We start from the raw sequence: 115,343 nt of genomic DNA on the forward strand, positions 1-115,343 counted from the left end.
TGGCCGTCCTGGCCGGGATCGCGCCGGCCCGCCATCCGGCGGCGCCGCGCCGGCCGGGGGCGGGACGCACGACAGGCGGGGGACGGCGGGCGGGGGGGGGGGGGGGGGGGGGGGGGGGGGGCGGGGCGCCCCCCCCCCCCCCCCCCCCCCCCCCCCCCCCCCCCGATCCTCCACCGGCGCCCTCCCGCGCCACCGAGGCGCGCCGGGCCTGATCCGAAAGAGACGCCCGGTCCTTAACCTGGAGTGGTGTACGAGGAAGCGGTGTCCGCGGCGGTCTCCGGCGCCGTGCTGTGGCGCGCGGCCGCCCGCACCGGGGCGGTGGTGCTGCCCGACGGCTGCATGGACCTGATGTGGGCCGACGGGCGGCTGCTGGTGGCCGGACCCGACACCGGGCCGCATCCGGCCGGCGAGGTCCCCGGCGGCGCCTTCGCGGGGATCCGGCTCGCGCCCGGCACCGCGCCCACGCTGATCGGCGTACCGGCCCACGTGCTACGGGACCGGCGCGTCGAGCTGGCCGACCTGTGGCCCGCCCGTGCGGTGCGCCGGGCGTCCGAACTGGTCGAGGGGTACGTCGAGGAGTACGGGGACGCGCGCGCGGGACTCGAGGCGCTGGCCCGTACCCGCGCCGCCGTGGCCCGCGCGCCCGAACTGCCGGCCGCCGAGGTCGTGGCCCGGCTCCGCGCGGGGGAGGCGGTCGCCGGGATCGCCCGGGCCGTCGGCCTCGGCGAGCGGCAGCTGCACCGGCGCTCGCTCGACGCGTTCGGGTACGGGCCCCGGACGCTCGGCCGCATCCTGCGGCTGCGCCGCGCCCTGGCCCTGGCCCGCGCGGGCGTGCCGTTCGCCGAGGTCGCCTGCGTCGCGGGGTACGCCGACCAGGCGCACCTCTCCCGCGAGGTACGGGCGCTGGCCGGGACGACCCTGCGGGCCTACGCGGCCGGGGCCGCCGGGGCCGAGGGTGCGAACAGCGAGACGCCGCCGCCGTCCGGATCGAGCACGACGGCGTAGCGCTGACCCCAGAAGGCGTCCCAGGGCTTCAGGTGCCCGGTGTGCCCGGCGGCGGTCAGTTCGGCGTAGAGCGCGTCCACCTCGGCGGGGGAGTCGCACAGGAAGGCCAGGTCCCGACGGCCGTCGCCAGTGGGCCGGGTCCACGACGGGTCGAAGGAACGGATGGTGTCCTCCGTGTCCCAGGCGATGCGCAGGCCCCCGGGCAGGACGGCCTCCACGTGCGGCGCGTCGTCGGCCTCGGCCGGAATGTCCAGCCCGAGGCGGCGGTAGAAGGCGAGCGAGGCGGCCATGTCGGAGACCACCATGCCGATCAGGTCGAATCGAGGAGTCATGGCAGCAGGCTAGGCGGACACCGAGCACCCGTCTTGAACGAATCGGACACCGGCTGGTGACGCCCGAGAGGATGGCGTCAGTGCGGGCGCCGCGCCGCCACCATCGCGCAGGCGGCCGCCAACGGCAGTTCCGCGCCGGCCGCCAGCAGCAGCGCCATCCCCTGACCGCCGGTTCCGGCCGAGGTCGTGACGTCGAACCAGGCGTCCATCACCAACAGGGCGGCCGTCGCCGCCGCGACCGGGGACGCCCGGGGATCTCGCCTGCGCAGCAGTACCCCTGTCCCCGTCAGCCCGGCGGCCAACATCAGGTCCAGGCCGATCCACGCCGTGGACCAGTGGGAGACCTCGGTGGTCTGCGGCATCGTCTTCGCCAGCACCACCACCCAGGGCAGCAACACCAGTCCGGCGCCCGTGAGCACGGTGGCCATCCGGGGCATGCGGGCGGTACGGGTGCGCGGCGTGCGGGCGGTGCGCCAGGCGTGGGCCTGCGGGGCGACGAGAGCCATGACGAGGGTCTCCTTCCGCCCGGCGGTCCGTCCCCCGGGCACTCCACCAGCCTCGTCGGCCGGGCCCGCCGGATCAGTAGCCCCATGATCCGGATCGGGGGTGGCGCCAGGTACACCCCCGGGCGGGTGCCCGCATGATGTCAAGCCGCTGATCAGTGCGATTACCGTATGGGGCATGGCAATTCGCGGGGGTGCGCCGAGGCGTACGTACGCCTGGATCACGGCGCACGCGCCGTGGTCGGCATGGGCGTGGCGCAACACGACCTTCACCGCGGCCGCGATCCCGGCCGCCCTGCCCGTGCTCCTCGGCCTCACCGCCATCGTCGCGGCGCCCTGGCCCGGCGCGCTCCCCCTGCTCCTGATGCTGGCGCTCGGGCCGCTCCTGACCCGGCTCCAACGCAGCCGGTTCCGGACCTTGCTCGACCTCGACGTGCTCGAGGTCGAACGGAAGGGCGCCCGGTTCACCCCGCTCGCGGTGGCGCGGTGGTTGCGATCCGAGGCGACCTGGCGGCAGTACGGCTACCACCTGCTGGTCAGCCCGCTCGCCGCCGTCGCCGGCGCGCTGGTGGTGCTCGCCTGGGCCTTCGGCGTCGCCGCCGCCGGCGTCTACGGCTGGTTCTGGATCCTGCCCGCCGACACCCGAACTCCCGGCTGGACCGGCGACTACGACGCCATCACCGTCGGCGGCGTCCTGCTCCTGCTCACCGCACCCTGGTTCGCCGCCCTCGTCACCCGGCTGGACTCCGTCGCCGCGGCCTCCCTCCTCGGCCCCAACCGGGCCCGTGAACTGGAGCGGCGGGTCGAGGACCTCGCCGAGAGCCGGGCCGGGGTGCTGGACGCGGCCGACCTCGAACGCCGCCGGATCGAACGGGACCTGCACGACGGAGCCCAGCAACGACTGGTCGCCCTCGCCATGAACCTCGGCATCGCCCGCGCCACCCTCCCCGACCTGCCGGCCGAGGCCAAGGCCGTCATCGACGAGGCGCACCGCGAGGCGAAGGAGGCCATCGAGGAGCTCAACAGCCTGGTACGGGGCCTGCATCCGGCGGTACTGGAGGACCGTGGCCTCGACGCGGCGCTCTCCGGGATCGCCGCCCGGGCCCCGTTCCCCGTCGAGCTGACCGTGGACATCGGGCGGCGGCCCGGCCCCACCGTGGAGGCCGTCGCCTACTTCGTGGTCTCCGAGACCCTGGCCAACGTCGCCAAGCACGCCCGGGCGGAACGCTGTCGGGTGCACGTCGTACGCGATCCGGCTCCGGAGGGACCCGCCTCCGAGGGACCCGCCCCCGAGGAGCCCGCCCCCGACGGATCGGCCCGCGGCGGCGACCTGCTGCGGATCACCGTCTCCGACGACGGAGTGGGCGGCGCCGATCCCGCCCGCGGCACCGGCCTGGTGGGCCTGCGCAAACGCGTAGGGTCCGTCGACGGAACCATCATGATCGAAAGCCCCCTCGGGGGTCCCACCGTCATCACCGTGGAGCTGCCGTGCGGGCTGTGATCGCCGAGGACTCCGTCCTGCTGCGCATAGGACTCGTCAAAGTCCTCGACATGGCCGGATTCGAGGTGGTCGCCGAGACCGGCGACGCCGAGGGTCTGCTCGCCGCGGTCGAGGAACACCGCCCCGAACTGGCCCTGGTGGACGTGCGGATGCCGCCCGGATTCACCGACGAGGGCGTCCGGGCCGCCCTGATGATCCGCCAGGAGAGCCCCGGAACGGCCGTGCTGCTGCTCTCGCAGTACGTGGAGGAGCGCTACGCCGCCGATCTGCTGGCCACGCAGACCCGCGCCGGCATCGGTTACCTGCTCAAGCAACGGGTCGCCGACGTGGAGGAGTTCATCGACGCCCTGCGCCGCGTCGCGGCGGGCGGTACCGCGCTCGACCCGCAGGTCGTCGCCCAGCTCCTGCTGCGCCGCGGCGGCGGCCCGGACCCCCTCGGCCGACTCACCCCCCGTGAGCGCGAGGTGCTGGCCCTGATGGCCGAAGGCCGCTCCAACGGCGGGATCGCCGCCGAACTCGTCGTGAGCGAGAGCGCGGTGGCCAAACACATCAACAGCATCTTCACCAAGCTCGACCTACCACCGGCCGACGGCGACCACCGCCGGGTACTCGCGGTCCTGCGCTTCCTGGACGGCACTCCGTGACCCCGACCGACGGGGCCCGCCGCGCGCACCGCCTGGCCTGGATCACCGCCACCCTGCTCTGCGCGGTCCTCGTGGTGGCACCGGCCACCTGGCAGGTGTGGGCCTGGGGGAGCACCCGGAGCGACACCCTGCGCGGCGGCAGCGACGGCCGCCCGGTGACCGCGGTGGAGATCGTGGGCGGCGACGCGGACATCACCGTCACCCCCCGCGCGGACCGGCAGGTCGGCTACCGGGCCACGGTCAGCTGGTCCCTCAGGACGCCCACCATCGAGCAGAGCCGGCTCGGCGACACACTGCGGCTGACCCCGCACTGCCCCGGCGAGGACCTCTGGCCCCTCGCCGGGGTGGGCTGTTCGGTCCAGCTGGCGGTGACCGTACCCGTGGACGTCCCCGTGAAGGTGACGACCCGCTCCGGCCGGATCGCGCTCAGCGGACTGGGCGGCACCGTCGACACGGAGGTCGACTCCGGCCAGGTCGAGATCGTCGGGCTGCGCGGCGCCCTGCGCGCGAAGGTCGGCTCGGGTCATCTGCACGCCACCGGACTCGCCTCGGACCGGGCCGAGATCCGCGTCGGCTCGGGCCGGGCCGTCGCCACCTTCGTCACCCCGCCCGACGGGATCACGGCCCGTGTCGGCTCCGGCCGCCTGGCCCTCACCGTGCCCGCGGCCACCCGCTTCAAGGTCCGCTGCGAGGCCGGATCCGGCCGATGCGAGGTGCCGGAGGCCCTGCGTGACCCCGCGTCCTCGCGCAGCCTCGACATCGAGGCGGGCGTCGGCCGTGCCCAGGCGGCGTATCCCGACGGGCCCTGGGCGGCCGCCGGGGCGGGCGACTCCTGACACCCCGCGGACGTAGCCGAAAAAAGAAGTGGCCCCGGCGGGAGCGGTCTTGTTACGGTGGATCAGTTCCCGCCGACCGGTGGGGAACGATCAGGTTGTGCATGGACCCGGAGGTGAGTTCGTTGATGACTGTCATTGCGCAGGGCGCTGCCCGCACTCAGAAGATCATCAATGTCACTTCTGTGGTCTCCGGCTGACCTCACACCTCTTCGCGCGCCGCCATCGAGCGAGCGCCGACGGCCGGGGCCACCCTGTGAAGGGTTTCCCTTGTCTTTCTCCGCTCTCCCGTCCCTTTCGCACACCTCGCTCCCGCACCCCCTCGCCGCCCTCGGCTGGGACGACGCGTGGGAGGCCGAGTTCACCGCGTACGCCGAGCAGGGACTCCTGCCCGGCCGCGTCGTACGCGTCGACCGCGGCCAGTGCGATGTCATGACCGCTGACGGCATCGTCCGCGCCGACACCGCCTTCGTCACTCCGCACGACCCGCTCCGGGTCATCTGCACCGGGGACTGGGCCGCCGTCGAGGCGACCGGCAACCCCCGCTACGTGAAGGCGTACCTGCCGCGCCGGACCGCCTTCGTACGGTCCACCTCCTCGCAGCGGTCCGAGGGGCAGATCCTCGCTGCCAACGTCGACCACGCCATCATCGCGGTCTCCCTCGCCGTCGAGCTGGACCTCGGGCGCATCGAGCGCTTCCTGGCCCTGGCCTGGGAGTCGGGGGCCCAGCCCCTGGTCGTCCTCACCAAGGCGGACCTGGTCCCGGACGCGGCGACGCTCGGACACCTCGTCCAGGACGTGGAGGCCACCGCGCCGGGCGTCCAGGTACTGACCGTCTCCTCCGTCACGGGGGAGGGTACGGACGTGCTGGCCGCGATCGTCGGCGACGGCACCAGCGTGCTGCTCGGCATCTCGGGCGCCGGCAAGTCCACCCTGGCCAACGCGCTGCTCGGCGCCGAGGTCATGGAGGTGCAGGCGGCCCGCGAGGTCGACGGCAAGGGTCGACACACGACCACCACCCGCAACCTGCTCGCCCTGCCGGCCGGCGGCGTCCTGATCGACACGCCCGGCCTGCGCGGCGTCGGGCTCTGGGACGCCGAGACCGGCGTCGGCCAGGTCTTCTCGGAGATCGAGGAGTACGCCGAGAACTGCCGCTTCCACGACTGCGCGCACGAGGCGGAACCGGGGTGCGCGGTGCTGGCCGCCCTGGAGTCCGGCGAGCTCACGGACCGCCGCCTGGAGAGCTACCGCAAGCTCCTGCGGGAGAACCAGCGGATCGTCGCCAAGACCGACGCCCGGCTGCGGTCGGAGATCCGTCGTGACTGGCGCCTGAAGGCGGCGGAGGGTCGGGCCAACTATGCCGCGAAGCGCAGCGGCCGGTCCTGAAGCACGACGGGGGGCGGGGCGCCGGCCGTGTCCGTCCGGACCCCGCCCCCCACCAGGAGCACCCTCAGCGGGCCTGGTGGGAAGCCCGTCGTGCGCCGTGGGCGATCCGCCGCAGCGGCGACAGGGCGTACCCGGCCGTCACGTATCCCGCGGCGATCGAGAGCGGCACGAGAGCGACCAGCACCAGCGCGGTGGACGACACCAACGCGTCCTGGGGCTGCTCCCGGGCGAACGCCGGGCAGCCGGCCGGCCCGCCGGGCGGCTGCTGCGGACAGTCGGCGGGCGCCAGTACGATCCCGGTCCCCGAACGCAGTTCGAGGACCGGATCGTTGCCCCGGACCACCGCCTGCACCGCGAGCAGGTGGACCACGGCCAGCAGCGCCGTGCCGGCCGACATGAACACCCCGCCGTAGAGGCAGGTGAGACGTGAGCGGGTCACGGATCGCCGCTGCGGCGCCGTGGCCTGTGAGGCCTCGGGAACGGCACTGTCCGCGGCGTCGACGACGACGCAGCCCCTGGTCCGGATCGGCACTGGTACTCCCCCCTCGGGGCGTCACGGGCCCCGACCCCCCACTGTCGCCGCCTCCCCCTAAGCAGCGCGTCAGCGCCGGGCGCCGTACGAGGACGAACCGCGGCGCGCCGGGAGCGGCGGTCAGAGCCCCCACGCATGGACGCGTTCCGGGTGGATCCGGATCACCTCCGGGCCGAAATGGGGGCCCAGCTCGTGCGGACCCGTCTCCAGCGTGGCCCGGCCCCGGATCTCGATGCCGCGCACCCGCCACGGCCGGGTGCTCACCAGGTCGTCCACGACCAGGGCCAGTCGGGGGTTCCCGTGCAGGTTGCGCCACTTCTTGGTGGTGCCCATGGCCATCCCGCCCACCAGGATCGTCCCGTCCTCCTGCGGGAAGAAGCCCACCGGGTTCGCCTGCGGCTGCCCGGCCGCGTCCACCGTCGCCAACCGGCCCAGGTGCTGGGAACGCAGATACGCCAGTTCGGCCTCGCTGAAACCCTTGAAGTCCTTCATGCCGCCCAGCCTCGCAGCCACCCTCGGTCCCCGCATCGGGCTGCGGACCTAGGGCCTGTCCTTCGGATCATGCCGGGCTCAGCCGAGCCGTTCACCCGGCCGGTGGGGCCTCGCAGCGGGGGCAGCGGCGCGCCCCGCGGTCGGTGGCCAGGGCTCCGCACGCGTCGCAGACGAGGTGCAGGAGGCAGGCCGGCTCACCGGCGTCCGACGGGAACCGCGGGCCGTCGTCATCCGCCCGGAGCCCGACCGGGTCGGCGGGCTGCGGGGCGACGCGGGCCGGCTCGCCCGGAACGGACTCATCCATGACTGCTCCACGACCGATCGAGGCAGGGGTTGGGAGCCTACCCGCGATCGCGCCAGCCGCACCGGGCGGCGGCCTCCCGCGGTGGAGTCCGCCGACCGGCGTCTACTGCGCCACCACCGCCCCCACCCACGCCCCCACCACCATCAGGCACGCGAACAGCTCCACCAGCACGCTCGTCCCCACCGCCCGCATCACCGCCCGCACCGACGCCCAGGCCTCGCCGTGGGTGCCCAGTCGGAGCCGTTCGCACAGGTAGACGCCGCCCACGAAGCCCGGTACCGCCCCCACCACCGGAACCAGGACGAAGCCCAGGACCGCCCCGGCCCCCGCGAACACCGCCATCCGGGAGGTGATGCCCAGCCCCCGCACCCGCCGGGGCGGCAGCAGCCACTTCACCACCTGGACCACCAGCAGCAGGGCCGTCGCCGCGACCAGCAGCGACCAGGCGACCGTCGAGCGCACGTGCAGCGCCCACCACAGCAGCCCCGCCCACACCAGCCAGGTGCCCGGCACACCCGGGATCAGCACTCCGACCACCCCGAGCAGCAGCACCAGCCCCACCAGCAGCAGCCGAGGCAGATCCATGCGCTCAGCCTGACCGACCAGGGGCTATCGGGCCACCCAGCCCCGCTCGTACGCGTGCCAGCCCAGCTGCAGCCGGGTCGTCACCCCGGACAGTTCCATCAGGCCCTTGACCCGCCGCTGCACCGTGCGCAGCCCCAGCTCCAGGTGCTTGGCCACGCTCGCGTCCGTCATGCCCGCCAGGAGCAGCGAGAGGATCTCCAGATCCGTGGCGTCGGGGCTGCCACCGGCCTCCTCCGCCGAACCGGTCGCCCCCAGCCGTAGCGGCAGCGACTCCCGCCACACCGCCTCGAACAGGCCGGTCAGGGATTCCAGCAGCCCGGAGGCGTGCACCACCAGCGCCGCCGGCTCCGCCCCGCGGCCCGTCAGCGGAACCATGGCCAGCGTCCCGTCCGCGATCACCAGCTTCGTCGGGACCCGCTCCGTCACCCGGACCCGCTCGCCGCGCGCCAGCGCCGTCGACGCCTCCCGGATCCCGCGCGGCAGGGTCAGTACCTCCCGCTCGATGACCACCCGGTAGTCGACCCCGCGGACGGAGGCCCGGTCCTCCGCCTCGTTGTCCGTGCCCGTCACCACCTGCGGCCGGCCGGTGACCAGCGCGCAGACCTCCTTCTCCGCGCCCAGCTGGATCTGGTGGAAGCGGTGCGCCACCGCGCTCGCACCCTGCACCACCTCCACCAGGTCGTGCACCGCGGGCTCGGTCGCCTCCGCCCGGTACTCCTCGGCCAGCATCGCCGCCGCCATTTCGGCCTGCTCCAGTTCGTGCCGCTGCTGGGTCAGCAGCGCCCCGAGGGCGACACCGGGCGGGGCGGCCACCCAGCGCCCGGGCCGGGCCGAGGACTGCGCCGCCAGACCCTGCCGCTCCAGGTGGCGCAGGGCCCGCTCGGTGTGCGGCACCGGCAGCGTCAGGCGGTGCGCGAGATCGGGTACCTCCGCGGCACCCAGCGCGACCAACGCGCGGTACGCCGACTCCTGGCCCTCGTCCAGGCCTATGGCACCCAGCAACCCGTCCACCCACCTTTCGACACGCTCCTGGCGGGAAGCGGCCACGGCGCAAACCCGCCGCGGACATCATCGCCGCACCTGCCGCCACTCTGCCAAGGTGACGCCACCGCAGCACCAACATCCGCCGGCCAGAGGCCACTTACGCGGCGCTTTCGCCGTGCAACGCAGCAGTTGGCCGGAATTCACCTGGGGAGAGCGATGCGTCCGATATCGCGTACGGCACTCGGGGCGGCCACCGCCGCCGTCCTGGCCGTCACCGCCGTCGGCCCGACGGCCGCGCAGCCGGCCGACGGAGCACCGGGAGCGGCGAACAGACCGCTCGTCGCGAGCGGGGCGGCCGGAAAGCAGCCCGCCGCCCCGGTCACGGTGACCCTGGTCACCGGCGACCGGATCCTGGTGTCCACCGACGCGGCCGGCCGCACCGCCGCCACCGCGATGCCCCGCGCGGACGGCGCGCAGCCGCTCGTCCAGACCCGGCAGTCGGGCCAGGACCTCTACGTCTACCCCGAGGGCGCGGTCAAGGCGCTCGCCGCCGGCAAGGTCGACCCCGAGCTCTTCAACGTCACCGGCCTCGTCCGGCAGGGCTACGACGACGCCCACACCAAGAAGCTGCCGCTCATCGCGGTCTACGACGGATCCGTGAACGTCGCGCGCGGCGCCCCGCCCGCGCCCCGCGGCGCCGACCGTTCCCTCGTCCTCGGCTCCATCGGCGCCGTCGCCCTCACCGCCGACAAGGAGCAGGCCGCCGCGTTCTGGTCCGACGTCACCGGTACGGACGCCCGCGCGCGCTCCGTCGCGGGCGGACTGAAGAAGCTGTGGCTGGACAGCAAGGTCCGGGCGAACCTGGAGCGTTCCACGAAACAGGTGGCCGCCACCGCCGCCTGGGCCGCCGGGTACGACGGCAAGGGCACCAAGGTCGCCGTCCTCGACACCGGCACCGATCCGGACCACCCCGACCTCCGGGGCCGGGTCTCCGCCTCGAAGAACTTCACCGACTCCGACACCGACGCGGACCGGCAGGGCCACGGCACCCACACCATCTCCACCGTCGGCGGCTCCGGCGCCGAGAGCGGCGGCGCCAAGAAGGGCGTGGCGCCCGGCGCCGAGCTGCTCAGCGGCAAGGTCCTGAACGACGGCGGGTACGGCCTCGATTCATGGATCATCGCGGGCATGGAGTGGGCCGTGGAGGCCAAGGCCGACGTGGTGTCCATGAGCCTCGGCGACCCCTCGCAGACCGCCTGCGACGACCCGCTGGCCGCCGCCGCCGAACGGCTCTCCCAGCAGGGCCCGCTGTTCGTCGTCGCCGCCGGCAACTCCGGACCCGGCAACAACACGGTCTCCTCGCCCGGCTGCGCCGCCTCCGTCCTGACCGTGGGCGCCGTCGACCGTGACGACACCACCGCCACCTTCTCCAGCCGTGGCCCGGCCGGACTCCAGCACACCCTCAAGCCCGAGATCGCCGCCCCCGGCGTCGGGATCTCCGCCGCCGCCGCGGGCGGCCGCGGGCTGTACGCCTACCGGTCCATGTCCGGCACCTCGATGGCCACCCCGCACGTCGCGGGCGCCGCCGCGATCGTCAAGCAGCGCCACCCCGACTGGAGCGGGCAGCAGATCAAGGCCGCCCTCGTCGGTTCCGCCGAAACCCGGGTCCCCGGCGACGTACGGGAGACCGGCGGCGGCCGCCTCGACGTGAAGGCCGCCATCGACACCAGCGTCACCGGTGCCCCCGCCGTCCAGGGCGGCACGTACAACTGGCCGCAGGACCGCAGCGACCGCACCACCGTCGAGGTCCCGTACACCAACACGGGCAAGAGCCCCGTCACCCTGAACCTGGCCGTCGAGAAGGTCACCGGCAACGACGGCTCTCCCGTCCGCGCCCAGGTGGCCCGCCTGGAGCGGCGTACGGTCACCGTCCCGGCCGGCGCCACCACCCGGGTGCCGCTCGCCCTCGACCCGGCGGCGAAGCTGGAGCGTTCCCAGTACGGGGACGTCACCGGCCGCGTCGTCGCCACCGCGAACGGCGTACGCGTCTCCACCCCCTTCTCGCTCTACGTCGAGCCCGAGACGGTGACCCTGCGCGTCAAGCTCGTCGACCGCGCGGGCAAGCCGGCCGCCGGTCCCTCCTCGCTGGACGTGATCGGCACCGACGACGCCACCGGCGAGCGCCGCTTCAACGAGGGCGCCGGCGACCAGGTCTACCGGGTGCGCCCCGGCGCGTACTTCCTCTCCGCCTTCGTCGCCACCCCCGACGCCGGCGAGGGCGCCGAACTGATCGACTCCCTCACCTATATCGGCCGCCCCCAGGTCGAGTTGAAGAAGGACACCACCGTCGTCCTGGACGCCCGTAAGGCCGGACGTCTGGACATCGCCGCCGACAAGCCGGTCGAGGCCCGCAACACCACCCTCGGCTTCGCCCGAAGCTGGGACGACGTCTGGCTGCACGCGGGCACCGCCATGGGCGGCCGCACCATCCGCGGCTTCTACGCCTCCGTCGAAGGCCGTGCGGAGGACGGCGACTTCGAGTTCGCCTCGTACTGGCGGGCCGCCGCGCCGCTCGTCTCCGAGCTGAAGGTCGTCGGCGGCCCGGTCCTGCACCCGATCACCGCCTCCACCGGCAGCGACAACCTCGACGGAGTCGGCGCCGCGCGGCTGGTCGACGCCGGCTCCGGCACCCCCGAGGAACTCGCCGCGGCGGGCGCGAAGGACGCGGTCGTCCTGGTGAAGGCGGTCGACGGCGCCCTGTACGAGGTCGCGCGGAACGCGCGGGCCGCCGGCGCCAGGGCGGTGCTCGCCCACCGTGACGCCCCCGGCCGCTGGGCCGGATCCACCGGCTACGCGGGCGGCGCGTTGCCCGCGCTGACCATCGAGACCGCCGAGGCGAAGGAGCTGTCGGCCCGCCTCGCGACCGGCGAGGTCACCCTGTCCTGGAAGGCCGAGGCGAACAGCCCGTACGTCTACTCCCTCGCCCTCCCCGAGCAGGGAGAGGTCAAGGGCGGCCGCACCCACCGGGTGCGCGACCGCGACCTCGGACGGACCGAGTCCACGTACAACTCCATGGGCGTGGCGGCCGACTTCATCGACATGACCGGCGCCTACCGGCCGATCGGCAGCGCCGTGTACTTCGGCGGCATCGAGACCGTCGCGGCACCGGGCACGCGCACCGAGTACCACTCCGCCGGGGACACCGCCTGGGACCAGTTGCTCTCCAGCAGCTTCCCCTGGGGCGAGTTCATGGTCGGTGAGCAGCGCACCTACACCAAGGGACAGCGTGGCAGCACCACGTGGTACGACGGCATCACCGGCCCGGTCGCGCCGCGCGACCTCGCGGGCCGGGAGACCCTCGCCGCCGAGCGGCAGGGCGACCTGATCGGCTTCGCCCCCGCCATGTGGGGCGACAGCGCCCACGCCGCCCAGCCGGGCTCCTTCGGTGACATCGGCTCTCTGGAGCTCAAGCGGGGCGGGGAGGTCATCGGGGAGAGCTGGTACCCCTTCGGGGTCTTCGAGGTGCCTGCCGAGGAGAGCCGCTACGAACTGACCCAGTCCATCGAGAAGATCGGCGCGCCCGCCCGGGTCTGGCAGCGATCCACGGCCGTGCGGACCACCTGGGGCTTCACCTCGAAGACCGACGCGTCGGCGTACTCGCAGGGGCTCGGGATCCTCTTCCCGCGCTGCACGGCCCCGCTCGACGGCATGAAGACGATCGCGGCGGCGAACGGCCAGAGCATCGGGCTGGCCGTCACCGGCCACGCGGGCTACACACCCGGTGCGCTGAAGTCGGCGAAGCTGGCGTACTCCTACGACGGCGAGAACTGGACGCAGGCGAAGGTGACCGAGCACGGCGGCCGGTGGAGCGCGGTCGTCGACCACGCCGGAGCCTCCGGCAGGCCCGTGTCGCTGAAGGTCGAGATGACCGACGCGAAGGGCGCCACGGTCACCCAGACGGTCGTCCGCGCGTACGACGTGCGCTGATCCGTACGGCTGGAACGGGAGGGGTTCACCGGAGGGCGGTCCGGTGGACCCTTTTCCCGCATTCGGCGTTTTCCGCCCCCATGGGAGGCCGAGAATGAAGCCATGAGTCAGCAGGGCGCGGACGACTGGTGGCAGAAGCTGTACGAGGGCCCGGACGCGGGAGCGGAACCCGACCCGGGGGACACCCTGGACAACCGGTTCCGCTCGGCGGCGGGCGTGACGACCGACCCGGCGCCGGCGCCGGCCGCGGCGCCGAGGACGGCACCGACCGCGGCCCCTGCCACGAGCCCGGCGCCGGACCTCGCGCCGGACCCGGGTCCGCCGAAACCTCCGCGCGCCCCGGACCCGCTGCTGCCCGGCCCTCGCCAGGGGGAGTCGACGGCGGCCCCGACCCTGCCCGACCTCCCGCCGCCGCGCGATCCCCGGGCGGGCGACGCCACCGGGTACGCGCTCGGGGGTGTGGCCGTACCACCGGCGCGCGGGCCCGAGCTGCCGGTGCGGCACCCGGAGGCGCCGAGCCCGGAGGCCTGGTTCGATCCGGACCCGCGGCAGCCGCCCGCCGCCCGGCCCGAGCGGGGGCCCGAGCCGCGATCCGGGTCCGAGGCCGGGTCCGACGCCGAGCCGGAAGCCGAGCCCGGGCAGGGGCCCGAGCCGGTGGCGGCCGGGCCGGACGCCGTCCGGCCCGCGGTCTCCCACCTGGGCGACCGCGCCCCCACGTACGCCCCCGAACCGGGAGCTCTCCCGCCCGCCGACCCGGCCGCCCTCGACGGGCTGACCCCGGACACCGTCCTGGAGGGGGCCCGCTACGGCGGCTACACCCTGCGTGCCGCCTCCGTGCGCGGGGACTCCGCCCGCTACCGCGGCGAGGCCCGCCGCGACTTCCTGCTCACCGCCCGCTTCGGGAGCGGCGACGACGCGCTGATCCTGGTGGCCCTCGCGGGCGGGGACCGGGCCGCCCCCGGCGCGGCCGAGGCCGCCGCCGAACTGTGCCGCACGGTCGCGTCCGCCGTCGGGCGCAGCCAGGAGCGGCTGGCCGCCGACATCCGGGCCGGGCACCGCGACGCCCTGCGGTCGGGCCTGCAGCGCCTCACCGACCGTGGCTACGGGCGACTGCGGGCCGGCGCCGCCGAGCTCGGGCTCGCGGAGTCGGCGTACACCGCCGGACTGCGCGGGCTGCTGCTTCCGGTGGACCCGGGGTGTCGCACCCGGGTGTGCTTCGGCGCCGGCGCGGGCGGGCTGTTCCGGCTCCGCGCGGGGCAGTGGCAGGACCTGGAACCCGCCGGGTCGGCCGAGGACGCCGAGGGCGGCGAGGGCGGTTTCCGCTTCCGCTTCCGCGCCGCCGTGGCCCGCCCGGGGGACACCCTCCTCCTGTGCTCCGGGGGCCTGGCGGAGCCCATGCGAGAGGAGGCCGCCTTCCCGGCGGAGCTCGCCGCACGCTGGGCCGAGCCGGAGCCGCCGGGCCTCGCCGCCTTCCTCGCGGACACCCAGCTCCGCCTCAAGGGCTACGCCGACGACCGCACGGCCGCCGCGATCTGGGAGGCGTGACCGGCGCGCCCGTGGGCTGGACGGGAGGCGTACACGGTGTCACCGTGATGGTGCGGCGTGCTCGCGCGCGAGCGCCCCGCGGCGCATGGCCGCGGGACGCCCGATCGGGTGTGGACCGATGGCGTTCAGTCGACCATCTGCCCGTCCTTCGTGCCGCCCTGGCAGTACATGCCGACGACCTTTCCGCCGGCGTCGGTGCACTCACCCGGGGTGAGGCTCTCGGTGACGGCGGTGTTGGGGGCGGCGGCCACAGCGGTGGCGGCACCCGTGAGGCCGAGTCCGGCGAGGGCTGCCGTGGCCATGACGGCTGCCAGAATTCGTCGCATGCGCATGTGGTTTCCCTTTCGCGATCAGCTCGGTTGGGGCACTACTCAGCTTGATCTTCACCCATGTGGGTGGCGCGTTGGATTACTCCATTCGGGTGATGCCTGTGGAGCCGACACCGGCATGTGCAATGCGTGGGCGGCGCGCTATCGTTCCCCGAACGGCAGTCAAGTGGTGTCGATGTCGGGCGACGGTGGTTGCTCGGTGCCGGTGGGAGATTTCCTCACCCTGGTGCAGTACGACCCGCCCGTCGAAGTGGTCCTCTTCGACAACTCAGCGCTCGGAACGATCCCGTGGGAGAGGTCGGTTTCCGGCCTGCCCTCCCGCGGGACGACGGGCAAGGACCCGGACTTCGCCGCCGCCGCGCGCGGCCGGGGCCGGCGTGGCCCGCGTGGAGAAGCCCGAGCAGCTCACAGGGCCTCGCGGGACGCCTCTCGGTACCGGGGAGCCGCTCCGGTGGACGTGGTCGCGGACCCGGGAGCCCTGTCGATTCCTCCGAAGACCAGCGCCGGGAAGGTGACCGGATCTGCACGGTCCACCGGCATGCTCGTGTGGCGCGGAGGGGTGGTCCGCATGATCCGGACGGCTCGTTCCCCCCTCCGCGCCGCGCCCTGCCCACAAGCCCGCAGGAGTGCGGGACCGCCCGGGGGGCATGCATCCCGTAGACCTGTTCGAGAGCAAGGACACGGGAGGGACATCGCCGTGCGGGTGGGGGCGAAGACCGGGAAGCTGTGGGGGAAAGGGAGGCCGGTGCCGCGTGAGCCGTCCGCCGACGGGGACGGGGGAGCGGTGGACACGCTGCGGATCACCCGGAGTGTACGCCGGGCCGACCTCAAGGCGGTCGGCGAAGTGCGCCGGGCTCTCCGGGAGTTGATGCGCCACCGGTGCCGGAGCGATGCCGCCGAGGTGGCCGAACTGTTGATCACCGAGCTCGTCACCAACGCGCTCGTCCATACCGACCGGGGCGCAGAGGTGCACGCGAGTCTCGCCGCCACCCGCTTACGGGTGGAGGTCCGGGACTACGCCGCACGCCGTCCCCGGCCGTACGTACCGACCGCCGACGACGGTACGCACGGCCGGGGACTCGTGCTGGTACAGGCGCTCGCCGACGACTGGGGTGTGGACGCGCTCGCCCTGGGCAGCGGCAAGGTGGTCTGGTTCGAGCTCGACGCACGGCATGACGCAGGGCCCGCCTGAGCAGGCGGGCCCCACGGGGTCGGTTTCCCCGTAGTTCACGGACCGGATCAGCCGAACTGCTGCTCCAGGTCCTTCAGTTTGCGCTCCAGCGAGTCCAGACGGGGAATGGTCTGGGTGTCGTCCTCGGCGGTGAGGTCCACCGTCCGGGTGCCGGTCACATCAGTGGATTCGGTTCGGTTGACGGCTTGCAGGGAGGGCCGGCGTCGTAGGGGCAGCTGTCCGGATTCCGGTATGGCCGGCTCCGCGCCGACCGGCGCGGAGCCCGCTCCCTGCGTCAGTTCCGGGAGTTCGACCTGGCGGCCGCGTGAACGCCCGAACGCCCGGTTCTGCCGGCCCAGCGCCTTGATGCGCGCCCGGTCCAGCCGGTTCTGATCGCGCCTGCGGTGCCGGTCCTGCTCCCGCTCCTTCTTGTCCTCGCGCACCTCGTCCACGGCCTCGTCGAGGGTGCGCACCCCCTCCAGCAGCATGAGCGACCAGGCGCCGAAGGTCTCCCGGGGGGCCCGCAGCCAGCGGACCATCCGGATCTGGGGCAACGGCCGCGGGATCAGGCCCTGCTCGCGCAGCGCCGCCCGGCGGGTCTGCTTGAGCGCGCGGTCGAAGAGGACGGCCGCAGAGAGCGACATGCCCGCGAAGAACTGCGGAGCCCCGTCGTGGCCCATGCCCCGCGGGGCGTGCACCCAGTTGAACCACGCGGCCGCGCCCGCGAACAGCCAGACGAGCATGCGCGAGCCGAGGGCCGCGTCGCCGTGGCTGGCCTCGCGCACGGCGAGCACGGAGCAGAACATCGCGGCCCCGTCGAGGCCGAAGGGGACCAGGTACTCCCAGCCTCCGGAGAGGTTGAGGTTCTGCCGGCCGAACCCGACCAGTCCGTGGAAGGAGAGCGCGGCGGCGACCGCCGCGCAGCAGAACAACAGGACGTACGAAGCGGTCCCGTAGACGGCTTCCTTGCGCCGCCTCCGTTCCTCGCTGCGCTCCCAGCTGTCGTCGGCCGCGGCCTTCTCGCTCTCGCGCTTGCCACGGGCCAGGACCGCAACTGCCGCAAGTACGCCCAGGATCAGCAGGCTGCCGGGCAGCAGCCAGTCCAGCGATATGTCGGTCAGTCTCATGCGGATGTCCCTTGCCTCGCGTATGCGGCTGTGCGGCCGTGCGGCTTTCGGGCGCCATAGTGGCGTAGCCGGTGAGCCGCGCACGCGGGTTTCGGGGCAAGTGGACGCCATCGGGGGGCGGGGCCCGCCGGATAGGGTGTTGTGACTCGAACTGGAGCCCGTGCGGCCCCAGTTGTGTTCGATTGTGGTCAGTCGTACGGGGTGGGTTCAGGCGGCGGCCGCCGCGAGGCGGGCGATGCGCTCGGTGTCACAGGTCCGAGGGCAGGTGACACAGGTGTCCTCGGGGCGGATGGTGTAGAAGAAGCAGCAGCCGGCCCGGTCCCGGGTGGGCAGCTCCTCCCCGGCGGGGCCGGTGAGCGTACGGAAGCCCGCGCCCCCGGTGTAGGGGGCCGTCGAGCCGGGCAGCAGCGCCTCCAGCTCGGTCATGGCGCGCTGCTCCTCGCCGAGCAGGTTGCCGATGTACCAGAGGCTCTCGACGACCTCGTCGGTCACCATGCCCCACAGGGCGCGGCGGCCGCGCCGCATGCGCGGGCCGAAGCCTTCCAGCAGCGGTCCGAGGTGCTGGGCCACCGCAGCCCGCACCTCGTCGCGCAGTGCCTCCTCGTCGGGCACGACACGGGCCCCCGGGAGCGCGGCCGCCGGATCGTCCGACAGGCAGGCGAATTCCCCGACGCGCACGCTGAGGCGGCCGAGGGTCCGGTGGAAGGCCACCTCGGTGACCGGGAACCGCGGGACCCGCCGGTGCAGGAACCACGGGAGGGTGATCAACAGGCAGGCCGGCCACGCGTACCGGTGCAGTCCGAAGCCCGCGATCACATCGGGCCGGGCCTGGGTCCCGTAGTCCCTGAGGACCTGGGCGTTGTCCCAGGCGAGGAAGGCGTCCAGGGCCGGTCCGTCGGCGGCGAGCTCGTCCGCGCCGACCCATCCCGCACCGCGAGGGAGGGGTTCGTCACCGGTTCGCTCGATCACCCGCAGCCCGCTGTACGCCTCGGTCAGCCTGGCGAACGCATCCGTCACCGCAGAGCCGGGCGGGGCGGATGTGACAGCCGGGAAGGTCGTGACGGTCATGACGGGCCACCGAATCACAGAATCACACGATCGTTAACAGGTAAGCCTTACCTTACCTGATTCGGATCGATCCGCACCCCTCCCCGCGCGGGCCGTCACCTATTCTCAGGAGAGGTCGAGACCCGGAGGGGGACCGAGTGCACGAAACGGCCCACGCCCGGGTACCGGCACAAAGGCAGAAGGTGTTGCGCCATTCGGTGCGCGGTCAGGTGCTCGACGCGCTGCGCGCGGCCCTGATCGACGGGGAGCTGGTGCCCGGGGAGATCTACTCGGGCCCGGCCCTGGGAGAGCGGTTCGGGGTCTCCGCGACCCCGGTGCGCGAGGCGATGCAGCAGCTGGCCGTGGAGGGGGCGGTGGAATGCCTTCCGAACCGGGGCTTCCGTGTGCTCTCCCGCACCCCGAGGGAACGCGCCGAGCTGGCCGAGGTACGGGCGCTGCTCGAAGTCCCCGTCATGCTCGGGCTGGCCCGCACGGTGCCCGCGGCCGACTGGGAGGCCCTGCGGCCGGCCGCCGCGGCCACGGCCGAGGCGGCGGCGGCCGGTGATCTGCCCGGCTACGCGGAGGCGGACCGGGACTTCCACCGGGCGGTGCTGAGGCTGGCCGGCAACGACCAGCTGGTCCAGGTGGCGGAGGAGCTCCACCGCCGGGCCCAGTGGCCCCTGCCCGGTGCTCCGCGGGTGCGGCGGGCCGACCTCGTCGCCGATGCCGCGGAGCACTCGGCGCTGCTGGAGGCGCTGATCGCGCGGGACCTCCCGGTGGTGGAGTCCCTGGTCCGCGAACACTTCGCGGGCTCCCCGGCCTGACCCGGCTCGGCCCCGGACCCCGCGCTTCGAACGCCGGCGGTGCGGGAGCCGCCGCCGGGGAGCGTCGTACCGCGGGCTACGCCGCGGGCGACGGGGCCGGGTGGAGTTGGTCCGCCAGCCAGGTGGGGATGCCGCCCAGCAGGTGGAACAGGCGGCGGGCCTCCGCGCGGAGCCGGGTGGCCTCCGGTTCCGGTTCGGCCTCGGCCAGCGCCGCCAGCGCCGGAGCCGTGCCGATCAGGAAGCCCAGGTCCTCCCGGATGCGCAGGGACTCCGCGAAGCCCTTGCGGGCCTCGGCCACCTCCCCGTCCCGCAGGGCCAGCGCGGCCAGGTGCCGCCAGGTGAAGGACAGCAGCAGGGTGTCCCCGTGCGCCTCCGCCCCCGCGTGGGCCCGGTGGTAGGCCGGCCGCGCCGACTGCGGCGCGTCCGCCAGGTGCTCGGCGACGAGCCCCCGCCGGAAGTCCAGCAGCGGGCGGGTACGGGAGTCCGGGGACAGCAGGGCCGCGGCCCGGCCCAGCGCCGAGCGGGCCTCGTCGGCCCGGTCGCGCACGCCGAGCACGGTGGCGGCGTACGCCAGCTGGCCCCGTTCACAAGCCGCCGCGCCCCGGTCGTCGTCGTCCTGGGAGACCGCTTCGGCGATCCGCAGCGCGTCCTCGGCCTCGGCCCAGCCCTGCCCGGTGAACAGGCAGCGCTCCACCAGCAGCGCGGTCCGTTGCACGGCCGCCGCGGCACTGCCGGCCTTGCCGATGTGCGGCGTCAGCAGCGCCGCCGCATCGGTCCAACAGCCGCGCGAGCGCAGCCGCCATATCGCCCGCTGGAGGGGGTCGTCCCCTCCGGTAGTTCCGGCACCCGACATGGCGGTGTCCGCCACATTGCCCTCCCCAAAGCAAGCAAGCAGCACATCGTTGAGCCCTGGGGCGAAATGAGAGCACGGATTCACGGCATCGGCCAAGGGGTTGGGTGAACTCTTTCACAAAGTCCGGACGGATCATCAGTCGCCCCGTGGCCGAACCCCGCGGCCCCGGGGCGGATCTTCTCAGCTCATCCGCAGTGCCAGGAAGAAGTCGAGCTTGTCCTCCAGCCGGGACAGGTCCCGTGCCGTCAACTGCTCGATTCGCCCGACGCGATAGCGCAGCGTGTTGACGTGCAGGTGCAACCGCGTCGCGCAGCGGGTCCAGGACCCGTCGCAGTCCAGGAACGCCTCCAATGTCGGGATGAGCTCGGCGCGGTGGCGCCGGTCGTAGTCCCGCAGCGGATCCAGCAGCCGGGCCGTGAAGGCGCGGCGGACGTCGTCCGGGACGAACGGCAGCAGCAGCACGTGCGAGGCCAGCTCGTGGTGGCCCGCCGCGCAGACCCGGCCCGGGCGCGCCGCGGCGACCCGGCGGGCGTGCCGGGCCTCCTCCAGCGCCCCGCGCAGCCCTTCGGCGGAGTGCACGGCCGCGCTGACGCCCAGCGTGAGCCGGCCGTCGTCGGCGAGACCGGCCGCCAGCGGGTCCCGTACGACGGCGAGCAGCTCGTCGGCGTGCAGGGCGGAGTCCGGGCCCTTGTCCTCCCCGGCGTCCCCGGAGAGGGAGGGCAGTGGCACCAGGGCGATGGCCTCGTCGCCGGCGTGTGCGACCGCGATCCGGTCGGAGGGCTCGGGCCCCGAGACGGACGGGTCGACGAGGATCTCCTCCAGCAGCGACTGGGCCACCGGGCCGCCGGGGATGTCCCCGCCGTCCCAGTCCACCCGGGCCACGACGACCTGCCAGTGCGGGGCGGCGCCCAGGCCGGGGAGCAGCACCGGGGCCGCCACCCGCAGGCGGGCGGCGATCTCGGCGGGCGGGGCACCCGTCTGGACCAGTTCGAGCACCTCTTGTGCGAGGCGGCGGCGCACGGTGCGGGCCGCGTCGCGCCGGTCCCGCTCCACGGCGATCAGCTGGGTGACGCCCTGCAGCAGGTCAAGTCGCTCGGCGGGCCAGTCGCCCGCGTCCGCCTCGACCGCCAGCAGCCAGTCCGAGAGCACGGTCTCGCGCACGTCCCGGGCCCCCGGACCGGCGGCTCCGCGCCCGTGTCCCCTGATCGGGAAGAGCGAGTAGGTAATACCCTGGATGGAGATCCGATGCGGCCCCCTACGGCCCGTCCGGACCGCCGCAAGGTGCTCGCTCGCCAGTGCCGCGCACACGCCCGGCGCCAGCGGCTCACCGGCCCCGGCGATCTGCCGGCCGGTCGGGGACAGCACCCAGGCCCGGAGATCGAGGTCGGTGGTGAGCAGATCGAGCACCACGTCGGGGCCGCCGCCGGCCGGACCCGAGGTCATCAGTCGGCGGTGTCGGTCCACGACGGCCGCGAGATCTCCGGCGCGCTCGCCCGACACCTGCCGGACGACGTACTCCGTGATCGTGGCGAATGCAACGTCCTCGTTCACCGCGAACAGCGGCAGCCGATTGCGCACACAGGCCGAAACAAGATCATCGGGAATCGCCTGGAGTTCCGCCTCGCCCGCGGCGAGCCCGGCGACGCCCGCGCTCGCCAGGATTCGTACGAATGGCTCGGAGTCGGCCGAATTTCGTCTCCACGCCAGGCCGGTGAGGACGAGTTCGCCCCCCGACAGATATCGGCTGGGATCGCGCAGGTCGGTCGTCATGACCCCGCGGACCGTCCGGTCGAGTTCACCCTCGCCGCCGAGCAGCCGCAGCCCCAGCGCCTCGGTTTCCAGCAGTGCGCGCAGCCGCATGATGTCGCCGCCGATCTGTCTCGAATGTTGCCGTTGGAAATCGGGCAGGTCGTCGCATCCTGCCTTTCATACGAATCTACAAGACGAGGGAGGCCGTCAGCCAACTCCTTCATGGTTTCAGTGACTGCACCCGGGGGCGAGCGGCTTGTGTACTGGGTCCACACCGCGTTAACAGCACATGAACGACCAGTCGAGGACCCTCAGGCCTCCTGGCTTGAAGTAAACGACACGATGAAGAAGAAGAGAGCCGCTCATGGACTTCCTTCGCCCCGCCAGCTGGGAGGAGGCGCTCGCCGCCAAGGCCGCGTTTCCCTCAGCCGTGCCGATCGCGGGTGGTACCGATGTGATGGTCGAGATCAACTTCGACCACCGCCGGCCGGAGTACCTCCTGGACCTGAACCGCATCGGTCTGCTGCGGGAGTGGGAGGTCGGTGAGGACGTCGTTCGCCTCGGCGCATCCGTCCCGTACACCCAGATCATGGAGAACCTCCGCACGGAGCTTCCGGGACTCGCGCTCGCCTCGCACACGGTCGCGTCCCCGCAGATCCGTAACCGCGGCGGTGTCGGCGGCAACCTCGGTTGCGCCTCGCCGGCCGGCGACTCCCACCCCGCGCTGCTCGCGGCGGGCGCCGAGGTCGAAGTGGAATCCGTACGCGGCTCCCGGCTCATCCCGATCGACGAGTTCTACACGGGTGTGAAGCGCAACGCGCTCGCGGCCGACGAGCTCATCAAGACCGTTCATGTGAAGAAGGCGGACGGCCCCCAGCAGTACTCCAAGGTCGGCTCCCGCAACGCGATGGTCATCGCGGTCTGCGCGTTCGGTCTGGCGCTGCACCCGCGGACCCGCACGGTCCGTACCGGAATCGGTTCGGCCGCGCCGACCCCGATCCGGGCGAAGGTCGCCGAGGAGTTCCTGAACGCCGCGCTCGAAGAGGGTGGCTTCTGGGAGTCCGGCAAGGTCATCACCCCGTCGATCGCCAAGCAGTTCGGTGACCTCGCCTCCGGCGCGGCCAACCCGATCGACGACGTCCGCGGCACGGCGAAGTACCGCCGTCACGCGGTCGGCATCATGGCTCGCCGCCAGCTCGTCTGGACCTGGGAGCAGTACCGCGGTACCGGCAACGGCCGCTCGCTCGAAGGGGCTGCGTAATCATGCGCGTCAATTTCACGGTCAACGGCCGTCAGCAGGAAGCCGACGACGTGTGGGAGGGCGAGTCCCTTCTCTACGTCCTGCGTGAGCGCCTGGGTCTGCCGGGCTCCAAGAACGCCTGTGAGCAGGGCGAGTGCGGTTCCTGCACCGTTCGTCTCGACGGCGTGCCGGTCTGTTCGTGCCTGGTGGCCGCCGGTCAGGTCGAGGGTCGCGACGTCGTGACCGTCGAGGGTCTGGCCGAGTTCTCCAAGCAGCGTGACGAGCACGGCCACGGCGGTGCCTGCGGCACCGGCGGCGGCTGCGGCGGCAAGGGCGTGTCCCTGGACGTGGCCAAGCAGTGGCAGGCCCGGCCCGCCGACTCGCAGACCGGTGAGGGTGTGGAGCTCTCCACCATCCAGCAGGCGTTCATCGACGCCGGCGCCGTCCAGTGCGGTTTCTGCACCCCGGGTCTGCTGATCCAGGCGGACGCGCTCCTGGAGGAGAACTCCTCCCCGTCCGACCAGGACATCCGTGAGGCCCTGTCCGGCAACCTCTGCCGCTGCACGGGTTACGAGAAGATCCTCGACGCGGTCCGCCTCGCGGCCGCCCGTCAGGGAGAGGCGGTCTGACCATGGCGCAGAACACCCGCACCGTGCCCGCCGGTACGCCGACGAACGTCACCCAGAAGCACAACAAGGGCGGCATCGGCGAATCGATTCTCCGCCCGGACGGCACCCTCAAGGTCACCGGCGAGTTCGCGTACTCCTCGGACATGTGGCACGAGGACATGCTCTGGGGCCAGACGCTGCGCAGCACCGTCGCCCACGCCGAGATCGTCTCCATCGACGTCTCCGAGGCGCTCGCCATGCCCGGCGTGTACTCGGTGCTGACGTACGACGACCTGCCGGCCGAGATGAAGAACTACGGCCTGGAGATCCAGGACACCCCGGTGCTCGCCAACGGCCGGGTGCGGCACCACGGTGAGCCGGTCGCCCTCGTGGCCGCCGACCACCCGGAGACCGCCCGCCGCGCGGCCGCCAAGATCAAGATCGACTACCGTGAGCTGCCGCTCGTCACGGACGAGGCCTCGGCCCTCGCCGCCGACGCGCCGCTGATCCACGAGGGCCGTACCGACCACCACATCGGTCACGTCCCGCACCCGAACATCGTGCACCGCCAGCCGATCATCCGCGGCAACGTGGAGGAGGCCCGCAAGCGCGCCGACGTCATCGTCGAGGGCGAGTACACCTTCGGCATGCAGGACCAGGCCTTCCTCGGCCCGGAGTCCGGTCTGGCCGTGCCCTCCGAGGACGGCGGCGTCGAGCTGTACGTCGCCACCCAGTGGCTGCACTCGGACCTCCAGCAGATCGCCCCGGTCCTGGGCCTCCCGCCGGAGAAGGTCCGTATGACGCTCTCGGGCGTCGGCGGTGCCTTCGGTGGCCGCGAGGACATCTCGATGCAGATCCACGCCTGCCTCCTGGCCCTGGCCACGAACAAGCCGGTCAAGATCGTCTACAACCGGTTCGAGTCCTTCTTCGGTCACGTGCACCGTCACCCGGCCAAGCTCTACTACGAGCACGGCGCCACCAAGGACGGCAAGCTCACGCACATGAAGTGCAAGATCGTCCTGGACGGTGGCGCGTACGCGTCCGCCTCCCCGGCGGTCGTGGGCAACGCCTCCTCCCTCTCGGTGGGCCCGTACGTCCTGGAGGACGTGGACATCGAGGCCATCGCCCTCTACACGAACAACCCGCCCTGTGGCGCGATGCGCGGCTTCGGCGCCGTCCAGGCCTGCTTCGCCTACGAGGCCCAGATGGACAAGCTCGCGGCGAAGCTCGGCATGGACCCGGTCGAGTTCCGCCAGGTGAACGCCATGGAGCAGGGCACGATCATGCCCACCGGCCAGGTCGTCGACGCCCCCGCGCCGGTCGCCGAGCTGCTGCGCCGGGTCAAGGCCCGCCCGCTGCCGCCCGAGCGCCAGTGGGAGTCCGCCGGCGAGAGCGCGGACGTCCGCGCGCTGCCCGGTGGCCTCTCGAACACCACCCACGGCGAGGGCGTCGTCCGGGGCGTCGGCTACGCGGTCGGCATCAAGAACGTCGGCTTCTCCGAGGGCTTCGACGACTACTCGACCGCCCGTGTGCGGCTCGAGGTCATCAACGGCGAGCCCGTCGCGATGGTCCACACGGCCATGGCGGAGGTCGGCCAGGGCGGTATCACCGTCCACACGCAGATCGCCCGCACCGAGCTGGGCGTCACGCAGGTGACCATCCACCCGGCCGACACGCAGGTCGGCTCCGCCGGTTCCACGTCCGCCTCCCGGCAGACGTACATGACCGGTGGCGCGGTGAAGAACACCTGTGAGGCCGTCCGCGAGGCCCTGCTGGAGATCGGCCGCCGCAAGAACGGCTCCTACCACCCGGCGTGGGCCACGGCCGAGCTGCTCCTCGAAGGCGGCAAGGTCGTCACCGACGGCGGCGAGGTCCTCGCGGACATCGCCGACCTCCTCGAGGACGAGGCCATCGACATCGAGCTCGAATTCCGGCACGCGCCGACCGAGCCCTTCGACCTGGTCACCGGTCAGGGCAACGGCCACGTCCAGTACACCTTCGCCGCGCACCGCGCGGTCGTCGAGGTGGACACCGAGCTCGGCCTGGTCAAGGTCGTCGAGCTGGCGACCGCGCAGGACGTCGGCAAGGCCCTCAACATGCTTTCCGTGGTCGGCCAGATCCAGGGTGGTACCACCCAGGGTCTCGGCATCGCGATCATGGAAGAGATCATCGTGGACCCGAAGACCGCGAAGGTGCGCAACCCCTCCTTCACGGACTACCTGATCCCGACCATCCTCGACACCCCGACCATCCCGGTCGACGTCCTGGAGCTCGCCGACCCGAAGGCCCCCTACGGCCTGCGCGGTATGGGCGAGGCCCCGACCCTCTCGTCCACGCCGGCCGTCATCGCGGCGATCCGGCAGGCGACGGGTCTTGAGATCAACAAGACGCCGATCCGTCCGGAAGCCCTTACCGGGACCCTCTAGGACGGCGTGCTCCGGGGGCCGCCGGGCCCCCGGACCCCTCAGACTCTCCGGGCGGTGTGCATGGGAACGTCACACTTCACCGCATACCGCCCGGAGGATGTACGAAGTACCGCACCGCTCGCGGTCCCTTCACCTGGCAGTACCCCTGCAAGAACCCTCGTAGTACCAGCGGTCACCCCCGCACTACCCGCAGTACACGCAGTGAACATTCGCGTCGCCTCGGGCCGTCACCCCGGGTCGTGCAGCCAACGCAGCATCCCAAATCCCGCGTCTCCAATCTCCAAGCGGGTGCCCCTTTGAACCTTGGGAGTTAGGCACCATGACCCAGTCGTCAGTAGAGCCCAAGACCACCGCGGAGGAGGCCGGCGACGGCTCTCAGCCGCCCGCCGGACGGTCCTGGCTCGACCGCTATTTCCATATAACGCACAGAGGGTCCAACGTCGGCAACGAGGTCCGTGGCGGTATCACGACCTTCATGGCGATGGCGTACATCCTCCTGCTCAACCCCCTGCTCCTGTCGGGCAAGGACGTCGCCGGCACGGTGATGGACGGATCGGCGATCATCACCGCCACCGCGTTCGCCGCCGCCGTCACGACGCTCCTCATGGGCTTCGTCGGCAAGGTGCCGCTCGCCCTCGCGGCCGGTCTCTCCGTCTCCGGCGTGCTGGCCTCGCAGGTCGCCCCCCAGATGACCTGGCCGCAGGCCATGGGCATGTGTGTGGTCTACGGTGTCGTGATCTGTCTCCTGGTCGTCACCGGCCTCCGAGAGATGATCATGAACGCGATCCCCCTCGCGCTCAAGCACGCCATCACCATGGGCATCGGCCTCTTCGTCGCCCTGATCGGCTTCGTCAAGGCCGGCTTCGTCGGCAAGGGCCCGGAGTTCGGTCCCCCCGTCCAGCTCGGCGCGGTCGGCGAGCTGTCCGGCTGGCCCGTGCTGCTCTTCTGCATCACCCTGATCGCCATCTTCATGCTCCAGGCCCGCAAGGTGCCCGGCGCCATCCTGATCGGCATCGTCGGCGGTACCGTCCTGGCCGCGATCCTCAACGCCATCGTGGACATCGACCCGAAGGCCTGGAAGAACGGCCCGCCGGAGCTGGACGGCTCCGCGGTCTCGATGCCGAACTTCTCGCTCTTCGGTGACGTCTCCTTCGGCGGCTGGGGCGATGTCGGCTACATGACGGTCGGCATGATCGTCTTCACGCTGGTGCTCGCCGGCTTCTTCGACGCCATGGCCACCATCATCGGTGTCGGTACCGAGGCCAAGCTGGCCGACGACAAGGGCCGCATGCCGGGCCTGTCCAAGGCGCTCTTCATCGACGGCGCCGGTGGGGCCATCGGTGGCGTCGCGGGCGGCTCCGGCCAGACCGTCTTCGTCGAGTCCGCGACCGGCGTCGGCGAGGGTGCCCGTACGGGCCTCGCCTCCGTCGTCACCGGCCTGTTCTTCGCCGCCTGCCTCTTCTTCACCCCGCTCACGCAGATCGTCCCGGGTGAGGTCGCCTCCGCGGCCCTGGTCGTCATCGGCGCCATGATGATGCAGAACGCCCGCCACGTGGACTGGGCGGACAGCGCGACCGCGATCCCGGTCTTCCTGACCGTCGTGATCATGCCGTTCACGTACTCGATCACGGCCGGCGTCGCCGCCGGTGTGATCTCCTACGTCGCCATCAAGATCGCTCAGGGCAAGGCCCGGGAGATCGGCGGCTTCATGTGGGCGCTGACCGCGATCTTCCTGGTGTTCTTCGCCCTGAACCCGATCGAGCACTGGCTCGGGGTCGGCTGACCCGGAACCATCTGATCAACACGTACCCGCACCCTCCACGTCGCCGATCCGCGCAACCGACGCGCGTATCCGATACTGGAACCGAACCTCCGAGGAGGCCCCCATGCTGGACATCGCCGAAGAGCTGCACCGGTGGGTCGAGCAGGGGCGTGACTTCGCCGTCGCCACCGTGGTCGCGGTCGGCGGGAGCGCGCCCCGGCAGCCCGGGGCCGCTCTCGCCGTGGACAGCGAGGGCACGGCCATCGGATCGGTCTCCGGTGGCTGCGTGGAAGGTGCGGTGTACGAGCTGTGCCGGCAGGCGCTGGAGGACGGCGAGACCGTCCACGAGCGCTTCGGGTACAGCGACGACGATGCCTTCGCCGTGGGTCTGACCTGCGGCGGAATCATCGACATCCTGGTCACCCCGGTCCGCGTGGGCTCTCCCGCACGGGAGGTCTTCGCGGCCGGGCTGGCCGCCGCCGCCCGCGGCGAGGCCGCGGCGGTGGCCCGGATCGCGCGGGGCCCGGCCGAGCTCATGGGCCGCGCCGTGTTCGTCCGTACCGAAGGCGCCCATCAGGGTGGCCTCGGCGGACATCCCGAGCTGGACCGCACCGTCGCCGAGGAGGCCCGCGCCATGCTCGACGCCGGGCGGACCGGCGTGCTGGAGATCGGCGCCGACGGCAGGCTCTGCGGCGAGCCGCTGACGGTCCTCGTCGAGTCCAGCGTCCCGCCCCCGCGGATGATCGTCTTCGGCGCCATCGACTTCGCCTCCGCCCTCGTACGGATCGGCAAGTTCCTCGGCTACCGGGTGACCGTGTGCGACGCGCGGCCCGTCTTCGCGACGAAGACCCGCTTCCCCGAGGCGGACGAGATCGTCGTCGACTGGCCCCACCGCTACCTGGAGCGGACTGCCGTGGACGCACGGACCGTTCTGTGCGTGCTCACCCACGACGCCAAGTTCGACGTCCCGCTGCTCGAACTGGCCCTCAAACTGCCCGTCGCCTACGTCGGCGCCATGGGCTCCCGCCGTACCCACGAGGACCGCAACGAGCGACTGCGCCAGGTCGGGGTGACCGAGCTCGAACTGGCCCGGCTGCGCTCCCCGATCGGCCTGGACCTCGGCGCCCGCTCCCCGGAGGAGACCGCGCTGTCCATCGCCGCCGAGATCGTCGCGAACCGCCGCGGCGGCACCGGCGCGTCGCTGACCGGCGCGCACATCCCGATCCACCCGGATCTCTCGCACTCCCTGCTCGACCGGATCGGTTCCGTCGCTTGAAGGCGTGACGGCCGCGCGTGAAGAACCCGGACGTGAGAAGCCGGACGTGAGAAAAGGGCGCACCCCGTGGGGGTTGCGCCCTTTCGGCGTTCCCCCTATCTTACCCGCCGGTAATAGGAGGCACCCTCTCCATCCCTTCCCCGTACCGGAGTTGAGCGGATGTTGCGTACCGTACGAGCCCTCGGCCTGCTGGCCGCCGCCACCCTGCTCACCGCTTTCACGCCGCCCCCGGCGGCGCCCGCTCCGGCCGGCGGCCTGCGCGAGGTGTTCTTCGTCGGGAACAACTGGGAGGGGACCGCCGACGTCCTCGCCTCCACCGGTGATCTCGCCAGGATCGGTCGGATCGACGTGGTCCCCGACAAGGCGGAGCGGCTGCGCGAGATCTACCTCAACCCCGTGAAGCTCGCCTTCTTCCTCGGCATCCGGGAGAGCGCGGGCGAGGGGCACGACCAGTTCGTCGACGACATGTTCACCACCGCGGACGGCTCCGCCGTCGTCGTCTCCCGCCCCAGCTTCGCCGACGTCGTGTCCATCGACGTGGCCACCGGACGCGTCAACTGGCGCTTCCCCGTGTCCGGGTTCCGCTCCGACCACATGGCGGTCTCACCGGACGGGACCCGCGTCGCCGTCTCGGCGTCCACCTCCAACACCGTCCACGTCCTGGACATGGCCACCGGACGGCAGGTCGGCTCCTTCCGCACCGGGGACAAGCCGCACGAGAACACCTTCACCCGCGACGGCCGCTTCCTGTGGAACAGCTCCATCGGAGAGGTGAACACCGCACTGGACGCGCCCTGGCTGGACTGGACGAAGGGCGACCGCAAGATCACCGTCGTCGACGCGCAGACCTTCCGCACCGTCCGGGTGATCGACATGCGGGAGCGGCTGGACGCCTTCGGCCGCCGTGACCTGTCCGACGCCGTCCGCCCGGTGTCCTTCAGTCCCGACGAATCGAAGCTCTACTTCCAGGTGTCCTTCTTCAACGGCTTCCTGGAGTACGACGTCGCCTCCGACCGGATCACCCGCCTCAAGACCCTTCCGATGAACCCCGCCACCAGCACCGACCGCACCACCTGGGTCAACGACTCCCGCCACCACGGCATGTCCATGAGCCCCGACGGGGCGAAGCTCTGCATCGCGGGCACCATGGACGACTACGCGACCGTCGTGGACCGGGCCACCCTCGCCGAGGGCCCGCTCGTGCCCGCCGCCAAGCCGTACTGGGCCACGGTCTCCGGCGACGGCAGCGCGTGCGTGATCTCCGAGAGCGGCGCCGACCGGGTCACGGCCATCGACTTCGCCACCGGCACCAAGCGGGTCTCCGTACCCGTCGGGGACCACCCGCAGCGCGTCCGGCTCGGCCACGTCCCGACCGGCTGGACCGGCCCCACCGCCCGGTAGGCCATGTCGACCGGGTGTCCTGCCCGACCGGCCGGGGCGGGGAGCGGCGGGACCGGGCCGGCCCGGACGCTCAGCCCACCGTCACGGTCGGCTCGTACCGGACGGGGAAGTTCACCGAATTGGCGATGAAACAGGCCCGGTGGGCCTCCCCGTGCAGGGCGATCGCCGCGTCCACCATCGACGCGTCGCCGACGGTGATCCGGGGGCGCACCACGGCCTCCGTGAACTGCCCGCTGTCCCCGGCCGTGCCCATCGTCCCGGCCGCCTCGTCGACGTACGAGGTGACCACCACGCCGCCCAGCGTACAGAAGTGCAGGTAGGAGAGCATGTGGCACTGGGACAGGGCGGCGAGCAGCAGTTGCTCGGGGTTCCAGCGGGAGGCGTCACCGTGGAAGGTCGGGTCGGAGCTACCGAGGATCACCGGCAGTTCCCCGGCGGCCACCTCGTGGGCCCGTGAGTAGGCGCGGTAGTGACTGGTGCCGGTGCCGAGGTTTCCGGTCCAGGTCACGCGGGTGGTGTAGGAGTGCAGTCGGGCCATGGCGGCTGCTCCCTCTCTCGGGCACGGGGCGGGGCGGGGCGGACGCGGGTGGGCGGACGCCCGGGACACGGCGGAGGCGTGGCCGGACCGTGCCGCGCGTCGACCTGGATCGTACGGCCCGCCGCTCCTGCCGGGCCGTCCCGCACCGCAGCCCGTCGTCCCACTCGCCCGCCGGAGCGACCGGAAACCCATGACCGGCGGCCCATATGGGATGACCGGTCCGCGATGACCGATTAGTCTCGCGATCATGGTGGACATCCGCGAGGTACCCGAGTCCGACATCGACCGTGCTCTGGAGCTCGCCTACCTGGTCTTCCACGATCGGCCCGAGAGGGAGGTCCGGGAGAGACACCACGCGCTGCTCGCGAGTTGTGACCGGATCGGCGCCTATGACGGCGCGGCCCTGGCCGGCTTCATGGCCGCGCACGACTTCCGGCTGTCGGTGCCCGGGGCGGACCTGCCTTGTCCCGGGCTCACGTTCGTCGGCGTCGCCCCCACCCATCGCCGACGCGGCGTGCTCACCGCCCTGATGACCGAGATGCTACGGCGGACCGCCGACGCGGGCAGCCCGCTCGCCGCCCTCTGGGCCTCCGAGGCGGCCATCTACGGGCGCTTCGGCTACGGCAGCGCCACCACCGGCGTCACCATCGAGATCGACTCCACCCGCCCACTGGCCCTGCGCATCGACCCGGACCGGCGCCCGCTGCGCCTGGTCGACCCGGAGGAGGCCGTCGCCGTGGTCGGGCCCTTCCACGAGGCCACCCGCGCCGGCCGGGCCGGCCGCCCCACCCGCAGCGCGGAACGCTGGTCCCAGGAGTGGCTGGCCGAACAGGACGAGGAGGACGAGGAACTGAGCCCGCCGCGGATCATCGTCCTGGGCGAGGCGGGCCTGCCCATCGCCGGATACGTGCTCTACCGCACGAAGCCGGAGGACGGCGTCGGATCCGCCCGGGTGCCCGGCCTGGTCCGGGTCGACGAGCTGGAGGCCGACACCCCGGCGGTCGCCGCCGCGCTCTGGGAGTGCGTGGCCTCCCTCGACCTCACCGGTAGGGTCCGCGCGTGGGGCCGTCCGGTCGACGACCCGCTGCTGCACTTCGCCGCGGACCGGGACCAGGTGCGGGTCACCGCCCAGTTCCCCGCGCTCTGGCTGCGCCTGGTCGACGTACACGCGGCGCTGACGGAGCGGTCCTGGGCGGCTCCGGTGGAGTTGGTGCTGGAGGTGCACGACGCGCGCATGCCCGCCAACGCCGGGCGGTTCCGGCTGGCGGTCGGGCCGGACGGGACCACGTACGCGCACGCGGACTCCGCCGCCGACCTGGCCCTGGACGTACGCGAACTGGCCGCCTGCTACCTCGGCGGGACCCGCGTCGAGGAACTCGTCGCCGCCGGGCTGGTACGGGAGTACACGGCCGGCTCGGCGGCGGCGCTGGACGCGGCCCTGCGTACGGCCGTACTGCCGCACACGGGCGACGAGTTCTGACGCACGGCCGCGGCGGGGGCGGATGGCCCGTCCGCCCCCGCCGACGCATCAGGCGGGCAGCGAGAGCCGGGCGGCCGACATCCCGAAGCCGGGGCCCAGGACGGCGGTGGACAGCCGGTCCGGCCGCGCCCGCAGGTCCTGCGGGCGGTAACGGCGGATCTGCTGGTGCCAGTTGAGGATGCCGGCGTGCCAGTCCTGGAGCTCGCCCACATACGCGTCCAGGGCCTGGCGGGCCTGCCGGTCGAGCTTCCAGTCGTCGTAGAGCAGCGGCAGTTGGTTCGCCACGATGTGCTCGAACTCCTCCGTCCGCCGGGTCATCAGCTCGTGGCAGATGTGCAGGGCCCGCGGGTAGTCGATGTCGAAGAACTTCCGGGTGACCAGGATGTAGTTGTGGACCTCGCCCTCGACCTCCACCTCCTTCTGGTAGGAGTAGATGTCGTTGATCAGGCAGGCGGCGTCGGCGACCGCGTTCTCCAGGGAGCGGATGGTCCCGGAGGCGTAGATCTCCTCGGGGACGCCCCGGCCGCGGTGCCCGAGACGGCACAGGTACATCGTGAGGTGGCTGCCGAAGGTGTGCCGGCGCATCTCGGCGTAGTCCACCGGGTCCGGGACGCGGTTGCGGATCTGGTTGTCCACCTCCCACACCCAGCTCTCCAACATGCTCACCAGGGTCGCGCGGAACTCGGTGCGCTGCTCCGCGGCCATGCCGGCCGTGGTGCGTACCCACAGGTCGGCGAGGGCGCGCTCCATCGCGGTCGCAGGCTCCGGCTGTGCGGCGTGGTCGACCGTGATCATGGCGATCAGGCGGGCGGTGGTCGCCTTCGCCGCCGGAAGGTTCCTGCCCTGGGAGAACACCACCGGGTAGTAGTCGTCCCCGTACGTACCCCAGGTCAGCCAGCAGGCGTTGAGGGCCAGCTCCTGAGGCGTCGCGTCGGGGTCGATGCCGGCCGAGCAGAGCGCGAAGTCGAAGCCGCGCAGCCGCTCCTCGGTCCAGATCGCCGAACCGGGGTCGCCGGGCTGCGGGTCCAGCAGGCCCATCCGCCGGGACCAGGCGACGGACTCCTCGCGCGCGTGCGCCAGGTGCGGGCTGACGGTGAGCCGGTGCGGCATGTAGATGTCGGGGATGACGGAGGGGCCGGTGCGTTCGAAGGGGACGTGCGTGAAGGAGCGGTGGCGCAGCTCCATCGAGCGCCGCGTGAACACGGACCGCAGGTCGAGCGAGGCGGCGCCGAGCCCGGACGGCAGCAAGGGCAGGGCAGCCGGGGCGGTGGGCCTGGCCTCCTTGTTCATGTAGCGGCTGGAGACCATGTGCCACTCGTGGCCGCCGGACTGCCAGTCCTGCAGGCCCTTGGTGTAGGCGAGGACGGCCGCGATCTCCGCCGGGTCCAGCGCGTGGTCGGCGAAGAGCGCGGGAAGCTCGCCGATCGCGGTCTGCTCGAACTGATGGAGGCGGGAGGTGAGCAGGTCGTTGGAGGCCTCGGCGGCCTCCTGGGTGGTGCAGTCCAGGAAGGTCTCCAACACCAGTACGGCATTGGAGAGTTCGCCCTCGTCGGCGACCTCGCGCTGGTAGGAGAAGATGTCGTTCCTGATGTGCACGGCGTCGGCGAAGGCGTCACGCAGCACGCCGAGCGGGCGGGAGTGCGCGACGCGCGCGGGCACCTCGGCGCAGACGTACTCGATCAGGCCGGCCGACCAGGGGGCGCCGCCCACCTTGCGGCGCATCTCGATGTATTCGAGCGGGTTCGCCACGCGCCCGATGTCGATGTTGGCGAGCTCCCACATCGACTCGTCGAGGAGGTTCTTCGTGGACAAGGAGAACCGTTCCCGCCAGTCGGCGGACATCGCGGGGACCGTGCGCGCCCAGAGGTCCGCGAGCCCGGCCTCCACCGGGTTGGTGGGCTCGGGGAACCCGTCGGACAGGTCCATGGGCATGAAGGCGGCGAGCCGGTCGAGGTACGCCTTGGCGCCGGCACGGTCCTGCGAGCGCTTGAACATCTCCAGGAAGTGGTCGTCGAAGAAGAAGACCCACACGTACCAGTCGGTGACGAGCGCCAGGGCGTCGCGGTCGCAGTCGGGGTGGGTGTACGCGCAGAGCAGCGCGTAGTCGTGCGAGTCGAGGTCGCTCTCCTCCCAGACGCCGGAACCCTCCAGCATCCCGAAGCCGCGCGCCCACCTCTTGGTGTGGGTCCGCGCGTCCTCCAGGTGGGGGTTCAGTCGCGCCGGATAGGGCACGTAGAAATCCGGCAGTTGGAACGGCTGCGTCACGGCGGGGTCGGCCTTTCGTCCATGGGTACGGGGGCCCGGTTCCGGCCCGGCCCCCCGCACGAGATCAGCAGTGCCCTACCCGTGGTGCCCGTGGGACAAGGGTGATTTCACTGCTTCAGGTGACGAACGGGCGTTCCGCGGCGACACCACCCGCCGGAGGGTGAGAGGGTGTTCCGCGGATCGGATCAGGACACCGGGCTGTCCTGGTCCGGGGCGGTGGACTGGCGGGGGATCGAACGGGACCGGTGCTGCGGATCGTGGCCGAACTGCGCGGCCTGCATCGCGTACATGGCGGCGTACCGGCCCCCCAGCGCCATCAGTTCGGCGTGGCCGCCCCGCTCGACGAGCCGTCCCTCGTGCAGCACGTAGATCACGTCGGCGAACCGCACCCCCGACATCCGGTGGGTGACGAGGACGACCGCCCGCTCGGGACCGGCGAGGCCCCGGATGCTGTCGAAGGCGGCGATCTCCGCCTCCGGGTCGAGCGCCGAGGTGGGCTCGTCCACGACCAGGACGCGGGCGTCGCGGAAGCGGGTGCGGGCGAGACCGAACTTCTGCCACTGCCCCCCGGAGAGCTCCGAGGCACCCCTGAACACCCGCGCGAGCAGGGTCTCGTAGCCGTGCGGCAGCTTCTCGACGATCCGGTCGGCCCCCGCGTACTCGGCGGCGGCCACCACCTCCGCGGCCTGGTCGACGGCGTGTTCGGGGCCCTCGCCGGCGGGCCGGCCGATGGCGATGTTGGTACGGGCGGTCACCGGCCAGCGTTCGAAGTCCTGGGTGAGCAGGGCCACCCGGTCGAAGACCTGCTCCCGGTCGGCGTCGCGCACGTCCACCCCGTCCCAGGTGACCGAACCGGAGTCGGGCAGGTGCAGTCCGGCCAGCAGTTTGACCAGGGTGCTCTTGCCGGAGCCGTTCTCGCCGACCAGTGCGACCACCTGGCCCGCCTCGATGGTGAGGGAGACCCCGGTGAGGGCGGGCTCGTCCCGGTCCGGATAGCTGAAGTCCACGTCCCGCAGCCGCACCGCGGCGAGCCGCTCGGGCAGCGCGGCCCCGCCGGACGGGATGGCGCGGCGGGCCGCCTCGGCGACGAACCGTTCCAGGTCCCGTACGTACAAGGACTCCTCGTGCAGGGTGTTGGTGGTGGCCACCAGCGCCCCCAGGCTCGCCGAACCGGTGCGCACCGCGATCACGGCGGTGCCGGCGACGGCGAGGTCCATCCGGCCGGAGACGATGAGCACGCCCATCGCCCCGTAGGTGAACAGGGCCGCGACCCCGGAGAGCGTGGCGGCCAGCAGTTCGGTGGCGGCCTTGTCCTTGGCGAGGCGGGTGGCCTCGCCCTCGGCGACCTCGGCCATGTTGCGGTAGTGGCCCAGCAGGTAGCGGCCGACGCCGTGCACCCGTACCTCGGGGGCCGACGTACGGGAGATCAGCAGCTGACCGATGAGCCGGGCGGCCCGTACGTGCTCCACCCAGGTGATCATCGACAGGTAGCGGCGCTGCGCCACGCGCATCGCGCCCCAGCCGCGCGGGGCGGCGATCAGCAGCAGCATGGGCAGCAACAGGGGGTGCAGCACGGTCAGCACCCCGGCGGTGGCGATCAGGGAGATCACCCCGCCGAGGGCGGCCACGCAGGCGCCGACCGTGCGGCGGGCCGAGGGCGGACCCCACTGGGCGCTGTCCAACAGCCGCCGGAACTCACCGTCCTCGATGGCCTCCAGCTCCACCTCGACGGCGGCGCTCAGGTACTGCTCGTACGCGGCACGCTCGACCTTGGGCTCCAGCCGTCCGGCGGCCGCCGTGGAACGGGAGGCGAGCACGGCCCCCAGTACGGCGACCAACGCCCCGGCGGCGAGGGCCGGCAGGGCCGCGTACAGCCGGTCGGCGGCACTGCCCTCGCGCAGCAGCGTGCGGAGCACATCGCTGATGACGAGCAGCCCGACGGCGGAGGTGACCCCCTGCCCGGCCTCGGCGGCGGCGACGGTGAGCAGGGCCGGCCGATCGGTGTGCCAGGCGAGGCGCAGGGTCCCGCCCACCATGCGGGGCATGGAACGCAGGGTGGTCAGCAGCCTCCCTTCGAGCTGGGCGTACTGGTGGTTGGACCAGCCGGCGTCGTAGCGCAGGGGCCCGCCGAAGAGGTGCCGCTCGCTCTCGGAGACGGTGGGCTCGGCGGCTTCGGGCCGCTTCAGGAGCCTCATGCGCGGCCACCCCCGCCCGGTGTCGGGTCGAACACCACATGAACGTGCACGGATCGCAAGATTCCTCCCGAGGTGCCGCGGCTGCGCACTGACGCCGCAAGAACGTGGCTGCTCAGAGCGGCGTCACGGGGCGCGGGGAACGAATGCCCGCACACAGTTGCGACCACACGCCGAACCCCATGGGCCGTGCGCCGCCCCGCCGTTCGAACCACCCGGAGGTGGTGATACCCCCGTTCGAGGGATTGCGCGGAGCCCCGACCGGGAGCGGCGGAGGCCGCCACCCCGTGGTCGGGACGACGGCCTCCGTGCGGTGTGCCGTACCCCGCTACGGCGCGGGGACGGGCAGCGGCGCCGTACCGAGGACCGGAACGGCCCAGCGCTGGGCGGGGCTGGGGTTGCAGTCCCAGATGCCAGATCAGGCCTGCGTGACTTATTGCGCGCAAGTCTTGGAGGCGGGTGGTATCACTGGGGTACCCAAGAATAACGACGAGGCGCAAAGCTGGTTGCTGTCGCGGTTCGGATGATTAGGAGGCGGTGGCATGTCTCGGCCCGACGGTTGGGAGTGGTTGGACGAGCCGCGCGAACGGTGGGAGACACCGCATTCGCCGCAGGGGCCGGCTAAATCAACCCTCACTAATCTCGCAATTTCTATGCTCTCCTGCGACTTCCTGGGTCATGAGATTCGGGTGCTCGTGGGGCAACTCGTTGCCGAGCATTCTCTGTTCTATCTCCGGCCACCCGGAAAGGCGCTAAGTTTCCGGGAACAAGCCCTGATCTCTGATGTGCTCACGCGACATACCCGGCTCACGTTCGAGGCTTGGGAGAGGTTTAGGATTGGAGCCGAGCAGGCTGGATCTGCCGAAGAGACTCGTCGACTCCTGGGAGACAATAGAGCGGCGCTTTCCATCGAACTGAAGAGCGCGATTACAGCCTTCCGAAGCCTCCCTGCAAGCGTAGTTTAAGGTCGCACTGAGGGCGCCTTGGGCAACCTCAGAAACCGGGTAGCTGTCACTGCCCATGACTTTATCGATCGCCACCGGAGCCTTTCTGAAGGACGAACTCAGCAAGGCTCCGGTGGCGTTTGACGGCAACGCTGACGGCAACGTCAGCAAACGACTGCTTCGGCGGGCCTCAAGGGCGGCGCTGGCCAGGATGAGTGCGTCGTTGAGGGTGAGACGGCTTGGCGTTGGAGGCGGATCCGTACCTGGGCGTAGACGCTGGAGCTGATGCCGATGCGGGCATGGCCGAGGGTTTCATTGATCACAACGAAGTCGACGCCTTGCTCCAGGAGCAGGGTCGCGGTCGAGAGGCGCAGGTTCACGCGCCGAGTAGACGCCGCGACGGCGGCACCACCTCTGCACATGCCCTCGGCAGGCCGACGCCCAAGACCGCAGCCCGGCAGACGCATCCGTCGAGGACACGGCGTACCGCCGAAGCAGGATGCGTCCAAACCTTCTGTACGTCTTCAAGGCGACCCGCTGGCGCGGGTCGCGCGCGGCACGGCCGCCCATCCGGCCCGCTCTCGGCTCCGCCACCGCGGGCCGGCCAGCGACCAGGCCGCGCAGAACCAGCACAGCGGACGACCGGAAGCGCGAAGAAGCCCGGCCGCACCCGCACGAGGAGCACCAGGCAGACGGCGGAGCGGCGGGGAGTCGGCCAGGGCGCGCCCTGCGGGTGGGGTTGGGCGGCTCCGTGGGCTTTACCCACCTCCCCGGGGTCGGGGCCCGCGTCGGGCAAGGCCAGGGGGCCACTCGTTCAAATTCCGGGCAGGATCAAAGCCTGCCCGAGTTGCCAGCCAGCGTACGGCCCCCTGACCATGCCCGACCCCAACCCGGGCAGGAAACCGGCCAAAGCCCACTCCACCGCCCTCACGCGCATAGCCGTCTGACGGCAACGCCGACGGCAACGGGGGCGTACAAGAGGGCACTTCCGCGCACATCCACGGACTGGCCGAATTCTGCTGACCTGCAAAAACGCAGATGACGGCACCTCAGCCAGCACACGTACTATGTGCTGGCTGGTAATGCCCCGATCCTGGTCCACAATTGCGGCACCGACGAAGCCACTGTCTACCTCGCGAACTATGCGGATGGCAGGCAGCACGCTCTCATCACCATTCGTGATGCAGAAGGTGAGATCAGCACTCATCAGTTTGGCGACGTGAGCCGAAGCGATAACGGTGTTGAGGCTTTTAATCCCAGTGACCTTCCAGCCATCACGTTGAGGTTGAACATCAGCCTTCCCTTTGCGGGTCGGGCTAGGATGTTCGTCGAGAACGCCCTCTTCAAAACTGGCGAAGGGCGATGGCCGCCGTACTCGCTGCCGGACCAAGGTTGCGTGACCTACTGTGCCCAAGTTTTGGAAGCTGGTGGCCTGGATGGAATTCCTCTGGATAATGATGAGGCGCAGAGCTGGCTGATGGCGAGATATGGATGATTCCGAGGAGGCGAGGGTAATGGTGGCTGCAGGTGGATCCCCGGACGGGGAAAAATGGGTAGTTCCGGATTCGCTGCGGGGCCCTGTTCGTCAGGTGCCGACAAATCTCGCCATTCGAATGCTTTCCTGTGAACTCCTCGATCACGAAGTCAAGGCGCTGGTGGGGCAATTTATTGCAGAGGCGTCTCTCTGCTATCTTCGGCCGGTAGAGGCTCCCATGAACTTCGATCGACAGGCTCGGTTCGGGGACGCGCTCAGGGGGTCGACCCGCATCGTCTACGAGGGTTGGGAGGAGTTTCGAACGGCCATTGAAGGGGAGGGGTGTCCGGAAGAAGTTAGAGAATCTATCCGGCAGGGCAAATCCATGTTGATTTCGCGCCTGCAAGCTGCCGTCGACCGGCTGCGAGCGCTTCCGGATAGCATCATCTAAATCTGGATTGTACCCGGCTGGTGGTCCCCACATGGTTACGACGGGATCACCCGCCGGGTGCATTCTTGCACTCCCGGTCGGGTGGGGCCGGTCAGCTCGGTGGGCCTTTACCTCTGTTCGGGCCGGGGCCCGCGTCGGGCAACGCCAGGGGGCCACTCGTTCACATTGCGGGCAGGCCCAAAACCTGCCCGAGTTGCCGGCTGGCGTACGGCCCCCTGACCATGCCCGACCCCAACCCGAACAGGACATCGGCCAAAGCACACTCCGCCGCCCTCACGCGCGTAGCCGTCTGACGGCAACGCCGACGGCAACAGGGTCGCACAACACGGAACTTCCACGCACACCGACGGACGTCGGGTCGTAGAGATCGTGCCGTCCTGTGACTACCGGTGTCGGATGTTGTAGGGCGTGGGAGGGGGGCCGATGACTGCGTGATGCGACGAGGCGTCATGACGTTTGCTTTCGGCAGGCATTGTGTTGGCTCTGTGCTCAGGTCGTGACCGAGGGTGTGATGGCGACGTCACGGGAAACGATGATCCGGCTGTGACTCGTTTTCGACCTGGACCTCGCGCGGGCGCGGTATGCGGCCGAGTGGGACGGCCTCGGTCTCGGTGGGAAGGTGTCCGACGAATACTGGAGGTCGGGGTCGGTAAGCGATTCATCCCGTGGGCTGGTGACGTCGTGTTCACATCCTCCGATGTGAACAGGTAGGCGAGGAGGCGGTACCGGATCAGGACCCTGGTCGAGTGTGACGGAGTCCCGCAGCTGATCTTCCGGCGGACGTTTTCCTTCCGCTCCTACGAGCCCGAGGGGCGCCGCGTCGTGCTGCGCAGTTGGGACGGCCGGCCGGGATTCGGTGCCCTGGGGGTCGAGTTCGGCGGCGTCCTGCAGATGTAGCTGCACCCGGCATGCGGGAGGGGACGGAAGCTCCCGAGGTCTTGGGGTCGGGAGTGCCGGGCGGGGTGGGTCTCGGGGTGTCGGAGCATGGGGTGATTGTCGGATTGGGTTAGATTTGCCCCGATATTCGGTTCGGGATTCCGAGAGGGACGCTCATGGCGATCGATCTGGACAAGGTGCTCGACAAGGCGTGGGCCGACAAGCCGCTCGCCGAGGTGCTCGCGGCACCCGTCGCCGCGCTCAAAGGCGTCAGCGACGAGGACGGCAAGCTGCTGCACCAGGCGTTCGGGGTCAAGACCGTCGCCGACTTCGGGCAGCTGAAGTACGTGCGTTGGGCCCAGGCGCTCGTCGCACTGAACCAGACCGTCAAGGCGTAGTACGTGGTGTCGGGTGCGCGTGCTCGGGGTGCGCGGGCCTGAACGAGGGAAGCCGTCCCCCTCACCCGGTGGCTGGGTGAGGGGGACGGCCTGTGTGCCGTGCCGGGAGGGCTACTCCGACTCGCCCTCCAGGTTGCCCTCCGTGTCCAGGTAGACCTGGCGCAGGGATTCGAGGATCTGCGGGTCCGGCTTCTCCCACATGCCGCGCGACTCGGCCTCCAGCAGGCGCTCCGCGATGCCGTGCAGGGCCCAGGGGTTGGCCTCCTCCAGGAAGGCGCGGTTGGTCGGGTCCAGGACGTACGTCTCGGTGAGCTTGTCGTACATCCAGTCCGCGACCACGCCCGTCGTGGCGTCGTAGCCGAAGAGGTAGTCCACCGTCGCCGCGAGCTCGAAGGCGCCCTTGTAGCCGTGGCGACGCATCGCCTCGATCCACTTGGGGTTCACCACGCGGGCGCGGAAGACGCGCGAGGTCTCCTCGACCAGGGTGCGGGTCTTGACCGTCTCCGGGCGGGTGGAGTCGCCGATGTACGCCTCCGGCGCGGTGCCGCGCAGGGCGCGGACCGTGGCGACCATGCCGCCGTGGTACTGGAAGTAGTCGTCCGAGTCCGCGATGTCGTGCTCGCGGGTGTCCGTGTTCTTCGCGGCGACCGTGATGCGCTTGTAGGCGGTCTCCATCTCGTCCCGGGCGGGGCGACCTTCGAGACCCCGGCCGTACGCGTAGCCGCCCCACACCGTGTAGACCTCCGCGAGGTCGGCGTCCGTGCGCCAGTCGCGGGAGTCGATCAGCTGGAGGATGCCGGCGCCGTACGTACCCGGGCGCGAGCCGAAGATACGGGTCGTCGCGCGCCGCTCGTCGCCGTGCTCGGCCAGGTCCGCCTGGGCGTGCGCCCGGACGAAGTTCTGCTCGGCCGGCTCGTCCAGCGAGGCCGCGAGGCGCACCGCGTCGTCCAGCAGGCCGATGACGTGCGGGAACGCGTCCCGGAAGAAGCCCGAGATGCGCAGCGTCACGTCGATGCGGGGGCGGCCCAGCTCGTCCAGCGGGATCGGCTCCAGGCCGGTGACGCGACGCGAGGCCTCGTCCCAGACCGGGCGGACGCCGAGGAGGGAGAGGGCCTCCGCCACGTCGTCGCCCGACGTGCGCATCGCGCTCGTGCCCCACAGGGACAGGCCGACCGAGGCCGGCCACTCGCCGTTGTCGGTGCGGTAGCGGGTGAGGAGGGACTCGGCCAGCGCCTGGCCCGTCTCCCACGCCAGACGGGAGGGGACGGCCTTCGGGTCGACCGAGTAGAAGTTGCGGCCCGTCGGCAGGACGTTGACCAGGCCGCGCAACGGAGAGCCGGAGGGGCCCGCCGGGACGAAACGGCCGTCCAGGGCGGCGACCACGTGCGCGATCTCGTCCGTGGTGCCGGCCAGCCGCGGCACCACCTCGCGAGCCGCGAAGGTCAGGACCGCCGTCACGTCCGCGGAGTGGTCGGCCGCGACCGCGGAGACGGCCGACGGGTCCCAGTTCGCGTCCTCCATCGCCTGGACCAGCGCGCGGGCCCGGGCCTCGACCTCGTCCGCCGAGGTACGGGTGGCTTTGGACTCGTCCAGGCCGAGCGCCTCGCGCAGACCGGGCAGGGCCGCGGTGCCGCCCCAGATCTGACGGGCGCGCAGGATCGCCAGGACCAGGTTGACCCGCGACTCGCCGGTCGGCGCGCCGCCCAGGACGTGCAGGCCGTCGCGGATCTGGGCGTCCTTGACCTCGCACAGCCAGCCGTCGACGTGCAACAGGAAGTCGTCGAAGCCCTCGTCGTCCGGGCGCTCCTCCAGACCGAGGTCGTGGTGGAGCTTCGCCGCCTGGATCAGGGTCCAGATCTGGGCGCGGATGGCCGGCAGCTTCGCCGGGTCCATCGCGGAGATCTGCGCGTACTCGTCGAGGTGCTGCTCCAGGCGCGCGATGTCGCCGTACGACTCCGCGCGCGCCATCGGCGGCACCAGGTGGTCGACCAGGGTGGCGTGCACGCGGCGCTTGGCCTGCGTGCCCTCGCCCGGGTCGTTGACCAGGAACGGGTAGATCAGGGGCAGGTCGCCGAGCGCGGCATCCGGGGCGCAGGCCGCGGACAGACCGGCGTTCTTGCCCGGCAGCCACTCCAGGTTGCCGTGCTTGCCCAGGTGGATCATCGCGTCGGCGCCGAAGCCGCCGTCCTCGGCACGGGCCTGGATCCAGCGGTACGCGGCCAGGTAGTGGTGCGACGGCGGCAGGTCCGGGTCGTGGTAGATCGCGATCGGGTTCTCGCCGAAGCCGCGCGGCGGCTGGATGAGGATGAGGAGGTTCCCGCGGCGCAGGGCCGCGAGGACGATGTCACCCTCCGGGTTCGCCGAGCGGTCCACGAACATGTTGCCCGGAGCCTCGCCCCAGTGCTCGGTCACGCTGTCCCGCAGCTCGGCCGGGAGCTCCGCGAACCACCGCTTGTAGTCGGCCGCCGGGATACGGACCGGGTTGCGGGCCAACTGCTCCTCGGTCAGCCAGTCCTGGTCGTGGCCGCCGGCCTCGATCAGGGCGCGGATCAGCTCGTCACCGTCGCCCGAGACCAGACCCGGGATGTCCTCGATCGGACCGAAGTCGTAGCCGCCGGCGATGAGGGTGCGCAGCAGTTCCACGGCGCTGGCCGGGGTGTCGAGGCCGACCGCGTTGCCGATGCGCGAGTGCTTGGTCGGGTACGCGGACAGGACCAGCGCGACCTTCTTGTCGCGGCGGTCGATGTGCCGCAGGCGGGCGTGGCGTACGGCGATCCCCGCGACGCGGGCGGCCCGCTCGGGGTCGGCCACGTAGGCGGGCAGGCCGTCGTCGTCGATCTCCTTGAAGGAGAACGGGACGGTGATCAGACGGCCGTCGAACTCGGGCACCGCGACCTGCGTGGCGGCGTCCAACGGAGAGAGACCCTCGTCGTTCTCCTCCCAGGCGGCACGCGAGCCGGTCAGGCACAGGGCCTGCAGGATCGGCACGCCGAGACCGGCGAGCGCGCCCGCGTCCCAGGACTCGTCGTCGCCGCCCGCCGAGGCGGTGGCGGGCTTGGTGCCGCCGGCCGCGAGGACGGTGGTGACGACCGCGTCGGCCGACTCCAGCGCGGCGATCAACTCGGGCTCGGGGGTGCGCAGGGACGACACGTACAGGGGCAGCGCCCGGGCGTCGTGGGCCTCGATCGCGTCGCACAGGGCGTGCACGAAGGAGGTGTTCCCGCTCATCTGGTGGGCGCGGTAGTAGAGCACCGCGATCCGCGGGCCCTCGGTGCGCCGCGGAGTGCGCTCCAGCGGGCCCCAGGTGGGGGAGGCGGCGGGCGGCTCGAAGCCGTGGCCGGTGAGGAGGACGGTGTCGGAGAGGAACCGGGCCAGCTGCTCCAGGTTCGCCGGACCGCCGTGGGCGAGGTAGCCGTGGGCCTCGGCGGCGATACCGATGGGGACCGTGGAGGCCTCCATGAGCTGGGCGTCCGGAGCCTGCTCGCCGGTCAGGACCACGACCGGGCGGGTCTGGCCGGGGGCCAGGAGCAGGTCCAGGCCGTCCTGCCAGGCGCGGAGGCCGCCGAGGAGGCGTACGACGACCAGGTCGACCCCGTCGAGGAGGCCGGGGAGGTCGTCGAGGGGAAGACGGGAGGGGTTCGCGAACCGGTACGGGACGGGGCCGTCCGCCGTGTTCGCCGCGCGGGCGCTGAGCAGATCGGTGTCGGACGTCGACAGCAGCAGGATCATGCGGCGGCAGGCCTTCCTCGGGGTTTCCGCGCCCCGGGCAGTGTGAGGACAGCGGGAGTTCCTGACTCACCCCGGTCGCCGGATCGCTCCGCGGGGTTCACAGTGGCGGGACCGCGCCGGAATCTCACCGGGCTTCCTCCCATGTCGCCGTCCTCGGCGACGGCGGGCCGTGTGGTCCGCCGGAAGGTCATCTTAGGGGCGGTGCGGGTGTGGCTCCCGCCGGGGTGGACGGTGTGGCGGTGTGGCTCCCGCCCGGGTGGGCGGTGTGGCGGTGTGCGGGTGCGGCGCCGTTGCCGGGGCTCTGCCCCGGACCCCGCGCCTCAAACGCCGGCGGGGCTGGATCGGCGGTGCTCTGCCCCGGACCCCGCGCCTCAAACGCCGGCGGGGCTGGGAGTGCGGCTCGGACGATGGTGGGGGTGGGAGTGCGGCTCGGACGCCGGCGGGGCTCGGCGTGCGGCTCGGATGCCGGTGGGGGTGGGAGTGCGGGTGGGGTCTGGCCGGCGGTGGGGGCGAATGTGGCTGGTCGGGGTGGTGACGGACACAGGTCGCGGGGACCCGATCGTGGGTATGCTCGCGGCCATGCCCCAGCCCCCTTCCGCCGCATCGTCGCGCGACGAACCCGTCATACGGGAGCGCGGTGACGCCTGCCCCGGTGCGCTGCGGCTGCACGCGGCGGACGACGGGTTCCTGGCGCGGGTCCGGGTGCCCGGCGGGCTGCTCACCGTTCCGCAGGCCGAGGCGTTGGCGCTCGCCGCCGACCGTTTCGGGGACGGACACCTGGAGCTGACCTCGCGCGGCAACGTGCAACTGCGCGGACTGGCCGACGGGTGCGGCGCCGGGCTCGCCGAGCTGCTGGACGGGGCCGGGCTGCTGCCCGCGCCGAGCCATGAGCGGGTGCGGAACATCGTGACCACGCCCCTGTCCGGCCTGGACGGATCGGACGGGTCGGACCGCCCCGACGCGTCCGTCTGGGCCGTGGAGTTCGACCGGTTGCTGTGCGCGAGCCCTTGGGCGGCCGCGCTGTCCGGGCGGTTCCTCTTCGCCTTCGACGACGGCCGCGGCGACGTGGCCGCGCTCGGCCCCGACGTGACCGTGCTCGGCCGCCCCGAGGGCCGGGCGCTGGTCCGGCTCGGCCGGGCCGCCGACGCCGTGGAACTCGCCGGGCAGGACGCCCCCCGGGCGGCGCTGCTGGCCGCCCGGTACTTCCTCGACGCCGCCGCCGAAGCCGGTACCCAGGCCTGGCGGGTGGCCGAACTGCCCGCCGAACACGCGCTGGAGGAAGACGAGTTCGGTCGGCGGCTCGATGCCGCCGGAATCGCCGGCGTGGCCGTACGCGCCGTCGCGTGGCCGTACGCGCCCCCGCCCCGGCCGGGGCGGTCGGCCGGGCGGGACGGCCGCGTCACCCTGTGCGTGCTGCCCCCGCTCGGCCGGCTCGACACCGCGCAGTGGCGGGTCCTGGTGCGGGTCGCGGACGAGGAGGGGAGCGGCCGGCTGCGCGTCACCCCGTGGCGCGGCGTCGTCCTGCCGGCGGTGGGCGGGCCCGGGCCCGCCCGCATCGAGGACGCCGGATTGGTCCTCACCTCCGACAGCCCCTGGGAGACCGTCACCGCCTGTACCGGCCGGCCCGGTTGCGTGAAATCCCTCGCCGACGTACGCGCCGACGCACGGGCCGTCGCCGACCGGGCGCGCGGTCCGCTGCCCGTGCACTGGTCCGGCTGCGAGCGCCGCTGCGGGCATCCGCGCGGCACCGCCTGGGTGGACCTGGTCGCCACCGGCTCCGGATACCGGCTCGCCGCCCCCGGCCGCCCCGTACGCGACGACGTACGGCCCTCCGAACTTGCCGCGGCACTCGCGGACGCCCGCACCGACCCCGACGTAGTGAAGAAATGAGCGAGTACACCGTGTTTGAGTACGAGAAGGACGGCGCGGCCATCTACCGCCAGTCCTTTGCCACGATCCGCGCCGAAGCGGACCTCTCCGGGCTGCCCGACACGGTCGCCCAGGTCGCGGTGCGCATGATCCACGCCTGCGGAATGACCGACCTCCCGCAGGACCTCGGGTACACCCCCGAGGTCGTGCTGCGCGCCCGCGCGGCGCTGGAGGCGGGCGCGCCGATCCTGTGCGACGTGCAGATGGTCGCCAGCGGTGTCACCCGTAAGCGGCTGCCCGCCGACAACGACGTGATCTGCACGCTCTCCGACCCGGCCGTACCGGAGCTCGCCGCGAAGATGGGCACCACGCGCAGCGCCGCCGCCCTGGAGGTCTGGCGTGACCGCGGTCTGCTGGAGGGCTCGGTCGTCGCCGTCGGCAACGCGCCGACCGCCCTGTTCCGGCTGCTGGAGATGATCGAGGAGGGCGCCCCGCGCCCGGCCGCCGTCATCGGCGTCCCCGTCGGCTTCATCGGCGCCGCCGAGTCCAAGGACGCCCTCGCCGCCCACCCCTCGGGTCTCGACCACCTGATCGTGCGCGGCCGGCGCGGCGGCAGCGCGATGGCCGCCGCCGCCCTCAACGCCATCGCGAGCGTGGCCGAATGAGCGCCACGAGCGGCATCGCCAAGGGGCGGCTGTACGGGGTCGGGCTCGGCCCGGGGGACCCGTCGCTGATGACCCTGCGCGCCGTCGAGGTGATCGCCGAGGCCGATGTCGTGGCCTACCACAGCGCCCGCCACGGCCGTTCCATCGCCCGCTCGATCGCCGCGAAGCACCTGCGCGCCGACCACATCGAGGAACCGCTGGTCTACCCGGTCACCACCGAGACCACCGACCACCCCGGCGGGTACCAGGGTGCGATGGAGGAGTTCTACGAGGCCGCCGCCGCCCGGCTCGCCGCGCACCTGGACGCCGGCCGGACCGTCGCCGTGCTCGCCGAGGGCGACCCGCTCTTCTACGGCTCGTACATGCACATGCACAAGCGGCTCGCCGACCGGTACGAGGCCGAGGTCATTCCCGGCGTCACCTCCGTGAGCGCCGCCGCCGCCCGGCTCGGCACCCCGCTCGTCGAGGGCGAGGAGGTCCTGACGATCCTCCCCGGCACCCTGCCGGAGGAGGAGCTGACCGCCCGCCTCGCCGCCACCGACTCGGCGGTCGTGATGAAGCTCGGCCGGACCTTCCCCGCCGTCCGCGGCGCGATGGAGAGCAGCGGCCGGCTCGCCGAGGCCCGCTACGTCGAGCGCGCCACCATGGCGGGCGAGCGCACCGGGCTGCTCGCCGACATCGAGGCCGACAGCGTGCCGTACTTCGCCGTCGCCGTGCTCCCCAGCCGCATCGGCAACCCGGGCAGCGTTCCGTCCGGCCCCGGCGAGGTCGTCGTCGTGGGCACCGGCCCGGCCGGGCCGCTCTGGCTCACCCCGCAGACCCGGCGCGCCCTCGCCGACGCCGAGGTGCTGGTCGGGTACACCACCTACCTGGACCGGGTGCCCGTCAAGCCGGGCCAGATCCGGCACGGCTCCGACAACAAGGTGGAGTCGGAGCGCGCCGAGTTCGCCCTCGACCTCGCCCGGCGCGGCAAGCGGGTGGCCGTGGTCTCCGGCGGCGACCCCGGTGTCTTCGCCATGGCCACGGCGGTCCTGGAGGTGGCCGGGCAGGCGGAGTACAAGGACGTGCCGGTACGGGTCCTGCCCGGGGTGACCGCGGCCAACGCGGCGGCCGCCGCGGCCGGTGCCCCGCTCGGCCACGACTACGCCACCATCTCGCTCTCGGACCGGCTCAAGCCCTGGGAGGTCATCGCGGAGCGGCTGCGCGCGGCGGCCGCGGCCGACCTGGTGCTGGCCCTCTACAACCCCGGCTCGCGCAGCCGGACCTGGCAGGTGGCCCAGGCCCGGGAGCTGCTGCTGGAACTGCGGGCGCCCGAGACCCCGGTGGTCGTCGCGCGCGACGTGGGCGGCCCCGAGCAGTCGGTGCGGATCGTCACGCTCGCCGAACTGGAGCCGTCCGAGGTGGACATGCGCACGATCCTGCTGATCGGCTCCTCGCAGACGCAGGTCACCGAGCGGGCCGACGGGTCGAGGATCACCTGGACCCCGCGCCGCTACCCGTGACCGGGTGAGGCGGGACGGAGCGGTACACGGGGAAGGCCCGGTGCGAGGAGCGCACCGGGCCTTCGCCCGTCCGGTGGCGCCTCAGCGGGATCCGGACGCACCGCCCGCCGTCGCCGTGCCACGCTCCAGCCGGAACAGCACGTTCGGACGCAGCGGTCCTTCGGGCGCGTCGGGGTCGTCGAAGTCGTCGGCCGGGTTCCGGGTCATCCCGATCTTCCGCATCACCGCCTGGGAGCGGTGGTTGCCGGCCGTGGTGACGGCGAGGATCTCGGGGAGCCCGAGCGTGGCGAAGCCGTGGGCCGCCACCGCCCGTGCGGCCTCGGTGGCGTAGCCGAGTCCCCAGGAGGCCCGCGCGAGCCGCCAGCCGATCTCCACCCCGGTGAACGGCATGCCGTCGTCCACGTCGTCCATGCCCGCGAAGCCGATGAACTCACCCGTGTCCCGGACCTCCACGGCCCACCACCCGTAGCCCCGGCGGTCGAAGGCGGCCCGGAACCGCACCATCGAGGCCTCGCTCTGCTCCCGGGTGAGAGGGTCGCCGAGGTGCTCCCGTACCTCGGGATCGGCGTTCATCGCCGCCCAGGGGTCGAGGTCGGAGTCCCGCCAGGGGCGCAGGACGAGGCGTTCGGTGTGCAGTACGGTCATGCCGTCCACCCAACGGGACCCGGCACCGGCCGGCAATGCCTTTTCCCCAGGGCGAACCGGACCCTCGCTACCGGCCCCCACCCAGCCAGTCCTGGACGGCCTCGACAGATCCGGTCTCCGGTACGCCCTCGGGCACCGCCGGGCGGCGTACGACGAGCACCGGGATGCCGGCCTCGCGAGCCGCGGTGAGCTTGGGGGCCGTGGCCGAGCCACCGCTGTCCTTGGTGACCAGGACGTCGATCCGGTGCCGGGCGATCAGCTCCCGCTCGTCGTCCAGGGTGAACGGGCCCCGGTCCAGGAGTACTTCCAGGCGCGGCGGGACGGGAGCTGCCGGCGGGTCCACCGAACGCACCAGGAACCAGGTGTCGGTGAGGTGCGCGAAGGTGTGCAGGCCCATCCGGCCGGTCGTCAGGAACGCGCGGGAACCGAGGCCCGGCAGCCGCGCGGCCGCCTCCTCGAGGGACTCCACGAAGGTCCAGTCGTCGCCCGGCTCCGGCGTCCAGCCCGGCCGCCGCAGGGCCAGCAGCGGGACGCCCGTGAGGGCCGCCGCCTCGGCCGCGTGGAAGCTCATCCGCCCGGCGAAGGGGTGGGTGGCGTCCACGACGTGCGTGACGGCGTGGCCGACGATCCACGCCGCGAGGCCCTCGACGCCGCCGAAGCCGCCCACGCGGGTCTCGCCGGGCGGCAGCACGGGCGAGGACACCCGGCCCGCGAGCGAGGTGGTCACCTGGCACGCGGGGTCGGGCGCCAGCGCCTCCGCGAGGCGCCGGGCCTCCGTCGTGCCGCCCAGGATCAGGACGTGGCGGGCCGGGCGGGAGCCCGGTTCGGCGGACGGTTCAGCAGACATGCCGGTCACGCTCGGGCGAGTACAGGTGGCTGTCGCGGAACTGCTCCGCGCCGAGCGTGCGGCCCACCACGATGACGGCGGTGCGCACCAGCCCGTGCTCCTTCACCTGCGGGGCGATGTCGGCCAAGGTGCCGCGCAGGATCAACTCGTCGGGGCGGGAGGCCATCGCCACGACCGCCACCGGGCACTCGGCCCCGTAATGCGGCAGCAGTTCGTCGACGACCCGGTCCACGTAACGGGTGGCCAGGTGCAGCACCAGCAGCGCGCCGCTCCGGCCCAGCGTGGCCAGGTCCTCGCCGGGCGGCATCGGGGTGGCCTGCTGGGCGATCCGGGTCAGGATCACCGTCTGCCCGACGGTGGGGACGGTCAGCTCCCGCTTGAGGGCGGCGGCCGCCGCGGCGAAGGCGGGAACGCCCGGCACGACCTCGTAGGGGATGCCGGCCGCGTCGAGCCGACGCATCTGCTCCGCGACCGCGCTGAAGATCGACGGGTCGCCGGAGTGCAGCCGCGCCACGTCCTGGCCCGCCGCGTGGGCCCGTACGCACTCGGCGATGATCTCGTCGAGATCGAGCTGGGAGGTGTCGACCAGGCGGGCGTCCGCCGGGCATTCGGCCAGCAGCTCGCGCGGCACGAGGCTGCCCGCGTACAGGCAGACGGGGGCGGCGGCCAGGGTGCGGGCGCCGCGCACCGTGATCAGGTCGGCGGCGCCGGGGCCCGCACCGATGAAGTACACGGTCATGTTCGATCCTTCTCCTCGGTCGACCCGGCGGTCGAGCCCTCCGACTTCGTCACTGACCACTGGGTGACCGGCATCGCCTGCCGCCAGCCCGTGAAACCGCCGACCGGCACGGCGTGCGCGACGGCCAGCTTCACCAGTTCGCCTCCGTGGCGCCGGTAACGCTCGGCGAGCACCGCCTCCGACTCCAGGGTGACGGTGTTGACCACGAGCCGGCCGCCGGGGGCCAGCGCCTCCCAGGCCGCGTCCAGCAGGCCGGGGGCCGTCAGCCCGCCGCCGATGAACACGGCGTCGGGGGCCGGCAGCCCGGCCAGGGCCTGCGGTGCGGCGCCGACGACCACGCGCAGGCCGGGGACGCCGAGCGCCGCCGCGTTACGGGCGATGCGCCCGGCCCGCTCCGGGACGCGCTCCACGGTCACCGCCCGGCACGAGGGGTGCGTACGCATCCACTCGATGCCGATGGAGCCGGAGCCGCCGCCGATGTCCCACAGCAGCTCGCCGGGGGCCGGGGCCAGCGCGCACAGGGTCGCGGCCCGGACATGGCGCTTGGTGAGCTGCCCGTCGTGTTCGTACGCGGCGTCCGGGAGGCCCGGGGTCGCGCCCAGGCGCGGCGCGCCGTGGGCGGGGTCGCGGCGACAGTCGACCGCGACGACGTTCAGGGGGTCGCCGGGTGCGTGGTTCCAGCCGTCGGCGTGGCCCTCGTACGCGTCCTCGCGCTCGGACCCGAGCTGTTCCAGCACCCGCATCCGGCTCGGGCCGAAGCCTCGTTCCCGCAGCAGCGCGGCGATCTCGCCCGGGGACGCCGCTCCGGCGCTGAGCACCAGCACCCGGCGCCCTTCGTGGAGCGCGGCCGCCAGCCGGGCCACCGGGCGGCCGACCACCGTGACCACCTCGGTGTCCTCCACCGGCCAGCCCAGGCGGGCGCAGGCGTAGGACACCGACGAGGGGTGCGGGTGGACCCGCAGGGACAGCGGCCCGAGCTCCTCGGCGAGGGCGCGGCCGATCCCGTAGAACATCGGGTCGCCGCTGGCCAGCACCGCGATCCGGCGGCCGGCGTGCTCGGCCATCAGCTTCGGCACGGCGGGCCGCAGCGGGCTCGGCCAGGCGACCCGCTCACCGGCGCACTCGGCGACCGGCAGCAGGTCGAGCTGGCGCGGCCCGCCGATCAGCACCTCGGCCGAGGTGAGTGCGCCGCGGCCGGCGGCGGAGAGCCCGGCCCAGCCGTCCGCGCCGAGGCCGACGACCGTCACGGGCAAAGGGGGCGGCGGGGAGCTCACGGCGCGGTTCCTCGGGGACGGGGGCGGGAGGGGTGAAGAGTGCGGACCGCCGCAGCCTACTGGCCTGCGGATCCGCGGCCCGCGCCGCCCCGGCCCCGGCCAGGCGGTACCTGCCGCACCCCCGGGCACTACCCTCGGTAACGCGTTCATCGGCCCGCGGTTCGGCCGGTTGGGGCGCCCGTCCGCTCCGGCGGGCCCGATGGACCCTCGACGACACGTCCGGCGAGCACTCGTGGGCCGCCTCGGAGAGGCTGACGGGAGTCTCGTACGCCGCCCTGCCGCGCTGAGCGGATCCCGCGGGCGCCCCGAAGTGAGTCCGCCCGCCCCCGGGTTGCCTCCGGGCGCCCCGGCTCGGGACTGCCGCGCGCGCCCCCTGCGCAGCAGAATCTGCGGCATGAACGACGACGAGCCGGACAACCACCCAGAATCCCGCGGCCGTCACGACCGCATCGTCCGTCCCGGCCCGGGGCCGGGACGGACCGGGCGGGTTCTCAGACGGGCTCGGGGCGCAGGGAGCGCCAGATGTGGTCGGGGAGGTAGCGGGCGGCCTCGGTGAGGTCGATCTCGTAGGTGCTGGACAGCCGGCGCCGGGCGGCTTCCGTGAGCGGGCCCATGACCAGCACCTCGACCACGGGCGCGGGGAGCGGGGCGATCTCCCCACGCTCCGTGCGCACCTCCAGCCACCGCATGACGGCCCCGAACTTCTCCGCCTTGGCCGCGCCGATCTCCTCGGCGTGGGCCACCAGGTACCCGGAATAGGCGGAGGCGTGCAGGAACAGCGCCATGTCCCGGTGTTCCTGGGTGAATTCCAGATAGGCCGTCACCCACGCCCGCACCCCGGTGCGGGCGGTTCGGCACCGGGTGAGGGCGGAGACCATCCGGTCGCACAGCTCGTCCATGCACCGGATGTAGAGGGCGGCGGCGAGGCCGTCGAAGCTGCCGAAGTGGTGGTAGAGGCTGCCCAGGCTGACCCCGCCGGCCGAGACGACCGCGTTCACGGTGAAGCCCTGCTGGCCGGACTCGGCGAACACCCGCAGAGCCGTGGTCAGGAGCAGATCGACGGTGGCCTCGACACGCTGCTGCTCAGGAGACATGGTGCGGTGCCGTCGACGTGCGGCCCGATGCCCGAGATCCGTGCCGAAACCCGTGCCCGAACCCGTGCCGAAACCCGTGCCCGAACCCGTGCCGAGTCCGTGCCCGAATCCGAGCCCGAATCCGTGCCGACGAGCCTGGCAACAGGTGTCGGCGCCGCCGGGCGAGCGCTCAGGACGCCGTGGAGCGCTCGTACAGGGCGCGGACCGCCTCGCCGAAGCGGACGCAGTACGAGGTCTCCTCGTCCCCGCCCCCGTCCCGGCCTCCGATCACCCCGATCAGGGTGCTGCGGCCGGTCAGCACCGGACCGCCGCTGGTGCCGTTGGGTACGTCCGCACAGTCCAGGCGCACCTGCGTCGGCCCGGCCGGCACGGCCGTGTTCCGGCACTCCAGCGGCTGCTCGGCGTAGTTCGGATAACCCATGAGCCGGGCGGGAGCCGGTAGTTCGGTTCCGAAATCCATGGTCATGGCCCCCGTGACGTCCTCCAGCCGCTGGCCCGGATATCCCGGCCGGCGCAGCCGGAGCAGGGCCACGTCGTGGTCGGGGTCCTGGTCGCGCGTCCAGCGCGGGTCCACATCGATCCGGGTCGGCACCCATATGCCGAACGGGGCCACCCCGTCCTGGTAGCCGGGCGCGAAGGCCAGGTTGGTCCGGAAGCCGCCGCCGTACACGCAGTGCGCGGCGGTGACGGCGAGGTCGCCGCGCGGGGAGTGGACCACGACGGCCGAGCAGTGGTGGTCGGGGTCGCCGTCGCCGCCCGGGGAGAACAGCGCGCCCACGGTGGGCTCGGCCGGCGCGGGCCCGGCCTCCAGGGGGTCGGAGGGCTGCCACCCGGCGTAACGCCAGTCCGCCGTGCCGCCCTCGTCGTGGAAGGCCTCGCCGTCCTTCGGCGGCTCCGGGTCCTCGCGCACGATCCCGTCCAGCACCGCGGCCGCCGTCTTGTCGGCGCGCTCGGGGTCCTGCTGGTAGACGCCTTGCGTCGGATCGCCGTCCGCGCGGGTGGCGGCGATGCCGCGCAGCTCCCAGGCGACGTAGCCGACGCCCGCGAGGACCACGGTGCACAGCAGGCCGACGGCCATGGAGCCTCGCGGGGCGGACCGGCGGCCCTGCCTCCGTTCCCGCCCGTCAACCTTGCCGACCATGTGTTCTCCCGCCCCAGACGCCTTCGGACTCTTCGTTCGATGGGGGAGTGGCGGCCCGGGTTCCGAAGGGAGGACGTGTCCGTGCTCACAGCTCCCGCCGCCGATTCCCCGGGCGGCGGCCACCGATCCGCCCGCGCACGCCGAACTCGACGTTCCATGGCCGCTGTTACCCCCGTCGGGCTATGGTGCCGGGCGGGGGGACGACTGCGCGAGGGGGGCCGGGCTGCGATGCGTTTTCTCTTTGTCCACGGTACGGGGGTACGGCGCGAGCGGCACGACCGGTTGTTCGCCCTGGTCCGGGAACGGCTGACGGCCGGATTCCGTGGCGCGGCCGTCGACTCCTGCTACTGGGGCGACCGGTTCGGCGCGACCCTCGGCGCCGGCGGCCGCTCGGTACCGGGCCTGCGCCCCGGTCCGCAAGGCGCCGCACCCGACCCCGTGGACGAGGAGACGGCCGAGTGGGCGCTGCTGCTCGCCGACCCGCTGTGCGAGCTACGGGTCCTGGCCGAGGTCGGCCGGCCGGGCGCCGGCGGACACGACCGCGGACGCGACGGCGGACACGGGGCCGACGCCCACGCCGACGAGGCCGCGGACCACGAGGACGACTTCGCGATGCCCGGCGTACAGGCCGCCGGAGCCCGGGTGCTCGCCCTGCTCGGAGCCTTACCGCCCGCACCGCCACGGACCGGGGACGAACTCGGGGCCCTGCTGCACGGCACCGGCCTCGCCGCGGGCTACGCCGCCGCCCTGGACTCCACCGCCGACTCCGCCGAAGCGGCCCGGGCCGCCGCCCGCGCCGCCGACGAGCCGCAGGCCCGCGAGTTGGCCACCGCCCTGGCCCGGGCCGTGACCGCCGCCGCGCTCGCCACCGCCGCCACCGACGGGGCCGACTGCACCGCCGCCGAACGCGACCGCCTCGTCGAGCTGCTCACCACCCGCCTCGGCGGCGACGGCCGGGTACCCGGCGCCCGCGCGGCCGCCGTCCTCGGCCGGCTCGCCCTACGGGTCACCACCCAGCCGCTCCTCGACGCCCGGCGCGGCTCCCTCACCGTCGGGGCCACCCCCGTGCTCGGCGACATCCTGCGCTACCAGTCCCGCGGCCACGAACTCCGCGCGTTCCTGCACGCGCGGATCACCGCCGATCCGGGACCGACCGTACTCATCGGCCACAGCCTCGGCGGGGTCGCGCTGGTGGACCTGCTCGCCCTCGCCGCCGCCCGCGGCGAGGCCGTCCCCGGGGCCGAGCTGCTGGTCACCGTCGGCTCCCAGGCCCCGTTCCTCCACGAACTGGGCGCGCTGACCGCACTCGAACCCGGCGCGAAGCTCCCGTACGGCTTCCCGCGCTGGCTCAACGTCTACGACCGGCACGACGTGCTCTCCTACCTCGCGGAACCCGTCTTCCCCGGTGACGCGCGCGTCACCGACCACGAGGTCCGCAGCCGCCAACCCTTCCCGGCCTGCCACAGCGCCTACTGGAAACAGGACGCCCTCTACGAGCGGATCGAACAGGCGGTGACCGAGGCGGAGATCGGGTGACTCCCGCCGACTTCCTGCCCCCGGCCCTCGGACCGCAGCGCACCTTCGCGCTCGTCGCCGGGGTCGAGCGCTACGACATCAGCCACCGCTGGAACCTACGCGGTCCGGCCCGCGACGCCCTGCGCTTCGCCCGATGGCTGACCGGCCCGGCCGAGGTGCCGCCCGGCAACGTCCGGCTGCTGCTCTCCCCGCTCGACGAACCGGGCGACCTCGACTGGACGGACGCCCCGGCGATGACCGCCCTGCGCACGGCCTACCGGCCGGCGACCGAGGAGAACGTCAAATCGGCGCTCCTCGACGAACTCCCGCAGTGCGACGGCGACCTGCTCTGGATCTTCTGGGCCGGACACGGCTACCTCGGACCGCGCCAGGAGCTGATGCTGCCCTGCGCCGACGCCCGACCCAGCCAGATCCGGCACCTCAACCTCGACTCGGCGCTGCGCTGGTGGCGGACCGACCTCGTCAAACAGCGCCGCTTCCCGCTCCAGGCCGCACTCGTCGACTCCTGCCGGGTCGACGCGCCCCGCGACACCCGCTGGAACTTCGGCAACACCGACTACGGGGGCGGGAGTTCCGTGCCGGGCCGCAGACAGTTCCGGCTCTACGCCTCCCGCGAGGGCGAGGTCGCGCAGAACGACGCCGAGCGCGGCGCCGGCCGGTTCACCGAGGCCCTGCTCGGCGAACTGGGCGGACGTTCCGTACGGGAGAGCGTGAGCGGACTGCCCGGCGCCGCCCTCAGCATCCACCGCACCTTCCAGGAGCTGCGCGAGCGCGGAGAGGGCTGGCAGCTGCCGCAGTTCATCGTCGACCGGGACTGGGACGCCTGCTCCTTCCTGGAGGACGAACCGTCCCGGTCCGTACTGCCCCGGGCCGCCAGGCTCGACCAGGCGGCCTGGGACGGCCTCGGTGAGCTGTTCGAGGGCCGCGAGCTGCCCCGCTGCGCCTATGAGGCCTACGCCTGGGCGTTCAAGGCGGCCGGCTGCACCACTCCGGCGCACGGCGGCCTGCCGGGGGACAACCTGCTGGAGGTGGTCCAGGACCTGGACGAGCGCCAGGGCGGCCGTGGCGGGATGCCGCTGGCCGTGCCCTTCGTACGGTTCCTCGCGGACCGGGTCGCCGCCGGGGGCGACGCGCCATGGGCGGACCGGCTCGGGGACTGGGTGCGGGCCACCCGGTCGCGCCTCGACCTCCCGGTGCTGCCCCCGCCCCCGCCGCCCGCCCGGCGTACGGTCGTGCACGTCCGGCTGGAGACACCGCCGGGCGGGGAGGCCGGATTCCTGGCTCGGATATGGCTGCGGGGCGAACGGGTTCGCCACATATGGGAGTCGGAGGGGCCGCCGATCGCGCTGGACCGGGTGCGGGAGGAGCTCGTACGACAACTCGCCCTCATCGGCGGCGCGTCGGAGCCCGACGGCGTGGCCGGGGCCGGGCGGCGGGCGTACACCGTGGTGGACCGCGTCGAGTTCCACGTGCCGTACGAACTGCTCGACATCGACTTCGACCAGTGGCCGGTACCCCGCGGCCCGGCCGGCCGGCGCCGCGCCCTCGGTCTGCTCCACCAAGTGGTGGTGCGCTGCCCGCAGGAGCGGACGGACACCCGGGCCGAGTGGCACGGCACCTGGCGCTGGCTGCACGCCCAGGGCGGTCGGCACCCCGACGCGGTCCGGGTCGTCACGGACGACGAGGTCACCGACGCGCTCGGCATGGAACTGGCCGCGCAACCGCCGCCCGCCTGCGTCCTCGGGCACACCACGGCCGCCCCGCACGCCGGGCTGCTGGAAGCCGTGCTCGAAGGCGGGCTCCCGGTCGCCGTATGGCGGCGCGGCGGCGGCCTGCCCGCGCCCGCCCTCCTCGACCTGCTGGCCCCGGCCGGGCCGGACGGCCGCCCCGACCCCGGCGCGCTGGACGTCCTGGACCTCCCCGCACGCGTGCGGGAGGTGCGCCGGGCGGCCGCCGGTGCCGCGGCGGGAGCCGCACGCGCCGCCGGAGGATCCCTGCGCGCCGATCAACCACTCTCAGGGGGAGACCAGTTGGTGCTGCTGTGGGACGATCCCGACGACATGCCGGGCCTCCGGTCCCTGACCTGACCCCGACCACCGACCGACGGCGGAACCGAAGATGGAGGCAGAGGCAGTGGTGAAGGACTGGTGGCTGTACCACGGGACCGGCGAGGGCGCGGACCGGCGTGCCCGCCTGGAGGCCGGATTCCCGCCACCCTGGCGGGACTTCACCGGCGCACCCGACCCCGGATACGCGCCGCCGGGGTGCGCGGGAGCGGCCTGGGAGCGCACCTGGCGGCGCGGCGAGGGCTACGTACCCGACGAGCCGGAGAAGGACGTGGTCAACACGGCCCTGCACCTGCGCAGGCCGCTGCTCGTCACCGGGAAACCGGGCGTCGGCAAGTCCACGCTCGCCTACAGCATCGCCTCCGACCTGAACCTGGGGCCCGTACTGCACTGGCCGATCACCAGCCGGACCGTACTGCGGGACGGACTGTACCTGTACGACGCCATCGGCCGCCTCCAGGAGGCCGGGCTGGAGCAACTGCGCACACCGGGCGCACCGCCCACCGCGGCAGCGACCGGGGCCACGACCGGGGGCGGATCCGCGCCCGCGCCCCCGCGGGACGTGCCCTCCGCGCCCTCGATCTCCCGCTATCTGCGCCTCGGCCCCCTCGGTACCGCCCTGCTCCCGCAGGACCGCCCCCGCGTGCTGCTCGTCGACGAGATCGACAAGAGCGACATCGACCTCCCCGGCGACCTCCTCACCGTCTTCGAGGACGGCGGCTTCCTCATCCCCGAACTCGCCCGCCTCGCCCAGGAGGACCCCACCGTCGCCATCGGCACCGACGACGACCCCGACGCGGTCGTCCGCATCACCCAGGGCCGCGTCCAGTGCCGCTACTTCCCCATCGTCGTCCTCACCAGCAACGGCGAACGCGACTTCCCGCCCGCCTTCCTGCGCCGCTGCGTCCGCCTCCACCTGGAGCCGCCCGGGCCGGACAAGCTCGCCCGCATCGTGCGCCGCCGGCTCGGTGTCGACATCGATTCCGGCGAGGAGTACCAGGACCTCGTCCAGGCCTTCCTCGACCGCGGTGAGGACGGCGACCTGGCCACCGACCAGCTCCTGAACGCCATCCAACTCCGCCTCGCCGGCGCCTGGTCCGCGCCCGCGGACCGCGAACGCTTCCTCGCCACCGTCATGCAGCACCTGACCGGGCCCACGGCGTGATCGACAGGCTGCTCGCGGCCCTCGCCGACGGCCCGGACGGCGCCGACGGCAGCGTCCCGAGCACCGGCATCGGGGCGGAGGAGATCGCCGACATCCTGTGGCTCGCGGCTCGCGTGGACCCCGCCGGGGCCCACCCGCCCGAGGAGCCCGGCGCCGACCCGCCGGCCGGCCGGCCGCCGCCCGACCCGTCCGCGCCCGAGCCCGGCGCCACCCCCGGGGCGGTCGCCCCGGCCGACGGCGAGCCGCCCGTCCAGCTCTTCCCGGCCGTCCGCCGCGACCCCGCCGGGAAACCGGCCGACGACGCCACGGAACGCCGAGGCTCCCCGCTGCGACTGCCCCGGGCCGCCTCCCTCGACGACCCGCTCGCCCTCATGCGCTCCCTGCGACCCGTCGGTCGACGCTCCATCGGCGGCCCCGGGGAGGAACTGGACGAGCAGCTCACCGTGGAGCGCAGCATCGAACGGATGGTGACGACCCCGGTCCTGCGCCCCGCCGAGAGCCGCTGGCTGGACCTGGCCCTGGTCGTCGACACCCACCACTCCATGCTGCTCTGGTCGGACCACGTGGACGAGATCCGCCGCGTCCTCACCCGCAGCGGGGTCTTCCGGGACGTGCGGACCTGGCAACTGACCGGCACCGGCCCCGGCGCCACCCCGATGGTCACCCGCGGCCACGGCGGCCCGCCCCGCAACCCCCTGGAACTGGCCGACCCGGCCGGCCGCCGGCTGATCCTCGTCCTCTCCGACACCGTGGCGGGCGGCTGGCGGGAGGACCCGATGCGGAGCATGCTCCGGCACTGGTGCGCCCACAACGCCGTGGCCGTACTGAACGTCCTGCCCGAACGGCTCTGGACACGCGGCGCCGTCCGACCCGTCCCCTTCGCCGTCCGCGCCGACCGACCGGCCGCCGCCACCCGCTCCTGGCAGCGTGTGCCGGCCGCCCGCCGCGCCCGCGCGGGACGGCGCCGCACCACGGGCTCGCCCGTCGTCCCCGTGGTGCCCCTGGTTCCCGTGGTCGGGGTCGCCTCCGGCAGCCTGGCCCGGCTGGTGCGGGTGGTCTCCGGGGACGGCCGGTGGCGGCGCCTGGCCTGCCTGCGCCTGGATCCGGAACCCGCCGCCCCGAACGCCCCGGAGGATCCCGGACCCGGCGTCGGCCGCAGCGCCCTCGACGTGGTGGAACGCTTCCGGGCGGGCGCCTCGCCGACGGCCCAGCAGTTGGCCGCCCACCTGGCCGCCGTACCGCTGACCCTGCCCGTGATGACCCTCGTCCGGCGTTCCCTGCTGCGTGACTCGGAGCACGGTCACCTCGCGGAAGTCGCGCTCGGCGGGCTGTTCGAGCCCTGGGAGGACGAACGGGACCCGGGGGACGTGGAGTTCGAGTTCCTGCCCGGCGTGCGGGAGGCACTGCTCGGCTCGCAACTGCGCGGGGACGTGGCCGCCGTCCGGGAGCTGGTACGGCGCCGAGTCTGGGAGTTCATGTCCCGCAACCGGAGTCCCGGCCCGGACTTCTCCGCCACCCGCGTCACCACGGGCCGGGAGGGCGTGCGCCGGGTGGCCGAGGGCACGCTGCCCTTCGCGGCGCGGCCCCCGCGGGAGCCGGGCCTGGCCGGCCGGGTCGTCCGGGTCCGCCACGACGCCGCGCCCGAGCCCCAGGAGGTCGGCACCCTGCTGACGCCGAGGCTGGTCCTCACGGTCGGCGACGCGCAGCCCGCGCCGGGCGCGGTGGCCTGGGTGCGGCCCGCCGACCGGGAGATCCCCTGCCGCACGGTGTGGTCCGACGACGCGGCACCCCGGATGCTGCTGCTCCGGGCCGACGAGGACCTGGTGGACCCGGCCGTCTGCGCGGAGCCGCTGCCGTGGCTCCCCGCGGCCCGTCACTCGGCCCGGGTCCGGATCGACGGCCGCACCGACCAGGGGGAACCGGTTTCCCTGACGGGCGAGGTGGTCCCGCACGACGGCGACCTCAACGGCGAGATCGTCCGGTTGTCGGCCGAGCCGGAGAACTGGACGCACTACCGCGGCGGCCCGGTCTCCCGCAACGGCGCCCTGATCGGTGTCGTCCACTCGGTCTGGCCCAACCGCCTGGTGTTCCTGCTGACCGATGCGCTGATGGAACAGCCGGGCTTCCGTGCCGTGCTGGCGGATTCCGGGCCGGCGGCCGACCCGGAGACCGGCGTGTGCCTGGCGGTGCTGCCCGGCCCCGACGGCGTGTACCCGGCCGGCGGTCCGGCCAACGCGTACACGCAGGCCCTGCTGATCGAGCTCATGGCGGACGCGGGGGTCACCGGGCGGCTGACCGGAGGCGAGGGGAACGATCCGCTCATCGTCACGCTCGCCGAGCCGGGCGCCCACGCCACGGCGGGTCGGCTCCTGTTCGAACTGCCCGGGGTCATGACCCGGTTCGGATTCCGGCGCCTGGACGGTCTGCACCCCTCCCTCGGCGTCGCCGTGGGAAGGGGCGCGGACGAGGCCGCCCGGCTGGTGCGGCACCCGGCGATCGCGGACCGGTTGGGACGGACGGTGCGCCCGGGGGCGCTCGTCCTCGCCGTGTCCCACCGCCTGCACGAGGAGCTGGGCGACATGATCGGCTCGCCCGCTCGGCTCGCGCTGCACCGGGTGGGCGGCGCCGACGAGGGCTGGGTGTGCGCCGACGACCACGCGCCCACCGGGGTGCTCGCGCAGGTGCTGGCCGAGGCGGGCGCGCTCCTGGACGAGGGCGTCGGCTGGCCGGTCTGTGGATCGGGGGCCTCACCGGCCGACCCGCAGACCTGCATCGGCATCCGGCTGCCGGGGTACGAGCGGTGCCTGGCCCATCTGGAGGTCGAGGACCAGGAGACCTACCTCGGGGCGTTGTCACCGGGGGCCCCGGTGGACCTCCGGGGCACCACTTTCGAACACGGGCTGCTCCCACGATTGTTGCGGGCGCTGAGTGCTCATCCGTCGGGACCTACGAGGTTGGGCCCGGCGGACTTCGACCGGGCGCACTTCGTGGACGGCTGGAACCGGGTGGACGTCGAGTTCACCGACCGCGCCTCCTTCACCCGGGCCGTGTTCGGCAGCCGAGCGGCCTTCGTGGGAGCGACCTTCGCCGGGCCGGTCTCCTTCGACGGCTCGGTGTTCCACGACGGCACCGCCTTCGACCGGAGCCGTTTCCACGGGGCGGGTCGGTTCCGTCGTACGGTCTTCCGCGGCCCGGCGGCCTACACGAACGCCGTGTTCGCCGGCGAGGTGTCCTTCGCGCGGGCCGTGCTGGAGGATGCCGCGGACCTGAGCGCCATGCACGTGACCGGCGCGGCCGACCTCTCGGGCACCGTCTTCCGCGGCCGGGTCAGGCTGAGCGGAACCAGGTTCGTCGGTCCCGTCTCCTTCGCGGCCGCGACCTGGGAACGTGACCTCACGAGTTCCGACACCACGTTCGAGCAGCCGGTGGACTTCCGGGGCGCCCTGTTCCGTGGCGGGGTCCACTTCCAGGGCGTGCGCTTCAAGAGCGACCCGCAGCCCCCTCTCCCCGGCTGGCCGGAACGCTGGAGCGCCGAGGAGCGCCCGTACGGGGGCCGGGACATCCGGCTGATCGCAGGCGGCGCCTGAGGGGGCGGACCGGCGTTCAGGACCCGGTGTGCGAGGCCTCCAGTCGCCGCTCCGGACGGTCCGGCCGGTCGGGCGCGGGTGGCAGGCTCGCTTCGATCTCGTCCAGGGCCCGGCGGGCCGTGGCGAGCCGCGCCCGGACGTCGGGCTCCGCGCCCGGCGCCGGGGCGCGCTTCGCCTCGTCCTCCATCTCGCGTGCCTCGTCGAGAGAGTTGAGGACCACGCCGATGAGCACGTTCACCAGCACGAAGGAGGCGAGCAGCGCGTAGGAGGCGTAGTAGATGATGCTCAGCCGCGAGATCTGCAACCCCGCGCGGACGGCGTCCGTCAGGCCGTCGAGCGTGGTCAGCAGGAAGAGGGTGAGCATCGCGCGGCCCACCGAGCCGTAGTGCCCGGGGTCCGACCTCGCGAAGCAGACCCAGCCGACCATGGCGTACACGTACAGCACCAGCGCGCCGACGAACAGGAAGCTGGCGGTGCCCGGCAGGCTGCGGCCCACCGCGATCAGCAGGATGCGCAGGTGCGGGAGGAAGCGGGCGGTGCGCAGGACCCGGGCCAGGCGGAGCAGCCGCAGCAGGGTGGTGTTCTCGCGGACGAGCGGGACGAAGGCGGAGGCGACGACCGCGAGGTCGAAGAGGTTCCACGGGTCGCGGAAGAATGCTTTCGGCCGGTCCGCGCAGGCGCCGACGCGCAGCAGCATCTCCAGGGTGAACAGGGCCAGGCAGCAGTTCTCCGCGCCCTGGAGCACGGGCCGGTACTCCGTGGCGAGGCCGCTGTAGGTCTCCACCCCCATCAACGCGGCGTTGAACAGGATCGCGCAGAAGACGACCATCCCGAAGGCGGGGGCCTCCGTGGCCACCCGGCATCGGGCTGCCAGCTTCATCCGACCGCGTCCGGCCGGCCTCGGGTGTGTCATCGTGCTCCTCGTACTCTCGTCTGAGCCGCGGGCGAAACGGCGGCCCACCCCTCTAACGCCCCACCGTCGATCGGGTTTCACCTCTTTTCGTCCCCAATGCGCCGCACCGTGAGCGGGAACGTGCGAACCCGGACCGGCCCGACGAGCGGGCCGTTCGGCGGGCGCCACCAGGGAGGCCGCGGCCACGTCGGGTGTGACCGGGGCCGGTTCGGAAGGGTGCCCCGGCACGGCCTCCAGCGGACGGACACGGGTCGACACCCGCTCGACGCGGGCGATCTCCCGGGGTGTCAGGGGCAGTCGCTCGGCGAACCCGGATGGATCCGAGTCCTCCCCCCTCACCATCTTCAGCCCCCGCCGGTCGCCGCATCGGCTGCCGCGTGAGGCTACGGCGACGTACCGCCGCAGGCGTCACGCGGCGTACGGAATATCCGGCGAACCGGACGCTCCGAATCCGATGAGCGTGCCGAAGGAATTCCCGAGCCGTGACCGCCGCGGGGCATTTCCTGCCCCCTCCAGGCAAAGCCCGTCGATTTCCGTTTCGCCGCCCGAAATGAATTCCTGCAATTGCGCGCCTCCGGGCGCGACATGCGCAGGGGGCAAGGGGCCGCAGGCGAGGTGGGGCACAGAATTCACGCGAGGTCAAACACCTGCTGGGAATTGACAGAACACTGGTCGGCATGCCCTCGATACGTCGGGAAATCGTCGAATGCCATCGGTCGTGCGGTAATTGACATACGTCTGATCGATTGCTTACGGTCCGTTCGTCAGGTTTTCCGGACCGCGCCCGAAGGTATTCATGACCGCATCCGCATCCGCATCCGCATCCGCATCCGTATCCACGTCGCCGAGGTCCGGTACCCCGCTGCCCGAGGGGCCGTCGGAGACCCAGGCCACCTACCTGCCCGACCGGCACATGTTCGCCCTGTGGCACTGGGGCGGCGCCCCCGTGCGAGCGGTCCCACCGGTCGGTGAGGTCGAGTCCGTTCCCCTGGTGGTGCCCACGCCGGACCTCGGCGGGCTCACGGTGTCCGACGTCGACTGCGTGCTGATCGAACCGGAGCGGCTCGCGGACGTGCCCCTCGACGCGCCCGGCCGGTCGGTGAAGGCGTGGCGGTCGTGGATCGCGGGCGGCGAATCGGCTCTGCCGATCGCCGCGCACGCGGTCCCCGACGCCACCGGGGTCGCCGTGACGACGGCGGAGCACGCGGGCGGCGTCTTCCGCCGTACCACCTCGACGGCGGGAGAGATGCGCGCGGTCCTCACCGCCGACCTGCGGCCTTACCAGGTGCGCGGGGTGAGTTGGCTGCGCGAGACCGTCGCCACGCACGGCGGTGCGGTGCTGGCCGACGAGATGGGACTCGGCAAGACCTTGCAGACCATCGGTTGGCTCGCCGGACACGCCGCACAGGCGCCGCACCTGGTCGTCTGCCCCACCTCGTTGGTGGGGAACTGGGCGCACGAGATCAGGCGGTTCGCCCCCGGACTGCGGACCGTGACCTGGCGCGGCGGGCCGCTGCCCGAGGTGGAGAGCGGCACCGTGGTGCTCACCGGTTACCCCACCCTGCGCGCGCACGGCCCGGCCCTGGCGGGGATCCGGTGGAGCGCCGCGGTCTTCGACGAGGCACAGGTCCTGAAGAACCCCCGTACCCAGGTGTCGAAGGCCGCCCGCACCATCACGGCCGACGCGCGGATCGCCCTGACCGGAACGCCCGTGGAGAATCACCTCGACGAGCTGTGGGCCCTGCTCGATCTGGTCGCACCGCACCTGTTCGCGAACCGGACGCAGTTCCGCCGTCGCTTCGTGCGGCCGATCGCGGAGGGCTCCCGGACCGCTTCCGCCCGGTTGCGCGGGGCCATCGAGCCGGTCGTGCTGATGCGGAAGAAGTCCCAGGTGGCGGGGTCCCTACCGGACAAGATCCAGGCCGATCTCCTCTGCGACCTCAGCGAGGAGCAGGAGCGGCTGTACGACCGGCTGTTGGACCAGGTCGTCGACGACGGCTTCGGCAGCGGCGCCGGGCGGCAGACCAAGGTGCTCGCCGTCCTGACGGCGCTCAAGCAGGTCTGCAACCACCCGGGCCTGATCACGGACGACCTCGGTGAACTGGCGGGCCGGTCGGGCAAGCTCGACCTGTGCACCGACATCGTGGCCGCCAACCTGGCGAACGAGGCTCCGACCCTCGTCTTCACCCAGTACCGGCAGACCGGTGAGCTGCTGGTCCGGCACTTCGCCGAACGGTTCGGGCTGAGTGCGCCGTTCTTCCACGGCGGCCTGGACCAGGAGCGACGGGCCGACATCGTCCGCCGGTTCCAGTCCGACGACGGTCCGAAGGTGCTCGTCCTCAGCCTGAAGGCAGGGGGCACCGGCCTCACGCTCACCCGCGCGGCCGACGTCATCCACTTCGACCGGTGGTGGAACCCGGCCGTGGAGGCCCAGGCATCCGACCGGGTCCACCGGATCGGTCAGACCCGCACCGTCACCGTCACCACCCTGACCACCGGCACCACCGTCGAGGAGCACATCGCGGCCATGCACCACCGCAAGTCCGCGCTGTCGGACATGACCGAGCCGTCCGGCGTCGCCGAGCTGACCCGACTGGACGACGACCGTCTCATCGAGGTCCTGCGCCGGAAGCGGGTCGGTTGACATGGCCGACCACGACCACGGATACACGAAGTGGGGCAAGGACTGGGTCCGGTTCGCCGAGTCGTTGCGCCAGACCCGTCCCGATCCCCGGCTGCCGAGCGCCCGGCGCGCGGTACGCGACGGGAAGGTCCGGATCACGTTCGACCAGCGGACCGTGCGCGCCGTCGTGCACCGGGGCCGCGGCACCTCGGTGGTCACGATCGAGGTCGCGCCGATGTCGCCCGGGACGGCGGCCGAGATCTCCCGCCGGCTGGGCGGCGGCCGACCCCTGCTCACCGACGACCTGTACCGCGCGATCGTCGACGCGGGCCGTCCACCCGCACCGACCCTCGACCGCGTCCACTGTTCCTGCCCGACCGCCACCCCGCGGTGCGTCCATGAGCTGGCCGCCTACTACGACATGGCGCGGCGCATCGACGACGATCCCCGCGTCGCCCTCGATGTGCAGGGCTTCTCCCACGCTTCCTCGGCGGGTCGCGGCCAGGAGCCCGCCGAAGCGGTGCCGCAGCGTTGGATCGCACTCGACCGCCTCGATCCGGGCGCCTACTTCACTGCGGCCGAAGGGCCCGGCCGGCCCGAGGGGGAGCGGTGCGGGCCCGCCCGGAGGGCACGCGTCCGCACCACCCGCTGAGCCCTCCGACACCCCGCACCCTCCGGCCCCGACGGCCCCGTAGCAGCGCGAACACCCGCAGGGCCTGTCGGCCGCGGCGCGACCGCTCCTCGAAGGCCGTGCTGTCGAGCGTGTGCATGGCAGGAACTCGTTCCCGGCCGCCGGCCCGGTCCTTCCGCTCCCGACCGCCCGCGCCGATCCCACCGCCCCCGGGACGGGCTCAAGTGTGTTGCGTGAACAGTCGGTTGATCTGCGGGTGGTCCGAGCCGTCGGCGCATATGCTCGCCTCGTACACCCGCACTCCGTACATCCGTACATCGTGCACCTGTGCTTCCGTATGCCTCGCAGCCGTAAGGGGACCGCGCCGTGAGTGTCCGTATCCAACCCTCCTCCCAGGTCGACGAGAGCGCCGAACTCGGTGAGGGAACCACGATCTGGGATCTGGCACAGATCCGTGAGGAGGCCCGACTCGGGCGCGGGTGCATCGTGGGGCGCGGGGCGTACGTAGGGCCCGGCGTACGGATCGGTGACCACGTGAAGCTGCAGAACTACGCACTCGTCTACGAGCCCGCGGTCCTCGGCGACGGGGTCTTCATCGGCCCCGCGGCCGTGCTCACCAACGACTTCTACCCGCGCGCGGTCGACCCCGAGGGTCGGATCAAGCGGGGCGGCGACTGGGAGGCCGCCGGGGTCGTGGTCGCCGAGGGGGCCTCGCTCGGGGCCCGTTCGGTGTGCGTGGCCGGGGTGCGCGTCGGGCGCTGGGCGCTCGTCGCGGCCGGCGCCGTGGTGTCCAAGGACGTGCCGGACTTCGCGCTCGTCGCGGGCGTGCCGGCACGGCGGATCGGGTGGGTGGGCCGGGCCGGGGTCCGCCTGGTGGAGCGCGAGGGGGAGTCGGGTACGTGGGAGTGCCCGCGCACCGGAGCGCTGCACGACGAGAAGGACGGCACGCTCATCGAGCGAACCTGACGGAATGTCGGCGATTTAGAGAACCGGCATTTCCTCAAAACCGCAATCAACGAACATCCGCGGGCATAACGTGTCCCTGCACACGGGATCTGAGCAGGCAACAGGCCATGTTCAGTGGGGGGTTGTGTACGACGAGGCACCGGGGCAGTGCCATGGCCGGCGCGGGCACACCGCGACTGCCGGCACTGCCGTTCACGCGTGTCCCGGTCCGAGGCATCGCTGGGGGGATCCAGACGCGGCCTACGGACGGTTCGTGCCATCGGCGTGACATCGCCGCGGGCGCGGACGCCGTCATGCGCAGTCCCCCTCCACGGAGTGACGACCGCCAGGTCCGTCCGAGGAGAAGATCAGAGGGGGTAGGTGTGTTGGAGCCGTACAGCTCGGACATACGGGGTGCGGGGAGCACCAGGGGAATCGGGGTGGGGACCCGATGAACACCACACGATTAGAAGCACTGGCCCACGAGGACCGGTCGCTGCACGCCCTGGCCGAGCGGCTGCTCGCGCTGGCCGAGGCGGGGCTGCCGGCGATGTACCTGCCGGACGAGGAAACCTTCGTGTTCACCCGGGCCGGAGTCATCTCGCCCGAGGGGACACCTGTCCTGGAGCAGCGCGGAACGAGCATCCGGTACGCGGCGATCACCGCGCTGGGAGCCCGCTTCCTGCCCGAGGACCGGCAGCGCGCGCTCTTCGGCGGGCGCACCGCCGAGGAGTTCACGGGCCTGCTCGTGGAACGACTGCCCGGGGTGGTGAACCTCGGTGACGCGGCGCTCATCGCCTGGGCCGCCGCGGAGACCGGCCATCCCAAGCTGGCCGACGCCCTCGACCGGCTGGCCACGCTCGACGTACCCGGGCGACCGCGGTACACGGTCGAGGCGGCCTGGGTGCTCTCCGCGCTCACGGCCGCGCGCGCCGTGGTGGACGTGGAGGAGCGCCTCGCGGCGGCCCGCGTACGGCTGCTCGCGGCACGGGTCGGCGACAGCCCGCTCTTCCCGCACGCGACCGAGCCCGGGCTGGTCCCCGGCTACCGCTCCCACGTCGCCTGCTTCGCCGACCAGACCTATCCGCTGCAGGCACTGGCCCGGCTGCACGCGAGCGGCGACGACCCGCAGGCCCTCGCGGCCGCCGACGCCTGCGCCGCCCGCATCTGCGAGCTGCAGGGCGACGGCGGACAGTGGTGGTGGCACTACGACGCCCGCGCGGGCGGCGTGGTGGAGGGCTACCCGGTCTACAGCGTGCACCAGCACGCGATGGCCCCGACGGCACTGTTCGACCTGGCCGAGGCGGGCGGCACCGACTTCGGCGCGGCGATCCGCCGCGGGCTGCGCTGGATGACCGACGTGCCCGAACTCGCGGACCCCACCGGGAACCCGCGGGAGTCGATGATCCGCGAGGACTTCGGCGTCACCTGGCGCAAGGTCTACCGCGGCGACCCGAAGAAGGCCGTCCGGGCCGCCCGGGGGCTCACCACCCGGGTGGCACCGCACGCACGGCTCGCCCCGCTCGACCGGATCTTCCGACCCGGCGCCGTGGACCGCGAGTGCCGACCGTACGAGTTCGGCTGGATGCTCTTCGCCTGGCTCGGAGGGCCCCGGAGATGACACGACGACAGTCCCTCTTCGGCGTCCCGCTCGACCCGCTGACCATGGACGAGACCGTGCAACGCTGCCTGGACGCGGTGCGGCGCGGCGAACAGATCGAGATCGGCATGGTCAACGCGGCCAAGCTGGTCAACATGCGGCGCGACCCCCTCCTCGCCGAGGCGGTCGCCGGCTGCGACCTCGTCCTGGCCGACGGCCAGGCGGTGGTCTGGGCCGGCCGCGTGCTGGGCGTGCGACTGCCCGAACGCGTCGCCGGAATCGACCTGTTCATGCGACTGCTGGCCGCCGCGGAGGTGGCGGACATCCCCGTCTACCTGCTCGGGGCCCAGGAGGACGTCCTGGAGATGATGCTCGGGCAGATCTCCGAGCGCTTCCCGAAGCTCCGGGTGGCCGGCAGCCGTAACGGCTACTTCGGCGACGGTGACCAGGAGGACATCGCGGACGCCATCGCCGACAGCGAGGCGCGGCTGCTGTTCCTCGGCATGACCTCACCCAAGAAGGAGATCTTCACCGCCGGCTACGGCAAGCGCACGGGCGCACACGTCGTCCACGGCGTCGGCGGCTCCTTCGACATCCTCGCCGGCATCACCAAGCGGGCTCCCCTGGCCTGGCAGCGGATGGGACTCGAATGGTTCTACCGCACCCTCCAGGAGCCGCGCCGTCTCGGCAAGCGCTACCTCACCACCAACGCTGCCTTCCTCCTCATGACGGTCCGGGAACTCATCCACCGCACACCGTCCGCCCCTTCCGCGAACAGGAGTTACTGATGCGCGTCGTCGTCGTGGGACAGGGATACGTCGGACTTCCGCTGGCCATCAGGGCCGCCGAGGTCGGACACCAGGTGATCGGATACGACGTGGACACCCGGCGGGTCAAGAGCCTCGCCGCCGGTGAGTCCTACGTGGAGGACGTCTCCTCCGAACGGCTGGCCCGCGCGCTGGCGCGCGGCACCTACCGCCCCAGCGAACTGGCCCGGGACTGCGGCGGCTTCGACGTCGCCGTCGTCACCGTCCCGACACCCTTACAGGACGGAGCCCCCGACCTGCGCTACATCGAGGAGTCGGCGCACACCCTGGCCCGCTTCCTGCGCCCGGGTGCCACCGTCATCCTGGAGTCCACCACCTACCCGGGCACCACCGAGGAACTGTTCGCGCCCATCCTGGAGGACGGCTCCGGCCTCACCGCGGGCGAGGACTTCCACCTGGGCTACAGCCCCGAACGCATCGACCCGGGCAACACCGTCTGGGGCTTCCAGCAGACCCCCAAGGTGGTCTCCGGCGTCGACGCCCGCTCCCTGAAGGCCGTCGAGTCCTTCTACGGGGACCTCGTCGACACCACCGTGCCGGTGCGCTCCCCCAAGGAGGCCGAGCTGGCCAAACTGCTGGAGAACACCTTCCGCCACGTGAACATCGCCCTCGTCAACGAGATCGCGATGTTCGCCCGCCACCTGGACATCGACGTCTGGCAGGCCATCGAGGCGGCGTCCAGCAAGCCCTTCGGCTTCATGAAGTTCACCCCCGGCCCGGGCGTCGGAGGCCACTGCCTGCCGATCGACCCCTCGTACCTCAACTGGCGGGTGCAGCGCGAACTCGGCCAGAACTTCCGCTTCGTCGAACTCGCCAACGACATCAACAACCACATGCCCGAGTACGTGACGCGCCGCGTGATCGACGCGCTCAACGCCAAGCGCCGCTCCGTCAACGGGTCCAAGATCCTGCTGCTGGGACTCGCGTACAAGAAGAACACCGGCGACGCCCGCGAGTCGCCCGCCGTCCGCATCGCCCAACTGCTCCTCGACATGGGGGCCAAGGTCCGCGCGGCCGACCCCCACGTGGTCGAGAGCATCAAGGTCGACGCCCGCCTGGTGCGGGTCGAGCCGACCCGCAAGGAACTGGCGGCCGCCGACGTCGTGGTCCTGCTCACCGACCACGACTCCTTCGACTACCAGCAGGTCACCGAGCACGCCTCCTACGTCCTCGACTGCCGCAACCGGGTCTCCGGACCCACCGTGGAGGTGCTCTGACCCGTGACCAGGATCGTCGCCGTGGCCGGGGCCCGGCCCAACTACATGAAGATCAAACCGGTGATGGACGCACTGGAGCGCCGCGGCGCCGAGGTGATCCTCGTCCACACCGGGCAGCACTACGACGAGTCGATGAACGACGTGTTCTTCCGCGACCTCGGCATCCGCCCGCCCGACCGCTACCTGGGCGCCGGATCCGGCAGCCACGCCCAGCAGACCGGGCGGGTGATGGCCGCCTTCGAGCCGCTCGTCGAGGAACTCGCCCCGGACGCCGTGGTGGTGGTCGGTGACATCAACTCCACCCTGGCCTGCGCCCTGGTCACCGCGAAGGCCGGCCCCCTGCTGGCCCACGTGGAGGCCGGGCTGCGCAGTCGGGACTGGAGCATGCCCGAGGAGGTCAACCGGGTCGCCACCGACCGCCTCAGCGACTACCTGCTGGCCCCCTCGCCCGACGCCGCCGTGAACCTGCGGGCGGAGGGCTACCGGGAGGACCAGATCCACGTCGTCGGCAACGTCATGATCGACACACTGCTCGCCAACCTGGACCGGGCCAGGGAGTCGGACGTCCTGGACCGGTACGGGCTGACCCGGGGCGGCTACGGCCTGGTCACCCTGCACCGGCCGGCCAACGTGGACGACCCCGGGGCGCTGCGCGGCCTGCTGAAGGCGCTGGGCGAGATCGCCGACCGCTGCCCGCTGCTGCTGCCCGTGCACCCGCGGGCCGCCGAGCGGCTGTCCGAGCTGGGCGTGCCCGAAGGCATCCGGCTGGTCCCGGCCGCCGGATACCTCGACTTCATCGCCCTGCAGGACTCCGCCCGCGTGGTGCTCACCGACTCCGGGGGCATCCAGGAGGAGACCACCGCCCTGGGGGTGCCCTGCGTGACCCTGCGGGAGAACACCGAGCGCCCCATCACCGTGGAGGAGGGGACGAACGTGCTGGCGGGCACGGATCCGGAGCGCATCACGGCCACCGTGCACCGGGTCCTCGACGATCCGCCGGCGCCCCGCTGCCCCGCCCTCTGGGACGGCCGGGCGAGCGAGCGCATCGCCGCGGTCCTGCTCGACGGACCGCCCGCGCACACCAGGCCGCGCCCCACCGACCTCGTCCCGCGCGGGGCGGCCACCGAACAACAGCACGTGCTGTAAACGCAATTCGAGGGGGAAGACCATGGATCTCGCGGAGATCTGGCGGGTCATGCGCAGACGCTGGTACGTGCTGCTGCCTGGACTGCTGATCACGGCGGCGCTCACCGCCGCCGTGTACCTGCTGGTCCCGGTGGAGTACCGGTCGCAGAGCACGGTGACCCTGCTGAACTCGAAGAAGGCCACGGTGGCCTTCGACGGCAACCCCTTCCTGAGCACCCAGGCCTCGCTCACCGGGATGGCCGACGGCCTGGCCCGCAACCTCAACTCCGACGACGCCAAGAAGGACCTCAAGTCCCTCGGCGTCACCGGGGTGCACGAGGCGAAGATCGCCGACAACGCGCTCGGCCCCTACATGTGGCTGAGCGTCGTCGGGACCGACCAGGCCGCCGTGCTGAAGTCGGACGAGATCCTCACCACCTACGCGGAGAAGCGGCTGCTGGAGTTCCAGACCCAGCAGTCGGTGACCCCCGACGCCATGATCCGGATGGCCACGATCGTGCCTCCGCAGAAGCCGGAGGCCCAGACCAAGGCCAGGCTCCAGTTCCTGATCATGGCGGGCGCGCTGGGCTTCGTCCTCAGCCTGGTGGCCACCTTCTTCGTCGAGGCCCGGCGGCGCCGGGGGACCTCGCCCGGCAGGCACCGGCCCGCCCCCGGCGAAGGCGCCGAGAGCGGCGAGGGCGCCGATGCCGACGCCGGTGACCCGACGGCCACCCTGCGCATGACCGTCGCCCACCCGGCCGGCTCCGGCGCCGCCGGCTCCCGTACGGCCGGATCACCGTGACCGGCCCCGCGGCGGACACCGCGAGCGACACCACCCCGGCGGCGGCGCCTTCGCTGGGGCGCACGGTCGGCTCCGCGGCCAGGTGGAGCCTGATCAACACCGTGGTCATGCGTCTCGGCAACTTCGCGACCGGCATCGTCCTGGCCCGCTTCTTCCTGGGCCCCGAGGCCTGGGGCGTGTACGGGATCGCCCAGACCGTCCTGCTGGTCCTCCTCTCCGCGAACGAACTCGGCGTCTCGCTCGCGATCGTGCGCTGGGAGGGCGACCCCCGCCGCTTCGCCCCGACCGTCCTGACCCTCAGCGCCGCCTCCAGCTGCCTGCTGTACGCCGTACTGTTCGCGGTCGCCCCCGCGGTGGCGGGGGTGCTCGGCTCGCCCGAGGCCTCCGGCGTCCTCCGGGTGATGTGTCTGTGCGTGGTCCTCGACGGGCTCTCCCAGGTCCCCGCCGGCTTCCTCACCCGGGAGTTCGCGCAGGGCCGGCGGATGGCCGTCGACGGCCTCAACTTCGTCCTCAGCACCGCGGTCACCCTGCTGCTGGCCGTCCAGGGCTGGGGCGCCATGAGCTTCGCCTGGGGATCGGTGGTCGGCAACGTGGCCGCGCTCATCGGCTGCTGCCTCGCCGCACCCGGCACCCTGAAGTTCGGCTGGGACCCCGAACAGGCCCGAGCCCTCCTGAAGTTCGGGCTGCCGCTCGCCGGCGCCAGCATGCTCGCCCTCGGCGTGGTCAACGTGGACACCATGGTGGTGGGCTCGGCCCTGGACCCGCTGGCCCTCGGCTTCTACGTGCTCGCCTTCAACATCTCCGGCTGGCCCGTCCGCATCATCTCCGAGGCCGCCCGCCGCGTCTCCTTCGCGGGCTTCTCCCGGCTGGCCGACTCCCCACAGGCGCTGGCCGCCGGATTCGCCCGCGCGCTCGGCGTGGTGATGGCCGGCACCGTACCGATCTGCGTCCTGCTCGCCGCCCTCGCCGCCCCCGTCGTGGAACTGATCTACGGCGAACGATGGCTACCCGCCGCCCGGGCCCTGCCCTGGCTGATGGCGCTCGGCCTGGTCCGCATCGGCTGCGAACTCGCCTACGACTGCCTGGTTGCCATCGGCCACCGACGCTCGCTCATCGGCGTCCAGGGACTGTGGCTGATCATCCTGATCCCGGCCCTCGTGATCGGCGCCGACATCGGCGGGATCGTCGGAGTGGCCCAGGGGCACGTCCTCGTCGCCGGGATCGTCGTGGTCCCGGTGTTCCTCCTCGCCCTGCACCGCGGCGGCATCCGCCTGGGCACGGTCGCCCGGGCCTGCGCCTGGCCGCTGCTCGGCGGCGTGGTGATGGCCGCCGTACTCCTCCTCCTGGAGCGGTACCTGGGCAGCGGCGTCCTCGCGCTCCTGGCGACCGGAGCCGCCGGCACCCTCTGCTACGTCCTGTGCGTCCTGCCCGGCCGCGCCTTACTCAAAGGCTAGACAGCTGTGACCCAGCACCGAAGGCGCCTGACGGCGTGGCTGCTCGCGGGAGTGGTGCTCGCCGTCGTCCTCACCCTGTACCAGGCCGACCGCACCGCGGTGAGCGAGCACACGGCCGCCCCCGGCGCCACCGAGCCCGCCACCCCCTCCGGTACGGTCCCACCCCCGCCCACGGCGTCGGCCTCGCCGACCACCCCCGGCACACCCGCCCCGACCGCCTCGCCGTCGACGAGCGGATCGCCGCCCCCCACCCCCGCCTGCACCTCGCCCGGCACCTGCGGATTCCCCGACGCGAGCACCACCGGCCCACGGATCGAGCTGGAACGGCACGACACCGGGAACATGTCCGTCAAGCAGGACGGCACGGTCATCAAGGGCTGGGACATCCGCGGCTCCCTGGACATCTACGCCAACGACGTCACCGTCATCGACAGCAGGATCACCTCGACCAACTGGTGGGGGATCAACCTGCGGCCCGGATACAGCGGACTGAAGGTGCTGCACACCACGATCACCGCCGTCCCGGGCAAGGGCCCCGACAACGGAGGGGTCAACTACGCGGTCTCCAACATGGGCGGCAGCTCCATCGAGGTCGGCTGGTGCGACATCTCGGTGTTCGGCAACGCCCTGTCCATGGGACAGGGGGACCTGCACGACAACTACGTCCACGACATCGTCGCGTTCCGCAACCAGGGCGGCGAATGGCAGCACACCGACGCCGTCATCAGCGGGGGAGGCAACAAGGGACGGCTGACCATCCGCCGCAACACCCTGCTCAACTCCACGGCGGTGGACAAGGGCGCCACCGCGGCCGTCGGTCTCTTCGCCGACACCGGAGTGGTCTCCTCCGTGGTCGTCGACGGCAACTGGCTGGCCGGGGGAGCGTACGCCCTCTACGGCGGCGGCCCCGGCGCCACCGGCATCCAGGTCACGAACAACGTCTTCTCCACCCAGTACCACCCGGCCGCCGGGGCCTACGGCGCCGCCACCGCCTGGAACGCGTCCGGCGCCGGGAACGTGTGGAAGGGGAACCGCATGTCCGACGGCCGCCCCGTCGAACCCCCACCCGCCTCCTGACCACCGAGAGGACCGACAGGACATGATGCGCCGGATCGCGCGGGCCCCCTGGGGGCTGCTCAAGCGGATCTTCGGTTGGCTGGTGCTCTTCGAAGCCAGGAACAAGGTCCTGCTGGCCCCCTCCGCCCTGCGGCTACGCCGATTCGAGGACGCCGAGGCCCGCCGCCTCGCCGCCGACCTGGGCGAGCCCCCGGCCGCCCTGGTCGCCACCGTCATCCCCACCCACCGGCGCCCCGAGGCGCTACGGGCCGCGGTCCGCTCCGCCCTCGCCCAGACGGTCACCGACCAGGTGGTCATCGTCGTCGACGACGGCGCAGGCCTGCCCGAACTGCCGGCCGATCCACGGCTGTTCGCGGTCTCCCTGGCCCGCAACACGGCGACCGCGGGCGTCGTGCGCAACGTCGGGATCCGGCTGACCAGGTCGCGCTACGTGGCCTTCCTCGACGACGACAACCTCTGGGAGCCCGACCACCTGGAGCAGGCCCTGGCCACGCTGGAGGCACCCGACGGGCCCGACGCCGTCTACACCGCCCTGCGCAGGGTGCTGCCCGACGGCACCGACCGGGACGTCCTCTCGGTGCCCTTCGACCGCCGCCGCGCCGCCCACGAGGCCTTCCTGGACACCAACGCCTTCGTGGCGCGGCGCAACCGGTCCCTGTACTTCAGCCGGCTGCGCCGCACCCCCGAGGTGCTGCCCCGCGAGGACTGGGAACTGGTGCGCCGCTACGGCCGCCGCCACGAGGTCCGCCACCTGCCCCGGGCGACCGTCCGCTACCTGGTCAACCCGGACAGCTTCTGGACGAGTTGGCAGGAGGCGCCTCCCGGTCCGCCGGCTCCTCGTACGTGATGCCGTGCCGTCGGGCGATCCCGTTGAGCCGGGCCGGGTCCATCCGGCCGTCCACGGTGAGCCGCGGCCCGGCCTCGACCATGTCCTCCACGAAGCACTCCCAGCCGCCCGGCGAGGAGATCTGCAGCACCCGCGGCGGACCACCGGCACCGGGCCGCAGCGCGTGCGGTACACCGTGGGGGAGCAGGACGAACTGCCCGGCGGTCAGGGTGTGGGAGCGGTCCTCGATGTCGACGAGGAGTTCGCCGTCGAGCACGTACACGCTCTCGTCCGCGACATGGTGGGTGTGACGCGGGATCTCCCGCGCCAGCACCACTTCGAGGAGGGAGAAGCGCCCTTCGGTGTCCCCGGTGGCCGCCTTCACCGAGAAGGCGGGCGGCAGCGGGATCCGGCCCGGACGGGCCTCTCCCGCGTCGAGGAGGAAGAAACGTTCGTGCGACATGGGTGGGGTCCTTTCCTGGAAGGGTGGGGGACGGAGCCGGGCCTCCGGGCCTCAGCGGACCTGCCGCACGCCACGGCGCCAGACGGCGACGATCGCGCCGAGGGCCGAGATCTCCTGTGCCGGGTCGCCCTCCACGAGCAGGAGGTCCGCGCGCAGGCCCGGGGCGATCCGGCCCCGGTCGGCCAGACCGAAGTGATGGGCCGGCAGGGCGGTCGCCGCGGTCAGCGCCTCCTCCGGGCGCAGGCCGCCGTCCCGTACGAGCAGCTCCAGTTCACGGTGCAGGCCCGCGCCGTGGGCGGGCGCGAACGGGGTGGCGTCGGTGCCGGCGAGCAGCGGGACGCCCGCCTCGCGCAGCGCGCGGAGCGCGCCCCCGGCGGCCGGGTACCGGCCCGGGGGCACGCACGTCGCCGCGCCCGCCCCCTGGGCGTCGACCGCCTCGAAGTACGCCAGCGTGGACACCACGAACACGCCCTGGTCGCGGACCCGCCGGGCGAGGCGTTCGGACGCCGGGTCCCGCGGGGCGAGGTCGGCCCACACATGGGCGAGCCCGTCCACCCCCGCGTCGAGCGCGGTGACCACGTCGGCGGCGGTGACGGCGTGCGCGACGACCCGGAGCCCGGCCGTACGGGCGGCCGCGGTGAGGGCGCCCGCGACCGCCGGCGACATGACGGGGAGATCGGTGCCGTGCACGGTCCCGTCGTCGATGACGAGCTTGAGGAAGTCGCTGCCCTCGGCGAGCCGCGCCTTCACGAACTCCGGGGCCCGCTCCGGATCGGTCACGAAGTCGATCTCCGGTACGTCCTGCGGATCGAGCAGTGTGCCGGTCAGTGCGGCGATCAGCTGGGTCGGATGTCCGCCGGGCACGGTCGCGATCAGTCCGGCGCTGCGCAGATCGGCCACGTCGTCGCGCTCGGCCGCGAGCCGCCGGTGCCGGGCGAGCGGGCGCGGCAGACAGAACATGTCGATCTCGCTCGTGACCCCGTGGCGCAGCGCCTCGGCGAGACTGCCGTCGAAGACGTGGGTGTGCGCGTCGATCAGTCCCGGCACCAGGGTCCTGCCCCGGCCGTCGACCTCGACATCGGCGACCCCGCCGGCCTCGGTGTCCTCGGCGGAGTTCGGGGCGCGGACCGCCACGACGAGGCCGTCCTCCACGATCACGTCCCGGACACCGGCGGCACGACGGCCGTCGAAGACGCGGACGCCGTGGATCCGTGTACGCATGAAAGGTCCTCCTCCTGCGCGCCGGGGCGGCCCATCCACCCCGGACGCCACCACAGAGGGCGAACCCACCTCCGGCTGTGACATTGCGGCCGGCCGTCGTGACACGGCTCACACGCGGGCCGCCGCGTGTCACACTTCCGGCCCGGGCGACCTCTTCGGTCACGGCAGACAAGGAGGACGCATGACCGCCACGCCGCCGCCCCACCCGCTCGACTCCGCCACCGACCGCTTCCTCGGCCACCGCGAACTGCTCTTCTCGGTGGTCTACAACATGCTCGGCACCGTCGCCGACACCGAGGACACGCTCCAGGACGTGTGGTTGGCCTGGTCCGCCCGGCACCGCAAGCCTGACGCCGAGCCCGTCGAGAACGCCCGCGCGTACCTCGTCCGGATCGCGGTGAACCAGGCGCTCGCCCGACGGGCCGAACTGGGCCGCCGTCAGGAGAGTTACGTGGGGACCTGGCTGCCGGAGCCGCTGGCGGTCGCCGAGGACCGGGCCGCCGACGGGGTCGAGCGGGCCGAGGCGCTGTCCATGGCGCTGCTCGTCGTACTGGAGACGCTGTCCCCGCTGGAACGCGCCGTGTTCGTGCTGCACGAGGTGTTCGGATTCACGCACCCGGAGATCGCCCGGATCCTGGACCGCTCGCCGACGGCCGTCCGCCAACTCGCGACCCGGGCCCGCCGCCACGTCCACGCCCGCCGACCCCGCCACCGGCCCGAGGCCGACCTGCACGCCCGGGTCACCGAGCGCTTCGCCGAGGCCGCGCTCGGCGGAGACCTGCGCACGCTCCTCGAACTCCTCGCGCCCGACGTCACGCTCTGGACGGACGGCGGGGGCAAGGGCCCTGCCGTCAGCCTCCACCCCGTGCACGGCCGCGACCGCGTCGCCGCCGTGTTCATGGCCGTGGCGCGCGCCCTGCCGGCGGCGGGTCTCGAACTCCGCCACCGCCGGGTGGCGGGCGACCCCGGAGCGCTCGTCTTCGCCGACGGCGGTCCGCTCGCCGTCGTCGTGGTGGACCTGTCCCCCGAGGGGGACCGGATCACCGGCGTCTACTCGGTCACCAACCCCGACAAGCTCACCGGAATCCGCCCGTCCACGCTTTAGGGGGTGTCACGGCCCGGGCGTGGCCCGGAGCGCCGACGGGTCGGCCAGGGCCTTCGCGGCGGCCAGGCTGGCCGGGCGGCCGAGCAGCGCGCGGGAGGTCTCGCGCAACAGTACGGCCGCCCGGAACGCGGCGGTCGCCGCCGCCCCGTGCCGACGCCCGTAGAGCCGGACCCGGTTGAGCGTCAACAGGGTCCACAGCCGCGGCGACACCTGCGAGTCCCCGCCCAGATGGGTGGCCGTGGCCGCGGGCTCCAGCCGGGTGACGAAGCCGAGGTCGCGGGCCCGCAGGCAGTACTCGGTCTCCTCCGAGTACAGGAAGAAGGACTCGTCCCAGGGCCCGCAGGCCTCCAGGCACTCCCCGGACAGCGCCATCAGCGCCCCCGTCGCCCAGTCCGCGACCGTCGCCCGCTCGTACGCGGCCGGGTCGGTGACCATCTCGCTCCAGCGCGGGAACCGCCCGGCCCGGCGATTGCCCAGCACCGCCTCGCCGAGCGCCCGGGTGACCCGCGACTCGCGGCGCAGCGAGAGCAGCAGCGTCCGGCCGTCCTCCTCGTACAGCAGGGGGACGCTGATCCCGACCCGGCCGCCCCCCGGCGCTGCGGTGCCCAGCGCGTCCACGAGCACCTTGGCGCAGCCCTGCCTCATCCGGACGTCCGGATTGCAGACCAGGGCCGCGCGGAAACCGCCCTCCCACGCGGCGGCGGCCCCCAGGGCGGCGTTCACCCCGGCCGCGTAACCGGCGTTGCGGCCGGTCTGGACGACGGTGGCCTCCGGGGCCAGGGACCGGATCAGCTCCACGGTGCCGTCGGCCGAATCGTTGTCGGCGACGACCAGGCGCCAGTCGAGCCCGGCCATGCCCTCGGGCAGCGAGGCCAGGAACTCCGGGAGCACGGCGGCACTGTTCCAGGTGACGACGAGGACCGCTACGGGGCCGGCACCCGGCTCCGATCGGCGAGCTGCTGCTGACGGGTCGAACTGCATGGGGACTCCACGGTTGCGGGCTCCGGCGCCGTACGCCGGATGAACCCGAGGTAGCTGCCTCCGGCGGCGATCGTCAGGAAGAACACCCCGGCGAACATCGGGAAGCTGAGGGCGTCGAAGGTGGCGGCGATGACGAGGGAGACCAGGGCGGAGGCGAAGAAGGCCTGCCCCAGCTCCCGGTCGGACTCGGTGCGGGCCAGCCGGCGGATGGCGCCGCCCTGGTGGATCCCGGTGAACAGGAGGACCAGGAGCGCCAGCAGCCCCACGAGGCCCATCTCCGCCAGGGTGAGCATGTACTGGTTGTCGGTGAAGAAGAACAGCTCGGGCAGGAAGGTCCCGAAACCCCGCCCGAACAAGGGCCGTTCGTCGAGATAGGGGACGATCGCGCTGTACTTGACGGTACGGGCCTGCGTGCTGCTGTCGGAGTTCGACACGAACGAGGCGAACAGCGCCGTGATGGTGCCGATCAACCCAGGGATGATCACCTTGAAGCAGGCCACCGAACCCATCAGCAACCCGATCGCGGCCCACCGCCGCTCCGGCTTCCAGCGCAACACCATCACCAGGACCACGATGAGCGCCCCGATGATGGAGGTCCGCGACACCGTCAGCGGCAGCGCGCCCCCCATCAGAGCCACCGGCGCCCAGCGGCGCCAGGCGCGCAGGTGCCGCCGTACCGGATCGAAGGCCTGCTGCACGGCGAAGGGCAGCAGGATCGCGAGCATCCCTCCGAACTCCAGGGGCTGCGCCGTCGTGGCCCGCGGCCGGGTGAAGGAACCCCGGTCCAGGGTGGTGATCTGGGCGACGCTCGACTGCAGGCCCGGGATGCTGATGCTGTCGGCGACGTTCGTCGCCGTGAAGAAGTCGTAGAAGCCGATGGCGGCCACCACCGACCCCATCACCACGGCCCGGCGCAACAGCACGTCCAGGCGCTCGCGATCCTGGATCCCCGCGGAGACCAGCACCACCAGGGACACCCAGACGAGCAGCCCGATCAGCCCGCGGTCCGCCGCCAGGACCTCCTTGTGCGAACTGCCGCGCATCGCGTTCGCGAGGTAGGAGCCCAGTACGGAGAACGCCAGCAGGCACATCACCACCCGCGGCAGCCGGGTACCGGGAGCCGGCCGGATCCGGCCGGTGATCCAGGCCGCCAGGTACCAGAACAGGCACAGCAGCGCGAACACGTTGGCCGGGGTCCCCACCCCACCCATCCCCGGCAGGGTCAGGTTGGAGGGGATGAAGAAGGCCAGCGCCAGGTAGCAGCTCAGCAGGGCGGTCGCGTCCAACTGGCGCCCCCACGGCTTACGGCGCCCGCGTCCCCGGGCCGGGGCGGCCTCGGCCGCGCGCCTGCGCCGCAGCGCCGCCGACAGGCTGTCCGTCAGGAAGGAGAGGACGAAGGCGGCGGTCGTGCCCAGGATGACGACGCCCAGCACCTGCTGGTAGCGGCTCTTCATCTGCGGCACCGGGGTCTGCGGCAGCACCACGGGAGCCGTCTGCACCATGTACGCGGGCTTGACCTCGGCCGCCGCCTGGAGCGCGTTGAGCGTCTCCCCGGCGAAGGCCGTCAGCTTGTTGGTCTCCTCCAGCACGTTCGCCCGGTCGGTCCCCGTGACGGTCAGCGTGAGCATCGGCCCCGAGGTGTTCGCGGCGAACCCGACCGTGTAGGGATCGGTCACCCCGATGCCCTGAAGGTCCCGCGCCGCGTCCGTCCCCGACAGCGTCCTGATCAGCACGTCCGCGGTGACCACCAGCGAACCGCCGGCGTTCGCGATGGGATTGCCGAAGGCGGGGGCCAGTTCGGCCACCGCCGTGGAGTCGAGCAGTGCCACCGAGCTCTGCGACTGGTAGGCCACCGGCACCGAACGGTACAGGTGCGCCCCCGCGAGCAGACTGATCAGCGTCAGCGGCACCATCACGTACCAGCGGCGCCGGAGCACCGCGAGGATCTCACCGATGCTCATGAACACCCCCCGAGGGAACCGCAATTGATGGCGGACCTACCCGTGTCCTGGAAGGATCGGTCACAACGGAAGGAATCCCTGTGTCGCCTGGTGAGTTGATCCGTGCGCTGCGTCGGCGCTGGTACGTCCTGATCGTGGCGGCGGTGCTCGCGGCCGCCGGAGCCGTGCAAGTGCTGCACCCCACCCAGACGTACCTGAGCACGGCGATCGTCGTGCTCAAGCCGCCGGTCACGGACAACCAACCCAACCAACTGGCCAATCTGCAACCGCCGCTCGCCGCCGTCTCCTACGCCGCCGTGCAGCAGTTGGACTCGCCCGAGGGGGCCGAGGAACTGCGCGCCGCCGGAGTGCGCGGCACCTACCGGATGATCCCGCGGAACAGCGGGACCAGCGTCACCCCGCGCTACCTGATCCCCTCGCTCCAGATCCAGGCGGAGCAGGCCGAGCCGGCCGCCGCCGACACGGCCGTACGGAAGATCATCGAGATCTACACGAAGCACCTGACGGACATGCAGACGCAGCAGGGCGTCCCCGACTCCGCCCGGATGAGCGTGACCCTGCTGGTGCCGCCCACCTCGGTGGCGCAGACCGGCAACAAGAGCCGGGGCCTGGCCGGTGCGGCCCTGCTGGGCGGGGTCGGAGGCGTGGTGGTGGCCCTGTGGACCGATCGGCTCCTGACGCGCCGGAGCCGGCGCCGGCAGCGGCACGAGGCCGCCACCGACGCCGGTCCGGTGGTCCGGGCCGAGGAGCCCGAGCGGGCCGCCCTCGCCGGGGCGGCCCGCTGAACACGACGTTCGCGTCATCAAATCCCTCGACGCTTCCACGACCGCCACCACAGCCACTCACGCCCCCGGTCGGCCACGGCCGAGAGCACGAGCGGCTGGAGGTACGGCATGGTGCGCGCCCCGATGCGCCGACGCCTGAGCAGCGCCCGGTACTCGCCCAGCTTCGTGTACTCCCCGGGCAGGCACTCGGCGGCGAACTCCACGAGTTCGTCGACCGGTACCACCGCCGTGCGACCCCGGTCGTACGCCCGGTAGGCGCGCCGCAGCGCGTATCGGGCGAGGCGGGTGCGCGCCGACAGTGCCAGCCGGTCGGACCCCGGCAGCAGCCCACCGCACTTGGCGAGCACCGAGTCGAAGGCGACGAGGCGCTGGCGCAGGTCGTCGAGCTGCCCGCCGAAGTCCGTGGTGGACATGTTGTCACCGTGGACCCGGTAGAAGGCCTGGTCGGCCCCCTGGACGTAGCCCACGTCGGCGTGCGCCGCCAGCCGCATCCACATCTCGATGTCGCCGGCGTGCGGCAGCTGCGGATCGTAGCCCCCGACCTTGCGCTGGAGACTGGTGCGGACCACCACCTCGGGTGAGGTGATGCACCCGGTGCCCTCCCGGAACCGCCGGTCCAACCACCACCGTCCGGGGTAGACGACCGACCCGGTGCTGCGGGTACGGGCCGCGGGCAGCGGTCCGCCGTGCTGGAAGCGCAGCGGCCTGCCGTACGCGAAACCCGCCTCCGGATGCGCGTCGAGCAGGGCCGCGGCGCGCACCAGGGCCCCGGGGACCAGCCGGTCGTCCGCCGACAGCAGGGCCACGTAGTCCCCGTCGGCCCACTCCAGCAGGCCCTCGTTGTAGGTGGCGATGTGGCCCTTGTTGGTCTCGTGGACCCGTACCTCGATCCGCGGGTCGGTGGCCGCCAGTGCGCGGGCGACCTCCGCGGAGTCGTCGGGCGAGGCGTCGTCGATGATCAGTACCCGTACGTCGACGCCCTCCTGCTCGTCCAGCACGCTCTTGACGCAGTCCGCCAGGAAGTGGCCGTACTTGTAGCAGGGGATCACCACGCTGACCGTGCTCACTGCCCGCTCACCTCCGTGGACAGCCCCTCCTGCAGGGTGGGCGGCGCGGTCGTGGTGAAGATCGGGCCGACCCAGTAGTTCACCGAGCCGAAGGTGTTCGTCGGGAAGGCCGGGGACGCCCCGTACTTGTAGAGCCCGTTGGCGCTGCCTGCCGTGTCGGCCGGTGCCACCAGCGGATAGGAACGGTGCGCGCCGGTGAAGTAGCCGCCGTCCACCGAGTAGTTGCCGTTCGGTGCGTGGTACGAGGCCACGTACGTGGTGCCCGCCGTGATCTGCACCGGTGTGGCGAACTGCAGTTGCTGCCAGCCGGTCAGGGTCTCGCTGCCGAAGGTGCCGGTGGCGAGCAGGGTGCCGGAGGCGGACCACAGGCTGCCGGTGTGCGTACCGGTGTTGCCGGGGCCCTTGTAGAAGGTGACACCGGTGATGTAGCCGTTCACCGCTGACTGGAACCGGGTGCCCAGTTCCACGGAGTTGGTGTCAGACCCCACGTTGGCGGTGCTCGGCGTCGTGGTGCCGTTCCACAGGGTGCACGGGCAGTTCACGATCGGCGGGCTCGCGCTCGTGGTGAAGTTCCACGTGACCGGCGCGGCCATCGCGTTGCCCCACAGGTCGGAGGCCTGGACGGACGCCGTGTAGGTCGAGTTCAGCGCCAGTTCGGAGGACGGGGTGAAGGTCGCGCTGTTGGACGCGCCCAGCACCTTGGTGCCCGGGACGGTGGCGCCGCCGGAGTCCTTCACGGAGAACACCAGCGTGTCCAGGTCGACGGCGTTGCTGAAGGTGGCCGACATGGCCGCCGTGATCTGGGTGCCGGTCGCCGCGGACTGCGGTGAGGTGGCGGTGACGGTGGGCGGGGTGGTGCTGGCGGTCGCGGTGTCCAGGACCGCGTCCACCCAGTAGTTGCTGCCGGACGCGGCGGTGGACGGGAACCCGCCCGTGCCGCTGTAGCGGTAGACGCCGTTGCCGCCGTCGGTCCCGCTCTTCAGCGCGGTGAGCGGGGCCAGGCCCGCGTCGCTCGCGGCGAAGGTGTTGTCGAAGGAGTAGCCGCCGTTCGGGGCGAAGTAGGAAGCGACGTAGGTGGTGTTCGCCTTGACCGGGACCGGCGTGGCGAAGTTCAGCTGCTGCCAGCCGGAGGCCGTCTCGTTGGTGAAGGTGCCGGTGGCCAGCCGCTGGCCGGTGCTGCTCCAGAGGCTGCCGGTGTGGGTGCCGGTGTTGGCGGGGGACTTGTAGAAGCGGACGCCGGTGATCGAACCGGGCACCGAGGACCGGATCTTCACGCCGAGCTCGACGGCGCTGCCGTCACCGGCGTTGACGGTGCCGGGTACGGCCGCGGCGGGCCACACGGTGCAGGGACACTGCTGGGGCCCCACCGTCAGCGGCACCGTGGTGGTGGCGCCGATGTTGACGCTGTCGTCCACGGCGCGCACCTTGATCTGCGCGGCGCCCGGGACGGTCGGGGTCCACTTGTAGCTCCAGGACCCGAGGCCCGTGGTCGCCTTCCAGGTGGTGCCGCCGTCGGTGGACACCTCCACCCGGGCGACCACACCGCCACCGGTGTCGGCGGACGTGCCCGTGATGGTCACGGGTCGCAGCGCCGGTACGGTGGCGTTCGCCGCCGGGCTGGTCACCGTCACGCCGGGGCCCACGGTGTCCGTGGAAGCGGTCGAGGCGACCAGATCGCTCTGCAGGGACCTGGGCTGGACGCCCATGTCGGCGAAGATGTTCACCGTGGCCTGCTGCATCCGCTTGTCCGCGGTGACCACCGTGTCGTCGGGGTTACCGGTCGGCATGTTGGTCAGGCCCCAGGACCACTGGACCGTGCCCGCGCCGAACACCAGCGCGTGCGAGGTCTGGTCGCGGAAGGCCACCAGGCTGTGCGTCGCGGTGCCGTTGCCGTAGGTGTTGCCGTAGTCCTTGAGCAGCTTGCCGTCCTCGATGTCCACCGTGGTGGAGGACATCGTGATCTGCCCGGCGGGCCTGCTGGCGTTCTCCACGTCGCTGTCCCACTCGTAGCCGAGCGTGCCGGTGGGGAACGTGGCGGTCTGCGACGGGGTGAGGTTCGCGACCGTGGTGTTGCGCCACAGCCGCTGCTTGGCGAAGGTGCCGGGCACGGTGATCGCGTCGCTGCGGTAGCCGTTGACGCTGAACATCGAGCCGGTCAGCTGGTTCTGCGGCTGGAAGGGCCGGCCGTTCGTGGCACTGGCCGGGTCCATGAAGGTGCCCGTCCAGATGCCGCTCGGGTCGGGGATGCCGTTCGGCTGCGGGAAGGACAGCTTGGTCTCCTTGTACGAGACCAGCGTCCGGTTGGCGGTGTTGGCGCCGTCGATGCTCGGCGCCAGACGGGTCTTCCAGAAGACCTCGTTGCCGCTGAAGTACGTCTGGTGGACCCCGGCCTTGCGCGCGTTCAGCGCGTTCGTGAACTGCTCCTGGGTCCAGTACTCGTCGTGCCCGGAGGACAGGAAGACCTTGTGGTTGCGCAGCAGGGTCCCGCCGCGCACCGACATGTCGATCCCGGACATGTAGCTCACGTCGTAGCCGTTGCGCTCCAGCCAGGCGACCATCTGGAACTCGGAACCGTAGATCCCGTTGTCCCCGCCGATGTCCATCGGCCGGTTGTAGCTGACCTCGTACGCCCGCCCGTCCGGGGCGGGGCCGCCGCCGTCGTACAGGTCCTGGCCGCCGTAGTTGTTGTACGCCTGCCAGGTCTCGTCACTGGTCTGCACGACGATGTCGGAGTGGCTGGAGTCGTTGCGGACGACGAACGGGTACGGCATCACGCCGTTGCCGTCCGCCTGGTCGAAGTTGACGACGTAGAGCCCGGAGACGGCGTCGGCCGGAACGGTCCACGTCGCGGTGACGGGCCAGTTCCCGCAGTCGACCAGGCCGGTGGCGGCCTTCTTGGCGCAGTTCGCCGGGTTGCCGCCCGGCGCGAAGTTCGCCGGGTACGTCTGGGCCGCCTGGGCAGGGGTCGACATCAGGCGCGCCCCGCTGCCGCCGTAGTGGCCGAGGCGGTAGACCGAGACCTTGTACGACGTAGGCGACTGGATCTTGAACTGCACGGTCTCGCCGGCCTGGACGCTCGTCTGGGCCGGGAAACCCTTGATGTCGCCGTAGGCGCTGGGTGCGAACCACTCCTCCATCGGCGTGCCGGGCTTGGAGTTCTCGCACACGATGGCGTTCGTGGTGGGACCGCAAGGATCGACCGCACCGGCCACCGCCGCCGGCGGCAGGACCGTGGCCATCAAGGCCGCGATCACGGTGAAGAGACCGTAACGGAGCAACCTTGTCCGTCTGTTCATCTGGACCTCATTGTTTGCGTGAGCGCGCGGGGTCAGCGCAGGGCGTTGCGGAGCGTTTCCGCGACCCGCTGCTGCTGGGCAGCGGTGATCTGCGGGAAGAGGGGGAGCGAGAGCATCCGGTCCGCCGCCTGTTCGGCGTGCGGGAAGTCGCCGCGGTCGTGGCCGAGCTGGGCGAAGGCCGGGGTCAGGTGGACCGGCGCCGGGTAGTGCACGCCGGCGCCGATGCCCTCCGCGTTGAGCTTCCCGACGACGGCGTCGCGGTCCGCTCCGGCCACCCGGACCACGTACAGGTGCCAGACGTGGACGTTGCCCTCGGCCGTGACCGGCAGGGTGACCCGCCCGGCGGCGGCGAGGTCGCCCAGCAGCTCGTCGTAGCGGGCGGTGGCGGCCCGGCGGGCCGCGTTCCCCTCGGCCAGCCGGGCCAGTTTCGCCCGCAGCACCACGGCCTGCAGACCGTCGAGGCGGCTGTTGAACCCGGCCACGTCGTGGCGGTACTTGGCGATGCCGCCGTGGTTCGCGAGGGCCCGGACCAGGTCCGCCTTCTCCTCGTCGTCGGTCACCACCGCGCCCGCGTCGCCGTACGCCCCCAGGTTCTTGCCCGGGTAGAAGCTGGTCGCGGCGATGCCCCCGCTGCCGGGCGTGCGGCCGTCGCGCGACGCGCCCTGGCTCTGCGCGGCGTCCTCGACGATCCGCACCCGCTCCGGGAGCCCCGCCGCCAGCGCCCCGGTGTCCGCGCACTGCCCGTAGAGGTGGACGGGGACCACCGCGCGGGTGGCCGGTCCTACGGCCTCCAGGGCGGCCCGCGGATCCATCAGCAGGGTGTCGGGCAGGCAGTCCACCAGCACCGGCCGGGCGCCGATGCGGGCGACGGCGCCCGCGGTGGCGATGAAGGTGTTCGCGGGCAGCACCACCTCGTCGCCGACGCCCACCCCGCTCGCGCGCAGGGCCAGTTCGAGGGCGTCGGTGCCGTTGGCGACCCCCACACAGTGCCCGACCCCGGCGAAGTCGGCGTACTCGCGCTCGAACGCGCGGACCTCCGCACCGCCGATGAAAGCGGTGTCGGCGAGCACACGGTCGAAGCCTGCCCGTAATTCCTCGGCGACCTCGGCGTGCGCCGCCTTCAGGTCGACGAGCGGTATCTGGTTCATACGACTGTGCTCCCCATCCGTGTCTCCGGCCACCGGCCGGCCGTCTCCTCGCCATCGGCCCGCAGCTCGTCGAGCGCCGGGCCACCCGCCGCGCGCAGCCGGCGGGCGGGGCTTCCGGCCCACACCTCACCGGGCGGCACATCGGCCAGGACCGTGCTTCCCATACCGGTCAGCGACCAGGCGCCGACCGATGTGCCCTCGCGCACCAGCGCTCCCGCGCCCACGTACGCTCCGCGCCCCAACCGCACCCCGCCGCCGAGACGGACGCCGGAGGCGAGCGTGGCGAAGTCCCCGACCCGGTCGTCGTGGGTGAGCACCACGTGCGGCATCACCGCGACGTGGGACCCGAGCCGGACGGCGGCCGTCAGCACGCAGTGCGCGAGCAGGACCGAGCCCGCGCCGAGCAGCGAGGACCCCGAGACCACCGCCGTGGGGTGGACCACCGTCGCGTAACGGCTCCCGGGCAGCCCGAGGCGTCGCACCAGGCGGGCCCGTACGGCGTAGTCGCGCGGACTGCCCACGCAGACCACCACCCGGGCCGCCGGCAGCTCGTGCACCAGGTGGCCGCCGCCCAGCACCGGCACCCCGTCGACCTCCCGGCCGTGCAGGCCCGGATCGTCGTCGAGGTGCCCGAGCAGCCGCCACCGCGGAGCCCGGCCGTACGCGGCCGCCGCGGCGGCCGCGTCCCGTACCGCCTGGGCGGTCTCGCGGGCGAACCCGCCCGCGCCGACGATCAGCAGATCCTCGGTCCGCGGCGGCGGGCCGCTCATCCGCCCGCCTGTTCGCGCAGCACCGCCACCACACGGTCCTGCTGCTCCCGCGTCATCGTGTGGAACAGCGGCAGGATCAGGGAGTCGCGGCTGATCCGCGCGGTCACCGGCAGCGGCGCCGCGTCGTGGCCGGCGTACGCGGGCTCCAGGTGCGAGGCCATGATCCCGCGCCGGGCCGAGATTCCCGCCTCGGAGAGCGCCGCGAGCAGTGCGTCCCTGCCGACGGGGAAGTCCTCGGCCGGCAGCACCCAGTACGACTGGAAGTTGCCCTGGCCGTGACCGGGGTCGCGGACCGGGCGCAGCCCCGGGACCTGGCTCAGCAGCTCGGTGTACCGGGCCGCGAGCGAACGCCGCCGGGCCACGATCTCGTCCAGCTTGCCGAGCTGCACCAGACCGACCGCGGCCTGGATGTCGGTCATCCGGTAGTTGTAGCCGACCTCCAGGTAGCTCTCGACGACCGGCTTGTTGCTCGCGTGGCGCTGCGCGGCGGACACGTTCATGCCGTGCTCGCGCAGCCGGCGCAGCCGCTCCGCCCACCGCGCGTCGTCCGTGGTGAGCATGCCGCCCTCGCCGGTGGTGATCACCTTGCGGGGGTGGAAGGACCAGGCGGCGAGCAGTGCGCCGTGGCCCACCGACTTGCCGCCCACCGTCGCGCCGATGCCGCAGGCGGCGTCCTCCACCAGGGCCACGTCCCAGTCGGCGCACACCGCGCGCAGCGCGTGCACGTCCGCGGGCACCCCGCCCTGGTGGACGGCGATCACGGCCTTGGTCCGCGGCGTGCGCACCGCGTCCACGGTGGCCGGGGTGAGGTTGCCGGTGGCCTCCTCGACGTCCGCGAACACCGGCCGGGCGCCCACGTACCGCACCGCGTTGGCCGTGGCGATGAAGGACAGCGAGGGGACGATCACCTCGTCACCGGGACCGAGGTCCAGCGCGATCAGGGCCAGGTGCAGGGCGGTGGTGCAGGAGCTCACCGCGATGCCGTGCTCGGCGCCCACCCGCTCGGCGAAGGCCCGCTCGAACTCGGCGACCCGCGGGCCCTGGGCCACCCAGCCGGAGAGCACCGCGTCGGCGGCGGCCTTCGCCTCCTCCTCGCCCAGCCACGGCACCATCACCGGGATCCGGGCGGGAGCGGTGTCCGGGGCGGTGACCGGAGCGGCGTCCGGCGCGCTCATCGGCCCGCCTCCGTGGCCGGCGCCGCCGCGTCGGCGGCGCGCTCGGCCCGCCACCATCGCACCAGGTCCCGAAGGCCGGTGCGCAGGTCGATCTCGGCGGTGAAGCCGAGCCGCTCCGCGGCCCGCGAGGTGTCCGCGAGGCGCCGCGTGACGCCGTTCACCGCACGGGCCGGCCCGTGCTCGGGCACCATGCCCTCGGCCCCCATCGCCTCCAGCAAGCCGTTCGCGAGCTGGAGCAGGCTGGTCTCGGTGCCGCTCGCGACGTTGAACACCTCGTCGGTCAGGTCCGACTCGGCGGCCAGCAGGTTGGCGCGCGCGATGTCCCGGACGTCGACGAAGTCCATGGTCTGCAGGCCGTCGCCGAGGATCAGCGGCGGCTCGCCCGAGGCGATCCGCTCCATCCAGCGGATCAGCACCTCGGTGTAGAGGCCGTGGATGTCCATCCGGGGGCCGTACACGTTGAAGTAGCGCAGGGCCACGTAGTCCAGCCCGTACATGGAGTGGAAGCTGCGCAGCACCCCCTCGTTGAAGGCCTTCGCCGCACCGTAGAAGGTGTCGTTGTGGTACGGGTGGTGGCGTTCGGTGGTCGGGAACTGTTCGGCCAGGCCGTAGACCGAGGCCGAGGACGAGGCGATCACCTTGCCGACCCCGGCGGCCGCGGCCGCCTCCAGCACGTTGAACGTGCCGTCCACCATGACCTCGTTCGCCAGCCGCGGGTCCTCCGCGCACTGGGTGATCCGGATGGCGGCGAGATGGAACACCAGCTCGGCGCCCTCGGTCACCTTCCGTACCGTGGCCACGTCGCGGATGTCGCCCTCGACGACCTGGACCACCCCGCTCGGCAGGGCGCGGGCCAGGTTCGCGGTCCGTCCCCGCACGAAGTTGTCGAGCACGACGACCTCGCGTGCGCCGTTGTCCACCAGCAGGTCCACCAGGTGCGAGCCGATCGTGCCCGACCCTCCGGTGACCAGAATCCTCTTGCCTCGTACGCTGCTCAACGTCCTGCCCCCCACTGAATGTTCGGTCGTGGTCTTGCGAGTGATCGGAGCGCGGAGGGTCAACGCCCGGTGCGCAGTCCGACGACCGCTCCGCGGAACTCCAGGCTCCGGGAGGCGGCTTCCAGGATGTCCAGCACCTTCAGTCCCGCCCGGCCGTCCGTCAGCGGCGGCCGTCCGGTCCTGATGGACGCGGCGAACTCCTCGACCATGCTGCGCAGGGCCTCCTTCTCACCGATCGCGGGCGCCACCATGTCGCCGGTCCGGTAGGAGACGAGCATGTCCCGGCGCTCGTCGACACCGATCTCCTGCGGGGCGCTCAGGTCCACCCCGCGGTCGAACACCGCGACGCGCTGCGTGGGGTTGAGGTCGTCCCACACCAGGGTGCGCTTGGACCCGCCGACCATGGTGGTGCGCACCTTGGTCGGGGAGAGCCAGTTGACGTGCACATGGGCGATGGCGCCGGTGCTCAGCTGGAGCGTCAGATAGGCCACGCAGGACTGGCCGGCCCCGATGGGATCGGCTCCGTGCGCGGCGACGGCGACCGGCTGCACGTGGTCCGGGAGGATGAAGTCCAGGACGGACAGGTCGTGGGGAGCCAGGTCCCACAGGACGTCGATGTCCTTCTGGACGAGGCCCAGGTTGATCCGTACCGAGTCCACGTAGTGGATCTCGCCGAGTTCGCCCGAGCGGACCATCTCGCGGATCCGGCCCACCGCGGGGGTGTAGCAGTAGGTGTGGTCGCACATCAGCGTGAGACCGCGCTCCTCGGCCTCGTTCACCAGCCGCAGCCCGTCCTCGTACGTGGCTGCCAGGGGCTTCTCCACGAGCACGTGCTTTCCGGCGCGCAGCGCGGCCAGCGCCACGTCGAGATGCGTGCCCGCCGGCGTGGCCACCGCGACCGCGTCGACCTCCGGGTCGGCGAGGACCGCCTCGTAGTCACCGGTGGCCTGGACCGTGGAGTACGCGCCGAGCACCTGCCGGGCCCGGTCCACGTTCAGATCGCAGAGCCAACGCAACCGGAACCGGTCGCTGGACTGGAAGTTGCGGACGAGATTGGGGCCCCAGTAGCCCGCGCCGACCACGGCGACACCTAAGGGGGCGGACCCCTTGCCGGTGGCCCCCGTGTCCTGACCCGCGCCCTGCCCCGCGTCCTTCGCGGTGTCCTTCACGGCGTTTCCCTTCCTTCCGCGCACGCCGGACGGCGTGTCGCCCACTCATGGCCGGGACGCGTGTGAGGGAGGGAAATGCCGTCGACGGCAGCCCGGACGCCTACGCGTCCCGTGCGTGACCTGCTCAACGGTGATGGCCCCCCACAACCGATGCCCTACGTGATCCGCGTGCTTCGCCCCCCGGCCCGACCGCCTGTTCCCCACAAGCAGCCGAACCCGTACCGCCTACCCCTTCGCCCGATGCCGGACACCGGCGTCGCCGAAGCGTGCCGAATCCGGTCGGCGCCGCTCAATCTAGTCCACCGGGCGTACCCCCGGGCAGAGTTGACGTAATCGCCTGGCGCGGGTGTTCGACCGTGCATACTGCCCGGGTGACCAGCATCGTGATACCGGCCCACAACGAAGGCCGGGTCATCGGCCGGCTCCTCGACGCGCTCCTGGCCGACACCTCGGTGTCCGGGGCCGACATCGTCGTGGTGTGCAACGGCTGTACGGACGACACCGCCCGCGTGGCGGGCGCGCGCGGCGACCGCGTACGCGTGGTCGAGATCCCGACTCCCTCCAAACATGCGGCACTTCGGGTCGGGGACGAGCACGCGCGGGGCTTCCCCCGGCTCTACGTGGACGCCGACGTCGTGGTCGGGGCCGCCGACGTACGGGCCCTGGTGGGCGTCCTCGACCGGAACCCGGAGCTGCTCGCCGCCGCTCCCGGCCGGGACATCCCGCTCGACGGCTGTGCCTGGCCGGTGCGGGCGTACTACCGGGTGTGGCAGCGGCTCCCCGCCGTCCGCGAGGGGCTGTTCGGCCGAGGGGTCATCGCCGTGACCGAGGCGGGGCACGCACGACTCGCCGCGCTGCCCCCGCTGATGGCCGACGACCTGGCCGCGTCCCTCGCCTTCGGGCCGGGGGAGCGGCGGGTGGTCGAGGGGGCCCGGGTGGTCGTCCGTCCGCCGCGCACCTGGTCCGACCTGATCAGACGGCGGGTCCGGGCGGCGACCTCCTCGGCCGAGTTCGAGCGCTTCCAGGCGGCGCGGCGGGCCGAGGCGGCCGAGGCGCCGCAAACGGCGTCCGCGCACGTGTCGGAGCAGACCGCGCGCACCGGCACGGCCGATCTGCGCGCCCTGTTGCGGACCCGGCCGGCGCTGCTGCCGGGGGTGGTGGTGTTCGTGGTGGCCGCGCTCGCCGCCCGCCGGGGCTCCCGCAAGGCCATCCGCGACCAGGACTTCTCCACCTGGCTCCGGGACGAGAGCAGCCGGCAGGGCTGACCTCCGCCAACGCCCTGGGGCGAACGGCCACATCCGGCCGAACGCCCCACTGTTGGCCCGTACAACCATTAGGGTTCCACTCGCACGTTCGAGTGCGCTCACGTCCGTCGGCATGGGGAGCTCCAGAGCATGTACCTCGCGGACCGCTCCGCGCCCGCGTCCGAGGGCGCGAAAACCGCTCCGGACCGGGGACCCGTCCGGGGACCCGCGGTCGCCTCGACCGTCCTCGCCCTGGGCACGGTCAGCATGATCACCGACATCTCCTCGGAGATGGTCACCGCCGTGCTGCCCCTGTACCTGATCGCCGGTCTGGGCCTGAGCCCGCTGGGCTTCGGTGCGCTCGACGGCGTCTACAACGGGGTCAGCGCCCTCGTGCAGCTGACCGGCGGCCATCTCGCCGACCGGGTCCGCAACCACAAGCTGATCGCCGGCGTCGGCTACGGCCTGTCGGCCCTGTGCAAACCTCTGCTCCTGTTCGCCCACAGCCTGGGCCCGATCAGCGTGATCCTCACCCTGGAACGCACCGGCAAGGGGCTGCGTACCGCCCCGCGCGACGCGCTCATATCCCTGTCCACACCACCCGAGTTACAAGGGCGCGCCTTCGGTGTGCACCGTGCGATGGACACCACCGGGGCGCTGCTCGGCCCGCTCGCCGCCTTCTTCATCCTGAGCCTGACGGTCGACGGCTACGACGCCGTCTTCGGCGTCAGCGCCTGCGTCGCCGTCCTCGGTGTCGTGGTGCTCATGCTGTTCGTCCCCTCCGGCGGGGACGGCGGCCCGAGGCCCGCACCGTCCACCGGAGTCCCGGCCACCGCCACCGCCACCGCCGCCGCCACCGCCACCCCGGCTCGCGACGCGGACCGGCCGGCCCCCGTACGGCTGCGCGACGCGCTCGGCCTGCTGCGCCTGCCCCGGCTGCGCAACCTGGCCGTCTGCGCCGTCCTACTGGGCCTGACCACCGTCAGCGACGCCTTCGTCTACCTGCTCCTGCAACGCCGTACCGGCATCGGCGACCAGTGGTTCCCGCTCCTGCCGCTGGGCACCGCCGCCGTGTTCCTGCTGCTCGCCGTGCCCGCCGGGGCCCTCGCCGACCGGATCGGCCGGCGCACCGTCTTCCTCACCGGGCACGCCCTCCTGCTGGCCGGCTACGGACTCCTGCTCTGGGCCCCCGCCTGGCCCGCCCTGCCCTACCTCGTCCTCGCCCTGCACGGCATGTTCTACGCCGCCACCGACGGCGTGCTGCCCGCCGCCGTGGCCGCCACCGTTCCCGACGAGCTGCGCGCCACCGGTATGGCCCTGGTCGGTACCGGCCAGGCGCTGGCCCGCTTCGGCTGCTCGCTGGCCTTCGGCGCGGCCTGGACCCTGTGGGGCACCGGCCCGGCCCTGGCCGCCGCCGCGACCGGCCTGCTGTGCTGCGCCGCCGTCGCCGGCGTCGTCCTGCGCCCCACGCCGCCGCAGGACACCCGACCCGAACCGAACCCGAAGTCGAAGCCGAAGTCGAAGTCGAACCCGAAGTCCGTGAGGCCCCCGAGATGACGCTGTCCACGCCCCGCCGCCTGCTCGTCCTCGCGGTGGCGGTGCTGCTGCTCGGCGGCCTCGCCACCACGCTGGTGCTGCGCTCCGCCACCCGCGACGACAAGCCGTCGGCGGGCGGCCCGACGGTCGCCGCGGGGACCGTCACGCTCGACCGGCCCGGCTCCCTGACCTTCCTCAACGGCGGGCAGGGCCCGCATCGCGGGGTCCTCGCCTCGGTCCCCGCCGACGCCCCGGATTCCGAGCGCACCGCCTCCGAACTCGGCTGCCGGCGCTACTACGCCGCCGCGGGCACCGGCGTGTGCCTGCGCTCCACCCCGGGCGCGCTCGCCCAGGACAACACGGCCCTGATCGTCGACTCCGAACTGCGCACGCTGCGCAGCTTCCCCCTCGCGGGCACCCCCAGCCGGGCCCGGGTCTCACCCAGCGGCCGGTTCGCCGCCTGGACCGTCTTCGTCTCCGGCGAGTCCTACGGGGCCGCCTTCTTCTCCACCCGTACCGCGATCGTGGACACCCGCACGTGGAAACTGGAGGCGAACCTGGAGGAGTTCGCCATCGACATGGACGGCCGGGACCACCGCGCGCAGGACGTGAACTTCTGGGGGGTCACCTTCTCCGAGGACGACGACACCTTCTACGCCACCGTCTCCACCGGCGGCGAGACCCACCTGGTCAAGGGGTCGATCTCGGGTCGCAGCGTCAAGACCCTCGCCAAGAACGTCGAATGCCCCTCCCTGTCCCCGGACGAGACGCGCATCGCGTACAAGAAGCGGGTCCGGGCCGGGGCCTCGCTGTGGCGCGAGCACGTGATGGACCTCGGGACGCTGCGCGAGCACGCGCTCGCCGAGAAGCGCAGCGTGGACGACCAGGCCGCCTGGCTCGACGACCGTACGCTCGCCTACGGCCTGCCCACCGACGGCGCCGCCGACAGCACGGACCTGTGGACCGTCCCCGCCGACGGCAGCGGTACCCCGAAACTGTTGGCCCCCGGAGCCTCCTCCCCGGCCCTCCTCCGCTGACACCCCCTCGACCGCGGAGCGTGTCAGGCCCGGTCCACGAAGGCCCGTACCCGCTCGACGAGTTCGGCGTTGTCGCGGATCCAGCCGTAGTGCCGTCCGCCCGGCGCGCCGTCGCCGAGCGCGAGCTCCTCGTACGTCACCCGCGCGCTCGTGAGCTTCTCGCAGAGCCCGCGCACCCCGCCGGCCGGGGCCATGGGGTCGCCCTCGATGGCCACCGCCAGCACGGGGAGGTCCATCCGGGCCAGCCAGGGCTCGAAGTCCACCGGCGAGGACGGCACGGCGTAGCGGCCGGTCCGGACCTGGGTCGCCATGTCCCGCAGGACCTGCGCGGAGTCGTTCCCCAGAACCTTGAGCCGGCGGCCGGGGAAGTACCCGTACACCGCGGCGAAGGCGGCCGCGAACTGGAACCCGGCGAGCATCCCGAGGCTCCGCGGGAAGGGCCAGCCGCGGTAGTGGCAGGACGGGACGCCGACCAGGATCGCGCCGGTCGCCATGTGCGGCTCCTGACTGAGGTAGAGCGTGCCGAGTTGCCCGCCGAGGCTGTGTCCGAGCAGGTGGCGCGGCGCTTCGGGGAAGGCGGCCGCGACCGCCCGGAACAGCGCCGGGTAGTCGTACGTCACCATCTCGTGGTAGCCGTACCGCACCCCGCGCTTCACCTGGACCGAACTCGTGCCCTGCCCCCGCAACTCCCCGAGGACCACCTGGAACCCCGCCTCTACGAGGGACTCCGCCAGGGGCGTGTAGGACACGGCCCTGGTTCCCATGGCGGGCATGCACACCAGCACCGGCGCCGACGGGTCCTCGGGCCTCCGGTGGACCCGGACCCGGACCGTGGCCCCGTCCGCGGCACGTACCGTCTGCGTGGTCACTTCGGTGGACGGCATGACGGACCTCCCCTCGCTCGTCGCCATCCTGCTCGGTGTCCCGGACCGGGTTCAACGGTTTCCGGCCCCGGCCTGTCGCCCACCGGCCGTGGCAGGATGGGGACGGCCGAGCGGGGCGGGGGCTCGGCGACCTCGGGGTCCGGACGTGCCTCCGGACGTGCTGAAGCGGACAAGATGCGAACGTTCACGTACCGGTTCAGGAGCCCGCTCGGCGGGCTCGCGGCGGACCTCTCGGCGCGGACCGCGCCACCGGGCGAAGCGGTGGCTCCCTCCGTGGGGATCCACCGAGGAGTCCGCCTGCTGCTTCCGGGCGCGGGCATCTACTGGGAGGACCTGGCCTGGCTCTCCTTCGTCGTCGCGCTTCGTGCCGAGGAACTCCGCGCCAGGTGTCCGGAGGGTGTACACCTCGAGATCGTCTCTCTCGACTTCCCGTTGACCGACTACCGGCCGGAGGTCGCCGCCCTCACCATGGACGGGTGGCTGCGAGCGGAATTCGACCTGCCCGACATCGGAATCACCTGCTCGTACACGGGCGGCGCGGATCCCTACACCTTCGCCTGGGGCGGTGCGGAGCCGCCGCTACGAAGCCCGCGGTTCTAGGGGTGTGTCGGTGTGCGTCCGGCCCGGACAGCCGCTCCGGAGAGCCGCTCAGGAAGGACGCAAGCGTTGATCGACCCAGGGGAGAACCGGCCGTGACCGGCATCGAATTCCTCGCCTCGTTCCTCAGGACCGGCCGCCTGCACGGGATCGGCATCGGCTCCACCCTCGGCGACGTCGACCGGGCCGTCCGCCACCGCTTCGTCGACGTGGTCGACGAGGAAGGGGAGTCGCTGCGCCGCGACTACGGATTCGTCGAGTTCTCCTTCAACCCCGGTGACGAGTGGGTGATGTCCGGCGGCTCCGTCGAGCTGCACCGGCTCGCGTCCCGCCCGGACATGGCGGAGGAATGGGCCCGGACCATGGGGGTCGAGTTCCCCCGCTACGTGGCCTGGGCGGACGTCCGGGAGGAACTCGGGCGCATCCCCGGCGCGCCGGAACTCACGGTCGGTGACCAGGGCGGCTTCCTCGAACACCGGGCGGCGGCGTCCCAGGTCTCGGTGATCGTCGTGGACGACGAGGAGGAGGAACGGGGCTACCACGTGGGGCACGGGGACGTGTGGAGCGTCAGCCTGTGGGCTCCCGTCCGGGCGACGTGACCGTCCGGGGCCGGTAGCGCCCCGTCCCTGAGCCGGCCGGGTGCTTGACCGGCCCGGAGGGGATGGGGTGCGGCCCCAGCGGGCACGTGCAGACCATGGCCTTCGAACATCCCGCGAAGAAGAACGGCCAGGGGCGACTCGGGCACTTCGAGAGGCTGGCGGAGCTGGCCTCGAACTTCACCAGCTCGCCCGCCTTCTCCGTGTTCTGCGTCCTGCTGGTGGCCGGCTTCCTTGTGGTCCACTTCGCCCACCTGGACACGAGCTGGCAGCACCTGTTCGGCGACGCGATGGGCGCGGTCGCGCTGCTGCTCCTCGCCCTGCTGAAGAACTCCGAACGCCGGGCCGAACACGCGATCCAGCGCAAGCTCGACGCCATCGCCGCCGCCCTCCTGGAGCAGTACGAGGGCGAGCCGGGCCGCGCGCACCGGGAGCTGGCCAAGGCCATCGCGATCGAGGAGGGCGACGAGGGCCGGGAGGGCGAGAAGGGCCGGGAGGGCGAGTAGCGCGGGCTCCCGGGGTTACCTGCCGCCTTGGGCCGAGCGGACGCCGGAACGGGTGCTTTCGAGTGACCCGCCGCGCGGGGCTCGGCCATGGGCGACCCGAACTCCCCGACCATCTCAGGCGGCCGGTCATCTTCCGGCCACGGGCCGCCGACCAGGCCGGGCACCGCGCACGCGCGGCTCCGGGCCGCCGCTGGGAGATCCCTTGTACGTCCTGCTCCTCGCGAGCGCGTTCAACAGCCTCACGCAGCGGGTCCACGCCGAGCTGCGCGACCACGGCCACCGCGTCGCGGTCGAACTCGCCCTGCCCGGTACCTCCCTGGCCGACGCCGTACGCGGCCACCGCCCCGACCTCGTCCTCGCCCCGATGCTGCGCACCGCCATCCCCGAAGAGGTCTGGGCCGCCCACACCTGCCTGGTCGTCCACCCCGGACCGGTCGGCGATCGCGGCCCCTCCTCCCTCGACCGGGCCGTCCAGGACGGCGAGCCCCGCTGGGGGGTGACCGTCCTGCAGGCCAACGCCGAGATGGACGCCGGCGACGTGTGGGCGAGCACCGAGTGCCCGGTGCCGCCGGTCGGCAAGAGCGACCTCTACCGCGGTGAGATCGCCGACGCCGCGCTGGAGGCCGTCCTGCTCGCGGTGGAACGGTTCGCCTCCGGTACGTACACCCCCCGCCCCCAGGCGAGCGGCCACGCCCGGCCGCTCCTGCGCCAGGAGGAGCGCCGGATCGACTGGGGGAGCGACACCACCGAGGACGTCCTGCGCGCGCTGCGCGCCGCCGACTCGCAGCCCGGCGTACGCGACGAACTGCTCGGCGGAGAGTGGTACCTGCACGGCGGCCACCGCGAGGAGCACCTGCGCGGCCGCCCCGGCGAGTTGCTGGCCACCCGGGCCGGGGCGCTCTGCCGGGCCACGGCCGACGGGGCGGTCTGGATCCCGGAGCTGCGCGCCCGCCGCCTGCCCGGAGGGCCGGCCACCCCCAAGCTCCCCGCCACGCTCGCGCTCGCGGACCGGCTGCCCCCGCTTCCCGAGGTCCCCGCGCCGGCGGAGGCGGGACCCCACCGCCGCACCTGGTCCGACATCGGCTACCACGAGGAGGGCCAGGTCGGCTTCCTGTCGTTCTCCTTCCCCGGCGGCGCGATGAGCACCGCGCACTGCAGCCGCCTGCTGGACGCCTACCGGATCGCCCGCACCCGCCCCACCACCGTCCTGGTCCTCGGAGGGGGCCGCGACTTCTTCTCCAACGGCATCCACCTCGGCGTCATCGATGCCGCGGTCGATCCGGCCGAGGAGTCCTGGGCCAACATCAACGCCATGAACGACCTGGTCGAGGCGGTGCTGACCACCACCGACCGGCTCGTGGTCAGTGCGCTGGGCGGCAACGCCGCCGCCGGCGGGGCCATGCTCGCCCTCGCCGCCGACGAGGTCTGGTGCCGCTCCGGCGTCGTCCTGAACCCGCACTACCGCCTGATGGGCCTGCACGGCTCCGAGTACTGGACGTACACCCTGCCGCGCCGCGTCGGCCCCGCCCTCGCGGACCGCCTCACCACCGAGGCCCTCCCGCTGAGCGCCGACGCCGCCCACGGGCTCGGGCTCATCGACCGTACGGTCCCGTGCTCGCCCGGGGACTTCCCCCGCGAGACGGAAGGCCTCGCCACCCGCCTCGCCGCCCTCCCCGCCACCGCATCCCGGATCGCCGGGAAGAAGGCCGCGCGCGAACGGGACGAGGCACGGCGGCCGCTGGCCGACCACCGCAGGGCCGAGCTGGCCCTGATGCACGGGACCTTCTTCGACCCCGAAGCCCCCTACCACGCCCTGCGCCGCGCCTTCGTCCGCAAGGAGCGTCCGACCGCCACTCCGCTCCATCTGAGCGGGTCGGCCGTCAGGCCGCGCGGTGTCACTGGACTGGCCGTACCTGACGCGGCGCCCGGGCCGGACTGCTGTTAGCAAGAAAGGTGTGGGTGAGGCAGGCCGCCTCCTCCCACCCCTTCCCGATCACCTCCCCGAGGAGCCGTCCCATGGCCACTGCGACTAAGGAATCGGTCGAGGACCCACTGATCCACATCCTCTGGATCAACGCGGGTCTGAGCTGCGACGGCGACTCCGTGTCCCTGACGGCGGCGATGCAGCCGAGCATCGAGGAGATCGTGACCGGCGTGCTGCCGGGTCTGCCGAAGATCGCCGTGCACTGGCCGCTGATCGACTTCGAATGCGGCCCGGTCGGCGGCGCGGACACCTTCATCGAGTGGTTCTTCAAGGGCGAGCGGGGCGAGATCGACCCCTTCGTCCTGGTGGTCGAGGGATCGATCCCGAACGAGAAGATCAAGCCCGAGGGCTACTGGTGCGGCTTCGGCGACGATCCGGAGACCGGTCAGCCCATCACCACCAGCGAGTGGATCGACCGCCTCGCCCCCAAGGCCCTCGCCGTCGTGGCCATCGGCACGTGCGCCACGTACGGCGGCATCCACGCGATGGAGGGCAACCCGACGGGTGCCATGGGCGTGCCCGACTACCTGGGCTGGGACTGGACCTCGAAGGCCGGTATCCCGATCGTGTGCGTGCCGGGCTGTCCGATCCAGCCCGACAACTTCTCGGAGACCCTGACCTACCTGCTCTACCAGGCGGCCGGCTCCGCCCCGATGATCCCCCTCGACGACAAGCTGCGCCCGACCTGGCTCTTCGGGGCCACCGTCCACGAGGGCTGCGACCGCGCCGGCTACTACGAGCAGGGCCAGTTCGCCGAGACCTACGACTCCCCGCAGTGCCTGGTCAAACTCGGCTGCTGGGGCCCCGTCGTCAAGTGCAACGTCCCCAAGCGCGGCTGGATGAACGGCATCGGCGGCTGTCCCAACGTCGGCGGCATCTGCATCGCCTGCACGATGCCCGGATTCCCCGACAAGTTCATGCCGTTCATGGACGAGCCCCCCGGCGCCAAGGTCTCGACGAAGGCGAGCGGCGCGTACGGCGCGCTGGTCCGCAGGCTCCGTTCGGTGACCGCCCACACCGTGGACGAGGAACCGAAGTGGCGGACGACCGGCCGCGCGCTGACCACGGGCTACCGCCCGCCCTGGTGACGGCCCCCCGGCGCACCCAGGCCCGCCGGCGCCCGGCCTACCGGAAGCACCCCCCAACTCCAGCTCTCCGCACCGAAGAAGGGTCACGGCAGAAACGATGACACCGAAGACGAAGGCGGCCGCAGACGGCAGCGGCCTGGTGGAGATGGCCTGGGATCCGATCACCCGGATCGTGGGCAGTCTCGGCATCCACACGAAGATCGACTTCAAGCAGAAGCGGGTCGCGGAGTGCTACAGCACCTCGTCGGTCTTCCGCGGCTACAGCGTCTTCATGCGCGGCAAGGACCCCCGCGACGCGCACTTCATCACCAGCCGCATCTGCGGCATCTGCGGTGACAACCACGCCACGTGCTCCGTGTACGCGCAGAACATGGCCTACGGGGTGAAGCCGCCCCACCTCGCCGAGTGGATCATCAACCTGGGCGAGTCCGCGGAGTACATGTTCGACCACAACATCTTCCAGGAGAACCTGGTCGGGGTCGACTACTGCGAGAAGATGGTCCGCGAGACCAACCCGGGCGTCCTGGAGCTCGCCGAGCGCACCCCCGCCCCGCACGCCGGCGAGCACGGTTACAGGACCATCGCCGACATCATGCGCTCCCTCAACCCCATCGAGGGCGAGTTCTACCGCGAGGCGCTCCAGGTCTCCCGCTACACGCGCGAGATGTTCTGTCTCATGGAGGGTCGCCACGTGCACCCCTCCACCCTCTACCCGGGCGGCGTCGGCACCATCGCCTCCGTCCAGCTCTTCACGGACTACATGAGCCGCCTCATGCGGTACTGCGAGTTCATGAAGAAGGTCGTCCCGCTCCACGACGACCTGTTCGACTTCTTCTACGAGGCCCTGCCCGGCTACGAGGAGGTCGGCCGCCGGCGCGTCCTCCTCGGCTGCTGGGGTGCCCTCAACGACCCCGAGTACTGCGACTTCACGTACGCCAACATGACCGACTGGGGACGGAAGATGTTCGTCACCCCGGGCGTGGTGGTGGACGGCAAGCTGGTCACCAACGACCTCACCGAGATCAACCTCGGTATCCGCATCCTGCTCGGCAGCTCCTACTACGACGACTGGCAGGGCCAGGAGCAGTTCGTCACCCACGACCCGCTCGGCAACCCGGTCGACCCGCGCCACCCGTGGAACCAGCACACCATCCCGGCTCCGCAGAAGCGCAACTTCGACGACAAGTACAGCTGGGTCATGTCGCCCCGCTGGTTCGACGGCAAGGACCACCTGGCCCTCGACACCGGCGGCGGCCCCATCGCCCGCCTGTGGTCCACCGCCCTGTCGGGCCTGGTCCACACCGACTACGTGCAGGCCACCGGTCACAGCGTCGTGATCACCCTGCCGCGCACGATGACCAAGCCCGAGACCCGCTTCGAGTGGAAGATCCCGAAGTGGAGCAACGCGCTGGAACGCAACCGCGCGCGGACCTACTTCCAGGCCTACGCGGCCGCCATCGCCCTGCACTGCGCCGAGAAGGGCCTCGCCGAGGTCCGCGCCGGACGCACCCAGACCTGGGAGAAGTTCGAGGTCCCCGACGAGGGACTCGGCGTCGGCTTCACGGAGGCCGTGCGCGGCGTGCTCTCGCACCACATGGTGATCCGCGACGGGAAGATCGCCAACTACCACCCGTACCCGCCGACCCCGTGGAACGCCAGCACCCGCGACACCTTCGGCACGCCCGGGCCGTACGAGGACGCCGTGCAGAACACCCCGATCTTCGAGGAGAACTCCCCGGAGAACTTCAAGGGCATCGACATCATGCGCGCGGTCCGCAGCTTCGACCCCTGTCTGCCCTGCGGCGTCCACATGTACGTCGGTGGCGGCAAGACGGTCAAGACGATGCACGTACCCACCGGTCTGAGCGGACTGGGCGGATGAGGGCCGCGATCGACGGCCCCGAGGCGGGGCGCCGGGTCGAGGAGGTCCTCGACCGGATCGCCGCCACCGGCGACCGGGCGGCCTGCGCGGCGGCCGAGGAACTGGTGCGCGTCCTCATGGACTTCTACGGCGCCGGGCTCGCCCGGATCGTCGAGAAGGTCGGGGACGGCCCGCTCGCGCCGGTCTACGGCGACGAACTCGTGGCGAGCCTGCTCTCCCTGCACGGCCTGCACCCCGAGGACGTGCACACCCGCATCGACCGCGCCCTGGCCGCCCACGGTGAACCGCTGGAACTGCTCGGCTTCGACGCGGACACCGGCGTCCTGCGCCTGCGCCCCGCCGCCGCCTCCACCGGCTGCGGCTGCGGCTCGGGCTCCGGCGGCGGACGCGATGGCGGACGCACCCTGGAGGACACCCTGGCCTGCTTCGCCCCCGAGGTGACGAGCGTGGAGCAGGAGCCCGCCGCGGCCCCCGCCCCCGCCCTCCTGCAGATCGGCACCCGGCCCCCGAGCCCGGCGCGGGTGCCGTGAGCGGGCCCGGGCTCCTGCACGACGGCCCGCGCGCCCCGCGCGGGCTGCGCCGGTTCGCGGGACCGCGCCCGCCCCGGCCCGAGACCTGCGAGCTGTGCGGGGTCGCCGTGCCCCAGGACGGCCACCGCCACCTGGTGCAGACCGAGCAGCGCGCCCTGCTCTGCGCCTGCACCGCCTGCGCCCTGCTGTTCGACCGGCCGGGCGCGGGCACCGGCCGGCTGCGGGCCGTACCGGACCGCTACCTCACGGACCCCGCCCACCGGCTCGACGACGGCGCGTGGGAACTCCTCCAGATCCCGGTCGGCGTCGCCTTCTTCTTCCGCAACGCCGCCCTCGACCGGCTGGTCGCCCTGTACCCGAGCCCGGCCGGAGCCACCGAGAGCGAACTCGACCCCGAGACCTGGCAGACCGTACTCGGCGGCGGCCGGCTGTCCACGCTCCTCGAACCCGACGTCGAGGCGCTGCTGCTGCGCCGCTCGGAGGGCCGCACCGAGTGCTACCTGGTGCCGATCGACATCTGCTACGAGCTGGTGGGGCGGATGCGGCTGCTGTGGCAGGGCTTCGACGGCGGGGCGGAGGCCCGGGCCGCGCTGAACACCTTCTTCGAGCAGGTGGAACGACGGGCCAAGGCCCTGGCCCCGACGGCGGACGAGGACGGGGTCCGATGACGGAATTCGCCTTCACCTGCACCGGGGTACGCGCCGACCCGTACGCCGCCGGCCCCACCCTCGTCTTCCGGCTGCGGATCACCGCCGCCGGCGACGCCCCGGTGCATGCCATCGCCCTGCGCTGCCAGATCCGCATCGAACCGGCCCGGCGCGGTTACGGCCCCGCCGAGGCGGAAGGGCTCGCGGACCTGTTCGGCGAGCGCTCCCGCTGGGGCAACACCCTCCAGCCGGTGCAGTTCGCCCAGGTCTCCGTCATGGTCCCGAGCTTCACCGGGGAGTCCGAGACCGACCTGGTCGTCCCCTGCACCTACGACATGGACATCGCCGCCACCCGGTACTTCGAGGCCCTGGCGGAGGGCGAGGTACCGCTGCTGATGCTGTTCTCCGGCACCGCCTTCACCGGCGACGCCGGCTTCCGCGTCGAACCGGTGCCCTGGGACCGCGAAGCCACGTACCGGATGCCCGTCGCCGTGTGGCGGGAGATGGTCGAACAGCACTTCCCCGGCTGCGGTTGGCTCCGGCTGCCCCGCGACACCATGGACGAGCTGCTCGCCTTCCGCTCCCGCCACGCCCTCGCCTCCTGGGAGGCGACCGTACGGGCCCTGCTGGACGCGGCCGGCCCGCCGCCGCAGGACCCGCCGGGTCCCGTCCGGCTCGGCGCGATCCTGCCGCGCCTCACCGAGAGGGCGGCTCCGTGACCACGACGACCACCCCCCACTCCGGCCCCCACTCCGGCCCCCACTCCGACCCCCACCGGGGCTCCCACCCCGGCTTCGCGGTCGCCCGACAGGTGGCCGACGCGGTCCTGTTGGAGGGGTACGTGCTCTACCCCTACCGGGCCTCGGCCGCGAAGAACCGGCTGCGCTGGCAGTTCGGTGTCCTCGTGCCCCCGGCGTGGGGCCGCGCGCACGAGGAGCACGTCCTCCAGCAGACCGAGATCCTGATGGAACCGCGGGGCGCGGCGACCCTCGCCCTGGAGCTGCGCTTCCTGCACGCGCAGCGGCGTACGGTCCAACAGGCCACGGACGACGGCGGCTTCGCCGAGGTCGCCGAGCTGCACCTGGCCGACCGGGTCCTCGTGCCCTGGGACGAGGGCACCGAGGAACGGGTCGAGGTGACCGTCCCCGTGGCCGAACTGCTGGGCGACGACGGCGTCACCTTCCCCTTCCACCGCCCCGCCCGCGTCGACACCGAGCCCGTCCAGGACGCCGACGGGCGCACGGTGGGCCGCCTGGTGCGCCGTACCGAGGAGATCGAGGGCGTGCTGCGGCTGCACGCCACCGAACTCCCCGGCGCCTACCGGGTGCTGCGGCTCCGGGCGGTGGTGGAGAACACCAGCCCCTGGACCCCGCCCCCCGGAGCGGGCCCGGTGGACCGCGAGGCCGCCCTGCCCCACTCGCTGGTCGCCGCCCACCTGCTGCTGGGCCTGGACCCCGGGTCCTTCCTCTCGATGACCGACCCGCCCGAATGGGCCAGGCAGGCCGTGGCCGCCTGCGAGAACCGCCACACCTGGCCGGTGCTCGCGGGCGAACCCGGCCGCGCCGACGTGGTCCTGTCCTCCCCGATCATCCTGGAGGACCATCCGGCCATCGCCCCCGAGAGCGCGGGCGCCATGTACGACGCTCTTGAGATCGACGAGATCCTCGCTCTGCGCACGGCCGCCCTGACCGAGCAGGAGAAGCGCGAGGCCCGCGGCACCGACGCCCGGGCCGCCGCCGTGATCGACCTCGCCGACTCGATGCCGCCCGAGGTGCTGGAGCGGCTGCACGGCGCCGTCCGCGCGCTGCGTGAGGTCACCGGTCCCGATCAGCCGCCGCTCATCGCCGAACTCCCCGCCGAGGACGTGGTGTTCCGGCCGGACACCCCCTGGTGGGACCCGGCCCGCGCGGACACCGCCGACCCGACCCGCGACCGGATCACGATCGGCGGCGCCTCGGTGGGCCCCGGCAGCCGCGTCCGGCTGCGCCCCGGCTTGCGGCGCACCGACGCCCAGGACCTGTTCCTCCAGGGCCGTACCGCGCTGGTCGAGGCCGTACTGCACGACGTCGACGGGGGAGTGCACCTCGCCGTCACCGTGGAGGACGACCCGGGCGCGGACATCCGGCGGGAACAGGGCAGGTTCCTCTACTTCCAGCCCGACGAGGTCACCCCCCTGGAGGACGCGTGAAGGAACGGGACGAACGGGTCCTGGTCGCGGGCATCGGCAACGTCTTCCTCGGCGACGACGGCTTCGGCGTCGAGACCGTACGGGCGCTGGCCGAGCACCCCCTGCCCGACGGGGTCGAGGTGGTGGACTTCGGGGTGCGCGGGGTCCACCTCGCCTACCAGCTCCTCGACGGCTACGACACGCTCCTGTTGGTCGACGCCACCGCACGCGGCGGCGAGCCGGGCACGTTGTACCTCATCGAGGTCGACGGCGGCACGGTCACGGGCCCGGCCGGCGTCGAGGAACCGCCGCCGCCCGCCCTCGACGGCCACCAGATGTCACCCGACGCCGTCCTCGCCCTGCTGGACACCCTGTGCGCCGGGACGGGCGCCACCCCGCCCCGGCGCATCCTCGTCCTCGGCTGCGAACCGGCCGGTGTCGAGGAGGGCATCGGGCTGAGCGCACCCGTGGCCGCCGCGGTACCGGAGGCCGTACGCACGGCCCTGGACCTGATCCACGGCCGGCCCCATGACGCAACCGACCGGCCTCGCACGCAACCGTCCGGCCTCGCCGCGAACTGAGGAGAACTCCATGAAGAAGGCCGTCATCGGCGGGGCCGCGATCGCCGCCCTCACCGCCGTCCTGCTGCAGGTCGTCCCCGACATCCGCCGCTACCTGCGCATGCGCCGCATGTGACACCGCCGCGGGCGCGGCCGTGGACGCGGGTGCGGACACGGGCGCCCGAATGGCGTACGGGGCGTGCCGCGCACCGGCGTGCCCGACCGCACGGACCCCGTCCCGCCGGTTCAATGAGCCCCGGCAGGACGGAGTCCGATGCACGAGATGTCGATCGCCATGGCCGTCGTGGGCCAGGTGGAAGAGGCGGCCCGGTCGGGCGGCGCACAGGCCGTCACCTCCGTACGGCTGCGGGTCGGTGAGCTGGCGGGCGTGGTCCCCGACGCGCTGGCCTTCTGTTTCGAACTGGCCTGCGCCGGAACGGTCCTCGAAGGCGCCGAACTCCTCACGGAGTCCGTCCCGGCCCGCGCCCGCTGCGGCTCCTGCCCCGACACCTGGGCGGTGGGAATGCCCCCCGAGCTGTGCTGTCCCGGATGCGGCAGGGCCACCGACGTGGAACTGCTGTCGGGCCGTGAGCTGGAGATCCTCAGCGTGCGCTGGGAAGACGGCCCCGCCGGTGCCCGTACCCGCGAACCGATTCCCGAGGAGGCCTGAACCATGTGCCGAGTGGTCGATCTGCGGCAGGCGGTGCTCGCCAAGAACGATGCCACCGCCCGGATCCTGCGCACCGAACTCACCGCCCGCGGTACGACGGTGGTCAATCTGCTCTCCAGCCCCGGCAGCGGCAAGACGGCGCTGCTGGAACGCGAACTGCTCCTCGCGCGCGAGCGGGGCGTGGCCGTGGCCGCCCTGACCGCCGACCTGGCCACCGAGAACGACGCGGTGCGGCTGGCCCGTTCGGGCGTACCGGTCAAGCAGGTGCTCACCGACGGGCTGTGCCACCTGGAGGCCGCGATGCTCGGCCGGCACCTGGACGGCTGGCTGCCCGAGGACACCCGGCTCCTCTTCGTGGAGAACGTGGGCAACCTGGTCTGCCCGGCCGGCTACGACCTGGGGGAGACGCTGCGGGTGGTGCTCGCCTCGGTGACCGAGGGCGAGGACAAGCCGCTGAAGTACCCGACCGCCTTCGGGCTGGCCCAGCTGGTGGTGGTCACCAAGACCGACATCGCGGGGGCGGTCGAGTTCGACGAGGCCGCCTTCCGCGCCAACGTAGAGCAGGTCAATCCCGGTGTGGAGGTGGTGCTCACCTCGGCGCGCGCGGGTACGGGCCTGGGCGTCCTGCTCGACCGGGCCCTGGCGGCCGGGTCGGGTACGGGGACGCACACCCCGGTGATGGCCCGCCGGCAGCACGCGCCCGGTCACGACCACGGCCACGGCCACGGCCATGAGCACGAGCACGAGCACGAGCACGAGCACGAGCACGTACACGAGCACGGGCACGGGCACGGGCACGACGAGGCCCACGATCACGAGCACGATCACCCGCACGTCCACACGGTCGCGCAGACCCGCTGATGGAGGCGGTGCAGCGGCGCCGGATCACCGTCCGGGGCGTGGTCCAGGGCGTCGGCTTCCGGCCCTACGTCTACACCCGCGCGACCGGGCTGGGACTGGCCGGGCACGTCACCAACACCCCCGAGGGCGTCGTCGCGGAGGTCGAGGGCGCCCCGGCGGCGGTGGTGCGGTTCTGCGAACGGCTCGCGGCGGACGCGCCCCCACTGGCCGTGGTCGACGCCGTCGACCACTGGGAGGTTCCCGTCGCGGGCGGCACCGGATTCACCATCATCGCCTCCCGGACCGGTGGCCCCGCCCGGACGCTCGTCTCCCCGGACGTCGCCACCTGCGCCGACTGCCTCACCGAACTGGCCGACCCGGCCGACCGGCGCCACCGGCACCCCTTCATCACCTGCACCCACTGCGGGCCGCGCTTCACCATCGTCACCGGGCTGCCCTACGACCGTGCCCACACCACCATGGCCCCCTTCCCCATGTGCCCCGACTGCGCCCGCGAGTACGGGGACCCGGCCGACCGCCGCTTCCACGCCCAGCCCGTCGCCTGCCCTGCCTGCGGCCCCCGCCTCGCACTGCTCACCGGCCGACCGCCCCACGAGAGAACCGGGGTCGACCCGGTCGCCGAGGCCCGGCGGCTCCTGGCGGCCGGCGCGATCCTCGCCGTCAAGGGCCTGGGCGGCTACCACCTGGCCTGCGACGCCACCCACCCGGGCGCCGTCGCCGAACTGCGCCGGCGCAAGGCCCGCGGGGACAAACCCTTCGCCCTGATGGCCCGGGACCTCGCCGACGTCGAGCCGTTCGCGCACATCGGCCCCGAGGAACGCGAGCTGCTCACGGGCGGCGCCCGGCCCATCGTGCTGCTGCGCCGCCGCGCCGGCGCGGACGGCCCGGACGGGGTCGCCCCCGGCTGCCCCGACCTCGGCGTGATGCTCCCGTACACCCCCGTCCACCACCTGCTGCTCGGCCTGCCCGGAGACCCCCCGGGGCCCCGGCTGCTCGTCATGACCAGCGGGAACCTGGCGGGGGAGCCCATCGTCACCGACGACGCCGAGGCCCTGGACCGGCTCGCGGCCCTCGCCGACGCCTGGCTCACGCACGACCGGCCCATCCACGTACCCTGCGACGACTCCGTGGTGCGGGTGTGCGACGGCGAGCCGCTGACCGTACGCCGCTCACGTGGGTACGCCCCGCTGCCGCTGACCCTGCCGGTGCCCGTCCCCGCGAGCCTCGCCGCGGGCGGGGACCTGAAGAACACCTTCTGTCTCGGCGAAGGGCGCCAGGCGTGGCTGTCCGCCCACATCGGCGACATGGACGACCTCGCCACCCAGTACGCCCTCGAAGGCGCCGAGCGGCAGTTGGAGTCCATCACCGGCGTCGCCCCCGTGCTCCTCGCCGCCGACCGGCACCCCGGCTACCGCTCCACCCGGTGGGCGGAGCGCGCGGCGGGCGCCCGGCCGATCGTCCGTGTCCAGCACCACCACGCGCACATCGCCTCCACCCTGGCGGAGCACGGCCTGGAAGGCGACCGCCCGGTCATCGGCGTCGCCTTCGACGGCACCGGCTACGGCGACGACGGCGCCGTGTGGGGCGGCGAGGTCCTCCTCGCCGACTACGCCGGGTTCACCCGGTTCGCCCACCTCGCCTACGTCCCGCTGCCGGGCGGCGACGCGGCCGTGCACCGCCCGTACCGCATGGCGCTGTCCCACCTGCGGGCCGCGGGCATCGACCGGAGCCCGGAGCTGCCCTGTGTCGCCGCCTGCCCGCCGGGTGAGATCCGGCTGCTGGAGCGCCAGTTGGAGCGCGGGCTGAACTGCGTCCCGACCTCCAGCATGGGCCGCCTCTTCGACGCCGTCTCCTCCCTGGCCGGCATCTGCCACCTGGCCGGCTACGAGGCCCAGGCCGCCATCGAGCTGGAGGGCGCCGCCCTGGGCGCGTGCGCGGCCGATGCCGGACCCGGCTACGCCTTCGGCCTCCGCGACGCGGCGACCGACCCCGACCTCGACGCCGGCCCGGTCACCGCCGATCCGGGGCCCGTGCTCGCCGCCGTGGTGGCCGACGTGCGGGCCGGTACGGACCCGGCGCTGATCGCCGCCCGCTTCCACACCTCCGTCGCCGCCCTCGTCGCCACGCTCTGCGTTCGCGCGCGGGAGCGGCACGGCCTGGACACCGTCGCCCTGACCGGCGGGGTCTTCGCCAACACCCTGCTCTCCGTGGAGTGCGCCCGGCTCCTGCGCGCGGCCGACTTCACCGTCCTGCGGCACGGCCGGGTCCCCCCGAACGACGGCGGTCTGTCCCTCGGCCAGCTCCTGGTGGCCGGCGCGCGGTACGCGCCCTGACCACGCCCGCCGGCCGCGACACAGCCCCTGACACAGCCCCTGACACACCCACAGCAAGGAGAAGCCCATGTGCCTGGCGGTGCCCGGCAGAGTGCTCGACATCGGGGAGAAGGACGGCACCCGCATGGCCACCGTCGACTTCGGCGGTGTGCAGAAGGAGGTGTGCCTGGAGTACCTGCCCGACCTCCAGGTGGGCGAGTACGCCATCGTCCACGTGGGTTTCGCCCTCCAGCGCCTCGACGAGGAGTCGGCCAAGCAGACCCTCGAACTCTTCGCGCAGCTCGGCATGCTCCAGGAGGAGTTCGGCGACCCGTGGGAACAGGCCGCAGCGGTCGGCGGGGACCCCTGGCCCTTCACCGACGATCCCGACCTCGAACCAGGGCCCGCGTCCGAGCCCACGCCCGCCCTCGCCGCCCCGCAGGAGGAAGTCCAGCCGTGAAGTACATCGAGGAGTTCCAGGACCCCGCCCTCGCCCGCCGGCTGCTGGACGACATCCATGCCACCGTGACCCGGCCCTGGGCACTGATGGAGGTCTGCGGCGGCCAGACCCACACCATCATCCGGCATGGCATCGATCAACTGCTGCCGGAACAGGTCGAGTTGATTCACGGGCCGGGCTGTCCGGTGTGCGTCACGCCGCTGGAGGTCATCGACAAGGCGCTGGAGATCGCCTCCCGCCCCGACGTGATCTTCTGTTCCTTCGGGGACATGCTCCGGGTGCCCGGGACCGGCCGCGACCTGTTCCAGGTGCGCAGCGAGGGCGGTGACGTACGCGTCGTCTACTCCCCGCTCGACGCCCTGCGGATCGCCCGGGAGAACCCGAAGCGCCAGGTGGTCTTCTTCGGCATCGGCTTCGAGACCACGGCGCCGCCCAACGCCATGACGGTCCACCAGGCGAAGAAGCTGGGCATCCCCAACTTCAGCCTGCTGGTCTCCCACGTGCGGGTGCCCCCGGCGATCGAGGCGATCATGCGGTCGCCGAGCTGCCGGGTGCAGGGCTTCCTCGCCGCCGGGCACGTGTGCAGCGTGATGGGCGTGCGCGAGTACCCCGAACTGGCCGCGCGCCACCGGGTCCCGATCGTGGTGACGGGCTTCGAACCGCTGGACATCCTGGAAGGCGTACGCCGGGCCGTCCGGCAGCTGGAGCGCGGCGAGCACACCGTGGACAACGCCTACGCCCGCGCCGTCCGCCCCGAGGGCAACCCGGCCGCCCTCGCCATGCTGGAGGACGTCTTCGAGGTCACCGACCGGGCCTGGCGGGGCATCGGCGTCATCCCCGACAGCGGCTGGCGGCTCTCCGAGCGCTACCGGGACTTCGACGCCGAACACCGCTTCTCCGTCACCGGCATCAACACCCGGGAACCGGCCGAGTGCCGCAGCGGCGAGGTGCTCCAAGGGCTGCTGAAACCGCACGAGTGCGAAGCCTTCGGCACGCTGTGCACCCCGCGCAGCCCGCTCGGCGCCACCATGGTCTCCAGCGAGGGCGCATGCGCCGCGTACTACCTCTACCGGCGGCTGGAGCTGGGCACCGTACCCGCCACCGCCACCGCCGGCGGCGCCGCGGCCGCGAAGGCCACGAAGGCCGCCGTGACCGCCCCGACCGCAACGAGCGCCCCGCTGGAGGCGAGCCCCGTTGTCTGACACCGCACTCGACATCACGGCCTGGACCTGCCCGGCCCCGCTGCGCGACCGCCCCCGCGTGGTGATGGGCCACGGCGGCGGTGGCGCGCTCTCCGCCGAGCTGGTCCAGCACCTGTTCGCCCCCGCCTTCGGCGGCGACGTGCTCGCCCAGCTCGGGGACTCCGCGGCCGTCTCCCTGGGCGGGGTCCGGCTGGCCTTCTCCACCGACTCGTACGTGGTGCGGCCGCTGTTCTTCCCGGGCGGCTGCATCGGCGACCTCGCGGTCAACGGCACCGTCAACGACCTCGCCATGAGCGGCGCCCGGGCGGCCTACCTGTCCTGCGGGTTCATCCTGGAGGAGGGCGTCGAGATGTCGGTGGTGGCGCGCGTGGCCGAAGCCATGGGGGCGGCCGCGCGGGCCGCCGGCGTGGAGGTGGCCACCGGCGACACCAAGGTCGTGGAAGCGGGCCACGGGGACGGCATCTACCTCAACACCGCGGGCATCGGGATCATCCCCGACGGGGTGGACCTGCGCCCGCAGCGCGTCGTCCCCGGCGACGTCGTCATCGTCAGCGGCGAGATCGGCCTCCACGGCGTGGCGATCATGAGTGTCCGCGAGGGGCTGGAGTTCGGCGTCGACATCTTGAGTGACTGCGCGGACCTGGGCGGCCTCGTCCGGGCCATGCTCGCGGTCACTCCCGACCTGCACGTCCTGCGCGACCCCACCCGGGGCGGCCTGGCGGCCTCCCTCAACGAGATCGCGGCCGCCTCGGGCACCGGCGTCGTGATCCAGGAGGGCCGGGTCCCGGTCCCGGCGGCCGTCGCGAACGCCTGCGCGATCCTCGGACTCGACCCGCTCTACGTGGCCAACGAGGGCAAGCTGGTCGCCTTCGTGCCCCGCGAGCACGCCGAGGCCGTTCTCGACGCCATGCGAGCCCATCCCCTGGGCCGCCACGCGGCCGTGATCGGCGAGGCCGTCGACGCCCACCCGGGCCTGGTCGTGGCCCGCACCGCACTCGGCGGCACCCGCGTGGTCGACCTCCCGATCGGTGAGCAGTTGCCGCGGATCTGCTGACCGGTGCGCAAGATGGGTGCCGGCCCCGATGTGCGGGGCCGGCCGGGCGGGCGATGCTGAAGGTGTCCGCGCCCGCCGCCCCCTCGCGGACCCGCCCCGGACGATGAACACCCCCTGCGTCTCGACGGCGTCGACGCGGAGCGGCCCCTGCCCACGGTGGCGCACCTGCTCCCGCGCCCTCGCCGGCCCACGGAAAGGAGCGGGGCCATGCCGGCATCCCACGACACGAGGAGCACCGGTCCCGCGGACCCGGCCGGGCCACGGCCCCGCCGGGCCGTCGCCTGGCCGGCCCTGGCCCTGGGGGTCTGGGCCGCGGTGGCCGGGGCCACCCTGCCCAACGGGCTCGTCCTGGCGGCCGGCCTGATCGTGGCCGCCCTGGCGGTGAACCGGCTGGGCGCGGAGCCCCGTACGCACCGCCGGGCGA

At 72.8% G+C, this 115,343-nt stretch carries 96 protein-coding genes, 1 pseudogene and 1 riboswitch (1 of these 98 running past the window's edge); of the genes and pseudogenes, 62 read left to right on the plus strand and 35 right to left on the minus strand.

The genetic code is table 11. The features are described 5' to 3' along the window. Positions 1–246 precede the first annotated feature (246 nt). A complete protein-coding gene (locus tag ACGFYY_RS24360; protein ID WP_393712307.1) occupies positions 247–1,005 on the plus strand; it encodes a helix-turn-helix domain-containing protein in 759 nt (252 codons plus the stop codon). Here ACGFYY_RS24360 and ACGFYY_RS24365 read toward each other — a convergent pair. Together ACGFYY_RS24365 and ACGFYY_RS24370 are read right to left on the minus strand one after the other, a co-directional pair. Beyond that, positions 927–1,337 carry a VOC family protein gene (locus tag ACGFYY_RS24365; RefSeq protein WP_393712309.1) on the minus strand — a complete coding sequence of 137 codons (411 nt, stop codon included), beginning with the start codon at positions 1,335–1,337 and terminating at the stop codon, positions 927–929. The genes ACGFYY_RS24360 and ACGFYY_RS24365 overlap by 79 nt on opposite strands. 77 nt (positions 1,338–1,414) lie before the next feature. Further along, the gene (locus tag ACGFYY_RS24370; RefSeq protein ID WP_393712311.1) at positions 1,415–1,843 is read right to left on the minus strand and encodes a hypothetical protein; all 429 of its coding nucleotides are present in this window, start codon (positions 1,841–1,843) and stop codon (positions 1,415–1,417) included. A gap of 175 nt (positions 1,844–2,018) precedes the next feature. On the opposite strand from ACGFYY_RS24370, the gene ACGFYY_RS24375 reads away from it, so the two are divergent. The 4 genes from ACGFYY_RS24375 (at position 2,019) to rsgA (ending at position 6,204) form a co-directional block, all read left to right on the plus strand. Beyond that, positions 2,019–3,341, plus strand: coding sequence for a histidine kinase (locus tag ACGFYY_RS24375; protein ID WP_393712313.1), 1,323 nt, complete (start codon positions 2,019–2,021; stop codon positions 3,339–3,341). Continuing rightward, complete coding sequence (locus tag ACGFYY_RS24380) at positions 3,329–3,985, plus strand: response regulator transcription factor (RefSeq protein ID WP_365270239.1); 657 nt, start codon at positions 3,329–3,331, stop codon at positions 3,983–3,985. The genes ACGFYY_RS24375 and ACGFYY_RS24380 overlap by 13 nt, the downstream gene beginning before the upstream one ends. Continuing rightward, positions 3,982–4,821 carry a hypothetical protein gene (locus ACGFYY_RS24385; RefSeq protein ID WP_393712316.1) on the plus strand — a complete coding sequence of 280 codons (840 nt, stop codon included), beginning with the start codon at positions 3,982–3,984 and terminating at the stop codon, positions 4,819–4,821. The genes ACGFYY_RS24380 and ACGFYY_RS24385 overlap by 4 nt, the downstream gene beginning before the upstream one ends. A gap of 267 nt (positions 4,822–5,088) precedes the next feature. After that, a complete protein-coding gene (gene rsgA / locus ACGFYY_RS24390) occupies positions 5,089–6,204 on the plus strand; it encodes a ribosome small subunit-dependent GTPase A (protein ID WP_393712318.1) in 1,116 nt (371 codons plus the stop codon). Between the two features lie 64 nt (positions 6,205–6,268). On the opposite strand, the gene ACGFYY_RS24395 is transcribed toward rsgA, so the two are convergent. From ACGFYY_RS24395 to ACGFYY_RS24415, 5 genes are all read right to left on the minus strand, one after another. Next, positions 6,269–6,736, minus strand: coding sequence for a hypothetical protein (locus ACGFYY_RS24395; protein ID WP_393712320.1), 468 nt, complete (start codon positions 6,734–6,736; stop codon positions 6,269–6,271). Between the two features lie 120 nt (positions 6,737–6,856). Continuing rightward, entirely contained in the window at positions 6,857–7,228 is a 372-nt protein-coding gene (locus ACGFYY_RS24400) for a PPOX class F420-dependent oxidoreductase (protein WP_393712322.1), read from the minus strand. Positions 7,229–7,319: 91 nt separating this feature from the next. After that, positions 7,320–7,532: a hypothetical protein gene (locus ACGFYY_RS24405; RefSeq protein ID WP_393712325.1), complete on the minus strand. Its 213-nt coding sequence runs from the start codon at positions 7,530–7,532 to the stop codon at positions 7,320–7,322. 102 nt (positions 7,533–7,634) lie between these two features. Continuing rightward, positions 7,635–8,117: a DUF456 domain-containing protein gene (locus tag ACGFYY_RS24410; protein WP_365270257.1), complete on the minus strand. Its 483-nt coding sequence runs from the start codon at positions 8,115–8,117 to the stop codon at positions 7,635–7,637. Between the two features lie 24 nt (positions 8,118–8,141). Beyond that, positions 8,142–9,119, minus strand: coding sequence for a helix-turn-helix domain-containing protein (locus tag ACGFYY_RS24415; RefSeq protein WP_393712556.1), 978 nt, complete (start codon positions 9,117–9,119; stop codon positions 8,142–8,144). A gap of 198 nt (positions 9,120–9,317) precedes the next feature. Between ACGFYY_RS24415 and ACGFYY_RS24420 the strand changes: the two genes are divergently transcribed. Beyond that, positions 9,318–13,088 (plus strand): S8 family serine peptidase, encoded by a 3,771-nt coding sequence (locus ACGFYY_RS24420; protein ID WP_393712327.1) that lies wholly within the window; start codon positions 9,318–9,320, stop codon positions 13,086–13,088. A gap of 102 nt (positions 13,089–13,190) precedes the next feature. Continuing rightward, on the plus strand, positions 13,191–14,633 hold the full coding sequence (locus ACGFYY_RS24425) for a protein phosphatase 2C domain-containing protein (RefSeq protein WP_393712329.1): 1,443 nt from the start codon (positions 13,191–13,193) through the stop codon (positions 14,631–14,633). A gap of 125 nt (positions 14,634–14,758) precedes the next feature. On the opposite strand, the gene ACGFYY_RS24430 is transcribed toward ACGFYY_RS24425, so the two are convergent. Then, positions 14,759–14,965, minus strand: coding sequence for a hypothetical protein (locus tag ACGFYY_RS24430; RefSeq protein ID WP_365277819.1), 207 nt, complete (start codon positions 14,963–14,965; stop codon positions 14,759–14,761). A gap of 106 nt (positions 14,966–15,071) precedes the next feature. Here ACGFYY_RS24430 and ACGFYY_RS24435 point away from each other — a divergent pair. Both ACGFYY_RS24435 and ACGFYY_RS24440 read left to right on the plus strand, forming a co-directional pair. Further along, positions 15,072–15,575: pseudogene (locus ACGFYY_RS24435) on the plus strand (thiamine pyrophosphate-dependent enzyme); the annotation flags it as partial. A gap of 132 nt (positions 15,576–15,707) precedes the next feature. Then, positions 15,708–16,154 (plus strand): ATP-binding protein, encoded by a 447-nt coding sequence (locus ACGFYY_RS24440; RefSeq protein ID WP_365277854.1) that lies wholly within the window; start codon positions 15,708–15,710, stop codon positions 16,152–16,154. Positions 16,155–16,201: 47 nt separating this feature from the next. Here ACGFYY_RS24440 and ACGFYY_RS24445 read toward each other — a convergent pair whose 3' ends face one another. Next, complete coding sequence (locus tag ACGFYY_RS24445) at positions 16,202–17,260, minus strand: DUF2637 domain-containing protein (protein WP_365277822.1); 1,059 nt, start codon at positions 17,258–17,260, stop codon at positions 16,202–16,204. Positions 17,261–17,467: 207 nt separating this feature from the next. Next, entirely contained in the window at positions 17,468–18,328 is an 861-nt protein-coding gene (locus ACGFYY_RS24450; protein WP_393712332.1) for a (2Fe-2S)-binding protein, read from the minus strand. A gap of 137 nt (positions 18,329–18,465) precedes the next feature. On the opposite strand from ACGFYY_RS24450, the gene ACGFYY_RS24455 reads away from it, so the two are divergent. Then, positions 18,466–19,131 carry a GntR family transcriptional regulator gene (locus ACGFYY_RS24455; RefSeq protein ID WP_393712334.1) on the plus strand — a complete coding sequence of 222 codons (666 nt, stop codon included), beginning with the start codon at positions 18,466–18,468 and terminating at the stop codon, positions 19,129–19,131. Between the two features lie 76 nt (positions 19,132–19,207). On the opposite strand, the gene ACGFYY_RS24460 is transcribed toward ACGFYY_RS24455, so the two are convergent. Both ACGFYY_RS24460 and ACGFYY_RS24465 read right to left on the minus strand, forming a co-directional pair. Further along, positions 19,208–19,984, minus strand: coding sequence for a hypothetical protein (locus tag ACGFYY_RS24460; protein WP_365277857.1), 777 nt, complete (start codon positions 19,982–19,984; stop codon positions 19,208–19,210). A gap of 180 nt (positions 19,985–20,164) precedes the next feature. After that, a complete protein-coding gene (locus ACGFYY_RS24465; protein WP_365277830.1) occupies positions 20,165–21,844 on the minus strand; it encodes a PucR family transcriptional regulator ligand-binding domain-containing protein in 1,680 nt (559 codons plus the stop codon). A 253-nt stretch (positions 21,845–22,097) separates the two neighbouring features. Between ACGFYY_RS24465 and ACGFYY_RS24470 the strand changes: the two genes are divergently transcribed. The 6 genes from ACGFYY_RS24470 to ACGFYY_RS24495 all read left to right on the plus strand — a co-directional run bounded on the left by ACGFYY_RS24470 (position 22,098) and on the right by ACGFYY_RS24495 (position 30,446). Next, the gene (locus ACGFYY_RS24470) at positions 22,098–22,994 is read left to right on the plus strand and encodes an FAD binding domain-containing protein (protein WP_365277833.1); all 897 of its coding nucleotides are present in this window, start codon (positions 22,098–22,100) and stop codon (positions 22,992–22,994) included. Between the two features lie 2 nt (positions 22,995–22,996). Further along, on the plus strand, positions 22,997–23,602 hold the full coding sequence (locus tag ACGFYY_RS24475; RefSeq protein WP_365277836.1) for a (2Fe-2S)-binding protein: 606 nt from the start codon (positions 22,997–22,999) through the stop codon (positions 23,600–23,602). A gap of 2 nt (positions 23,603–23,604) precedes the next feature. Further along, a complete protein-coding gene (gene pucD, locus ACGFYY_RS24480; protein ID WP_365277839.1) occupies positions 23,605–26,007 on the plus strand; it encodes a xanthine dehydrogenase subunit D in 2,403 nt (800 codons plus the stop codon). Between the two features lie 319 nt (positions 26,008–26,326). Next, positions 26,327–27,790: an NCS2 family permease gene (locus ACGFYY_RS24485; RefSeq protein ID WP_365277842.1), complete on the plus strand. Its 1,464-nt coding sequence runs from the start codon at positions 26,327–26,329 to the stop codon at positions 27,788–27,790. A 103-nt stretch (positions 27,791–27,893) separates the two neighbouring features. After that, the gene (locus ACGFYY_RS24490; RefSeq protein ID WP_393712339.1) at positions 27,894–29,045 is read left to right on the plus strand and encodes an XdhC family protein; all 1,152 of its coding nucleotides are present in this window, start codon (positions 27,894–27,896) and stop codon (positions 29,043–29,045) included. A gap of 159 nt (positions 29,046–29,204) precedes the next feature. Beyond that, a complete protein-coding gene (locus ACGFYY_RS24495; protein ID WP_393712341.1) occupies positions 29,205–30,446 on the plus strand; it encodes a YncE family protein in 1,242 nt (413 codons plus the stop codon). Between the two features lie 70 nt (positions 30,447–30,516). Here the strand turns inward: ACGFYY_RS24495 and ACGFYY_RS24500 are convergent, their stop codons facing one another. After that, positions 30,517–30,984: an OsmC family protein gene (locus ACGFYY_RS24500; RefSeq protein WP_393712343.1), complete on the minus strand. Its 468-nt coding sequence runs from the start codon at positions 30,982–30,984 to the stop codon at positions 30,517–30,519. A gap of 247 nt (positions 30,985–31,231) precedes the next feature. Between ACGFYY_RS24500 and ACGFYY_RS24505 the strand changes: the two genes are divergently transcribed. After that, on the plus strand, positions 31,232–32,464 hold the full coding sequence (locus ACGFYY_RS24505) for a GNAT family N-acetyltransferase (protein WP_393712345.1): 1,233 nt from the start codon (positions 31,232–31,234) through the stop codon (positions 32,462–32,464). 48 nt (positions 32,465–32,512) lie between these two features. On the opposite strand, the gene ACGFYY_RS24510 is transcribed toward ACGFYY_RS24505, so the two are convergent. Together ACGFYY_RS24510 and ACGFYY_RS24515 are read right to left on the minus strand one after the other, a co-directional pair. Further along, positions 32,513–34,729, minus strand: a complete 2,217-nt coding sequence (locus tag ACGFYY_RS24510) for a germacradienol/geosmin synthase (RefSeq protein WP_393712347.1) — start codon at positions 34,727–34,729, stop codon at positions 32,513–32,515. Between the two features lie 185 nt (positions 34,730–34,914). Next, complete coding sequence (locus ACGFYY_RS24515) at positions 34,915–36,924, minus strand: ATP-binding cassette domain-containing protein (protein ID WP_393712349.1); 2,010 nt, start codon at positions 36,922–36,924, stop codon at positions 34,915–34,917. Positions 36,925–38,934: 2,010 nt separating this feature from the next. Between ACGFYY_RS24515 and ACGFYY_RS24520 the strand changes: the two genes are divergently transcribed. The 3 genes from ACGFYY_RS24520 to ACGFYY_RS24530 all read left to right on the plus strand — a co-directional run bounded on the left by ACGFYY_RS24520 (position 38,935) and on the right by ACGFYY_RS24530 (position 41,064). Next, positions 38,935–39,360: a hypothetical protein gene (locus tag ACGFYY_RS24520; protein ID WP_393712351.1), complete on the plus strand. Its 426-nt coding sequence runs from the start codon at positions 38,935–38,937 to the stop codon at positions 39,358–39,360. Then, complete coding sequence (locus tag ACGFYY_RS24525; RefSeq protein ID WP_393712353.1) at positions 39,353–39,790, plus strand: hypothetical protein; 438 nt, start codon at positions 39,353–39,355, stop codon at positions 39,788–39,790. The genes ACGFYY_RS24520 and ACGFYY_RS24525 overlap by 8 nt, the downstream gene beginning before the upstream one ends. 1,052 nt (positions 39,791–40,842) lie before the next feature. Next, complete coding sequence (locus ACGFYY_RS24530) at positions 40,843–41,064, plus strand: hypothetical protein (protein WP_030715088.1); 222 nt, start codon at positions 40,843–40,845, stop codon at positions 41,062–41,064. Between the two features lie 111 nt (positions 41,065–41,175). Here the strand turns inward: ACGFYY_RS24530 and cobN are convergent, their stop codons facing one another. Beyond that, complete coding sequence (gene cobN, locus ACGFYY_RS24535) at positions 41,176–44,793, minus strand: cobaltochelatase subunit CobN (RefSeq protein ID WP_393712356.1); 3,618 nt, start codon at positions 44,791–44,793, stop codon at positions 41,176–41,178. A gap of 34 nt (positions 44,794–44,827) precedes the next feature. Further along, positions 44,828–44,990: riboswitch (cobalamin riboswitch) on the minus strand. Between the two features lie 382 nt (positions 44,991–45,372). Here cobN and ACGFYY_RS24540 point away from each other — a divergent pair. From ACGFYY_RS24540 to ACGFYY_RS24550, 3 genes are read left to right on the plus strand one after another with little or no spacing between them, the layout of a single operon-like run. Continuing rightward, positions 45,373–46,683 (plus strand): cobalamin biosynthesis protein CobG, encoded by a 1,311-nt coding sequence (locus ACGFYY_RS24540; RefSeq protein ID WP_393712358.1) that lies wholly within the window; start codon positions 45,373–45,375, stop codon positions 46,681–46,683. Further along, on the plus strand, positions 46,680–47,327 hold the full coding sequence (locus tag ACGFYY_RS24545; RefSeq protein ID WP_393712360.1) for a precorrin-8X methylmutase: 648 nt from the start codon (positions 46,680–46,682) through the stop codon (positions 47,325–47,327). The genes ACGFYY_RS24540 and ACGFYY_RS24545 overlap by 4 nt, the downstream gene beginning before the upstream one ends. Beyond that, positions 47,324–48,829 (plus strand): precorrin-2 C(20)-methyltransferase, encoded by a 1,506-nt coding sequence (locus tag ACGFYY_RS24550; protein WP_393712362.1) that lies wholly within the window; start codon positions 47,324–47,326, stop codon positions 48,827–48,829. The genes ACGFYY_RS24545 and ACGFYY_RS24550 overlap by 4 nt, the downstream gene beginning before the upstream one ends. An 81-nt stretch (positions 48,830–48,910) precedes the next feature. Here the strand turns inward: ACGFYY_RS24550 and ACGFYY_RS24555 are convergent, their stop codons facing one another. The 6 genes from ACGFYY_RS24555 to ACGFYY_RS24580 all read right to left on the minus strand — a co-directional run bounded on the left by ACGFYY_RS24555 (position 48,911) and on the right by ACGFYY_RS24580 (position 54,569). Then, positions 48,911–49,474 (minus strand): GNAT family N-acetyltransferase, encoded by a 564-nt coding sequence (locus tag ACGFYY_RS24555; protein ID WP_393712364.1) that lies wholly within the window; start codon positions 49,472–49,474, stop codon positions 48,911–48,913. 67 nt (positions 49,475–49,541) lie between these two features. Then, positions 49,542–50,321 (minus strand): cobalt-precorrin-6A reductase, encoded by a 780-nt coding sequence (locus tag ACGFYY_RS24560; protein WP_393712367.1) that lies wholly within the window; start codon positions 50,319–50,321, stop codon positions 49,542–49,544. Continuing rightward, entirely contained in the window at positions 50,311–51,060 is a 750-nt protein-coding gene (gene cobM, locus ACGFYY_RS24565) for a precorrin-4 C(11)-methyltransferase (protein ID WP_393712369.1), read from the minus strand. The genes ACGFYY_RS24560 and cobM overlap by 11 nt, the downstream gene beginning before the upstream one ends. Next, positions 51,057–52,334: a precorrin-6y C5,15-methyltransferase (decarboxylating) subunit CbiE gene (cbiE, locus tag ACGFYY_RS24570; protein ID WP_393712371.1), complete on the minus strand. Its 1,278-nt coding sequence runs from the start codon at positions 52,332–52,334 to the stop codon at positions 51,057–51,059. Before cbiE ends, cobM begins: the two co-directional genes overlap by 4 nt. A 491-nt stretch (positions 52,335–52,825) precedes the next feature. Beyond that, positions 52,826–53,428: a TetR/AcrR family transcriptional regulator gene (locus ACGFYY_RS24575; RefSeq protein WP_393712373.1), complete on the minus strand. Its 603-nt coding sequence runs from the start codon at positions 53,426–53,428 to the stop codon at positions 52,826–52,828. Between the two features lie 169 nt (positions 53,429–53,597). Continuing rightward, a complete protein-coding gene (locus ACGFYY_RS24580; protein WP_393712376.1) occupies positions 53,598–54,569 on the minus strand; it encodes a trypsin-like serine peptidase in 972 nt (323 codons plus the stop codon). 228 nt (positions 54,570–54,797) lie between these two features. On the opposite strand from ACGFYY_RS24580, the gene ACGFYY_RS24585 reads away from it, so the two are divergent. From ACGFYY_RS24585 to ACGFYY_RS24600, 4 genes are read left to right on the plus strand one after another with little or no spacing between them, the layout of a single operon-like run. Continuing rightward, positions 54,798–56,105: a hypothetical protein gene (locus ACGFYY_RS24585; protein ID WP_393712378.1), complete on the plus strand. Its 1,308-nt coding sequence runs from the start codon at positions 54,798–54,800 to the stop codon at positions 56,103–56,105. Continuing rightward, positions 56,102–58,192: a hypothetical protein gene (locus ACGFYY_RS24590; RefSeq protein ID WP_393712380.1), complete on the plus strand. Its 2,091-nt coding sequence runs from the start codon at positions 56,102–56,104 to the stop codon at positions 58,190–58,192. Before ACGFYY_RS24585 ends, ACGFYY_RS24590 begins: the two co-directional genes overlap by 4 nt. Before the next feature lie 31 nt (positions 58,193–58,223). Continuing rightward, positions 58,224–59,336 carry an AAA family ATPase gene (locus ACGFYY_RS24595; protein WP_393712382.1) on the plus strand — a complete coding sequence of 371 codons (1,113 nt, stop codon included), beginning with the start codon at positions 58,224–58,226 and terminating at the stop codon, positions 59,334–59,336. Then, on the plus strand, positions 59,333–62,923 hold the full coding sequence (locus ACGFYY_RS24600; protein WP_393712384.1) for an SAV_2336 N-terminal domain-related protein: 3,591 nt from the start codon (positions 59,333–59,335) through the stop codon (positions 62,921–62,923). The genes ACGFYY_RS24595 and ACGFYY_RS24600 overlap by 4 nt, the downstream gene beginning before the upstream one ends. Before the next feature lie 16 nt (positions 62,924–62,939). On the opposite strand, the gene ACGFYY_RS24605 is transcribed toward ACGFYY_RS24600, so the two are convergent. Then, complete coding sequence (locus tag ACGFYY_RS24605) at positions 62,940–63,836, minus strand: ion transporter (protein WP_365273591.1); 897 nt, start codon at positions 63,834–63,836, stop codon at positions 62,940–62,942. 796 nt (positions 63,837–64,632) lie between these two features. Between ACGFYY_RS24605 and ACGFYY_RS24610 the strand changes: the two genes are divergently transcribed. The 11 genes from ACGFYY_RS24610 (at position 64,633) to ACGFYY_RS24660 (ending at position 76,984) form a co-directional block, all read left to right on the plus strand. After that, positions 64,633–66,480, plus strand: coding sequence for a DEAD/DEAH box helicase (locus tag ACGFYY_RS24610; protein WP_393712387.1), 1,848 nt, complete (start codon positions 64,633–64,635; stop codon positions 66,478–66,480). Between the two features lies 1 nt (position 66,481). Further along, entirely contained in the window at positions 66,482–67,111 is a 630-nt protein-coding gene (locus tag ACGFYY_RS24615) for a hypothetical protein (protein WP_393712390.1), read from the plus strand. Between the two features lie 345 nt (positions 67,112–67,456). After that, positions 67,457–68,056, plus strand: a complete 600-nt coding sequence (locus ACGFYY_RS24620; RefSeq protein ID WP_393712392.1) for an acyltransferase — start codon at positions 67,457–67,459, stop codon at positions 68,054–68,056. 430 nt (positions 68,057–68,486) lie between these two features. Further along, positions 68,487–69,656, plus strand: a complete 1,170-nt coding sequence (locus ACGFYY_RS24625; RefSeq protein ID WP_393712394.1) for a hypothetical protein — start codon at positions 68,487–68,489, stop codon at positions 69,654–69,656. Beyond that, positions 69,653–70,423, plus strand: a complete 771-nt coding sequence (locus ACGFYY_RS24630; protein WP_393712396.1) for a WecB/TagA/CpsF family glycosyltransferase — start codon at positions 69,653–69,655, stop codon at positions 70,421–70,423. The genes ACGFYY_RS24625 and ACGFYY_RS24630 overlap by 4 nt, the downstream gene beginning before the upstream one ends. Further along, positions 70,423–71,679, plus strand: coding sequence for a nucleotide sugar dehydrogenase (locus ACGFYY_RS24635; RefSeq protein WP_365273576.1), 1,257 nt, complete (start codon positions 70,423–70,425; stop codon positions 71,677–71,679). The genes ACGFYY_RS24630 and ACGFYY_RS24635 overlap by 1 nt, the downstream gene beginning before the upstream one ends. A 3-nt stretch (positions 71,680–71,682) precedes the next feature. Next, positions 71,683–72,825 carry a non-hydrolyzing UDP-N-acetylglucosamine 2-epimerase gene (gene wecB / locus ACGFYY_RS24640; protein WP_393712398.1) on the plus strand — a complete coding sequence of 381 codons (1,143 nt, stop codon included), beginning with the start codon at positions 71,683–71,685 and terminating at the stop codon, positions 72,823–72,825. 22 nt (positions 72,826–72,847) lie between these two features. Beyond that, positions 72,848–73,606, plus strand: a complete 759-nt coding sequence (locus ACGFYY_RS24645) for a chain length determinant protein (RefSeq protein ID WP_365273571.1) — start codon at positions 72,848–72,850, stop codon at positions 73,604–73,606. Further along, positions 73,603–75,060 (plus strand): oligosaccharide flippase family protein, encoded by a 1,458-nt coding sequence (locus ACGFYY_RS24650; RefSeq protein ID WP_393712401.1) that lies wholly within the window; start codon positions 73,603–73,605, stop codon positions 75,058–75,060. Before ACGFYY_RS24645 ends, ACGFYY_RS24650 begins: the two co-directional genes overlap by 4 nt. Positions 75,061–75,066: 6 nt before the next feature. Next, a complete protein-coding gene (locus ACGFYY_RS24655; protein ID WP_393712403.1) occupies positions 75,067–76,137 on the plus strand; it encodes a hypothetical protein in 1,071 nt (356 codons plus the stop codon). A gap of 22 nt (positions 76,138–76,159) precedes the next feature. Further along, positions 76,160–76,984, plus strand: a complete 825-nt coding sequence (locus ACGFYY_RS24660) for a glycosyltransferase family 2 protein (RefSeq protein ID WP_393712405.1) — start codon at positions 76,160–76,162, stop codon at positions 76,982–76,984. Here the strand turns inward: ACGFYY_RS24660 and ACGFYY_RS24665 are convergent. Both ACGFYY_RS24665 and ACGFYY_RS24670 read right to left on the minus strand, forming a co-directional pair. Next, on the minus strand, positions 76,917–77,426 hold the full coding sequence (locus tag ACGFYY_RS24665; protein ID WP_393712407.1) for a cupin domain-containing protein: 510 nt from the start codon (positions 77,424–77,426) through the stop codon (positions 76,917–76,919). The two genes, ACGFYY_RS24660 and ACGFYY_RS24665, sit on opposite strands and share 68 nt — an antisense overlap. A gap of 51 nt (positions 77,427–77,477) precedes the next feature. After that, a complete protein-coding gene (locus ACGFYY_RS24670; protein ID WP_393712409.1) occupies positions 77,478–78,647 on the minus strand; it encodes an amidohydrolase family protein in 1,170 nt (389 codons plus the stop codon). A 181-nt stretch (positions 78,648–78,828) separates the two neighbouring features. On the opposite strand from ACGFYY_RS24670, the gene sigJ reads away from it, so the two are divergent. Continuing rightward, positions 78,829–79,752, plus strand: coding sequence for an RNA polymerase sigma factor SigJ (sigJ, locus tag ACGFYY_RS24675; RefSeq protein ID WP_393712411.1), 924 nt, complete (start codon positions 78,829–78,831; stop codon positions 79,750–79,752). Between the two features lie 6 nt (positions 79,753–79,758). Here the strand turns inward: sigJ and ACGFYY_RS24680 are convergent, their stop codons facing one another. Both ACGFYY_RS24680 and ACGFYY_RS24685 read right to left on the minus strand, forming a co-directional pair. Next, positions 79,759–80,733, minus strand: coding sequence for a glycosyltransferase (locus ACGFYY_RS24680; protein ID WP_393712414.1), 975 nt, complete (start codon positions 80,731–80,733; stop codon positions 79,759–79,761). Further along, positions 80,676–82,694, minus strand: coding sequence for an O-antigen ligase family protein (locus ACGFYY_RS24685; RefSeq protein ID WP_365273550.1), 2,019 nt, complete (start codon positions 82,692–82,694; stop codon positions 80,676–80,678). The genes ACGFYY_RS24680 and ACGFYY_RS24685 overlap by 58 nt, the downstream gene beginning before the upstream one ends. Before the next feature lie 80 nt (positions 82,695–82,774). Here ACGFYY_RS24685 and ACGFYY_RS24690 point away from each other — a divergent pair, with 80 nt between their 5' ends. Next, the gene (locus ACGFYY_RS24690) at positions 82,775–83,479 is read left to right on the plus strand and encodes a Wzz/FepE/Etk N-terminal domain-containing protein (RefSeq protein ID WP_393712416.1); all 705 of its coding nucleotides are present in this window, start codon (positions 82,775–82,777) and stop codon (positions 83,477–83,479) included. A gap of 17 nt (positions 83,480–83,496) precedes the next feature. On the opposite strand, the gene ACGFYY_RS24695 is transcribed toward ACGFYY_RS24690, so the two are convergent. From ACGFYY_RS24695 to ACGFYY_RS24725, 7 genes are read right to left on the minus strand one after another with little or no spacing between them, the layout of a single operon-like run. Further along, positions 83,497–84,546, minus strand: coding sequence for a glycosyltransferase (locus ACGFYY_RS24695; RefSeq protein WP_365273545.1), 1,050 nt, complete (start codon positions 84,544–84,546; stop codon positions 83,497–83,499). Next, positions 84,543–87,842: a DUF4082 domain-containing protein gene (locus tag ACGFYY_RS24700; RefSeq protein WP_393712419.1), complete on the minus strand. Its 3,300-nt coding sequence runs from the start codon at positions 87,840–87,842 to the stop codon at positions 84,543–84,545. The genes ACGFYY_RS24695 and ACGFYY_RS24700 overlap by 4 nt, the downstream gene beginning before the upstream one ends. 32 nt (positions 87,843–87,874) lie before the next feature. Continuing rightward, positions 87,875–88,990: a DegT/DnrJ/EryC1/StrS family aminotransferase gene (locus tag ACGFYY_RS24705; RefSeq protein WP_393712421.1), complete on the minus strand. Its 1,116-nt coding sequence runs from the start codon at positions 88,988–88,990 to the stop codon at positions 87,875–87,877. After that, positions 88,987–89,760, minus strand: coding sequence for a NeuD/PglB/VioB family sugar acetyltransferase (locus ACGFYY_RS24710; protein WP_393712423.1), 774 nt, complete (start codon positions 89,758–89,760; stop codon positions 88,987–88,989). Before ACGFYY_RS24710 ends, ACGFYY_RS24705 begins: the two co-directional genes overlap by 4 nt. Further along, positions 89,757–90,935 carry a DegT/DnrJ/EryC1/StrS family aminotransferase gene (locus ACGFYY_RS24715; protein ID WP_393712425.1) on the minus strand — a complete coding sequence of 393 codons (1,179 nt, stop codon included), beginning with the start codon at positions 90,933–90,935 and terminating at the stop codon, positions 89,757–89,759. Before ACGFYY_RS24715 ends, ACGFYY_RS24710 begins: the two co-directional genes overlap by 4 nt. Further along, positions 90,932–91,933 carry an NAD-dependent epimerase/dehydratase family protein gene (locus tag ACGFYY_RS24720; protein ID WP_393712427.1) on the minus strand — a complete coding sequence of 334 codons (1,002 nt, stop codon included), beginning with the start codon at positions 91,931–91,933 and terminating at the stop codon, positions 90,932–90,934. The genes ACGFYY_RS24715 and ACGFYY_RS24720 overlap by 4 nt, the downstream gene beginning before the upstream one ends. Before the next feature lie 59 nt (positions 91,934–91,992). Beyond that, positions 91,993–93,102 (minus strand): Gfo/Idh/MocA family protein, encoded by a 1,110-nt coding sequence (locus ACGFYY_RS24725; RefSeq protein WP_393712429.1) that lies wholly within the window; start codon positions 93,100–93,102, stop codon positions 91,993–91,995. Positions 93,103–93,473: 371 nt separating this feature from the next. On the opposite strand from ACGFYY_RS24725, the gene ACGFYY_RS24730 reads away from it, so the two are divergent. From ACGFYY_RS24730 to ACGFYY_RS24740, 3 genes are all read left to right on the plus strand, one after another. Further along, positions 93,474–94,367 carry a glycosyltransferase gene (locus ACGFYY_RS24730; RefSeq protein ID WP_393712431.1) on the plus strand — a complete coding sequence of 298 codons (894 nt, stop codon included), beginning with the start codon at positions 93,474–93,476 and terminating at the stop codon, positions 94,365–94,367. Positions 94,368–94,496: 129 nt separating this feature from the next. After that, positions 94,497–95,903 carry an MFS transporter gene (locus tag ACGFYY_RS24735; RefSeq protein ID WP_393712433.1) on the plus strand — a complete coding sequence of 469 codons (1,407 nt, stop codon included), beginning with the start codon at positions 94,497–94,499 and terminating at the stop codon, positions 95,901–95,903. Next, positions 95,900–96,919 (plus strand): TolB family protein, encoded by a 1,020-nt coding sequence (locus ACGFYY_RS24740; protein WP_393712435.1) that lies wholly within the window; start codon positions 95,900–95,902, stop codon positions 96,917–96,919. Before ACGFYY_RS24735 ends, ACGFYY_RS24740 begins: the two co-directional genes overlap by 4 nt. 23 nt (positions 96,920–96,942) lie before the next feature. Here the strand turns inward: ACGFYY_RS24740 and ACGFYY_RS24745 are convergent, their stop codons facing one another. Further along, complete coding sequence (locus ACGFYY_RS24745; RefSeq protein ID WP_393712437.1) at positions 96,943–97,803, minus strand: alpha/beta fold hydrolase; 861 nt, start codon at positions 97,801–97,803, stop codon at positions 96,943–96,945. Between the two features lie 174 nt (positions 97,804–97,977). On the opposite strand from ACGFYY_RS24745, the gene ACGFYY_RS24750 reads away from it, so the two are divergent. The 19 genes from ACGFYY_RS24750 to ACGFYY_RS24840 form a co-directional block, all read left to right on the plus strand. Continuing rightward, positions 97,978–98,403 (plus strand): hypothetical protein, encoded by a 426-nt coding sequence (locus tag ACGFYY_RS24750; protein WP_393712439.1) that lies wholly within the window; start codon positions 97,978–97,980, stop codon positions 98,401–98,403. A 92-nt stretch (positions 98,404–98,495) separates the two neighbouring features. Continuing rightward, positions 98,496–98,999 carry a hypothetical protein gene (locus ACGFYY_RS24755; RefSeq protein WP_393712441.1) on the plus strand — a complete coding sequence of 168 codons (504 nt, stop codon included), beginning with the start codon at positions 98,496–98,498 and terminating at the stop codon, positions 98,997–98,999. A gap of 95 nt (positions 99,000–99,094) precedes the next feature. Further along, complete coding sequence (locus ACGFYY_RS24760; protein WP_393712443.1) at positions 99,095–99,502, plus strand: hypothetical protein; 408 nt, start codon at positions 99,095–99,097, stop codon at positions 99,500–99,502. Positions 99,503–99,704: 202 nt separating this feature from the next. Further along, positions 99,705–101,447, plus strand: a complete 1,743-nt coding sequence (locus ACGFYY_RS24765) for an enoyl-CoA hydratase-related protein (RefSeq protein ID WP_393712445.1) — start codon at positions 99,705–99,707, stop codon at positions 101,445–101,447. Between the two features lie 71 nt (positions 101,448–101,518). Beyond that, complete coding sequence (locus ACGFYY_RS24770; protein ID WP_393712447.1) at positions 101,519–102,574, plus strand: hydrogenase expression protein HypE; 1,056 nt, start codon at positions 101,519–101,521, stop codon at positions 102,572–102,574. Positions 102,575–102,671: 97 nt separating this feature from the next. Further along, positions 102,672–104,456 (plus strand): nickel-dependent hydrogenase large subunit, encoded by a 1,785-nt coding sequence (locus ACGFYY_RS24775; RefSeq protein WP_365270539.1) that lies wholly within the window; start codon positions 102,672–102,674, stop codon positions 104,454–104,456. Beyond that, the gene (locus ACGFYY_RS24780; protein WP_393712450.1) at positions 104,453–104,986 is read left to right on the plus strand and encodes a hypothetical protein; all 534 of its coding nucleotides are present in this window, start codon (positions 104,453–104,455) and stop codon (positions 104,984–104,986) included. Before ACGFYY_RS24775 ends, ACGFYY_RS24780 begins: the two co-directional genes overlap by 4 nt. Continuing rightward, positions 104,983–105,654, plus strand: a complete 672-nt coding sequence (locus tag ACGFYY_RS24785) for a DUF5947 family protein (RefSeq protein WP_393712452.1) — start codon at positions 104,983–104,985, stop codon at positions 105,652–105,654. Before ACGFYY_RS24780 ends, ACGFYY_RS24785 begins: the two co-directional genes overlap by 4 nt. Continuing rightward, a complete protein-coding gene (locus ACGFYY_RS24790) occupies positions 105,651–106,352 on the plus strand; it encodes a DUF6084 family protein (RefSeq protein ID WP_393712454.1) in 702 nt (233 codons plus the stop codon). The genes ACGFYY_RS24785 and ACGFYY_RS24790 overlap by 4 nt, the downstream gene beginning before the upstream one ends. Positions 106,353–106,444: 92 nt before the next feature. Then, positions 106,445–107,821 carry a hypothetical protein gene (locus ACGFYY_RS24795; protein WP_393712559.1) on the plus strand — a complete coding sequence of 459 codons (1,377 nt, stop codon included), beginning with the start codon at positions 106,445–106,447 and terminating at the stop codon, positions 107,819–107,821. Next, positions 107,818–108,381: a hydrogenase maturation protease gene (locus tag ACGFYY_RS24800; RefSeq protein ID WP_365270550.1), complete on the plus strand. Its 564-nt coding sequence runs from the start codon at positions 107,818–107,820 to the stop codon at positions 108,379–108,381. The genes ACGFYY_RS24795 and ACGFYY_RS24800 overlap by 4 nt, the downstream gene beginning before the upstream one ends. Positions 108,382–108,391: 10 nt before the next feature. Further along, entirely contained in the window at positions 108,392–108,496 is a 105-nt protein-coding gene (locus tag ACGFYY_RS24805) for a DUF6893 family small protein (RefSeq protein ID WP_393712456.1), read from the plus strand. Positions 108,497–108,634: 138 nt separating this feature from the next. Beyond that, complete coding sequence (locus ACGFYY_RS24810) at positions 108,635–109,030, plus strand: hydrogenase maturation nickel metallochaperone HypA (RefSeq protein ID WP_365270552.1); 396 nt, start codon at positions 108,635–108,637, stop codon at positions 109,028–109,030. 3 nt (positions 109,031–109,033) lie between these two features. After that, on the plus strand, positions 109,034–109,891 hold the full coding sequence (gene hypB / locus ACGFYY_RS24815) for a hydrogenase nickel incorporation protein HypB (RefSeq protein ID WP_393712459.1): 858 nt from the start codon (positions 109,034–109,036) through the stop codon (positions 109,889–109,891). Beyond that, positions 109,891–112,224 (plus strand): carbamoyltransferase HypF, encoded by a 2,334-nt coding sequence (gene hypF / locus ACGFYY_RS24820; RefSeq protein ID WP_393712461.1) that lies wholly within the window; start codon positions 109,891–109,893, stop codon positions 112,222–112,224. Before hypB ends, hypF begins: the two co-directional genes overlap by 1 nt. A gap of 67 nt (positions 112,225–112,291) precedes the next feature. Then, positions 112,292–112,663, plus strand: coding sequence for a HypC/HybG/HupF family hydrogenase formation chaperone (locus ACGFYY_RS24825; protein ID WP_393712463.1), 372 nt, complete (start codon positions 112,292–112,294; stop codon positions 112,661–112,663). Continuing rightward, a complete protein-coding gene (gene hypD, locus ACGFYY_RS24830) occupies positions 112,660–113,865 on the plus strand; it encodes a hydrogenase formation protein HypD (RefSeq protein WP_393712465.1) in 1,206 nt (401 codons plus the stop codon). The genes ACGFYY_RS24825 and hypD overlap by 4 nt, the downstream gene beginning before the upstream one ends. Continuing rightward, positions 113,858–114,919 (plus strand): hydrogenase expression/formation protein HypE, encoded by a 1,062-nt coding sequence (gene hypE / locus ACGFYY_RS24835; RefSeq protein WP_393712467.1) that lies wholly within the window; start codon positions 113,858–113,860, stop codon positions 114,917–114,919. The genes hypD and hypE overlap by 8 nt, the downstream gene beginning before the upstream one ends. Before the next feature lie 207 nt (positions 114,920–115,126). Further along, positions 115,127–115,343, plus strand: partial view of a hypothetical protein gene (locus ACGFYY_RS24840; RefSeq protein ID WP_393712469.1) — the 5' portion only. 20 nt of this gene lie beyond the right edge of the window; 217 of the gene's 237 nt are visible here — the first part of the coding sequence; its start codon is at positions 115,127–115,129; its stop codon lies beyond the right edge, outside the window.

This window comes from Streptomyces sp. NPDC048331, assembly GCF_043201215.1.
Lineage (GTDB): Bacteria > Actinomycetota > Actinomycetes > Streptomycetales > Streptomycetaceae > Streptomyces.

Bases quoted from the DNA above. Each gene is read 5' to 3' on its own strand.
- ACGFYY_RS24365 (WP_393712309.1), bottom strand. From the start codon at position 1,337: ATGACTCCTCGATTCGACCTGATCGGCATGGTGGTCTCCGACATGGCC.
- ACGFYY_RS24370 (WP_393712311.1), bottom strand. From the start codon at position 1,843: ATGGCTCTCGTCGCCCCGCAGGCCCACGCCTGGCGCACCGCCCGCACG.
- ACGFYY_RS24375 (WP_393712313.1), top strand. From the start codon at position 2,019: ATGGCAATTCGCGGGGGTGCGCCGAGGCGTACGTACGCCTGGATCACG.
- ACGFYY_RS24400 (WP_393712322.1), bottom strand. From the start codon at position 7,228: ATGAAGGACTTCAAGGGTTTCAGCGAGGCCGAACTGGCGTATCTGCGT.
- ACGFYY_RS24405 (WP_393712325.1), bottom strand. From the start codon at position 7,532: ATGGATGAGTCCGTTCCGGGCGAGCCGGCCCGCGTCGCCCCGCAGCCC.
- ACGFYY_RS24410 (WP_365270257.1), bottom strand. From the start codon at position 8,117: ATGGATCTGCCTCGGCTGCTGCTGGTGGGGCTGGTGCTGCTGCTCGGG.
- ACGFYY_RS24420 (WP_393712327.1), top strand. From the start codon at position 9,318: ATGCGTCCGATATCGCGTACGGCACTCGGGGCGGCCACCGCCGCCGTC.
- ACGFYY_RS24425 (WP_393712329.1), top strand. From the start codon at position 13,191: ATGAGTCAGCAGGGCGCGGACGACTGGTGGCAGAAGCTGTACGAGGGC.
- ACGFYY_RS24430 (WP_365277819.1), bottom strand. From the start codon at position 14,965: ATGCGCATGCGACGAATTCTGGCAGCCGTCATGGCCACGGCAGCCCTC.
- ACGFYY_RS24445 (WP_365277822.1), bottom strand. From the start codon at position 17,260: ATGAGACTGACCGACATATCGCTGGACTGGCTGCTGCCCGGCAGCCTG.
- ACGFYY_RS24450 (WP_393712332.1), bottom strand. From the start codon at position 18,328: ATGACCGTCACGACCTTCCCGGCTGTCACATCCGCCCCGCCCGGCTCT.
- ACGFYY_RS24460 (WP_365277857.1), bottom strand. From the start codon at position 19,984: ATGTCGGGTGCCGGAACTACCGGAGGGGACGACCCCCTCCAGCGGGCG.
- ACGFYY_RS24465 (WP_365277830.1), bottom strand. From the start codon at position 21,844: ATGCGGCTGCGCGCACTGCTGGAAACCGAGGCGCTGGGGCTGCGGCTG.
- ACGFYY_RS24470 (WP_365277833.1), top strand. From the start codon at position 22,098: ATGGACTTCCTTCGCCCCGCCAGCTGGGAGGAGGCGCTCGCCGCCAAG.
- ACGFYY_RS24475 (WP_365277836.1), top strand. From the start codon at position 22,997: ATGCGCGTCAATTTCACGGTCAACGGCCGTCAGCAGGAAGCCGACGAC.
- pucD (WP_365277839.1), top strand. From the start codon at position 23,605: ATGGCGCAGAACACCCGCACCGTGCCCGCCGGTACGCCGACGAACGTC.
- ACGFYY_RS24485 (WP_365277842.1), top strand. From the start codon at position 26,327: ATGACCCAGTCGTCAGTAGAGCCCAAGACCACCGCGGAGGAGGCCGGC.
- ACGFYY_RS24490 (WP_393712339.1), top strand. From the start codon at position 27,894: ATGCTGGACATCGCCGAAGAGCTGCACCGGTGGGTCGAGCAGGGGCGT.
- ACGFYY_RS24495 (WP_393712341.1), top strand. From the start codon at position 29,205: ATGTTGCGTACCGTACGAGCCCTCGGCCTGCTGGCCGCCGCCACCCTG.
- ACGFYY_RS24500 (WP_393712343.1), bottom strand. From the start codon at position 30,984: ATGGCCCGACTGCACTCCTACACCACCCGCGTGACCTGGACCGGAAAC.
- ACGFYY_RS24505 (WP_393712345.1), top strand. From the start codon at position 31,232: ATGGTGGACATCCGCGAGGTACCCGAGTCCGACATCGACCGTGCTCTG.
- ACGFYY_RS24515 (WP_393712349.1), bottom strand. From the start codon at position 36,924: ATGAGGCTCCTGAAGCGGCCCGAAGCCGCCGAGCCCACCGTCTCCGAG.
- ACGFYY_RS24525 (WP_393712353.1), top strand. From the start codon at position 39,353: ATGGATGATTCCGAGGAGGCGAGGGTAATGGTGGCTGCAGGTGGATCC.
- ACGFYY_RS24530 (WP_030715088.1), top strand. From the start codon at position 40,843: ATGGCGATCGATCTGGACAAGGTGCTCGACAAGGCGTGGGCCGACAAG.
- cobN (WP_393712356.1), bottom strand. From the start codon at position 44,793: ATGATCCTGCTGCTGTCGACGTCCGACACCGATCTGCTCAGCGCCCGC.
- ACGFYY_RS24540 (WP_393712358.1), top strand. From the start codon at position 45,373: ATGCCCCAGCCCCCTTCCGCCGCATCGTCGCGCGACGAACCCGTCATA.
- ACGFYY_RS24545 (WP_393712360.1), top strand. From the start codon at position 46,680: ATGAGCGAGTACACCGTGTTTGAGTACGAGAAGGACGGCGCGGCCATC.
- ACGFYY_RS24550 (WP_393712362.1), top strand. From the start codon at position 47,324: ATGAGCGCCACGAGCGGCATCGCCAAGGGGCGGCTGTACGGGGTCGGG.
- ACGFYY_RS24555 (WP_393712364.1), bottom strand. From the start codon at position 49,474: ATGACCGTACTGCACACCGAACGCCTCGTCCTGCGCCCCTGGCGGGAC.
- ACGFYY_RS24560 (WP_393712367.1), bottom strand. From the start codon at position 50,321: ATGTCTGCTGAACCGTCCGCCGAACCGGGCTCCCGCCCGGCCCGCCAC.
- cobM (WP_393712369.1), bottom strand. From the start codon at position 51,060: ATGACCGTGTACTTCATCGGTGCGGGCCCCGGCGCCGCCGACCTGATC.
- ACGFYY_RS24575 (WP_393712373.1), bottom strand. From the start codon at position 53,428: ATGTCTCCTGAGCAGCAGCGTGTCGAGGCCACCGTCGATCTGCTCCTG.
- ACGFYY_RS24580 (WP_393712376.1), bottom strand. From the start codon at position 54,569: ATGGTCGGCAAGGTTGACGGGCGGGAACGGAGGCAGGGCCGCCGGTCC.
- ACGFYY_RS24585 (WP_393712378.1), top strand. From the start codon at position 54,798: ATGCGTTTTCTCTTTGTCCACGGTACGGGGGTACGGCGCGAGCGGCAC.
- ACGFYY_RS24595 (WP_393712382.1), top strand. From the start codon at position 58,224: ATGGAGGCAGAGGCAGTGGTGAAGGACTGGTGGCTGTACCACGGGACC.
- ACGFYY_RS24605 (WP_365273591.1), bottom strand. From the start codon at position 63,836: ATGACACACCCGAGGCCGGCCGGACGCGGTCGGATGAAGCTGGCAGCC.
- ACGFYY_RS24610 (WP_393712387.1), top strand. From the start codon at position 64,633: ATGACCGCATCCGCATCCGCATCCGCATCCGCATCCGTATCCACGTCG.
- ACGFYY_RS24615 (WP_393712390.1), top strand. From the start codon at position 66,482: ATGGCCGACCACGACCACGGATACACGAAGTGGGGCAAGGACTGGGTC.
- ACGFYY_RS24625 (WP_393712394.1), top strand. From the start codon at position 68,487: ATGAACACCACACGATTAGAAGCACTGGCCCACGAGGACCGGTCGCTG.
- ACGFYY_RS24630 (WP_393712396.1), top strand. From the start codon at position 69,653: ATGACACGACGACAGTCCCTCTTCGGCGTCCCGCTCGACCCGCTGACC.
- ACGFYY_RS24635 (WP_365273576.1), top strand. From the start codon at position 70,423: ATGCGCGTCGTCGTCGTGGGACAGGGATACGTCGGACTTCCGCTGGCC.
- ACGFYY_RS24645 (WP_365273571.1), top strand. From the start codon at position 72,848: ATGGATCTCGCGGAGATCTGGCGGGTCATGCGCAGACGCTGGTACGTG.
- ACGFYY_RS24660 (WP_393712405.1), top strand. From the start codon at position 76,160: ATGATGCGCCGGATCGCGCGGGCCCCCTGGGGGCTGCTCAAGCGGATC.
- ACGFYY_RS24665 (WP_393712407.1), bottom strand. From the start codon at position 77,426: ATGTCGCACGAACGTTTCTTCCTCCTCGACGCGGGAGAGGCCCGTCCG.
- ACGFYY_RS24670 (WP_393712409.1), bottom strand. From the start codon at position 78,647: ATGCGTACACGGATCCACGGCGTCCGCGTCTTCGACGGCCGTCGTGCC.
- sigJ (WP_393712411.1), top strand. From the start codon at position 78,829: ATGACCGCCACGCCGCCGCCCCACCCGCTCGACTCCGCCACCGACCGC.
- ACGFYY_RS24680 (WP_393712414.1), bottom strand. From the start codon at position 80,733: ATGCAGTTCGACCCGTCAGCAGCAGCTCGCCGATCGGAGCCGGGTGCC.
- ACGFYY_RS24685 (WP_365273550.1), bottom strand. From the start codon at position 82,694: ATGAGCATCGGTGAGATCCTCGCGGTGCTCCGGCGCCGCTGGTACGTG.
- ACGFYY_RS24700 (WP_393712419.1), bottom strand. From the start codon at position 87,842: ATGAACAGACGGACAAGGTTGCTCCGTTACGGTCTCTTCACCGTGATC.
- ACGFYY_RS24705 (WP_393712421.1), bottom strand. From the start codon at position 88,990: ATGAACCAGATACCGCTCGTCGACCTGAAGGCGGCGCACGCCGAGGTC.
- ACGFYY_RS24710 (WP_393712423.1), bottom strand. From the start codon at position 89,760: ATGAGCGGCCCGCCGCCGCGGACCGAGGATCTGCTGATCGTCGGCGCG.
- ACGFYY_RS24715 (WP_393712425.1), bottom strand. From the start codon at position 90,935: ATGAGCGCGCCGGACGCCGCTCCGGTCACCGCCCCGGACACCGCTCCC.
- ACGFYY_RS24735 (WP_393712433.1), top strand. From the start codon at position 94,497: ATGTACCTCGCGGACCGCTCCGCGCCCGCGTCCGAGGGCGCGAAAACC.
- ACGFYY_RS24740 (WP_393712435.1), top strand. From the start codon at position 95,900: ATGACGCTGTCCACGCCCCGCCGCCTGCTCGTCCTCGCGGTGGCGGTG.
- ACGFYY_RS24745 (WP_393712437.1), bottom strand. From the start codon at position 97,803: ATGCCGTCCACCGAAGTGACCACGCAGACGGTACGTGCCGCGGACGGG.
- ACGFYY_RS24750 (WP_393712439.1), top strand. From the start codon at position 97,978: ATGCGAACGTTCACGTACCGGTTCAGGAGCCCGCTCGGCGGGCTCGCG.
- ACGFYY_RS24760 (WP_393712443.1), top strand. From the start codon at position 99,095: ATGGCCTTCGAACATCCCGCGAAGAAGAACGGCCAGGGGCGACTCGGG.
- ACGFYY_RS24770 (WP_393712447.1), top strand. From the start codon at position 101,519: ATGGCCACTGCGACTAAGGAATCGGTCGAGGACCCACTGATCCACATC.
- ACGFYY_RS24775 (WP_365270539.1), top strand. From the start codon at position 102,672: ATGACACCGAAGACGAAGGCGGCCGCAGACGGCAGCGGCCTGGTGGAG.
- ACGFYY_RS24780 (WP_393712450.1), top strand. From the start codon at position 104,453: ATGAGGGCCGCGATCGACGGCCCCGAGGCGGGGCGCCGGGTCGAGGAG.
- ACGFYY_RS24790 (WP_393712454.1), top strand. From the start codon at position 105,651: ATGACGGAATTCGCCTTCACCTGCACCGGGGTACGCGCCGACCCGTAC.
- ACGFYY_RS24805 (WP_393712456.1), top strand. From the start codon at position 108,392: ATGAAGAAGGCCGTCATCGGCGGGGCCGCGATCGCCGCCCTCACCGCC.
- ACGFYY_RS24810 (WP_365270552.1), top strand. From the start codon at position 108,635: ATGCACGAGATGTCGATCGCCATGGCCGTCGTGGGCCAGGTGGAAGAG.
- hypB (WP_393712459.1), top strand. From the start codon at position 109,034: ATGTGCCGAGTGGTCGATCTGCGGCAGGCGGTGCTCGCCAAGAACGAT.
- hypF (WP_393712461.1), top strand. From the start codon at position 109,891: ATGGAGGCGGTGCAGCGGCGCCGGATCACCGTCCGGGGCGTGGTCCAG.
- ACGFYY_RS24825 (WP_393712463.1), top strand. From the start codon at position 112,292: ATGTGCCTGGCGGTGCCCGGCAGAGTGCTCGACATCGGGGAGAAGGAC.